This window comes from Spirillospora sp. NPDC052242 (assembly GCF_040679555.1).
Taxonomy (GTDB): domain Bacteria; phylum Actinomycetota; class Actinomycetes; order Streptosporangiales; family Streptosporangiaceae; genus Spirillospora.
Genome location: NZ_JBFAUZ010000034.1, coordinates 1 through 103,088 on the forward strand (window position 1 = coordinate 1; position 103,088 = coordinate 103,088).

Here is a 103,088-nt window from a genome sequence, read left to right on the forward strand (position 1 = left end):
AGCGCCCTACGCGCCCGAGCACTCCGCACCCTCACCGGCACCGGCACCATGGCCTCCATCTCCCTACCCCCCGACCACACCCAGCAGCTCCTCCCACCCCACACCACCATCGCCGCACACAACGGCCCCACCACCACCATCGTCGCCGGCCCCGCCGACGCAATTGAGCAATTGCTCGTCACCTGCCAAGACAACAACGTTCACGCCCGCCGCATCCGGGTCGACTATCCCTCCCACTCCCCTGCGGTCGAACCCCTCCACCAGCACCTCCTCACCGCACTCAAAGACATCACCCCCCAAGCCACCCACACACCGCTTTATTCCACCCTCACCACCGAACCGATCAACGGCGAAGACCTCACACCCGAATACTGGTACCAAAACCTCCGCCAACCCGTCCGCTTCCAAGAAACCATCAACCAACTCCACCACCACAAACACACCCACTACATCGAAATCAGCCCCCACCCCGTCCTCACCACCGCCATCCAGGAAACCACCGAAACCCACCCCCACAACCCACCCGCCACCACCATCGACACACTCCACCGAAACAACGGCGGAAACCACAAACTCACCACCTCCCTCGCACAACTCCACACCACATCGAACACACCCTGGAAAACACCACCCCCCAAACACCACACCACACTCCCCACCTACCCATTCCAACGACAGCGCTACTGGACGACGACTCGCTCCGGAAAAGGCGATGTCAGGGCGGCCGGGCTGGTCACGAACTCCCATCCGCTGCTCGGCGCCGCGGTCGATCTCGCCGCCGGCCCGGGAGCGGTGTTCACCGGACGGCTCTCGCTGGAGACGCACCCCTGGCTGGCCGACCACGCCGTCACCGGGACCGTCCTGTTCCCCGGAACCGGTCTCGTCGACCTCGCCCTGCACGCCGGTCTCCAGGCCGGCGCGAACCGACTCGACGAGCTCGCGCTGGAGGCGCCGCTGCTCGTCCCGGAAAAGGGCGGGGTGCACGTCCAGCTCACGGTGGGAGAGCCCGACGGGGAGGGGCGTCGTGCCCTGACCGTCCACTCCAGGCCCGAGGACGATCCCGACGGCGAATGGACCCGGCACGCCGAGGGGCGGCTGTCCGCGTCGTCCGGGGACGCACCGGCATGGCCCGGCGCCTGGCCGCCACCGGACGCCGTCGGCATCGACGTCGGCGAGCACTACGAGCGGCTGGCCGTCCAGGGGTACGACTACGGGCCCGTCTTCCAGGGGCTGCGGGCGGCGTGGCGGGTCGGCGCGGACGTCTACGCGGAGGTGGCGCTGCCCGAGGGGGCCGACGCAGCGGAGTTCGCCGTGCACCCCGCGCTTCTGGACGCCGCCTTGCACGCCGCGGGACCGGTGCTGGGCGTCGACGCGGACGGTGTCGGCGAGGGGATCCGGCTGCCGTTCACGTGGACCGGTGTCACCCTGCACGCGCCGGGTGCGTCCGTGCTGCGCGTCCGGGCCTCGCGCGCCGGGGAGGGGGCGATCTCCCTGGCGATCGCGGACCGGGCCGGAGCTCCGGTGGCCGTGGTGGAGTCACTGGTGACCCGTCCCGTCCATCCCGGGCGTCTGGCGGCCCTGCGCGGCGGAACCGACCGATCCCTGTTCCGGACGGAGTGGACGGTCCCGAGCCCCACGGCGGGCCCGCCGGCCGCAGCCGCGCGAACGGCCTGGATCGGCGATCCCGGCCTCGGCGTCGACGCCGCCGTCGACGTCCATCCGGATCTGAACGCGCTGGGCGAGGCCGTCACGGCCGGGTCGCCCATGCCCGATGCCGTCGTGGTCCCGGCCCTCGGCGGTCCGGCGGACGTCGTCGCCGAGGCGCACGCCGTCGCGCGCCGCGTCCTCGCGGTGCTGCGGAGCTGGTCGTCCGACGAGCGGTTCGCCGACGCCCGCCTCGTGGTCCTCACCCGCGGCGCGGTCGCGGACGAGGCCGAGGATCCGCGGGACCCGGCGGCCGCCACGGTGTGGGGCCTGGTGCGCTCCGCCCAGGCCGAGGAGCCGGGCCGGATCGTGCTGCTCGACGTCGACGAGATCTCGGCACCGGCGGTGGAGGCGGCGCTGGCGACCGGCGAACCGCAGCTCATGGTGCGCCGCGGCGAGATCCGCGTGCCCCGGCTCGCGGTCCCGTCCCCGGACGCGGGAACGCACGAGTCGCCCGTCGCCGGGGGCCGATTCGGCACCGGTACCGTCCTCGTCACCGGGGGCACCGGTGCCCTCGGCGGGTTGGTCGCCCGGCACCTCGTCACCGCGCACGGTGTTCGCCGCCTGCTGCTGACCAGCCGGTCGGGTCCCGACGCGCCCGGCGTCGCCGAGCTGGTCGACGAGCTGGCCGCGCTCGGCGCCGAGACCACCGTCGCCGCCGGTGACGCCGCCGACCGGGACGCGCTCGCCTCGCTGCTGGCGGACATTCCGGCGGAGCATCCGCTCACCGCCGTCGTGCACGCCGCGGGGGTCCTGGACGACGCCACCATCGGATCGCTGACGCCCGAACGGCTCGACGCCGTCCTCCGCCCCAAGGTCGACGCCGCGTGGAACCTCCACGAGCTCACCCGCGAGGCGGACCTGGCGGCCTTCGTGCTCTACTCCTCCGCCGCCGGGCGGCTCGGCACCCCGGGGCAGGGCGGCTACGCGGCGGCCAACACCTTCCTCGACGCGCTCGCCCTGCACCGGCACGCGCACGGGCTCCCCGCCACCTCGATCGCCTGGGGGCTGTGGGCCCGGACCGGGACGATGACCGGCCATCTCGGCGAGGACGATCTCGCCAGGGTGAACCGCGGCGGTCTCCTGCCGCTGAGCGACGAGCAGGGGCTGGCGCTGCTCGACGCCGCGCTCGCGGCCGGTGCGCCCGCGCCGACCGCCGCCAGGCTGGACGTTCCCGCCCTGCGCGCGCAGGCCGCCGCGGGACTGCTGCCCCCGGTGCTGCACGGGCTCGTCCGGACGCCCGCGCGGCGGCCCGCCGAGACGGGCGGGGCGCCGCTCGGCGAACGGCTCGCCGGGCTCACCGGCGAGGAACGGCACCGGCTGGTGCTCGACCTGGTGCGCGGCCAGGTGGCGACCGTGCTCGGGCATCGGGCGCCCGGGGCGGTCGACGCCGGCGCGGCCTTCAAGGAGCTCGGCTTCGACTCGCTCACCGCGGTCGAGCTCCGCAACCGGCTGCACGCCGCGACCGGACTGCGGCTGCCGGCGACGCTCGTCTTCGACCATCCGACGCCCACCGCCCTGGCGGCCCGCATCGAGGAGGCGGTCACCGCGGAGGCGGAACCCCCGGTGCTCGGCGAGCTCGAACGGCTGGAGTCCGCGCTCGGGAGCATCGGCGCCGACGAGGCCGAACGGCTCGGCGTCGCGGACCGGCTCCGGGCCCTGCTCGCCCACCTCGGCCGTCCCGCGGTGATCACGGCGAGCGAGGACGCCATCCGGACGGCGACCGCCGAGGAGATCTTCGAACTGATCGACCGCGACCTCGCCTGACATCGACCCCGTCCCGCTCAGCGAGTGCTGGAGGAGCACGCCGAATGGCGAACGAAGAGAAGCTTCTGGATTACCTGAAACGGGTGACCGCCGATCTGCGGGACACCCGGCGGCGCCTGGCGCGGACCGAGGCCGAACGCCGCGAACCCGTCGCGATCGTGGCGATGGGCTGCCGATACCCGGGCGGGGCCGACTCGCCGGAACGGCTCTGGGAGATCGTCGCCGAAGGCCGGGACGTCGTCGGGGATTTCCCGAAGGACCGGGGCTGGGACGTCGATGCCCTCTACGATCCCGATCCCGACAAGGCCGGAAAGTCCTACACCGCGCGGGGCTCCTTCCTGCACGACGCCCTGGACTTCGACGCCGCGTTCTTCGGCATGAGCCCCCGCGAGGCGATGGCCACCGATCCGCAGCAGCGGTTGCTGCTGGAGACCGCGTGGGAGGCCGTCGAGCGGGCGGGCATCGACGCCGCGAGCCTGCGCGGGAGCCGCACCGGTGTCTTCACCGGCGTCATGTACGGGGACTACGCGCTCCGGCTCGGGGAGGCGCCCGCCGGTTTCGAGGGCTTCCTCGGCAACGGCAGCGCGGGCAGCATCGCCTCCGGACGGGTCGCCTACACGCTCGGGCTGGAGGGGCCCGCCGTCACGATCGACACCGCCTGTTCCTCGTCCCTGGTCGCGCTGCACCTCGCCGTCCAGGCGCTCCGCAACGGCGAGTGCGACCTCGCCCTGGCCGGGGGCGTCACCGTCATGGCGACCCCCGCCCTGTTCACCGAGTTCAGCCGCCAGCGCGGGCTGTCCGCGGACGGCAGATGCAGGTCGTTCGCGGCGGCCGCCGACGGCACCGGTTTCGGGGAGGGCGCCGGCCTCGTGCTGGTCGAGCGGCTCTCCGACGCCCTGCGCAACGGGCACCCCGTCCTCGCCGTCATCAAGGGCTCAGCGATCAACCAGGACGGTGCCAGCAACGGGCTCACCGCCCCCAACGGACCCTCCCAGCAACGCGTCATCCACCAAGCCCTCGCCAACGCAGACCTGACACCGGCCGACATCGACGCCGTCGAAGCCCACGGCACCGGCACCACACTCGGCGACCCCATCGAAGCCCAAGCCCTCATCAACACCTACGGACAGAACCGCGACCGCCCCCTCTGGCTCGGCTCCATCAAGAGCAACATCGGCCACACCCAGGCAGCGGCCGGCATCGCGGGCGTCATCAAGACGGTCATGGCCCTCGAACACGGCCTGCTCCCCCGGACGCTGCACATCGACGAGCCCACCCCGCACGTCGACTGGGACGCAGGCGCCGTCTCCCTCCTCACCCGCCCCGCCCCCTGGACGCCCGACGGCCGCCCCCGACGCGCGGCCGTGTCCTCCTTCGGGATCAGCGGCACCAACGCCCACGCCGTCATCGAGGAGGCCCCGTCCGCGGAGGAGCGCGGCGGCGCGGCCACCGCCCCCGGCGGAACGGTGCCATGGGTGATCTCCGCGAGAACCCAGGAGGCTCTGCGCGGCCAGGCAGAGAAGCTGCGCGGCTTCCTCGAGACGACCCCGGACGCCCGGCCCGCCGATCTAGGCCGCTCGCTGGCCACGTCCCGCACCGCGTTCCCCCACCGCGCGGTGGTCGTGGGCACCGACCTCGACGACCTGCGCCGCGGGCTGGACGAACTCGTCCGCGGGGAGGCCGCGCCCACCCTGGTGCGGGACAAGGCGCGGAACGGACGCACGGCCTTCCTGTTCTCCGGCCAGGGCAGCCAGCGCCCCGGCATGGGCCGCGACCTGTACGGCGCCTTCCCCGAGTTCGCCGCGGCCCTCGACGACGTGGCCGCCCGCTTCGCCCCGTACCTGGAGCGACCGCTCGAGCACGTCATGTTCGACGACCCCGACCTGCTCGACCGGACCGACTACACCCAGGCGGCCCTGTTCGCGTTCGAGACCGCGCTGTACCGGCTCCTCGAAAGCTGGGGCGTGCGGGCCGACCTCGTCGTCGGCCATTCCATCGGCGAACTCGCCGCCGCCCACGTCGCGGGCGTGTTCTCCCTCGACGACGCCGCCAGGCTCGTCGCGGCCCGGGGCCGGCTCATGCGGGCCGCCCGCCCCGACGGCGCGATGTTCTCGATCCAGGCTCCGGCGGAGGAAGTGGCCGGGACGCTCGACGAGGCCAAAGTCGCGATCGCCGCCGTCAACGGGCCCGCCGCCACCGTGATCTCCGGGGACGCCGAGGCGGTGGCCGCCGTCGCGCTGGCCTGGAAGGCGCGCGGGCACCGGACGAAACGGCTGCGGGTCTCCCACGCGTTCCACTCCCCGCACATGGATCCCGTCCTCGACGAGTTCCGCGAGGTGGCGGCCGGGATCACCTACCGCCCGCCGGCGATCCCGGTGGTCTCCAACGTCACGGGACGCGTCGCCGAGCACGCGGACCTCTGTTCGGCCGACTACTGGACCCGGCACATCCGGGAGACCGTCCGCTTCCACGACGGCGTCCGGGCGCTGGCGGAGGAGGGCGTGACCGCGGCGATCGAACTGGGGCCGGAGGGGGTGCTCACCCCCCTGACCCAGCAGATCCTCGGTGCCGGCGCGGCGTGCGTCCCGGCCCTCCGCCGCGACCGGCCCGGCCCCCGCTCGCTGATCGGCGCGGTCGCCCACGCCTTCGCCTGCGGCGTCCGCGTGGACTGGGACGTCCTGTTCGGGGGCGACCGGAGGATCGACCTCCCGACCTACGCCTTCCAGCGCAGGCGGTACTGGCTCGACACGCCGGCGGCGACCTCCGTGACCGGGGCGCACGGCCGCTTCTGGGAAGCGGTCGAGAACGCCGATCTGGGCTGGCTGGTCGACGCCCTCGACGCCGGCTCGGAACGGAAGGAGGCGCTGGCCGAGCTGCTCCCGGCGCTGGCGGACTGGTGGCGGCGCCACCGGCCCGCGGCGCCCGCGGAGCCGTCCGCCCCGGAGGAACACGAGCCCGTGCCCGCGCCCGACGCGTCTGCGGACCTGCTCCGGAGGCTGGCCGCCGCGCCGGAGGAGGGCAGGGAGCGCATCCTGACCGAGCTGGTCCGCGCGCAGGCCGCGGCCGTACTCGGGCACGACGCGCCGGACGACATCGACGTCGACCAGGACTTCCTCGACAGCGGCTTCACCTCCCTCACGGCGCTCGACCTGCGCAACCGGCTCTGCGCGGCCACCGGCCTCGCGCTGCCGCCCGTCGCGGTCTTCGACCACCCCAATCCCACCGCCCTGGTCGGTTACCTCAAGGACGAGCTCGCCGCCGAAGCGGCGATTTAACGGCGCTTTAGCACGCCCCTGAAGCATGAGCCGCACAGGCTTCCAGTGCAGGAGGGGTCATGAGCGGCGCCGTAGTCATCGCAGGAGCGGGACCGACCGGGCTGATGCTCGCCTGCGAGCTGCGGCTCGCGGGGATCCCGGTGGTGGTCGCCGACCCGGTCACCGAGCGGCCGGAACGCTCCGGAGGGATGGCCGTCCACGGGCGGACCCTCGAGGTGTTCCGGCAGCGCGGCCTCGCCGACCGGATCGTCGAGGACGACATGTTCTTCTGGCCGCGCACCCCCTTCGCGTTCCTCTGGCTGGACCTGGAGACCGTCGACGAGCGCGACCACACCTTCGCGTATCCGCAGTGGCGCACCGAGCGCCTGCTGGAGCAGCGGGCGCTCGAACTCGGCGCCGACGTCCGGCGCGGCCGGAAGGTGGCCGGGTTCGAGCAGGACGCGGACGGGGTGCGGGTCGTCCTGAGCGGCCCCGGCGGGGAGGACCGGCTCGACGCCGCCTATCTCGTCGGCTGTGACGGTGCGGGCAGCACCGTGCGCGAACTCGCCGGCATCGCCTTCCCCGACGAGGGACCGACCCACTACGCGCTGCTGGGCGACGTCGCGTTGCCCGAGGGCGCCGAGCACGAGTTCGACCGGACGATCGGGCCGGAGGGGATCTACGGCGCCCTCCCCATCGCCCCCGGCGAGCTGCGGTTGATGACCATGGAGTTCGGGATCGATCCGCCGGGCGACGCCACGCCCGTCACGTCCGAGGAGCTGCTGGCCGCGGTCAAGCGGGTCACGGGACGCGAGGCGCCGGCGGGCGAAGCGCTGTGGCTGTCCCGCTTCGGGGGGACCACGCGGCTCGCCGAACGCTACCGCGACGGCCGGGTGTTCCTGGCCGGGGACGCGGCGCACGTGCTGTTCATCTCCGGGACGCAGGGGTTGAACACCGGCGTCCACGACGCGGTCAACCTCGGCTGGAAGCTCGCCGCGGACCTGAACGGCTGGGCGCCGCCCGGCCTGCTGGACACCTACCAGGACGAGCGCCGCCCGGTGGGCGTGCGGGTGCACGACCACGCACAGGCGGCGATGGCCCTGCTGACCCCGTTCGACAAGGTCGGGCCGCTGCGGTCGCTGTTCGGCGAGCTCCTGGAGTTCGCCGAGGTCAACCGTCACCTGCTGCGGATGACGACGGACGTCCGCTACCCGATGGGCGGCCCCGACGGCTCCGATCATCCCCTGCTGGGGCGTCCCCTCCCGGACGTGCCGCTGGCCACGGCGGACGGCGGCCCCCGCGGCACGGCCGCCGCGCTGCGGACCGGCCGGGGCGTCCTGTTCGACCTGTCCGGCGGGAGCGCCGACGTCTCGGCGGCGGCCCGCTGGTCCGACCGCGTGGATCTGGTCACCGCGTCCCCCTCCGGCGACCTCGGCGCCGCGGTCCTCCTGGCCCGTCCCGACGGCCACGTCGCCTACTGCGCTCCGGAAGGGGCCTCGACCGAGGGCCTGCGGGACGCGCTGGCCCGGTGGTTCGGGGCACCGGCGGCGCGCCCGACGGCTGAGGCGCTTTAGCCGCCGCAAAGGTCGCACTTAGTGCGTGCTCCGATGCTGGTGCCGGTCACCCGATCACCCACAGCGCGAGGAGCCGCCACGCGATGACCGACACCACCGCGACCGACACCACCGCGACCGACACCACCGCCGCCGCCACGCCCACCGAGATCGTCCAGCGCGTGCGGCGGTGCATGCTGGACATCGACATGGCCGGGTTCGGCGAGCTGTTCGCCGAAGACGGCGTTCTCGAGATGCCCTACGCCTCCGGCGGGCATCCCCATGTCCTCGAGGGCCGCGAGAACATCCGGGCCTACCTGATCGAAGGGCAGTCCAAGACCCCGCTGAAGCTCGAGGAGATCGACTCCGACGAGGTGTACCAGACCTCGGACCCCGAGGTCGTCGTCTGGGCCTTCGACGGGATCGGGTCGGTGTCCACCACCGGCAACACCTACCGGACCAAGTACATCGAGCTCGTCCGCATCCGGGACGGCCGCATCGTCCTCTTCCGCCACTACCACGAGCCGGTCGAATGGCTCGTCGACGTGTCCCGGTCCAAGTGACCACGGCACCGGCCTCCACGGGAAGGGAGCAGGACATGGTACAGGCCAGGACGCTTGCGGGACGCGTCGCGCTCGTCATCGGCGGCAGCCGGGGCATCGGCGCCGGCATCGCCGTCGCGCTCGCCGAGCACGGCGCGGACGTGGCCGTCAACTACCAGCGCAGCCCCGACGCGGCCAAGCAGGTCGTCGCCGCCGTCGAGGCGGCGGGCGCCAAGGGCGTCGCGCTGGGCGCGGACGCGTCGGTCGAGTCCGAGGTCGCCGCGCTCGTGGAGCGGGCGACCGAGGCGCTCGGGGACGTCGACATCCTGGTCTGCAACGCGGCCGGGCAGACCGACGGGGCCGTGGAGCGCTACCGGGCGGGACGCACCGACGCGGTGCAGAGCGCGGCGGAGGTCCTGGACCGGACCGGCACCCAGCTGGCGGCCTCGCTGCTCCCCGCCCGCGAGGTACTGCCCGGGATGCGGCGCAAGGGCGGCGGCAGCATCGTGTTCATCAGCGCCACCGCCTCGCGCGGCCGGCCGCTGCGCGGCACCGGCGAGATCACCGTGGCGAAGGCGGCACAGGACGCGCTGGCCCGCGTGCTGGCCGTCGAACTGGGCCCCGACGGCGTCCGGGTCAACACCGTGGCGCCGGGGATGGTGCCGACCGACGCCAACGCCGGCCCGCACCAGGAAGCGATGATCAAGGAGTTCGAGAAGACGACGCCGCTGGGACGCGTCGGCACCGTGGAGGACGTGGCCAACGTCGTGGTCCATCTGGCGTCCGACCTCAGCAGGCACGTCACGGGCGCCTACATCGGGGTCGACGGCGGCAACGTGATGCTCTGACCCCGCCGGAACGTCCGAGGGCGAGCGAAGAACACCCGGCGGGGCGGGATCCTTGCAAAGCGGAGAGAGTCTCCGTATTCTCTCGAACTGGAGGCGGCCTCCGTTTTGCGTCCGCCCCGCCGTCATCCCTTCATCCCGTTCGTACCGACTCCCGAGGAGACCCGCGCGTGACCACCACCCCCACGGTTCCGGTGTCGGTACTCGACACCTCCGCGATCTGGAAAGGCTCGACCGCGACCGAAGCGCTGCGCGACACGGTGGAACTCGCCGTCACCGTCGAGCAGCTCGGCTATACCCGCTACTGGGTCGCCGAACACCACAACACCGGCAACGTCGCCAGCTGCGCGCCGCCCGTCCTCATCGGCGGGATCGCCGCCGCCACGTCCGTCCTGCGGGTCGGATCGGGCGGCGTGATGCTGCCGAACCACGCCCCGCTCGTGGTGGCCGAGCAGTTCGGCACCCTCGAGGCCCTGTATCCCGGCCGGATCGACCTCGGACTCGGGCGGGCCCCCGGCACTGACCCGGGCACCGCCGCGGCGCTGCGCAGGGCCCAGTCGCCCACCGCGGACCTCTTCCCCCAGCAGGTCCGCGAGCTGCGCGCCTACTTCGACGTGCCGGTGACCGACGAGCCCGGCAGCAGGATCATCGCGGTGCCCGCGGTCGGCGCCCGCCCGGCCACGTGGGTCCTCGGTTCCAGCCCCTCCAGCGCGCGGCTCGCCGCCGAATGGGGCCTCCCCTACGCGTTCGCCAACCACTTCGGGCTCAGCGACCCGGTGGCGGCCATCGACATCTACCGGAACGGCTTCCGGCCCTCCGCCGAACTGGACCGGCCGTACGCGCTCGTCACCGCCGCCGTGATCGCCGCCGACTCGGAGGACCGGGCCGCCTGGCTGGCCCAGCCGCTGGGCATGATCGCCCTCAATCTGGCCAAGGGCGCCCGCGTGGGCCCCAACATGACGCCCCAGCAGATCGCCGACGCGCCCCTGTCGGCGCAGGAGCGCGCCTTCATGGAGCAGCAGCTGGCCCGCAGCGTCGTCGGCGGCCCCGACACGGTGCGCGCGCGGCTGACCGAGCTCGTCGCCGCCACCGGCGTCGACGAGCTCATGGTCATCACCCCGATCCACGACATGAAGGACCGCGCCAGGTCCCACGAGCTGACGGCCGCCGCCTTCGACCTCCCCCCGCGGGCGGGCGGCCCGCGGCCCGCGAGCGGGTCCGGTCATGCGTGACCCCGGCGCGGCGGACGCCGAATACCCCAAGCCCCGCTGCGCGGGCGTCCTGCCGGCACCGGAGTACGGCGCGCTGCGGGCTCGGGGGCCGGTCCGGGTCCGGCTCCCGGCGGGAAACCACTCCTGGCTGCTGACCAGGCACAAGGACGTCCGGGAGGGGCTGGCCGAGCCCCGCACGAGCGCGGACTCCAGCAATCCGGACCTGCCCCGCGTGGGCCCGCTGGCCGCCGGTCCCCCCACGATGTCCTTCCTGGAGATGGACGATCCCGAGCACGCGCGGCTCCGGCGGATGGTCACGCCGGAGTTCACCCACCGCAGGGTCCAGGGGATGCGACCCGCCGTGGAGAACGAGGTGAACGGGCTCCTCGACGCCCTCGGGACCCGGACCCCGCCCATCGACCTGGTCACCGAGTACGCGACGGCGGTCCCCTCGCGAGTGATCTCGGGGCTGTTCGGCATCCCGCCGGAGGAGCGGGAGTTCATCCGGGCGACGAGCGAGGTCCTCGACTCCTCGACCGCCGACCCCGACGAATCCGCCCGCGCGTTCCGCGAGCTGACCGACTACCTCGACCGGCTCGTCACGGACTACGAGAAGAACCCCGCGGACAACGTGCTGGGCCGGCTGGCCACCCGGTACGTGACCGCCGGGGAGCTCGGGCACGACGAGCTCGTGGCGATGGCGCGGCTCCTGGTGGTCGCGGGGCACGACACCACGGCCCAGATGATCGCGCTGTCCGTGCTCGTCCTGCTGCGCAACCCCGACCAGCTCGAGGCGCTGCACCGCGACCCGGGACTGGTCCGGCCTGCCGTCGACGAACTCCTCCGGTACCTCTCGATCACCCAGTTCGCCATGGTCCGCGCCGCCACCGCCGACCTGGAGATCGGCGGCGTGCCGATCGCCGCGGGAGAGGCACTGGAGTTCAGCATCCCGGCGGCCAACCACGACGACACCGTCTACGCCCGGCCGGACCGGCTCGACGTCACCCGGGACGCCCGCGGCCACCTCGCGTTCGGCCACGGCGTCCACCAGTGCCTCGGCAGGTCGCTGGCGAGCCTGGAACTGGAGGTGGCGCTGGCGGGCCTGTTGGGGCGGTTCCCCGGTCTGCGCCTGGCCGTGGACTTCTCCGGGCTGCGGTTCCGCGGCCCCGACAGTTTCGTCTTCGGCGTTCACGAACTCCCCGTCGCCTGGTGACGGCCCGAGCGGCCTCGCACGGCACGCGTACCGCAGCCGTACGGCACCCGTACGGCACCCGAACACGGTGATGGAAGGAAACGCATGTCCACCTCGTCGATATCGCCGCCCCGCGCGGGGGGCGGAAAGGCGCCCGCGCTCGGCCACCATCCCGGCCTCGCGCTGCTGATCGTCTCAACGGCCCAGCTCATGGTGGTCCTGGACGGGACGATCGTCGCCGTCGCGCTGCCGAGCATCCAGAGCGACCTGGGCTTCACCCCGTCCGGGGCGTCCTGGGTGTTCAACGCCTACCTGCTGGCCTTCGGCGGCCTCCTCATGCTCGGCGGACGCTCCGGAGACGTCTTCGGCCACCGGCGGGCCTTCATGACCGGTGTCGCGCTCTTCGCCCTGGCCTCCCTGCTCGGCGGCTTCTCCACCGAGGCGTGGCATCTGCTCCTGGCCCGGGTGGGGCAGGGGGTCGCCGCCGCGCTCGCCGCGCCCGCGGCGCTGGCGCTCGTCAACACCAGCTTCACCGACACCGAGGCGCGCAACCGGGCCCTCGGCGTGTTCGCCGGCGTCGCCGGATCCGGAATGGCGATCGGCCTGATCCTCGGCGGGCTCCTGACCGACGGGCTCTCCTGGCACTGGGTCCTGTGGGTCAACGTCCCGATCGCGGCGGTGCTGCTGGTCCTCTCACCGCTGTACCTGTCCGGCGCCCCGGGCGTCCCCAGCCGGTTCGACGTGCTGGGCTCGCTGACGTCGATCGCGGGGATGGTGGCCCTGGTCTACGGGTTCGTCCACGCGGGCGAGAAGGGATGGGGCGAGGCCGCCAGTATCGGCGCGCTCGCCGCGGGAGTGCTGCTGCTCGCCCTCTTCGTGTTCATCGAGACGAGGACCGCGCAGCCCATCCTGTCCCTGCGGCTCCTGGCCGACCGCGACCGGGCGGCGGGTTTCCTGAGCATGATGCTCCTGCCCGCGACGCTGTTCGCGATGTTCGTCTACCTCGTCTCCTTCCTGCAGAACGTCCTCGGCTTCAGCGCGATCAGGACGGGCCTGGCCTTCCTGGCGCTGGCGGCGGTGATGATGGTGGCCGCGTCCGTGGCCGCGCCCCTGATGGCCCGCTTCGGACCGAAGAAGGCCATCGTGGCCGCCTCCGTGGTGACCGTCGCGGGCATGGTGTGGCTGGCCCGGCTCTCCGTGGGCAGCGGCTACTTCCAGGACATCTTCGGCCCGATGGTGCTCTTCGGCGCCGGTGCCGGGATCGCGTTCGCCTGCCTCAACGTGGTGGTGATGTCCACGGTCCAGGGCGCGGAGGCCGGCGCGGCGTCGGGGCTGCTCAACACCGTGCAGCAGGTCGGGGCGGCCCTCGGCCTGGCCGTCCTCACCACGGTGTACACCGGCGCGCTGCGGGACGGCGCCGAGAGCCCGCCGGCCGGCGTCGCGCCCGCGGAAGCGCAGACCCACATCCTCACCGACGCCACCTCCAGCGTGTTCACCGCGGCGATCGCCTTTCCCGCGTGCCTGCTGGTGGCGGCGCTGCTCCTGCGCCGCCCGTCCGCGGCCTCCCCGGCTCCCGCCGAGAAGGCCCCCGCGCTCTAGCGGGACGACGTCGAAGGGGTGGTCTCCACGAGACCACCCCTTCTGGCTTCCCACCGGCGGCGCCGGGCCTCACTCCTGCAGATGCAGCGTCCCCGAGGGGCACAGGGACACCGCCTCACGGACCGTCTCGGCCTCGGCGGCGTCCGGACTCCGGAGCAGCACGACCAGCCCCTCGGCGTCGTCCTGGTCGAACAGGTCGGGCGCGGCGAGCACGCACTGCCCGGCTCCGCTGCACGCGTTCCGGTCCGCGACGACCCGCATCGGCGCCCCCTCCCGGCTCACCACTCGACCGGCAGGGACCGCAGCCCGTACACGTGGCTGTCCTTCTTGAAGGAGAGCTCGGACGCCGGGACGGCGAGCCGCAACCCGGGGAAGCGGCCGAACAGCTCCGCGAAGACGATCTCGAGCTCCGCGCGGGCGAGATGCTGGCCGATGCACTGGTGCATCCCGTGGCCGAAGGCGATGTGCCGGTGGCGCGGGCGCCGCACGTCGAACTCGTCCGGGTCCGGGAACGCGTCGGCGTCCCGGTTGGCCGCCCCCACCAGGAGGAACATCCCCTCTCCCGCGTGGACGGTGCGGCCGCCGATCTCCATGGTGTCGAGCGCGGCGCGCGCCACCGACAGGTCCCCGATGCTGAGGTATCTGAGCAGTTCGTCGACCGCGCCCGGCCACAGGCCCGGATCGGCGCGCAGTTCGGCCAGCACCCCGGGACGTTCCAGGAGCACCGCGGTGCCGAGCGAGATCATGTTGACCGTGGTCTCGTGGCCGCCGTTCAGCACGGCGATCGCGGAGGCCACGGCATCCCGCTCCTCGGCCTGCGATGCGGCCAGCTTGCTGAGGATGTCGTCGCCCGGGTCCGCCCGCTTGACGGCCAGGAGCCGGGCCAGGTAGTCCCACAGGTCGGTCATCGCGGCCTTGACCTCGACCGGCGTGCTGGAGCGGTTCAGCGGCACCGCGGTCCGTTCCTGGAAGAACTCGTGGTCCGCGTAGGGGACGCCCAGCAGCTCGCAGATCACGAGGCTCGGCACCGGCACGGCCACCGCCGCGTTCAGGTCGACGGGCCCGCCGGCCCCGGCCATGTCGTCCAGGACGCCGCGGACGATCTCCCGGATCCGCGGCTTCATGCCGTTGACCTTGCGGACCGTGAAGTCCGGCAGCAGCAGCTTCTTGTAGATCGTGTGCTCGGGCGGGTCCGTCCGGAAGCACGGATGCGGCGCGCCTTCCGGCAGCGGCGGTCCGCCGCCGGGCACCGGGCATCCCGGCTTGCGCAGGTCGCTGGAGACCCGGGGGTCCCGCAGCGTCGACTTCACGTCGTCGTACCGGCTGATCAGCAGCACCTTCCGCCCGTCGGCGAGCGTGGCGTCGGCGACGGGCTCCTCGGCCCGCAACCGGGCGTACTCGGGCGGCGGGTCGAATGGGGCGTCCGGGCGTTCCATGGGGAAGCGCAGGTTCCCGGCCCGGTCGCCCCCGCTCTTCGGCACGGTCGGTTCGTCTGGTTCCGGCATCTGAATCCTTTGCTCGATGCGTCCAACGGCCACCGCACGGTGGCGAGGACCATCGCCGCGGTCGACCGCACGGCCAGCTTGGGCAACGCGCTTAAAGCGTCCCTAAAGCTCACGGGGGGCCGCGCGGCCGCCGGGACGCGCGCGCGGATTAAGGTCGCCTTTAGGGGGCGCTCCCACCATCCGGACATGAACCGGAAGCACGCCTTGCTCGCCGCCGCCCTCTCGGCCAGTCTCACCGCGTCGGCGTGCTCCGGCGCCGCACCGTCGCGTCCGGGCGGGGAAGGGCTCGTCTTCGCCACCGACAGCGAGCCGGACTGCCTCGACCCCCAGGTCAGCGCGCTGGACATCACCGCCACCGTGGACCGGCCGATCTTCGACTCGCTGGTGAGCATGACACCGGACGGCGAGTTCCACCCCTGGCTCGCCGAGCGCTGGACGGTCTCGCGCGACAGGCGCACGTACACGTTCCATCTCAGGCCGGGCGTCCGGTTCCATGACGGGACGCCGCTCGACGCGGCCGCCGTGAAGGCCACCCTGGACCACGCCGTCGACCCGAAGACCGAGTCGCGCTACGCGGCCAGCCTCCTCCGCGGCTACACCGGGGCGGAGGTCATCGACGCCGACACCGTGACGGTGCGCCTCTCCGAGCCGAGCGCGTCGTTCCTGCAGGCCCTGAGCACGGCCTACCTGGGGATCCAGTCGCCGAAGGCGGTGCGCGCCGACGCCGCGGGCCGCTGCGGCGAGCCCGTCGGCTCGGGCCCCTTCCGCTTCTCCGGCTGGACCCGGAACAAGAGCATCGTGCTGACCAGGAACCCGTCCTACGCGTGGGGTCCGGAATCCGCGGGGCACGCCGGACCCGCGCGCGTCCCCAAGCTCACGTTCGTGGTGGCGCCGGAGAACAGCGTCCGGCTCGGCATGCTGACCAGCGGCCAGGCCGACGTCATCGACAACGTCCCGCCCTCCAACGTCGGGTCGCTGGAGTCGTCCGGCAGGCTCGAGCTGCTCCGGGCCAAGGCGCCGGGCGTCGTCTTCGTGCTGTTCCTCAACGGGACCAAGGGCGTGCTGGCCGACGAACGCGTCCGCGTCGCCCTGCAGCGGTCGCTGAACCTCGACCAGCTCGTCGAATCCGTCTACTTCGGGGAGCAGACCCGTGCCTGGAGCACGCTGAGCCCCTCGACCATCGGGTACGAGCCGGCGACCGTCGGCTCGTGGCCCTTCGACCCGGCGCTGAGCGACCGGCTGCTCGACGAGGCGGGATGGACGGGCCGCGACGCCGAGGGATTCCGGACGAAGAACGGCGAACGGCTGACCCTGCGCTGGCCCTACCAGGCCGCGCTGCTGCGCGACCGGCGCGACGTGCTCGCGCAGGGCGTCCAGGGCCAGGCCAAGCGGGTCGGCATCCATGTCGACCTGCGCAGCGTCGACGCGGGGACCCTGACCCAGGACGTCCTGGGCGCGCGGGAGCGCATGGACATCATGGGCGCCAGTTTCGTCCGCCCCGAGCCCGACATCCTGCGCTACTTCTTCTCCTCGGACCGGCCCCCCGCCAAGGGCGGCGGCAACTTCTTCCAGCGCACCGATTCCCGGCTGGACCGGTGGCTGCGGGAGGCCGCCACCACGAGCGACGCCGAGGAGCGGAACCGGATCTACCGCGAGGTCCAGCGCTACCTCAACGAGCACGCGCTCGCCATCCCGACCTACGTCCCGGAACGGATGATCGGCACCACCAAGGAGGTCGAGGGGCTCGGCTTCGACGCCAGCGCCTACCCGCTCTTCCACGCGGTCTCCCTGGACGGGTGAGCCCGCCGTCCGGCATCGCCGGTCGCGACGTCCGCGGCGGCACCGGCCCGCTGCCGTAGAATGCGGAGGCGTCCCCCGGTACACGCTCGCGTGCGCGGCGGGACGCCCGTCCGGCACGGCGAGGAAGGAACGGATGGACGCCAAGCAAGCGGCCCGCACCTCCGCGCAGTCCGGGCGGAAGGACGCCCGGCGCAACCACGCCCGCCTGCTCGCCACGGCCAGGGAGCTGTTCTTGGAGCAGGGGGCCGACGCCTCGCTGGACGCCCTCGCCCGGCGCGCCGGCGTCGGCATCGGCACCCTCTACCGCCACTTCCCCACCCGGCAGAACCTCCTGGAAGCGCTGCTGACGGAGAGCTACGACAACCTCAGCTCCCGCGCGCGCGAGCTGACCGGGTCGGCGTCGCCGGAGGTCGCGCTCACCACCTGGCTGCAGGCGTTCATCACCGAGGTCACCGAGGTCCGCGGCATGGCGGCCTCGGTGATGGCCACCCTGCGGGACGAGCGCTCGGAGGTGTTCACCTCCTGCACCTCCATGCGCGCGGCGGGAGAGGTCCTGTTCCGGGAGGCGCAGCGCGCCGGCCTCATCCCGCCCGAGGTCGAGTTCCTGGACGTCCTCAGGCTCGTCGGGGCCATCGCCATGGCCGCCGAGCAGGAACCGGACGTCGCCGACCGGCTGCTCGCCCTGGCTCTGCGCGGGCTGATGCCGGGCGCCGAGACGCCCGTCCCGGCCGCCGGGGCCGAGGCCCGCGGGCCGGGGGCAGGTTAAGTCCGCCTTTAGATCACTCGCGGAGAGTACGGCCCAGATCATCGTTCACCGGTGAACTCTCCGGAGGAGATCGAGGATGGGCCTTGGCCGACCACTGCCGTCCCTGGCGTTGCCGGCGGCTTCACTGATCGCGGCGGCCGCGACGGCGTGCGCCCCGGGCGGGGCCGCCGCCGGCACGGCGGACGGACACCTCGTCTACGCCACCGGGCTGGAACCCGACTGCCTCGACCCCCAGGTGAGCGGGCTGGAGGTCACGGCGCTGATCGACCGTTCGATCTTCGACTCGCTGGTCGGCATGACGCCGGACGGCCGGTTCCACCCCTGGCTCGCCGAGCGCTGGACGGTGTCGGAGGACGGGAGGACCTACACCTTCCACCTGCGATCCGGCGTGCGCTTCCATGACGGGACACCGCTCGACGCCGCCGCGGTCAAGGCCACCCTGGACCACGCGGTCGACCCGGAGACCAAGTCCCGCTACGCGGCCAGCCTGGTCCGCTCCTACGCCTCCGCCGAGGTCGTCGCACCGCGCGTCGTGAAGGTGCGGCTGAGGGAACCGGACGCCTCGTTCCTCCAGGCGTTGAGCACCGCGCACCTCGGGATCCAGCCGACCGCGCGGCTGCGGGGGAACGCCGAGGCCCTCTGCGGCACGCCCGTCGGGTCCGGCCCGTTCCGGTTCGCCGGCTGGACGCGCGGCAAGCAGGTCGTGCTGACCAGGAATCCGGGCTACTCGTGGGGTCCCGGATACGCGGGCCATCGCGGGCCCGCCCACCTCGAACGGCTCAGCATCGGCTTCGTGCCGGAGGGTTCGGTCCGGCTCGGAGCGCTCACCGCGGGGCAGGCCGACATGGTCGACGGCGTTCCCACGACGAACGCCGCATCCGTCCGCTCGTCCGGGCGCACCCGGCTGCTCCGCGCCGACATGCCGGGCGCCGTCTTCGGGATCTTCCTCAACGGCACCCGCGGCGTCCTGGCCGACGAGCGGGTCCGCACCGCGCTGATGCGGGCCGTCGACATCGACCGGCTCGTCGAGTCGGTCTACTCCGGCGAGTATTCGCGGGCCTGGAGCCCGCTCAGTCCGGCCACGACCGGGTACTCTCGCGCGACCGAGGGGTCGTGGCCGTACGACCCCGCGTTGAGCGACCGGCTGCTGGACCAGGCGGGATGGACGGGCCGGGACTCCGCGGGGTACCGGACGAAGAACGGCGAACGCCTCGCCCTGCGCTGGCCGTACATGTCCAAACTCATGCAGGACCGCCGCCACGTCCTCGCCCAGGGCGTCCAGGCGCACGCCAAGCGGGTCGGCATCGCCGTCGACCTCGTCAACGAGGACGGCGGCGCGATGGCCAGGGACGTGCTCCAGGGCACGATGGACCTGTACAGCACCAGCCTCGCCCGCGCCGAGCCGGACATCCTGCGCTACTACTTCGCCCGGGACCGCACTCCCCCGAAGGGCGGCGGGAACTTCTTCCGGCTGTCGGACTCCCGGCTGGACCGCCTGCTCCGCGACGCGGCCGCCACGACGGACCCCGCCGTCCGCGCCCGGCACTACGCCGAGGTCCAGGATCGGCTGCTGCGCAAGGCACTGGTCGTCCCGCTCTACGTTCCGGTCCGCCTGGTCGGCGCGTCGACCGAGGTCCGGGGCGTCCGCTTCGACTCCCACGCCTACCCGCTCTTCTACGAGGCCCGGAAGGGGGGAGGGAAGTGAACGCGACCGTCCGGTGGCTCGTCCGCCGCCTCCTGCTGACGGTGCTGGTCACCGCGGGCGCCGCCACGGTGGCCTTCGCGGGCATGCGGCTGACTCCCGGCGACCCGGTGCGCACCCTGCTGGGGTCGCCGCCGACCCCGGAACTGCTCCGGCAGGTCCGTCACGAACTCGGCTACGACCGTCCGCTCCTCGAGCAGTACGGGCTCTTCATGGGACGGCTGCTGCGCGGCGACCTCGGCCATTCCTACCAGCTGCAGCAGCCGGTCGCGCGGGTGATCGGGGACCAGCTGTGGGCCACGCTCGAGCTGGCGGCGGCCGGCTTCCTGCTCGCGGTGACGGTGGCGACCGTCCTGGCCGTCGCCACCGCCGGACGGCGCCCCGCGCTGCGGCGGCTCGCGGTCGCCCTCGAACTGCTGGCCATCTCCACCCCCAGCTTCTGGACCGGGGTGCTGCTGCTCACCTTCTTCGCCTTCCGCTGGCAGGTGTTCCCCGTGATCAGCGGCAGCGGACCGCAGGGGCTGGTCCTGCCGGCGGTCGCGCTCGCGCTGAGCCTGGTCGGGGTGTTCGCCCAGGTGCTCCGTGAAGGGCTGGAGCGCGCCCTGGAGGAACCCTTCGCGCTGACGTCGCGGGCGCGGGGCAGCGGCGAGACCGCGGTCCGGATCCGGCACGCGCTGCGGCACGCCCTGATCCCCATGATCACCCTTTCCGGGTGGTGCGTGGGCGCCCTCCTCAGCGGCGCCGTCGTCATCGAGACGATCTTCAGCCGGCAGGGGCTGGGCCGGGTGATGGCCACGGCCATCGCGGGCCGCGACCTTCCGGTCGTCACCGGGGTGGTCGTCGTGTCGGCGCTGGCGTTCTCCGTGATCAACCTGGCCGTGGACGGGCTCTACCGGGTCGTGGACCCCCGGCTGCGGGGGGCGGCGCTGTGACCGGCCGGCGGTCCCTCGGCGTGGCGGCGGCCGCGGCGATGCTGGCGCTGCTCGCGATCGCCGTCGTCTGGCCCGCGCTCCTCGCGCCGCACGCTCCGGACGCCGTCGACCCCGCCGCGGCGCTCGCCGCGCCGACCTCGGACCACTACTTCGGCACCGACGAGCTGGGCCGCGACGTCTTCAGCCGGGTGGTGCACGGCGCCCGCCCGTCGGTGGCCATCGGGCTGGGCGCCACCGCCATCGCCGTCGTCCTCGGGTCGCTGCTCGGTGTTCTCGCGGCGGTCGGCGGGCGGGTCGTCGACGAGGCCGTCATGCGCGTCGCCGACGTCTTCCTCGCCTTCCCCGGGCTCCTGCTCGCCCTGCTGGTCGTCGCGATCCTCGGCCCCGGCACCGGCAACGCCATGCTGGCGATCGGCTGCTCGCTGACGCCCGGCTTCGTGCGGCTGGCCCGCGGCCAGGCCCTGGTCGTCCGCGACTCGGACTACGTGCGCGCCGCGATCACCCTGGGCGCGCCGCGACCGGTCATCTACCTGCGGCACGTGCTCCCCAACGCCCTGCCCCCGCTGCTGGTCCTGGCGATGGTCAACGTCGGCACGGCCATCATCGCCGGGTCGTCGCTGAGCTTCCTCGGGCTGGGACCGAAACCGCCCACGCCCGAATGGGGCGCGATGCTCTCCGAGGGACGCGACTTCCTGGAGATCGCGTGGGCCATGGCCGTCTTCCCGGGACTGGCGCTGACCGTCGCGGTGGTGTCGGTCAACGTCGTCGGGAGGACGCTGCAACGTCGCTTCGAAGGGAGGCTCCCGCATGTCGGCCGATGAGGACGCCGGGACCGCGCGCGCCCTGCTCACCGTCGAGGCGCTCGACGTCTCGTTCGCCACCGGGCGCGAGAGGGTGCACGCGGTCCGCGGCGTGGGCTTCGAGATCCGGCCCGGGGAGTGCCTGGCCATCGTCGGCGAGTCGGGATCCGGCAAGAGCGTGACCGCGCGCGCCCTCATGGGACTCGCCGGCCAGGGCTCGTCGGTCACCGCGAAGCGGCTGGAACTGGACGGCGAGGACCTGACGCGGATCGGCGACCGCCGGTGGCGGGAACTCCGCGGCGGCAAGGTCGGCATGGTGCTCCAGGACGCCCTCTCGTCGCTCGACCCCCTGCGCACCGTCGGCGCGGAGGTCGCCGAGACGCTCCGCAACCACCGGACCGTCCCGCGGGACGAGCGCCGCGAACGGGCGGTCGCCCTGCTGGAGCAGGTCCGCGTGCCCGACCCCCGGCTGCGCGCGCGCCAGTATCCGCATCAGCTCTCGGGCGGGCAGCGCCAGCGCGCCCTGATCGCCTCCGCCATGGCCGCCGATCCCCCGCTGCTCATCGCCGACGAGCCCACCACCGCCCTGGACGTCACCGTCCAGGCCCGGATCCTCGACCTGCTGTCCACGATGAAGGACGCCGGGACCGCGGTGCTGCTGATCAGCCACGACCTCTCCGTGGTGGCGCGGCTGGCGGACCGGATCGCGGTGATGCACGAGGGCGTCTTCGTCGAGCAGGGCACCGCCGAACAGGTGCTGAGGTCGCCGTCCGCCCCGTACACCCGGCGCCTGCTGGCGGCCGTCCCCTCCGGACGCGCCCGCCCGGCCGGCGGCGCGGCGTCCCGGGACGGCGGGAACGCCCCGGCCTCCGGGAACGGTTCGCCGCCGGAGGAGATCCTCGCGGTCGACGGAGTCTCCAAGATCTACCCCCGGCCGGACGGAACGCGGCGCCCCGCCGTGGACGGCGTCTCCCTCACCCTGGGCAGGGGCGAGATCCTCGGCGTGGTCGGCGAGTCCGGCTCCGGCAAGAGCACGCTCGCCGGTCTGGTGCTCGGCCTTCAGGACCCCGACGCCGGCACGGTGAGCTTCCTCGGCACGCCGTGGTCGCACGTGCCCGAGCCGCGGCGCCGTCCGCTGCGCGGGCGCATCCAGTTCGTCCACCAGGACCCCCTCGCCTCCTTCGATCCGCGCTACACGGTCGAACGGGTCGTCACCGAGGCCCTCGGCTCCCCGGGCAGGCGCGCCGTGCGGCGGCGGCGGGACGAGATCGCCGAACTGCTCCACCGGGTCGGGCTCGACGCGAGCCTGCTCGGCCGCCACCCCCGCCGGCTGTCCGGCGGCCAGCGCCAGCGGGTCGCCATCGCCCGCGCGCTCGCGCCCCGGCCCGAGGTCATCGTCTGCGACGAACCGGTGTCGGCCCTGGACGTGTCGGTGCAGGCGCAGGTGCTCGACCTGTTCGCCGATCTGCGGGCGTCCCTCGGCGTGTCCCTGTTGTTCATCTCGCACGACCTCGGCGTGATCCACCACCTCAGCGACCGCGTGATCGTGATGCGGGAGGGACGGATCGTGGAGAGCGGCCCGGTGGACGAGGTCTTCCACCGGCCCGCCCACCCCTACACGCAGGACCTCCTGGCGGCCCTGCCGCAGCCCACCACCACGAGCGACGCCGCGCCCGCCTGACCCCGGCCGGCGCCCGGCGGGATCCTGAGCGCGCGCCGCCGGGGCCGGACCGGATGGCCGGAGACGACCACCGTCGCCGCGGAGCCGCCGACGATCCGAGCGAGCCCTCCGTCGCCGTCGGCCACCCGGAAGTCCCAGGGCACGAGGGAGGGCGCCAGCAGCTCGGCCACCCGGCCGAACATCCACAGCTCCCGGTCGTCCCGCACCGAACCGTCCGAGAGGACCCCGCCCGAGTTCAGCAGCGCGAACGAGGCCAGGGCCGGCAGGGGGCGCCTGAGCATGACGACGGTCAGCGGAGACCCGCGGTGCGGGACGAGCCTGATCGCGTGCCGCACCGCGGCCAGACCGCACAGGCGATGGTCGACGAGCGCGACGATCTCGTCCGCACGGTTCGCGAACGCGTCATGGGCACCGGTGGATCGAGTCACCCGCCCAAGGTCGCCCGTCCCGCTTAGGCGTCCCTAAAGCACGCCCTGCTCGATCACCCGGGCGATCTCCTCGCGGTGGTCGTCGAGGAAGAAGTGCCCGCCCGGGAAGACCCGCACCTGCGCGCCGCCGGGCGTGTGCGCGTCCCACGCCCGCGCCTCCTCGACCGTGGTGAGGGGGTCGGCGTCGCCCACGAGCACCGTGAGCGGGCAGGTCGGGTCGGGACCGGGCGGACGCCGGTACGTCTCGATCGCGGCGTAGTCGGCGCGGACCACGGGCAGGAACAGCTCCCGCAGCTCCGGGTCCGCCAGCAGCCGCGCATCGGTGCCGCTCAGCCTCATCAGTTCGGCCGCGACCTGCTCGTCGTCCCCGAGCCGCACCCGTTCCGTACGGGTCCGGGACGGGGCCCGGCGGCCGGACACGAACAGCCTGCGCAGCCGGATCCCCGCCTTGTGCTCCAGCAGGCGGGCGACCTCGTAGGCCACCGTCGCGCCCATGCTGTGGCCGAAGAGGGCCAGGGCCGTCCCGTCCGGCGTCTCCAGTCCCAGGAGTTCTTCGTAGACGTGTCCCGCCAGCACCAGGACGTCCTCGATCGGGGGCTCGTGCCTTCGGTCCTGCCGTCCCGGATACTGCACCGCGAGGACGTCGACGGCGGGGGCGAGCCGCCCCGCCGTCCAGTGGTAGTAGCTCGCGGAACTCCCCGCGTGCGGAAAGCAGACCAGCCGGACCGGGGCTTCCGGGGCGGGACTGTAGCGACGCAGCCAGAGGTCGTTCATACCGCCGCCATCGTGTCGAACGCGTCCGCCGAGACCAGAATGGAGTGCTGCATCTCGCGGAGTTGCCTTCCGGGTTCCAATCCCAGTTCGCGATTCAGCGTCGCCCTGGCGTTCTGATAGACGACCAGGGCGTCCGCCCGCCGTTCCGCGCGGCACAGCGCGGTCATGAGCTGCCGGTAGAAAGCCTCGTGCAGCGGATGGTCGGCGATCATCCGGCGCAGCACACTGATCATTTCGCGATGGCGGCCGAGCGCCAGATTCGCCTCCACCAGCAACTCGTTGCATTCGAGGCGCATCTCTTCCAGCCAGATCGCGAATCCATTGATGATCGGCCCCTCGCGGAGCTCGCTCAACGCCGGCCCGCGCCACAGCCCCAGCGCCGTTTCGAGCGCCCGCCCGGCCCGCGGGTGATCGCCCGAACGCAGCGCGGCCCGTCCTTCGCCCATCAACCGCTGGAACACGTGCAGGTCGAGTTCGTCCGCACCGGTGCGCAGCATGTAGCCCGGGGCCCTCGTCGAGATGGGGCCGGTCCGGCCCGTCGAGCCGGTCAGCAGCTTGCGCAGCTGCGACACGTACACGTAGAGGGCCGCGGTCGCGCGCCGCGGCGGGCTGCCGCCCCACAGCTCGGTGACCAGCTGCTCGATCGACACCACCTGCTCCGCACGGGTGAGGAGCGTGGCGAGCACGATCTCCATCTTCCGCGCGGACACCGTCAAACTCTCGTCGTCCTTGATCACACGGAGTGATCCCAGAACCTCGTATCTCACGATGCCTCCGTAGTGGGAGCAGGGCACCCGGCATGGCCGGCATGGCCGGAACGGAGACTCCAGATTCGCAGACGGTCCAGCACGAAACGTCAGAGAAATTACCTATTTCGCCACAGATCACCTACTTAGCGGTGACATCCCTCACAATATTAGACCGGCTTTAGCCGCGGCGTCGACGATGGGCCCCCGTCGGTGAAAGGGAAGGGCATGCCTGTGCATACTGTCGGAACGCAGGGCGGGCGCACCGACCCGGACGAATTCCGGGACGTGCTCGGCCGCTTCGCGACCGGGGTGACCGCGGTCACCGGGATCACCGACGGAACGCCGGCCGGCCTGGCGGTGAACTCGTTCGCGTCGGTGTCGCTCGACCCGCCCCTGGTCCTGTTCTGCGTCGCGCACACCAGCCTCACCTGGCCGCGCCTCCGCCACGCCGGAAGGCTCTGCGTCAACGTCCTGGCCGAGCGGCAGGTCGACCTCTCCCGGCGGCTGGCCAAGAGCGGCCCGGAGAAGTTCCGCGGGCTCGACTGGACGGCGTCGCCGTCCGGAGCGCCGATCCTCGACGGAGCGATCGCCTGGGTGGAGTGCGCCGTCACGTCCCGGCATCCCGCGGGAGACCACGACATCATCGTGGCGGAGGTCCACCACATGGGCGCCACGGACACCGATCCGCTGGTCTTCTACCGAGGCCGATACGGCGGCTTCACCGCCCTCCACAACACAGAAGCCCCCCACTGACCCGTCACCCCACCCCGAGCACCCCCGCACGGTGGCGCGGCCAGCAGAAGGGGACCTGCGCGTCGTCCAGTGCTCCGGCCGGTGTCAGGGGGTGGTGTACGCGAGGGCGTCGGTCCCCTCGCCGACGAGCCACATCGTGTTCGTCCCGGGGACTGCGGTGATGGCGTTGAGAAAGGTCCCGTAGGAGCCGAAGTTCACCGCCGTCCACTCCCCGTCCTTGTACCGGTGGAGGGTCTCGCCGCCGTCCGTCGCCCAGACCGTGCCGGACGCGTCGACGGCGAGGTCCTCGAGGAAGCCGTGGGGGTACTCGTCGGGGAAGGGGGCGGCGGTCCAGTCGGTGCCGTCCCAGTGGACGGCGACCCATGCGGTCGTGGCCCAGACCTCGTCCTCCGTCACCGGGACGACCCTCCCGAAACTGCCGAGACCCGGGGGCGTCGGGAGGCTCTTCCAGGACGTCCCGTCGAAGCGGGCCACGGCCAAGGGAGCGGAGGACCCGCCGCCGACCGCCCACATGCCGCTTCCGTCCGGCGCCGCCGCCAAGTCCCGGATGCCGGTCATCCCGTCGGGGAGATCGACGGGAGTCCATGTGCCGCCGGTGCGCCGGAACAGGCCGCGGGTCTCGTCCGGTCCGGAGTAGCCGGCGATCCAGGTTCCCGCCGTCCCCGTGCCGACCGCTTCGAGTTGGAGACCGGACGGCAGGTCGACCTTCTGGAAGGCGGTCCCGTCGAACCGCGCCAGGAAGTCGGCCTCCGACGCGAGTCCGATCGCGGCGATCCACCCCTCGCCCGCCGCCGAGGCGATCCGGTCGATCGGCCCTTCGATCGTCCAGCCGTTGATCGGGTATTCGGTGCCGATGTCGCCGGTGAACAGCGGGCCGCGGGTTCCTTCTCCGGTTCGTCCGGAATGCCCTCCGTCGCGAGGGCTCCGCACCGGCCGGTCGTCGGGGTGCGTCGTGCTCGCGCCGTGCGCCACCAAAGTGGGTCGCGGCGCATACTTCGGTCGCCGCGCCCTAGACGGATGGCAGACGATGCGCCGGGCCGCCGGAGCCGAGACTGTCGCTCATGGGCAACGAACACGCAGGCAGGAGGCGGTTCCTGGCGGGCGCGGGCGCGCTCGGGGCCGCGGCGGTGACGGGACGGGCGGGGGTCGCGCTCGCGGGTAACGGGGAGGCGCCGTCCGGCGGACGGCGCGGGCTGCGGCATCGCGGGGTGTGCTACGCCGTCGAGGACGGCGGAACGCCGGAGACGGGGTGGGACGCCGCGCGGATGCGCGCGGACCTGCGCGCCATCGCCGGGGAACTGCACGCGAGCACGGTGGCGGTGTTCGGCGACGGCGTCCGGCGGCTCACGGCCACCGCCGAGGAGGCCGCCGACCGGGGGCTGCACGTCTGGCTCCAGCCCCGCCTGGCGGACCGGCCGCACGGGGAGATCCTCGACCACCTCGCGGAGACCGGACGGGCGGCCGAGCGGATGCGGAGCCAGGGAGCGCGCGTCCATCTCAGCGTGGGCTGCGAGTTCATCCTGTTCGTGCCGGGGATCGTGCCGGGCGCCGACGTCCTGGAGCGCATCGAGAACATCTCCAAGGGCCACTACGATCCGCGGGAGGCCGCCCGGCGGCTGCGGGAGTTCATCGCGCGCGCCGCGGCCACCGGCAGGTCGGTGTTCGGCGGCGCGCTCACCTACGGGGCCGCGAGCGACGAGGCGGACGCGGACGTCGACTGGGGCCTGTTCGACATCGTCTCCGTCAACTACTACGGCTACCGCCCGGGACGCGCCGGTCACGTGCGCGACCTGCGCAAGTACCGGCGGTTCGGCAAGCCGGTCGCGATCTCCGAGTGCGGCACCTGCACCTTCGAGGGCGCTCCCGAGCACGGCGGGATGGGCTGGGACATCGTCGACTACGAGAAGCCGCGGCCGGAGATCACCGCCGACGTGCGGCGCAGCGAGCGGGCGCAGGCCGCCTACCTGGGGGACGTGTTCGACGCCTTCGAGTCGATGGGCCTGTACTCGGCGACGATCTACAACTTCGTGGCCCCGGACTCGCCCCACTGGCCGCAGCGCCGCTACGACATCGACCTCGCCAGTTACTCCCTCGTGAAGCCGATCTGGGAGTCGCCGGAGCGGCCCGGGAACTGGCACTGGGAGCCGAAGGCGGCGTTCCACGCGATGGCGCGGCGCTTCGCGCGCGCGGGCGGGCGTCAGTCGCCGCGCGCGGGCGGTGCGGGCGGTACGCCGTAGACCGTCAGCCAGATGGTGCGGGCGAGCGTGCGGGCGATCCGCTCGTCGCCCGCGCCCTCGTCGTGGTGGCAGTGCGCCGAGATCGTCCGCTCCACCGTCCAGATCAGCACCCGCGCCGTGGTGGGGGCGTCCAGCTCCGGGTCGACGGTCCCGGCGCGCAGTTCGGCGTCGAGGCGCGCCTGGACGACCTCGGTGAAGCGGCCCATCCGGTCGCGCCAGAAGTCGGCGACGTCGGGGTCGTAGCCGGCTACCTCGGCCAGGGCGCGCAGGACGCGGCGGTGCTCGCGGTACGCGGCGATCATCTGCCGCATGGCGTGGGCGACGCCGTCGACGCCGTCGGCGTGGTCCGCCCGCCACCAGGTGACGGCCTCGCCGAACAGCGCCTCGACCGCCTCCTCGGCGAGCGCGATCAGCAGCCGGCTCTTGTCCGGGAAGTGCAGGTAGAAGGTGGACCGCGCGACCCGCGCGCGCTCGGCGATGCGCTGCACCGGCAGCTCGGTGTAGGGCGTGCCGTCGGCCATCATCTCCGCGGTCGTCCGCAGCACCCGGCGCCGGACGTCCTCGCGCCGCTCCCGGACCTTCCTGCGCGGCTGGGTGGTGGAGGCCATGACGGCAGGGTACCGGCGGCGGCCGCCCCCGGCCGAGGCCACGGTCGGACAGTGTGTCGACACACTGGTTGACAGCGACCCGGCACCGAATCACACTCGGTCCACGGCTCGCCGCAGGGGGCCGGACGTCACGGGGGGCTCAGCCGAGGAGGCTCAACGTGGTACGTCGCTCCACCGCCCGCCGCGCCGCCGCGGCGATCGCGCTCGCCGCCGCCGCGCTCGTCCCGTTCACCGCCGGCCCGGCCGCCGCCCGGTCCGCGCCGGCGCCGGCGGAGGCCGGATCCTGGATCCCGCGCACCGACATCGCGCGCTCCGACCTCACGCAGGTGCCCGGCAAGCTCGCCGAGCCGTCCGACGACGGCCCGCACCCCGGCTCCACCACCGAGTGGTGGTACGTCCACGTGATCGACCCCGCGACGCACCGCACGTTCATCGCGATGCTGTTCACCGAGCCCGTCCCGGCCGCGCTGATCTTCTGGTACCCAGAGGAGGGACCGAAGACGGTCCTGCCGGATCCGGTCGCGAAGGTGACCGCGACGGACGGGCCCGTCGTCGAGAGCAGCGCGGGAAGCCTGCGGTGGGACGCCCGCCGCGGCGCCTACCACCTGCGGTGGCACGGCCTGTTCGCCGAGGCGGATATCTGGTTCGACGACGCGCTGCCGGGCGTGACGGGCGGGCCGATCCGCTACGACGGCCAGACGATGTACTGGACGTCGCCCGTCGCGACGAGCCGGGTGCGCGGCTGGCTCCGGCCGCCCGAGACGTCGTCCCGCATCGACGTGACCGGATGGCGCGGCTACCACGACCACAACTGGGGCCGGTTCAACGTCCTCGACCAGCGCTACTCGGGGTGGGAGTGGGGCGTCTCCCACGAACCGGACGGCTCGGCGACGCTGCTCGGCGGCGTGGTGAAGGGCGACGGGACCTGGCAGGGCGTGGTGGGACGGGTCACGGCCCGCGAGACCTACGGCTGCATGGCGACGATCAAGCTGTCGGACTGGCGGACGTCCGGGCTGTTCAGCTACCCGGACACGACCACGCTGTCGTGCCCGTCCTCGCTGCTCGCGACGCCGGAGGGGCTGCGGGGCGCGCGGCCGGGCATCCGCACGAGCTTCCACGTGGTGGACCCGTTCATCCTCGAGTTCGGGCTGCTCGCGCTGCCCGAGTCGCTCGGCCGCACCGTCCCCGGCTCGCTCGGCCTGATCGAGCACATCCGCACCCTGAAGGCCCGGCTGCCGCAGTCCTGACCGTGTCCCCGACCGGACGTGCCCGCCCCCCCGAACCCCGAGGAGAGATCGCCATGAGCAGGCCGCACGGGCGTCCCGCCGGAACCGTTCCCCCACCGTCCGCCGCCGCCGTCTCGCGGCGCCGGGTCCTCGCCGGCTCGGCCGCCGCCGGCGCGGGCGTCCTGCTGCCCGGGACGGCCGCCCGCGCGGCGGCCGGGCGGGGCGGCCGGACGGTCGCCGTGCTCGGCGGCGGCATGGCCGGGCTGGCCGCCGCCCACGAGCTCGCCGAACGCGGCTTCGCCGTCACCGTCTTCGAGCGCAAGGCCCTCGGCGGCAAGTCGCGGAGCATCCCCGTCCGGGGGACCGGCGCGGACGGCCGCCGCGACCTGCCGGGCGAGCACGGGTTCCGGTTCTTCCCCGGCTTCTACCGGAACGTGCCGGACACGATGCGGCGCATCCCGTTCCCCGGCAACGCGAACGGCGTCCACGACAACCTGCTGCCGCTCACCTCGGCGCGGATCGCCCGCAACGGCGGCCGGTCCGACATCACGGTGCCCGAACCGGCCGCGCCCGGCGGCCTCGACCCGGAGGTGCTGCGGGAGACCGTCACCGGCCTCGTCGAGCAGGCCGCCGCCGTCCCCCCGTCCGAGCTGGCCCTGTTCGTCAACCGCTTCATCGTCTACCTGACCAGCAGCGACGAGCGGCGGTTCGGCGAGTGGGAGCACGTCCCGTGGTGGGAGTACGTGCGCGCGGAGGGCGCGTCCGCGGACTACCGCACGATCGTGGCGCGGTTCCTGACGCGCGGGCTGGTGGCCGTCAAGGAGCGGATCGCCAGCACCCGGACGGTCGGCGCCATGGGCGAGGCGTTCCTGCTGTCGGGCCTCGGCCTCGGCGCGGACGGCGGCCTGGCCCGCATGCTGAACGCGCCGACCAACGAGGCGTGGATCGACCCGTGGGTGCGGTACCTGCGCGGACGCGGCGTGCGTTTCGCGGTCGGGCAGTCCGTCGAGGCGCTGGAGACCGGCGGCGGCCGGATCCGGTCGGTGCGGCTGGTGGACGCGGCGGGCCGCCGCCGGAGCGCGGCGGCGGACTGGTTCGTCTGCGCGGTGCCGGTCGAGCGGGCCCGCGCGCTGCTCTCCCCCGCCGTCCTCGCCCTCGCCCCGGGGCTGGCGTCGCTGCGCGAACTGCGCACCGAATGGATGAACGGGCTGCAGTTCTTCCTGCGGAGCACCCCCGAAGGCATCGGCCAGGAGATCAACTTCATGGATTCGCCCTGGCAGATCACCGCCGTCCTGCAGAGCCGGATCTGGGATCGCGACTTCGCCCGCGACTACGGCGACGGCGAGGTCGCCGACTGCCTCTCCCTGGACATATCCGACTGGGACACGCCGGGAATGCTGTACGGGAAACCCGCCAAGAAATGCACGCGGGCGCAGATCGCCGAGGAGTGCTGGGCGCAGATGAAGGACCATCTGGAGGACACCGGCCGGTCCGTCCTGCCCGACGGCATGCTGCACTCCTGGGTCCTCGACCCGGCGATCGCCTGGCACCCGCCGGCGGGCGGCAACGTCAACGACGAGCCGCTGATGGTGAACACCGTGGGCAGCTGGGAGCACCGGCCGGAGGCCCGGACCGCGATCCCGAACCTGTTCATGGCCGGCGACTACGTCCGCACGAACATCGACCTGGCGACGATGGAGGGCGCGAACGAGTCCGGGCGCGCCGCCGTCAACGCCCTGCTGGACGCGGCGGGCTCCCCCTCCGGGCGCGTCCCGACGTGGCGGCTCTACCGGCCGCCCGAACTGGACGGCCTGAAGGAGATCGACGCCCGGCGGTTCCGCGCCGGACGGCCCAACCTCTTCGACACCGGGTGAACCGGCCGTCCGCGTTCACGGCCCCGGAACCCCGGTGAGCGGGGTCCCGGGGCCGTGTCACCGGTGCGCGGTCAGCACTTGTCCAGCAGGCCGGCGAGGGCGTTGCGCTCCGCCGAGTCGACGGTGAGGCCGTACCGCCACTTCACGTCGATCCACGACCGGGCGTACATGCAGTGGAAGGCCGCGCGGGGCGGCGTCCACTCGGCCGGGTCCTGGTCGCCCTTGGACTGGTTGACGTTGTCGGTGACCGCCCACAGCTGCGAGCTGCCCAGGTCGTTGGCGAACGCCTGGCGGCGGGACGTCGTCCAGCTCGACGCCCCGGAACGCCACGCCTCGGCGAGCGCCACCATGTGGTCGATGTCGATGTCGGACGGCTGCCGCCACGTGGCGCCGTCGTAGGGGCTGTACCAGGAGCCGCTCGTCGGGTAGCAGTCCGAGCCGACCGTGACGTTCTGCCCGTCCCGCTCGAGGACGGTCTCGCGGGTGTTGCAGCCGCCGCCCTGGTCGATCCAGTGCGGGAACTTCTCGCGGTCGTAGCCGCTCATCGAGCCTTCGGCACGGACGGTGAGGGACGCGAGGTGGCTGCGGGCGGTGGCCTCGCCCGGGGGCGGCGGCGGGGCCGCCGAGGCGGACGGTCCGGCGGCGACGAGGACGGCTGCGGCGGCGGCCGACGCTGCGGCCACGGCGGGGAGTCTTTTCACGGGAGACCTCTCGACGGGGGGATTCAGCCGCAGCGTCTCCTAAGTCCGTTATGGACAAACATCGATGCGCAAAACGGGAAATGTCTGACCATTAACGAGGCGTGGGGGTCTCGCGCGATGGAGCGAAGGTGAAATTCCGGCCTCTAGGGCGGGGATGATTCGGCCTGGCCGATATCCGGTCGGCGGGTCAGGCGGAAGGGAACGGGCGCGGACGCGCGGCCCGAACGGGCACTCGCGCGGGCGGGACGCCCGCAGGTGTCGGCGCGATCACGGAGGGTAGGGGCTACGAGCCCAGCGCATCCGGAGAACGGGAGTCCGCATGTCCAAGCCGCCGCTGCCGCGGGAGGCCGGCGCACTGCTCGCCAGGCCCAACCCGTGCGTCATCACGACCCTGCGCTCGGACGGCGCGCCGGTGTCCGCGCCGACCTGGTACCTGTGGGAGGACGACCGGGCGCTCGTCAACATGGACGAGGGCAGGGTGCGTCTCGGGCACATCCGGCGCGACCCGCGGGTCTCCCTCACCGTCCTGGACGGCGAGGACTGGTACACCCACGTCACGCTCATCGGTCACGTCACCGAGGTCCACGAGGATGTGGACCTGCGGGACATCGACCGCCTCTCCCGGCACTACACCGGGGACCCCTACCCCGACCGGACGCGCGCGCGGTTCAACGCGTGGATCCGGGTGGACCGCTGGCACGGCTGGGGCAGGCTGAAGGACAGCGACCAGGCGTCGTCCTGATCGCCGTCCGTTCCGGCGCCCGTCAGGCGGGCAGCAGCGCGGGCGCGAGGCGGCGCCACTCGTCGCGCGGGAAGGCGCTCTGGTCGGCGGTGAGGACCTGCACGCAGACGTGGTCGGCGCCGGCGGCCCGGTGCTCGTCCACCCGGCGCCCGATCGCCTCCTCGTCGCCCCACGCGATCAGGGCGTCGAACAGGCGGTCGCTCACCGACTCCACGTCCTCGGTCGTGAACCCGGAGCGCAGCAGGTTGTTGGCATAGTTCGGCAGCGCCAGGTAGGCGCGCAGCCAGTCGGTCCCGATCGCCCGCGCCTCGTCGCGCGTCCCGCACAGGATCGCGGTCTGCTCCGGGAGGACGAGCGGGCCGTCGCCGAGCGCCTCGCGGGTCCGGCGGGTGTGCTCCGGCGGGACGAGGTACGGGTGCACCCCGCGGCTCCGCTCCTTCGCCGTCTCCTGCATCTTGGGGCCGAGCGCGGCGAGCACCCGGCTCGCGGCGGGCACCGGCGGCTCCGCCCGGTCGAGCCCGTCGAGGAAGGACGCCATCGCGGCGAGCGGCCTGCGGTACCGGCCGGCCTCGTTCGCGTCCACCAGCGGGGCGTGGCTCACCCCGATGCCCATCAGGAAGCGGTCGCCGTGCGCGGCGGTCAGCGACGCGTGCGCGGCGGCGGCGTCCGCCGGCTCGTGCATCCACAGGTTCAGGATGCCGGTCGCGACGACCGTCCGGGAGGTCGCCGCGAGGAGCTCGCCGACCGCGTCGAAGAGCGGCCCGCCGATGTCCGGGATCCACAGCGCGGCGTACCCGAGCTCCTCGAGTTCCGCCGCGGCCTCCGCCGCCTCGCCGCGGTCGCCGTACCGCAACTGCTGGCTCCACACACCGACGCCGGAGATCTCCACAGCACCCATCCTTCGACCGTGAACCGTGAAGATCACGTTACCCGGGACGGCGGATCACGCGAGCCAGCGGCCGTCGCGCATCAGCTCGCGGTCGCGCAGCTCGTTCTCCTCGCGCCAGGCCTGGACGCGCCGCGGGGTGACGCGGAACCAGCGGTACGGCGCGGACTGCGCGCGCGGGTCGAACCCGGTGGTCTCGGCGAACCGGTCGGCCCGCTCCTTCGGCAGGGCGTCGATCTCGAGGACCTCGACCTCGCCGTCGATCACGGTCACGTCGCGGGTGGGCCCGAGGCCCAGCCGGACGGTGCGCGACGCGGCCAGGTTCCGGCCCGTCCGGCTGTCCCGCGGGGTGGCGAGCGTGAGCCGCTCCCCGTCCCAGTCGAACGACAGCGGCACCAGGTACGGCAGGCCGTCCGCCGACGCGCTGGCCACCCACACGTCGACGTCGTGGGCCAGGCGGTGCTCGGTGTCGCGGCGGCGCTCGGCGCGGGAGCGGAACGGGACGCTGGACGGACTGGTCATGGTCACTCCTGGAGTCGGGGGCCGGCGGGGCCGGTCGTTCGGCGTGGCCACAGCATCTCCCGGCGGGCGTGCGGGACGCCTCCGTGCCGGCCACGGAAAGCACCACGGACGGCGGGACGGTGGCGGGTCCGTGTCCGGTCAGCCCTCGACGCCCGTGTCGCCGTGGGACGCCCCGACGGGTTTGGACTCGGGCGACCCGCGCTGCCGCAGGAAGATCGCCAGCACCGCCATCGATCCGACGGCGAGGAACTCCGACTGCCAGTTCTGCAGCGTCCGGGACCAGAAGTCGGCGCCCGTCACGTACTCGGTCCACGAGACCGTGTCCTCGTACGAGCCCAGCTGGTCGGAGTTGTAGGCGGCTCGCCCGGTGATCGACTGCACCAGCCACGACAGCAGGAAGATCGTGCCCATCACCAGGCCCAGCGAGCGGGAGAAGAGGACGCCGCGGACGCCGCGCGCCGCCGCCCAGCGCGGCGAGTCGGCGCGGGCGTGCTCCCCGATGTGCTGCTCCTCCTCCGACTCGGTGCCGGCCTTCCCCGGCTCCTTCGACTCCGGCGAGCCGCGTTGCAGCAGCCACACCGTGACGAAGATGTAGAGGAAGAACTGCAGGTACTCGGACTGCCAGTTCTCCGCGACGTCCACCGCGAACGACGATCCGGTCACGTAGTCCAGGAGCGACACCGGCTCGCCGCCCTCGGCGACGCGCTGCTCGTTGTAGAGCGCCGCCCCGGCGAAGATCTGGCCGAGGAGCGCCAGCGCCAGCGCCAGGAAGAAGAACAGCGACAGGCCGTTGTCGTAGACGAACCCGGCGAACCGGCCGTGCCGGTGCCCGGCCTCGCCCCGCTCCGACGCCGGGGCGCTCATCGGTGCAGCAGCCCGATCACGGCCAGGTAGGCGAGCCCGCCCCCGATCACCAGCAGCGTCACCGCGAACATCGTCCGCACGGCCCGCCTCCCCTCACGCCTCGAACTCGCAGTCGAACGGGCGTCCCGAACGCGGCTCGCACCCGGCGGCCGTCACCTTCCAGCCGGATCCCCACCGGGTGAGGAACACCCAGCCGGACCCGACGCGCGCCCGCGCCCGGTCGCCCCAGACCTCGACCGCGCCGGCCTCGTTCCCCGACAGGCCCAGCCGCACGATCTGCCGGTCGCACCGGGCGCCGGCCGTCTCCAGGCCGTCGACCGCCCGCGGGACGAGCGCGGCGCACGCCGCCCGGCCGTCGCCGGTCTGCGCGGCCCGCACCATGCCGACGGCGGTACGCGCGACGTCGTCCTCCTCGTCTGCCGCCGCGCAGCCGGCCGCCGGCAGGACGATCGCCAGGAGCGCGGCGGCGCTCCGGATCGTCCGTGCGGTCATGCCCCGGGGCTACCCTGCGGAGCGGATCATGAACATCGGGGCGGCCGCGCGCTCGCCGGTGCAGTGGTACGCGGGCGGTCGCGGACGAGTTTCGTCCGAACAGGTCCAAAGGGCCGGTTCGCCGCTACGCTGCAAGTAAATGATCACACCGGCTCCCCGCTAGGAAGCGACCTCCATGACCGAGAACCCCCCGGCGGACCTGCGCACCGACGAGCCGCACCCGGCCCGGGTCTACGACTTCTACCTCGGCGGCAAAGACCACTTCGCGGCCGACCGCGCGTTCGGCGGGCAGGTGCTGAAGATCTGCCCGCAGCTGCGGCCGCTGGCGCTCGCCAACCGCAGGTTCCTGGCCCGCTCCGTCGCCGTGCTCGCGGGCGAGCACGGCGTCCGCCAGTTCCTCGACCTCGGCACCGGACTGCCGACCTCGCCCAACCTGCACGAGGTCGCGCAGGGCGTGGCCCCCGAGTCCCGCGTGGTGTACGTCGACAACGACCCGATCGTGCTCGCCCACGCCCGCGCGCTGCTGACCAGCCGTCCCGAGGGCGCGACCGCCTACATCGACTCCGACGTCGTCGACATCGACCGCATCCTGCAGGAGGCGGCCCGGACGCTCGACTTCGGCGAGCCGGTCGCGGTGAGCGCGCTGGCCCTGTTCCACTTCCTGCCCGACCCCAAGCCCGCCGAGCTGCTGGCCCGCCTCCGCGACCGGCTCGTCCCGGGCAGCTTCCTCACGATCAGCCACGTGCTCCCGGCTCTCCAGGACGTCGCGGCCGCGTACCAGGGCACGATGGGCCTGGGGACGCTGCGGGACCGGGACGAGATCACCGCGCTGTTCGCCGATTTCGAGCTGCTGGAGCCCGGCCTGGTCGACCCGTTCCGCTGGCGCCCCGAACTGGACCCGGCCGAGAAGGAGCCCGGCGACGAGATCGAGAACCTGGGAGCCTGCGGGGTCGCCCGCAAGCCCGAGAGGTGACCCGACCGTAGCGGGGCCCGGGCCTCACCGTTCCCGCGGGCGGGCGTTCCCGTCCTCCGCTCCGGTGTCCGCCGGTGTGATCGCGCGGAGGCAGAACGCCGTGACGCGCTCCACGTCGCCGTCCGTGGGCTCGGTGCCGCCCCACACGTAGTCCGCCAGCAGGCCGAAGGTCGCGTGCGCGGCGAGCGAGGCGTCCAGGAGGGGGTCGACGCTGCCCAGTTCGCGGAACGGCCCGGGCAGCAGTTCGGCGAGGCGGCCGCTGGCGACGGGCGGCTTGGACCCGGCCAGTTCGCTGAGCGCCCCGGCGTTCCACAGGACCGCGCGGGTCGTGGCGGCGATCTCCTCCCGGGCCTGGGTGAACACCCCGCCGACCCAGGCGCGCACCTGCCCCTGCGGGGTCGGCTCCTTGGCCATCTGGTGCGCGACGTAGCCGTGCAGGCGTTCGGTCCCGTCCTCGAGCAGCGCGGCGACCAGCGCGTCCTTCGAGCGGAAGTGCCGGTAGAACGCCTCGTTGGACAGTCCCGCGGCGCCCACGATGTCGGCGACGCGCGGGCGCGACGCGGTGCCGCGCTCCCGCATCACCTCGAGCGCGGCGTCGAGGAGGCGGCGCACCTCCCCGGCGTAGACCTCGCCCCGCTTGGCCAGGGTGCGCCGGGCGATGCGGCTCGCGACGTCGTCCGACCGGCCGGAAACTTGATTCTCGCTCACACGAATCGGATTCTTGCACCGGTCGGGGCGGGGCGCAACGCCGACCGCGACGCCGACCCGTGGCGCCCGGGGACGAGCGGAGGGGCCGCCCGCCCCCGGACGTTCGGAGCCCGCCGGGGCGCCGGGGGGACGTCAGTCGTCCTGGCCGACGTCGAACTCCCAGTGCCAGGGCTCGTACGGGTTGCTGTAGGCCCAGTCCGGGTGGATCCAGCCGTAGTCCTCGGCGTTGTCCTCCAGCCACTCGAACTGCGGCGTGCCCTCTTCCTCGACGCCGCCGCACAGGTCGGCGGCGATGCCGAGGCCGTGCTTGCTGTTGCCGGGGGCCGCCGCCATGCCCGCGGGCATGCTCTCGTACAGCTCTTCCTGCCGCTCGTAGCTCCGGTAGGAGCTGCGGACGCACATCTCCTCGCCGAACCGCTCGTGGTAGGCGGCGTTCAGCTTGTAGAACGCCGCGGCCGCGTCGGCCCGGAGCGACTCGTCCTCCTGCGGAAGCGGGCACAGCTCCTCGTCCGGGATGCGGCCGTTGTCGTACTCGAGCTCGGCGGCCTCCTCCGGCTTGCAGTCGGCCGGGAGCTTCGGGGGTCCGCTCTCGCGCTCCTTGGGAGCCGCCGACGGCGCGGCGTGGTTCGCCGAGAGCGCCGCGGCTCGCGGTCCGCCGCCGGGGTCCTCGCCGCCGCCCGCGGACGCCAGCCCGAGGGATCCGGCGAAGATGCCCGCGAGGGCCATCCCGGCCAGCGGGGCGGAGAATTTGGTCTTGATGACGTGCCGACCTGTCACGACTGCTCCTTCCATGCCGCCTACCGGGTTAGCTGACGGATTCGGGCATGGAAGACGCCCTACGACGCCTCGTGGCGAGGCGTCGATTCACCCCTGCGAAGCGACGCGGACCGGCCGGTCCGGGCGTCGATCGCGCTGGTTCCCCGGCTCCGCGCGGACGCGGACTCGGCGTCGCCGCCGCCACCCGCACGCACGCGTGCCGGGTGACGCGGACACTGATCGATGATCCGGGCGCCCCTCCGGGCGCCAATGTGGGCATGACGGTACCAAAGCCCCAAAAGACCGCAAAGGGGAGGCCAAGTCCGCCCCGGCCGCGGTCAGCCCCGCAGGTAGCCGATGACCAGGTCGGCGAGCTCGTCCACCATGCGCTCGTGCGGGACGGCCGGACGGTCGAGCACGTACCGCACCGAGACCGAGCCGACGATCTCGGTCAGCATCCACAGCGTCGTGTCGACGTCCAGGTCCTCGCGGAAGTCGGCCCGGTTCAGCAGCAGCTGGACGCGGACCAGGTCGGTCAGCCGCCGCTGCAGCCCCGCGAGCTTGTCGAACGGGCCGAGCCGCGGGATCTGCTCGACGATGATGCGCAGCAGGTCGGCGTGCTCCTCGAAGAGCCGGATCTGGACGTCCAGGAGGGCGCGGCCGGCGACCGGCCACGGCTCGGTCATCGTGGCGTCGATCTGGGCGCCGAGCCGCTCGGTGAGGTGGTCGGCGAACCGGTCGACCACCGCGACCATGATGGCGTCCTTGTTCGGGAAGTACTGGTAGAGCGATCCGTTGCTGATCCCCGCGGCCGCGGCGATGCGGTTGGTGGACGCGCCGTCGTACCCGCGCTCGGCGAGAACGCGAGTGGCGGCGTCCAGGATCGCCTCGACCGTGCGGCGCGAGCGGTCCTGCCGGGGGATTCTGCGGGGCGTCAGTCCAGGTGGGCGGCTCATGCGGCACCTCACAGCGAACGCGACTTGTAAGCGACTGCTTATTCGCGTTCAACTTATCCCGTAGCCCCCTGTGCGCGGAAGGAATGACGAGGAGATGACGACCGAGGAGATGACGACCGGGCAGACGGCGACCGGGCAGACGGCGACCGGGCAGATCGTCCCGGCCCGGGAGAACGTCCGGGAACCGGTCCCCTTCGGGCCGGGCTCGATCCTGTGGGACACGATGGGCCTGTACAGCTCGGCGGTGGCCGGCAACAGCGTCTTCATCCTGCAGTCCATGCATCCGGCGATCGGCACCGTGGTGGACCGCCTGTCGAGCTTCCGCACCGACCCGGTCGGACGCGCCATGCGCAGCTTCGCGTCGGTGCAGACCTGGGTCTACGGCGGGCAGGAGGCCATCGACGAGGGCCGCCGCCTCCGGGAGATGCACAAGCCGCTCAGCGCGGTCGACGAGGACGGGAACCGGCACCACGCGCTGTCCGCGGAGCCGTGGGCGTGGGTGCACCTGACCGGCTTCTACGCCGCGGTCACCGCGTCCCGCTACTTCGCGCCGGAGCCGATGAGCGACGAGGAGCAGAAGCAGGTCTACGAGGAGTTCCTCGACCTCGGCCGCATCCTGCGGGTGCCCGAGCGGATGTTCCCGGCGACGATCGCCGACTACTGGGACTACTTCGACGACATGGTCGAGAACACGCTCGTCCCGCACCGGGTCGCGCTCGAAGTCCTGGACAGCATGGACAAGGTCCCCCCGAACGTCCCGGCGCGGCTGCGGCCGGTGGTGGCGCCGCTGAGCCTCGTCGGGGGCAGGCTCGGCCGGCTCGTCACGGTCGGCACGCTGCCGCCCGCCGCCCGCGCCAAGCTCGGCCTCTCCTGGACGGCCGCGGACGAGCGCCGCCTGCGCGCCGTCGGGGCGGTCATCGGCCGCGGCACGCCGCTGCTGCCCGAACGGCTCCGGTACATGCCGATCGCCTACCGGGCGCGGGAGGCGGCGCGGGCGCAGGAGAAGCTGCGCAAGGTCCTCGCCGAACGCCCCCTCTGACCCGCCGACCACCGCGCACGACCACCGTGTCGGCGACGGGCGTGGCGTCCGGCCAGGCGGGCGCGCTCAGCCCGGCGTCCGGCGGCGCCCGTACTCGCGGGCGAGCAGGTCGGACGGCATCGCGGGCCACCGGCTCAGCGCGCCCGTGTCACGGTCCACGATCAGCACGGGGCTGAGGTCGTCGGCCGCGATCTCGGCGGGCCGCACGATGAAGCCGTCCCGGAACTCCTCGACCGACACCGGGACCGGGCGCCCGCCCAGGCAGGCGTCCGCCCGCCGCCACGCCTCCGCCCGGTCGACGGGCGCCGGACGGACGGCGTAGGCGGCCAGGACGTCGGCCACCCCGTGCAGCGTCCGGCACTCGGCCGTCCCGCACCCCCGGCAGATCGGCGCGCCGCTCGGGTCGCTCCCGGGCCGGTGCGCCGACAGGACGCAGGTCAGCGCGGCCGTGCAGGCCAGCGCGAGCCGCCGCGCCTCCCGGACGAACTCCCGGGTGTGCGGGTCGAGGCGCGCCTCGCCCAGCTCGGCGACGAACCCGTCGATCGCCCGGTCGTCCGCGCGCATCGCCGCCGACATCGCGGAGCGGACCCGCTGATGGACCTGGTCGTGGGTCCAGGCCGCCGGACGCCTCACGCCGACCACTCCCCCGCGAACAGCGCCGACACCGTGCGGCCCCGGTCGTCGCCGTGCCAGCCCCAGCTCGCGGCGAGGAGGGCGATGGTGTGCAGGCCGCGCCCGGACTCGTCCAGGTCCCCGGCCTTCCGGCATACCGGCTCGCCCGGCCCGCCCTGATCGGTGACCGCCACGCGGACACCGTCCCGCGCGTGCACCAGCTCGACGGCGAACCGGCCGCCGCACTCCCCGGACCGGGTGTGCCGGAGCGCGTTGACGACGAGTTCGTCGGCGGCGAGCAGGACGTCGTCCAGGTAAGGGCAGCCGGCCAGCAGGCAGCCGACGAACCGCCGGACCGCGCGGGCCTGTTCGGGACCGCCGGGGAACGAGCGCCGCCAGCGCAGCGGCGCGGGCTCGGCTTCCAGAGACGGCGACGAAGACATGATCGATCACCTCGGTTCACGGGTGGAGACGATGTTGCGGATCTGTCGGGTCACCCCGGCTTCCACGACCCCATCGTCACAGCAGGTCACCATCCGAGCACGAGAAACCGCCTGAAAGGCGTCCCCGGAGAGCCGATCGGGGCGATCAGATTTCGGGCGACCAGGTTCTCGCCGCGTCAAATCTTGAATGTGCAGAACTTGCTCGCCCGGATGTTCGAACCCGACAACCCTCTGACCTGGACTTTTTCGAAGACGGTCACCTCGTCGTGACCAATCCGGTTGCGAGGCTTGACCAGATGCACAAAGTTATTGATCTGTACGCAGCGTGATGATCGCAGGTCGTCACGGCCCGACATCCGTTCAAGGGGGAGCGGGAATGCCGAGTGCCTACCTCCGTCGCCGACGGCTCGCCGTCGAGATGCGCAAGCTGCGCGAAGAGCGCGGCGTGACCGTCGAGGAAGTCGCGGGGCGCATCTACCTGTCCAAGTCCAAGATCACCCGGCTGGAGAACGCCCAACTCCGGCCGGAACTCGCCGACATCATGACCATGCTCGACATCTACGAGGCCACACCTCAGCAGCAGGAGAGGCTCCTGCGCCTCGCCCGCGAGGCGGCACAGCGGGGCTGGTGGGACGGCTACGGCATGTCCATGGGCCCTCGTCAGAAGATCGCCGCCGACTTCGAGAGCAGCGCCCAGACCATCCGCAGCTACGACCAGACCGCGATGCCGGGAGTCCTACAGACTCGCGAGTTTCTGGCTGCACTGATCGAACTCGATCAACTCCAGGGGACACCGGACTACGTGCCGGAACGGCTGGCCGAGGCACGCGAACACCGGCAGCAGGAGCTACTGCGGCCCGACGGCCCCACCTACGAGACCATCCTCGATGAGTGCGTCATCCACCGACTGGCCGTGCCGCCGGACGTGAAGGCGGCGCAAATACGGCACCTGACCACAGTGGTAAAGAACGAAGAGCGAATCACCGTCCGAGTCCTTCCGCACGATGCCCCACTTCCGGGCGGCACGCTGCCGCAGTGCTCGTTCTACCTCTACACGTTCGCGGACGCCGGCGACCCCCCGGCAGCGGTAGTCGATACCGTCACCACCGATCTCGTCCTCACACAACGCAAAGAGCTCACGAGATACACCAAGATGTACGACCGCCTCCGAAATGCCTCGCTGTCTCCCGGGGAAAGCGTCGCCTTCCTCAACCGGGTAGCCGACCGGCTCGCCGACCAGGCAGGATCGTGAGCATGACCAAGCACTACAACGGCTGGCGCAAATCACGGCACAGCAATCCGGACGGCCACTGCGTCGAAGTCGCCCAGGCGGCCGACGGGACGGTCGGCGTCCGGGACTCCAAGGCGGCTCCCGCCTCGCCGATCCTCGAACTGACCCGCGCGGAGTGGAGGGCCTTCCTCTCCCGGATCCGCTGAGCACGGAACGGGCCGTCCCTCTGCACAAGGAGGTCGGCCCGTTCCGTTCGGCGCGGACGTCGCGCTACTCGTCGGCGTAGGGCTTGAAGAGCACGTCGCGGTCCATCCACGACTCGTTGAGCAGCTCGCCGGGCACCTCACCTTGGACAATGCCCAGGAGAAGGTCTGTGGTGAGCAGGTCGTACCGCTCCCACACTTCGCCGTTGCGGTCCGAGGCCCGGATCGGGTACGGATCGGCCGCCGCCTCGGGTGAGACCTGCCAGTAGAGCGTGCCCCCCGTGCCGGTCGAGGCCCAGGGCAGCAGCCTGGAAGCAGGGGCGAGGTCGTCGGGTGGTCTCACGACCTCGTCCTCGAACAGCTCTTGGAGCTGTTCGAACTCCAACCCAGATTCCTCGAGATCGACGTGCTTGAAGCCGGGGCCGGGCGCCGGGACGTGGAGCCTCAAGTAGTCGAGCCAGAGTCCGCCGCCGCCTGCGTCGAGAAGCTCGCGATAGTCCTGCGGGACGGGCGCCCCGAGCCGGTGCTCGACCCGTTCCCAGTCGAACGGAGTGGCGGGCCTCGCGAGGCGGGCCGCTTCGATGAGCTGCCGGGCACTGGTCGTCATGCGGGTCCACGATTCCACGCGCCACGGGAGTTCGTCAGCCCGGCTCCGATGCGCCCGGAGCCGGGCCCTCACCGTGCCCGCTCGCCGGTCACTCCGCCGTGATCGCGCGTTCCGGGCAGTTGCGGACGGCCGCGTGCACCCGCTCCTCGTGTTCGGCGGGGATCTCCGGCACGCGCACCACGGCGTAGCCGTCGTCGTTGAGGTCGAAGACCTCCGGGCACGTGGAGCAGCAGACGCCGTGCCCCGCGCAGCGGTCCTCGTCGATCGTGACCTTCATCGGGTCTCGCCCTCCTTCGGCGTGAACTCCAGGTACAGGCTGGTGATCCCGCGGAGGATGTAGGTCGGGACGTACTTGTACCTGCGGTCGTCCGCGGGGCCGTGCTTCTTCTCGGAGACGCGGATGTCGGACGTGCGGTCCAGGATGCGCTCGATGGCGGCGCGCGCCTCGGCGCGGGCGAGCGGCGCGCCGGGGCAGGTGTGGATGCCGCGCCCGAACGCCACGTGGTGGCGGGCGTTGGCGCGGGCCGGGTCGAACTTCTCCGGGTCCTCGAACTTGCGGGGGTCGCGGTTCACTCCCCCGTTCACCACCATGACGGTCGTCCCGGCCGGGATGTCGACGCCGCCGACCGTGGTGGGGACGCGCGACAGCCGGAAGTCGCCCTTGATGGGGCTCTCGTGGCGCAGCGTCTCCTCGACGAAGTTCTGGATGCGCGAGCGGTCCTCGCGCAGCCACGCCTGGACGTCGGGGCGTTCGGCGATCACCTTGAGCGCGGAGCCCAGGAGGCGGACGGTCGTCTCCTGACCGGCCGCGAACAGGTTCGCGGCGACCCGCGCCGACTCGATGGGCGTGGGCGTCGAACCGTCCGGGAACGTCGCGGCGGCGATGCCGGAGAGCACGTCGCCGCGCGGCTCCCGGCGGCGGTCCTCGATGTAGGCGGCGAAGCGCTCGTAGAGGAAGCCGAGCGGCGTGTGCGCGAGGCTCGTGTCGTCGGTGCTGCCGATGGTGCCGGTGTTGTCCTGCAGGTTGAACTGCTCCCGGAACTCCGGCAGGTCCTCCTCGGGGACGCCGAGGAGGTCGGCGATGACGAGGAGGGTGAAGGGCCCGGCGAACCCGCGGATGAACTCGCCCTCCGTCCCGTCGAGCCACGTGTCGAGGAGTTCGTCGGCCAGCCGCCCCATCTGCTCCTCGTTCTCCTTGAGGCGCTTCGGGGTGATCAGCTTCATCAGCAGGCTGCGGTGCGCGGTGTGGACGGGCGGGTCCAGCGTGGGGAGCTGGTCGCTCATCGGGAGCTTGTCCCGGTGCTCCTCGATCAGCGCGGTGACGTCGTCGCCCTCCAGCGGGACGGGGAAGCCCGGGAACGGGCCGGTCACCGAGAGGCACGAGGAGAACGTCGCGGAGTCGTGCAGCACCTCGACGGCCTCGTCGTACCCGGTCACCATCATCACGCCGTGGTTGGGCTCGCGGTGCACCGGGCACTTGCCGCGCAGGGCGTCGAAGTAGGGGTAGGGGTCGACGTTGAGTTCGTCTCCCCGGAAGAAGTCGACATCGGCGAGGTCGTCCGCCATCGGATCCGCTCCTGTTCGCGAAGGGCGAAGGCCCGGTCACGGCCTTCGCAGGTGGGAAGGGGTGGCCCGCGCCGTGCCGCGCGGGCCGGTTTCACGCGGGCGGCCGCGCGGGCCTGACCTGGGGGCGGCTGCGCGGGAGGCCGAGGTGGCGCTCGGCGATGATGTCGCGCAGCACCTCGCTGGCCCCGCCGTAGATGGTGGTGACCGTGGCGGCCCGGAACGCGTGCTCGAACGCCCCGCCGGCGGGGGCGTCCGGCGCGCCCGGCGCCAGGAGTCCCTCGGCGCCGAGGATGTCCAGGGCGTCGGCGAGGTGGCGCTGGCCGGACTCGCTCCAGAAGAGCTTCCGCATGGACCCCTCGGGCCCCGGGACGCCTTCCTTCGCGGCCTTCCACTCCGTCCACACGCCCAGGAGCCGGGAGACCTCCTCCTCGACGGCGATCCGCCCGATCCGCTCGGCGACCAGCGGATCGTCCAGGACGGGCGTCCCGTCCGGGCGGTGCGTACCGGCCGCCCACCCGGCGAGGTCCGGGGCGACCGAGGAGCCGCCGGTGGCGGGCGAGCCGACGCCCCGCTCGTAGATCAGCGCCACCCGCATGACGTTCCAGCCCTGGTCGACCTCGCCGATCAGGGCGGTCCCGGGGACGCGCACGCCGGTGTAGAAGGTCGCGTTGGTGACCTGGCCGCCGAGCGTGTGGATCGGCCGGCACTCGAACCCTGGGTCGTCCGTCGGCACCAGCAGCAGCGACAGCCCGGCGTGCTTGGGCGCGTCCGGGTTCGTGCGGGCCAGGACGAACACGTGGCTGCAGACCTGCGCGGTGCTGGTGAACATCTTCTGCCCGTCGACGACCCACGCGTCGCCGTCGCGGACGGCCGTCGTCTTCGCGGCGGCCACGTCCGAGCCGGAGTCGGGCTCGCTGTAGCCGAGCGCGATCAGGATCTCGCCGCGCAGCGCGCCCGGCACGTACCGGCGCTTCTGCTCCTCGGTCCCGACGTGCAGGATCGTGTGCAGCACCATCGACGTCGTCGCCCACCCGTCGAAGTGCAGGCCCGCGCGGGCGCACTCGTCGAAGACGGCGCGCGCGTAGTCCGGGTCGACGTCTCCGCCGCCGTACTCGGCGGGCCATCCGGCGGCGAGGATGCCGTCGCGGGCGAATCGCTCGTGCAGCTCCGGCGTCTGGTGGCAGCCGCTGCGGCGCTGCTCCTCGGCCCATTCGGGGCGCACGTTCGCCTCGACCCAGGCGCGGGCGGCCGCGCGGTGCTCGGCCAGTTCGTCCGATTCGCGGAAGTCCATCGTCACACCCCTGCCGTGGTGGGGGACGCCGCGCCGAAGAGGCGGCGCGGCAGGCTCGCGTAGGCCGCGCGGCGGTCGCCCGCCACGAGCGGCCACGCCTTGGCGCGCCGGAAGTACAGCTGCACGTCGTACTCCAGGGTGTAGCCGTAGCCGCCGTGCATGTGCAGGCTGTCGGCCGCGGTGGTGTACGCGGTCTCGGCCGCGAACAGCAGCGCCATCGTCGCCAGCGCGTCCGCGTCCGGCGTCCCGGCGTCGCGCGCCCAGGCGGCCTTGTAGGCGAGCAGCCGCGCGCCCTCCAGCGCCGTGGCGTCGTCGGCCAGGCGGTGCTGGACCGTCTGGAAGCCGCCGATGAGGACGCCGAAGGCCCGGCGTTCCAGCACGTAGCCGAGGCCGAGTTCGAGCGCGCGGGCGGCGAGGCCGGTCAGGGCGGCGCCGGTCAGCGCCTCCCAGCGGCGGACGGCGCCGGCGTGCGCGGCGACGGCGGCCGGGCCCTCCGCGAGGACGATCGTCTCGCCCTCGTCCAGCGGGCGGTCGGCGACCGGCATGGCGCCGAGGTTCGGGACGGCCCGGTCCCGTGCCGGCGCCGCGCCGTCCGGGGCGGGCGTCCGGGTCGCGACCAGCTTCCCGTCGCGCAGCGCGACGACCACGTCGGCCACCGCGCCGGCCGGGACGAGCCGGGCGACGCCGCCGCTTACCGGCCGCAGCGCGAGGGTCGGCAGCAGGTCGCCCGCGACGGCGCGCGCCGTCCACGGGTGGTCCGGCGCCGCCTCGGTCAGCAGGAGGGTCGCGGCGGCGGCCTCGATCAGCGGGACCGGCGCCAGCGTCCGGCCCAGGCACTCGGCCGCGACGGCGAGCTCGAGCAGCCCGGCCCCGCCCCCGCCCTGCTCGGCGGGCACGGGGATCGCGGGCAGGCCCATCTCGACGACCTTGCGCCACAGGTCGGCGTCGAACCCGAGCGGTTCGGCGGCGCGCACCACGGCCGGGGGCGACTCGCTCTCGAAGAAGTCGCGGAGGCTCGCGCGCAGGACCTCCTGGTCATCGGTGAAGGCCAGGTCCACCAGGCGCCACCCCCACGTCGGGCCGGAGGAGCACACTCCGACATTGATGTTCTCGATAGCGAGATTAGTGTTCTCACAATGCCAGAGCAACCCTCCGTGAGGGTCGGCCGGTGCCGCCCTACGCGGAGATCTCGTCGACCAGCCCCCACGCCAGGGCGGTGCGCGCGTCGAGCGCCTCCCCCGTGAGCGCCAGGTAGAGGGTGCGGTGCCGGCCGATCCGGCGCGGCACGCTCACCGTCCCGCCCGCGCCCGGGATCAGCCCCATCGCGATCTCCGGCAGGCGGAAGACGGCGTCCGGACGGGCGACGACGCGGCCCGCGAACGCGGGCAGCTCGACGCCCGCGCCCACGCAGGCGCCGTGCACGCGGACCTCGGCCCGGGCCGCGAGCCGGTGCAGCGGGCGTCCCGCGCCCGCGCGGGTCCGGACGTGGTGGGCGGTCGCGAGATCGGGCGCGGTGCCGAACTCGTCGAGGTCCCCGCCGGAGCAGAACGCGGGCCCCGCACCGTCGAGGACGACCCGCGCGATCCCGTCGTCGAAGAGCGCCACCCGCAGGGCGTCCACGAGCGCGTCGCGCACCTGCCGCCCGTAGGCGTTGCGGCGCTCCGGCCGGTTCAGCGTGACGTGCAGGACGTCGCCCGCGCGGTCGACGAGGACGGGCTCGGCCGCCTCCGGCGGGAGCGGGCGCGGCCCGCGGGCCGCGAGCCACCGCGCGAACTCCGTCCCGCCGAGCAGGGTGGAGTAGGCGTACGACTCGACGTCCAGGGCGGCGGGCACGGGCAGGTGCTCGGTCGCCCGCAGCACCTCGCGCAGCACCAGCGCGGCGCGCGGGTTCGCCGCGACGGCCCGGCCGATCGCCGCGAGCCCTTCCTCCGGGTCGGCGGCGGTCACGCTCTCCGGCCCACCGCCGGTGGTGGTGAGGGTGAGGTCGAGCGCCCGGACGAGCGCGAGATCGGCGTCGCCCAGCCCGACGAGGACGCGGTCGCAGTCGAGCGTCGCGCGCACCGCCCGTCCGAGCAGCGCGGGCGAGCCGCCGCCCGACAGGTCGACGGCGACGAGGGGGTCGCACGGGGCGCCGTCCGGACCGAGCGGCGGGGCGTCCGCCGCGCCGTCGGCGAGGTCCTCGATCGAGACGATCACCGGGCTCCCTCCGGTCGAGATCGGCGCCGGGGCGCAGAGTGTATCGTCGGCCCATGTCCGTGCAGGCCGAGTGGGCGGCGAGCGGCGTGGTCGCGCTGACCGGACGTCCGGACGGCCCGCCCCTGGTGCCGCCGGGACGCGGCGCCGCGCGGGCCCGGGAACTCGCGGAGACGCTGCCGGTGCCGGTGGACGGCCCGCGGCTGCTGGCCGAGCGCGCCGCCTTCACCGGGCACCGGCGCGGCGGGACGGTCTCGGCGGGCGGTTCCTGCCGCCTGCTGCCGACCGCCGACGGCTGGGCGGCCGTGTCCTGCGCCCGCCCGGACGACCCCGCGCTGCTCGGCGCGATGATCGGTGCGGAGACCGGGCCGGACCCGTGGCCCGCCGTGGCCGCGTGGCTGCGCGCGCACACCGGCGCCGAGCTGGCGGAACGCGCCGAACTGCTCGGCGTCGCGGCCGGGCCCGTCGCGGCGGCGCGCCGCCCCCCGCGTGTTCCGGCGCCCGCGGCGCCGCGTTCCGTCGAGGGCCTGCTCGTCGTCGACTTCAGCGCGCTGTGGGCGGGGCCGCTGTGCGCGCACCTGCTCGGCCTCGCGGGCGCCCGCGTCGTGAAGGTGGAGACCCCGTCGCGCCCGGACGGCGCCCGCCGGGGCGATCCGGAGTTCTACCGGCTGCTGCACGCGGGCCACCGCTCGGTCGTCCTCGATCCCGGCACGGCACCGGGACGGGACGCCATGGCGGCGCTGGTGGACGCGGCCGACATCGTAATCGAGGCGTCCCGGCCGCGCGCGCTCGCCCGCTTCGGCCTGGACGCGGCCGCCGCCGTCGCCGCCGGGACGACCTGGGTGTCGATCACCGCGTACGGGCGGGACGCCGACCGCGTGGGCTTCGGCGACGACGTGGCCGCCGCGTCCGGGCTGGTCCGCCGCGAGCCGGACGGGACGCCGCTGTTCTGCGGCGACGCGATCGCCGACCCGCTCACCGGCCTCACCGCCGCCGCCCTCGCCGCCTCGGCGCCGCCGGGCGGCGGGGGCGTGCTGTGGGACGTCGCCATGTCCGACGTCGTGGCCGCGACGCTCGACGCGGACGAGCCGGATCCGGGCGCGGTCGCCGTCCGGCACGGCGACGGCTGGGCCATCGACACCGGCACGGGCGAACTCGTGCCCGTCGCCGAGCCGGTCCGCCGCCGCGTCGACGGCACCGCGCCCGAATCGGGACAGGACACCGCGCAGGTCCTACGCGAACTAGGAATCCCGACCCCGTGATCCGGCCGACCTCACGGAACACCGGAACCCGCGACACCACGCCTCGCGACCCGGGACACCGGTTCGCCGATTCGACCGCCGCCGGGGCGCCCGTGCCGGCCACCGCCGCCCCGGCAATGGGCGGAACGCCGCCATCACGCCTCGCTACCCCGGGAGGCCGGTCTCGTGACCGAGCCGACCTCGCCGGCACCGCTGTCCGCGCTGCGCCCGCGCGGCGGCGGGTGGGTGTTGTCGCTGTCGCGTTCCAGGTTCGGGGGCTTGCGGCGTGAGCGAGGCGGTGCTGCTGCGGGACGCGGAGGTCGACGGGCGCGTGCGCGCGGACGTCCGGGTCGCGGACGGCCGGATCGCCGAGGTCGGCGCCGGGCTGGCGCGGCGGGCCGGAGAGCGGACGGTCGAGTGCGACGGCGGGGCGCTGCTGCCGGGGCTGTGCGACCACCACCTGCACCTGCACGCCATGGCCGCCGCGGAACGGTCGGTGCCCTGCGGGCCGCCGCACGTCACGACGCCGGACGGGCTCGCCGCGGCGCTGCGCGGCGCGGTGCCCGACGCGCACGGCTGGATCCGCGGGACCGGCTACGCCGAGGGCGTCGCCGGGCACCTCGACGCCGCGGGCCTCGACGCGTTCCGCGCCGACCGTCCCGTCCGGATGCAGCACCGCGGCGGCGCGCTGTGGACGCTGAACTCCGCCGCCGTGCGCGCGGCGGACCTCGCGGCGGGCGACCATCCGGGCATCGAGCGCGGCGCGGACGGCGCGCCGACCGGACGGCTGTGGCGGGCGGACGCCTGGCTCCGCGACCGGCTGCCCCCCGCACCGCCCGCCGACCTCGCGGGGGTCGGCGCGCGGCTGCTGCGCCTGGGCGTCACCGCCGTCACCGACGCGACCCCCGACCTGGACGGGACCGCGCTCGCCGCGATCGGGGCCGCCGTCCGCGACGGCGCGCTCCCCCAGCGCGTCCACCTCCTGGGCGTCCCGCCGGAGGGCCCGGCCGAGCCGCTCCACCCGCGCGTCACCACCGGGCCGTACAAGATCGTCCTCGCGGACTCGGGGCTGCCGTCGCTGGACGACCTCGTGGCGCGGATCGGGCGCGCGCACGCGGCGGGGCGCGCGGTCGCCGTCCACTGCGTCACCCGCGAGGCCCTGTTCCTGCTGCTCGCCGCATTCGACGAGGCGGGGACGCGGCCGGGCGACCGGATCGAGCACGCCGCGCTCGTCCCGGCCGAAACGGCGGACGACCTGGCCGCGCGGGGGCTGCGCGTGGTGACCCAGCCCGGGTTCATCGCCGATCGCGGCGACGACTACCTCCGCGACGTCCCCGCCGCCGACCGTCCGGACCTGTACCGGTGCGCGGGCCTCCTCGCGGTGGGCGTCCCGGTCGGGCTGTCGAGCGACGCCCCGTACGGGCCCGCCGACCCGTGGGCCGTCATGGACGCGGCCGTCCGGCGCCGCACCCGGTCCGGCGCCGTCCTCGGGGCGGGCGAGGCGATCGGCCCGGCGGCCGCGCTGCGCGCCTACCTCGCGCCGCCCGACGACCCGGGCGGGGCGCCGCGCCGCGTCCGCGCGGGCGCGCCCGCCGACCTGGTCCTGCTGCACACGCCGCTCCGGGAGGCCCTCGCGGGGCTCGCGTCCGGCAACGTGCGCGAGGTCTGGGCGGGCTGACGCTCTCCTCGTGGCACCCCTGATCTCCACCCTTCCCTCTGTTGCTAGTTATGCTCTAACTTGGCAAGAACGGCATTCTTCATAACGAGAATGCGACTACGCGGCCGGCGGAGGGAACGAGGATGGGCTTCGCGGACGAACTGTTCGACCTGACCGGAAGGGTCGTCCTGGTCACCGGCGGCAGCCGGGGCCTGGGCCGGGAGACGGCGTTCGGCGCGGCCCGCTGCGGCGCCGACGTCGTCATCGCCAGCCGCGACCTGGACGCCTGCACGGCGGTCGCCGCGGAGATCGAGCGGGAGACCGGGCGCTCGGCGCTGCCCTACGGCGTCCACATCGGGCGCTGGGACCGGCTGCCCGGACTGGTCGACGCCGTCTACGACCGGTTCGGCCGGCTCGACGCGCTGGTGAACAACGCGGGCATGTCACCGGTCTACGACTCGCTCGCCGACGTCACCGAGAAGATGTTCGACTCGGTGCTGAACCTCAACCTCAAGGGGCCGTTCCGGCTGTCCGTGCTCGCCGGGGAGCGGATGGCCGACGCCGGCGGGGGCTCGATCGTCAACGTCAGCTCCACGGGGTCGGTCCGCCCGCGCCCGGCGATCGTCCCGTACGCGGCGGCCAAGGCGGGCCTCAACGTCCTCACCGAGGGCCTGGCCAAGGCGCTCGGCCCGCGGGTCCGCGTGAACACCCTGATGGCCGGGCCCTTCGCCACCTGGGCGACGCGCGGCTGGGACGAGGCGGAGCTCGCCGAGGGCGTGCGGCCCCACGCGCTCCAGCGCATCGGCCGTCCCCGCGAGGTCGTCGGCGCCGCGCTCTACCTGATCTCCGACGCCTCCAGCTACACGACCGCCGCGACGCTGCGGGTCGACGGCGGCATCCCGTGACGGCCGCGCCCCGCCCGAGGCCGGGGCCGGACCCGGCACACCCGACGAAAGGAACGAACGGCATGTGGGATTTCAGCACCGATCCCGAGTTCCAGGAGAAGCTCGACTGGGCGGACCGGTTCGTCCGGGACGAGATCGAGCCGATCGACGTGCTCTTCCCGGGCAACGACGAGCCCTACGACCGTGACAGCGAGGTCTTCCGCGAGGTCGTCCGGCCGCTGCAGGCGCAGGTGAAGGAACGAGGGCTGTGGGCGGCGCACCTGTCGCCAGAGCTGGGCGGCATGGGGATGGGACAGGTCAGGCTCGCGCTGCTCAACGAGATCCTCGGCCGGTCGCAGTGGGCGCCGATGGTGTTCGGCACGCAGGCGCCCGACTCGGGCAACGCCGAGATCCTCGCCCACTACGGGAACGAGGAGCAGCGCCGGCAGTTCCTCGAACCGCTCCTGGACGGCCGCATCGTGTCGACGTACGCGATGACGGAACCGACGGGCGGCGCCGACCCGGGGTCGTTCACCTGCCGGGCCGTCCGCGACGGGGACGAGTGGGTGATCGACGGCGAGAAGTGGTTCGCCTCGAACTACCCGTACGCCGCGTTCGTCATCGCGATGGTCGTCACCGACCCGGACGTCCCCGTGCACCGGGGGTCGTCGATGCTGCTCGTCCCGCGCGGCACGCCCGGGATGGAGATGGTCCGCCGGACCGGCCTCGGCGGCGAGCCCCTCGGCGAGGGCGCCCACGGCTACCTGCGGTTCACCGGCTGCCGGGTGCCGCGCGAGAACCTGCTCGGCGAGCCGGGCACCGGGTTCGCGATCGCGCAGAAGCGGCTCGGCGGCGGGCGCCTGCACCACGCGATGCGCTCGGTCGGGCAGTGCCGGCGCGCGCTGGAGATGATGATCGAGCGGATCGCGAGCCGCGAGACGCGCGGCGGGCCGCTGTCGCGGCAGCAGGCCGTCCGGCAGACGCTCGCCGACACGTGGATCCGGCTCGAGCAGTTCCGCCTCCAGGTGCTGCACGCGGCGTGGCAGGTGGACAAGGCCGATGCGAGCGGCGACCCGGCCGACGCGCGGGCCGCGCGGCTGCACATCTCCGCGGTCAAGGCCGCGACGCCCGGCACGCTCGTCGACGTCCTCTACCGGGCCATGCACCTGCACGGGGCGCTCGGCGTGTCCAACGAGCTGCCGCTGGCGAAGATGTGGCAGGCCGGGCCGGTGCTGGGCGTCGCGGACGGCCCCACCGAGGCGCACAAGGACGTCGTCGCCCGTCTCCTGCTCCAGGACGCCGAGCCCGCGGACGACCGGCTGTTCGGCTCCGCGCACCTGCCCGCACGCATCGAGGCCGCGCGCAAGAAGTTCGCCGGCCGCCTGACCGACACGGGAGCCGCCCGATGACCGAGTCGCCGACCTCCGCCGAACCCGTCGTCGATCTGGAGCGGCTCAACGCGTGGCCCGGCCTCGCGGACGTGCCGGGAGACGGCCCCGTCGAGTCGCTGGAGCCGCTCAAGGGCGGCGCGCAGAACCTGCTGTTCACGATGCGCCGGGCGGACGGCACCGAGCTGGTGCTGCGCAGGCCCGGACGGCACGCGGGCGCGGAGGCCGCGAAGCCGTTCGCCCGCGAGAGCCGCGTGCTGACCGCGCTGGCGGGCACGCCCGTCCCGCACCCGCGGCTGCACGCGAGCACCCTGGACGCCGAAGTGATCGGCGCGCCGTTCTCCGTCCTGGAGAAGATCGACGGGTTCATGCCGCGCGGCGAGCTGCCCGGCGCCTACGGCACCGACGCCGGATGGCGCCGGAAGCTGGCGTTCGAGCTCGTCGGCGGCGCCGCGACCCTCGCCGCGGTGGACCCCAACGCGATCGGCCTCGGCGACCTCAGCAGGACCGACGGGTGGCTGGAGAAGCAGGTCTCCCGCTACCTGAAGATGCTGCACGGCTACCGCGCCACGGACGGCTACGCCGAGCACGAGTCGCCGCTCGTCGACGTCGTCGCGACATGGCTGGACGACAACCGGCCGGGCACCTGGACGCGCGGCATCGTGCACGGCGACCTGCAGTTCGCCAACGTGATGTTCCGGCACGGCGCCCCCGAGCTCGCCGCGATCGTCGACTGGGAGATGGCGGCCGTCGGCGACCCCGTCCTCGACCTGGCGTGGATCCTCACCGCCTGGCACGAGGACGGCGACCCACCGGGCGGCGAGCCGCAGCTGCGGCCGTGGGACGGGATGCCGCGGCGGGCCGAGCTCGTCGACCACTGGGCGGCGCTCACCGGCCGGGACGTGTCCGGTTTCCGCTGGTTCCAGGTGCTCGCGTACTTCCGGCTGGCGGCGCTGCTCGAGGGCTCGTTCGCCCGGGCGCTCGACGGGCGGATGAACCGCGCGATGGGCGAGGGCCTGCACGCCTACGCGGGGCGGCTGTGGGCGAAGGCCGAACGGGAGATGGCCCGCGACTGACGGCCGGTCCCGGGGCGCGCGCGTCCGCGCCCCGGGACCGCACCGGCTCACGCGACGGTGAAGGTCTCCCGGACGAACGTCAGGAACTCCTCGGCGCCGATGCCCTCAGGCTCGTCGCTGATCATCGGGTCCATGAGCGTGAAGCTGTCGATGAGCGCGCTGCACATCCGGGCGAGGGCGTGCGGGTCGCCGGGGCGGATCGTCCCGTCGGCCTGCCCGTCGGCGACGACGCCCGCCAGGATCCGCACCGTCTCGCGGTGGAAGTCCTTGTAGTCCGGCGGGACGTCGGCGACGTCCCGGCCCCCGACCTTGGTCATCTGGGCGTGCAGCTGCGCCCACGCCGGATACTTGCGGCGGTGCTCCAGCTCCGCCGTGACCAGCGCGACGAAGCGCTCCGCGGCGGTCGATCCGGCGGCCGCGGCGAGCCGCTTCATCTCGTCCAGCCGTCCCGGCCCCCGCCGCATCAGGACCGCCAGGTACAGCGCCTCCTTGCTGTCGAAGAAGGAGTAGATCGAACCGACCGAGAACTCGCAGCGCTGCGCGACGTCCTTCAGGTTGGTCGCGTAGTAGCCGCGCTCGGCGAACAGCTCCTCGGCCGTCTCCAGCATCTGCTCCCGGCTCAGCTCGATCCGCTGCCGGCGGCGCACCTCGCGCGGGCTGAGCCGCTCCGGGGCGGCCGTCCCGTCCTCCGTGACGCCGGCCGCTTCCCTCTTCGTCACCGCACCCTCCTCGCCGCATCGCGCACCCCGAACCGGCCGTCAGCCGATTGAACCGTCGCTCAGTCTACGCCAGCCGCGTTCCGGCCCCGACGCGACGGGCACCGGGACCGGAACGAACGAAGACGCGCGAGGACCAGAGAAGACGAGCGAGCGGCGCCGGAGGACGTGCGAGGGCCGTGCGGGAACGTGCGGGCGGGGCCGGTCAGGCGATCGGGGCCCCGGACGCGCGGAGGCTCTCGGCGGACCAGAAGACCTCCGTCGGACGGGTCGCCGGGTCGGCCGACGCGGAGCCGGTGGGGCCGGCCGGGGCGCAGTCGCCGGTGATGCAGTCCGGGGAGACGCACTGCGGGCGGGCTCCCGCGGACGCCGCCGCGGCCGCGAGGGCGTGCGCCTTGAACGCGCGGGCGGCGCCGCTCAGCCGGTGCTGCACGCATCCGGGGACCTCGTCGGCGTACGCGGCCCGGCTGCCGCCCCACAGGCGGATCTCCATGCCGCTGTCGAGCACGCCGATCAGCCTGCGCCGGATCCGCTCGTCGGACTCGTAGAGCGCGGCGTCCACCGCGAGGGCCCGGGGCCGGGGGCCGCGCACCTGGGAGTTGAGGGCCATCTCCAGGTCGAGGCCCCGCGCGCCGAGGATGCGCAGCGCCCGGGAGCCGGCGCCGTCCGCGGTGAGGACGGTGACGTCCCATCCGGCCGCGACACGGTCGAACACCCAGCCGCCCGCGAAGCGCACGCCGCCGAGCATGCTCGGGGCGATCACGACGAGGTGGTGCCTCAGGGTGTATCGGCGGCGGGTGCGAGTTGCCGGGCGAGCGACCCGGTGTACTCCTTGAAGACCTCGGTCAGCGGAATCGAAGGGTCCAGCAGCCATGATGTCTCTATCCCGTTGAGGAAGGCGACGATCTCCACGGCCTTCACGTCCGCGTCCACGTCGGCGCGGTACCGGCCGGCGCGCTGGCCGCGCCGGATGCCTTCGGCGATGGTGCGCACGGAGGCCCGGTAGCGGCCGAACATGCGGTCGTGCAGCGGATCGTCGGGGTCAAGGTTCTCCATCAGGAGGACGGCGAACATGCCGATCAGGTCGGGCGCCCGGTGGAACCGCTCGGCGACTCCCTCGAGCTGCTCGATGATGTCGGCGTCCATGTCGGCGTGCGCCTCGTCGTAGGCGTCGCGCGCGTCGACGGCGGCGTGGAGCAGGGCTTCCTTGGACTCGAAGTGGTGCAGCAGGCCGGCCGGGCTCACCCCGGCCTCCCGGGCGATCCGCCCGAGCGTGATACCGCGCCATCCGTGCCGCTTCAGCAGGCGCTGCGCGGCGGTCAGGATCCGCTGTCGGCGGTCCTCTCCCTTCGCGAGGAGGGCGGCGTACGGCCGTTGTTCGGTCAACCGGAGGACTCCTTCCAGAAACCTACTGAACACACATTAGGTCGGTTGGCGACGCTGTGACAAGGGTCACGCGACCGTAATCCGGGAGGCGTACGCCGGAAACGCGGAAGGCCCCCGGACGGTCGCCGTCCGGGGGCCTCGCGCGCGCCGCGCGAGGTCGTCACCAGCCCAGGCGTCCCCCACCGGACACGAGGGCCTTCGCGATGACCAGGCGCTGGACGTCGTTCGTCCCCTCGCCGATCGCCATGAGGGGCGCGTCGCGGTACAGCCGCTCGACGACGAACTCCGCCGAGTAGCCGTAGCCGCCGTGGATGCGCATCGACTCCAGCGCGCACCGGATGGCGACCTCGGAGGCGTACATCTTCGCCATGCCCGCCTCCATGTCGACCCGGCCGCCGGTCGTCTCGGCCCGGTCGGCGGCCCAGTAGGTCAGCAGCCGCGCGGCCTGGATCTCGGTGGCCATGTCGGCGAGCTTCAGCTGGATGGCCTGGAAGTTCGAGATCGGCCGCCCGAACGCCTCCCGCTCCCGGGAGTAGCCGAGCGCCGCCTCGTAGGCGGCCTGCGCGACGCCGACGGCCCGCGCGGCGATGTTGATCCGGCCGATCTCGAGCCCGCCGAGGACCTGCTGCAGGCCGCGTCCCTCCTCCCCGCCGAGCAGGTCCGCGACCGGCACCCGCACCTCGTCGAGGACGAGCTCGCAGGTCTCGGGCCCCTTGTAGCCGAGCTTGGGCAGGTCGCGGGTGATCTTGAAGCCGGGCGAGGACGTGTCGACGAGCAGCACCGACATCCCCTCGTGGGCGCGCTCGGCCCGTCCCGTCTTGACCAGGACGGGCAGGACGCCCGCGACGCGCGCGTTGGTGATCCACGTCTTCGCGCCGGTCACCACGTAGTGGTCGCCGTCCCGCACGGCCGTGGTCGCGATGCCCTGCAGGTCGGTGCCGGCGCCGGGCTCGGTCAGGCAGATCCCCGACCGCAGCTCGCCGGTCGCCATCCGGGGCAGGTACCGCTCCTTCTGCTCGGCGGTGCCGTGCCGGGCGATCAGGACGCAGGCGACCGAGTGCGGGCCGAACAGCCCGGCGGCGCCGAGCCAGGCGCGGGCGATCTCCTCGAACGCGAGCGCGTAGGAGACGCGGTCGGCGCCGAGGCCGCCGTACTCCTCGGGCACGTTGAGGCCGAACAGCCCGAGTTGGCGGAGCCGCTCCACGATCTCCGTGGGGTACCGGCCGGTCCGCTCCCAGTCGGGGGCGACCGGCGCGATCTCCTTGTCGGCGAAGTCGCGGAGCGTCTCCCGGAACAGCTTCTGCTCGTCGTTCAGCTCGAAGTCCACCGCGTGGTCACCTTCCCGTCCATTGCGGCGCGCGGCCCTCGGCGAAGGCGCGGGCCCCCTCCTTGGCGTCCGCGCTGCCGAACACCTCGTTCACCTCGTCCGGCGTGCACCAGCGGCGCTGCCGCATGAGCTTCTTGGTCATCGCGACGCCGAGCGGGCCGTTCTCGGCGATCCGGCCGGCCAGCGCGAGCGCCTCGGCGCGGACGCGCTCGGCGGGGACGACGCGGTTCACCAGCCCGTACTCGCGGGCCGTGTCCGCGGTGACGGGGTCGCCGGTGAGGCCCATCTCCAGGGCGAGCGCCATCGGGATCCGCTGGGAGAGCGTCGTGCCGCCGCCGCCCGCGAACAGCCCCCGCGTGACCTCGGTCATCCCGAGCCGGGCGTCCTCGGCCGCGACGACCAGGTCGCACGCCAGCACCAGTTCGAAGCCGCCGCCGAGCGCGGGGCCGTTCAGCGCCGCGACGACCGGCGTGGGGACGCTGCGGTGGTAGAACCACACGAGTCCCTTGATGTCGCCGCCGCGGGCGAACGCCTTCATGTCGAGCCCGGCGCAGAACACCGTCCCCGCGCCCGTCAGGACGATCGCGCGCGTGGCGGGATCGTCGTCGGCGGCGCGCAGCGCGGCCGACAGCTCCTCCATCGCGGCCGGGTCGAGGGCGTTGCGCGCCTCGGGGCGGTTCAGCGTCAGCACCCGCACGTGGCCGCGCTGCTCGATCAGGACGAGGTCGCTCACCGGGCCTCCACGGCCCGCGGGCGCCCGTGCGGCGATGACGATCGTGGCGCTGACGTCCGTTGCGGCGGCGTGTACGGCGCACGCGTCTGTGGCGATGGCAAGGGCGGTCCTTCAGTCGGAGGCGGGCAGCGGCTTGGCCGCCTTGATGGTCATGGGCGCGCCGTCACAGGTCAGCTCGCCCGCGCCCGAGGACACGCACAGCAGTTCGACGGTCCCGGCGTCGTCCACGTAGCGCTTGCCGACGAGCGTGGCGTTCGCGGCGTCGCCGGACGGCGCCGCCGGCTTCGCGGGCCCGCCGGACGCGGCGGCCATCGGGCTGCCGCCGCAGGCGATCACCGGGGCGCCCTGCGCGGGAGCCCGGACGACCACCACCTTCGTCGCGCACACGGTGCTGGCGAGCTGCGTCCCGGGGCGCAGCGCCGGTTCTGGTGACGTCATGACGGTGCTTCCTTCCTCTCGCTGCGGAAACTATCTTCTCATTTTACGAGAATCAACCGTTCAGCGGAGGAGCCGGGGGCGGGCGGCGCCCGACTTCGGCGAGCGCCGGCATCGACGGATTGACGTTCGCGGCCTCTCATGAGAACCTACGATCCACAAATGAGAATGTCATTCTCGTCAGCGAGAAGGAACGCCACGAGAGGTCGGACCCTTGCCTCACTTCCCGAAACCCGCCGCGGGCAGCTGGACGGAGCACTATTCCGAGCTGGGCACGGCACCCGTCGACTACAACGACTCCATCGACCCCGCGCACTACGAAGCAGAGCGTGAGGCGATCTTCAAGCGGACGTGGCTGAACGTCGGCCGGGTGGAGTCGGTGCCCAAGGTCGGGAGCTACTTCACCAAGGAGCTCGCCGTCGCGGACACCTCCCTGATCATCGTCCGCGGCAAGGACAAGCAGATCCGCGCGTTCCACAACGTGTGCCGGCACCGCGGCAACAAGCTCGTCTGGAACGACTACCCCGGCGAGGAGGTCAAGGGCACCTGCCGCCAGTTCACCTGCAAGTACCACGCCTGGCGCTACGACCTCGCCGGAGAGCTCACCTTCATCCAGCAGGAGGAGGAGTTCTTCGACGTCGACAAGGCCGACTACGGGCTCAAGTCCGTGCGCTGCGAGATCTGGGAGGGGTTCATCTTCGTCAACCTCGACCCGGACGCCGCGCCGCTCGCCGAGTACCTCGGCGAGATGGCCAAGGGCCTGGAGGGCTACCCCTTCCACGAGATGACCGAGGTGTACAGCTACCGGGCCGAGGTCGGCAGCAACTGGAAGCTGTTCATCGACGCGTTCGCCGAGTTCTACCACGCGCCCGTCCTGCACCAGAAGCAGGCCGTCAAGGACGAGGCCGACAAGCTGCTCGGCTACGGCTACGAGGCGCTGCACTACAAGCTCGACGGGCCGCACTCGATGATCTCGTCCTGGGGCGGCATGTCCCCGCCCAAGGACCCGAAGATGGTCAAGCCGATCGAGCGGGTGCTGCGCAGCGGGCTGTTCGGCCCGTGGGACCGGCCCGACATCGACGGCCTCGACGACCTCCCGCCCAGCCTCAACCCGGCCCGCCACAAGGCGTGGGGAAGCGACTCCTTCGTCTTCTTCCCGAACTTCATGCTGCTGATCTGGGCGCCGGGCTGGTACCTGACGTACCACTACTGGCCGACGGCCGTCGACCGGCACATCTTCGAGGCGAGCCTCTACTTCGTCCCGCCGAAGAACGCCCGGGAGCGACTCGGCCACGAGCTCGCCGGCGTCACGTTCAAGGAGTACGCGCTCCAGGACGCCAACACCCTCGAGGCCACGCAGACCATGCTCAAGGGCCGCGCCGTCACCGAGTTCCCCCTCAACGACCAGGAGATCCTCCTGCGTCACCTGCACAAGATCGCCCGCGACCACGTCAAGGAGAACAGCGATGCCGCTGCCCGCTGAATTCGCCGACCTCGAGCCGTACGCGGGCTGGGCCCTGGCGACCGAACCCGAGCGGTACGCCAAGCGCCTCGAGAGCTCGATGGAGGAGATGCAGGCGTTCTACGACGCCGCGTTCCCCCGCCTCGAGGACGCCATCGCCTACATCGACCGGCACCCGTGGGACGACCTGCCCGAGGACGCCCGCACGCTGATGCACCTCATGCAGGGGCTGATCATGGTGTCGTTCCCCGTCGAGGTGTGGAAGCAGCCCCGCGTCCCCGACAGCGGCGCGGCGTACCTGGACCTCATCGTGGAGCCCGTGGTCTGACATGCTCACGCTGAGAGCGGGCGGGCTCCTCGACGTCGACGCGGGCGAGATCGTCCGGCCGGGGATCCTGCGGATCGACGGCGACCGCATCGCCGGGGTCGGGGGCCCGCCCGAGGGCGAGGTCGTCGACCTCGGCGACGCGATCCTGCTGCCCGGCCTGATGGACATGGAGGTCAACCTCCTGATGGGCGGGCGCGGCGAGACGCTGGAGTACTCGCCCGTCCAGGACGATCCGCCGCTGCGGATGCTGCGCGCCGTCGGCAACGCCCGCCGCACCCTGCGGGCCGGCTTCACGACCGTCCGCAACCTGGGGCTCTTCGTGAAGACGGGCGGCTACCTGCTGGACGTCGCGCTCGGCAAGGCGATCGACGCGGGCTGGATCGACGGGCCCCGGATCGTCCCGGCCGGGCACGCCATCACCCCGACCGGCGGGCACCTGGACCCGACGATGTTCGCGGCGTTCGCGCCCGGCGTCCTGCAGCTGTCGGTCGAGGAGGGCATCGCCAACGGCGTCGACGAGGTCCGCCGGGCCGTCCGGTACCAGATCAAGCACGGCGCGAAGCTGATCAAGGTGTGCGTGTCCGGCGGCGTCATGTCGCACACCGGCACGCCGGGCGCGCAGCACTACTCCGACGAGGAGCTGCGCGCGATCGTCGACGAGGCGCACCGGCGCGGCCTGCGGGTCGCGGCGCACACGCACGGCGCGGACGCGGTGCGCAACGCCGTCGAGGCGGGCATCGACTGCATCGAGCACGGGTTCCTCATCGACGACGAGACGATCGCGCTGATGGTCGAGCGCGGCACCTGGCTCGTCCCGACCACGGCCCTGGCCGACGGCATGGACGTCTCGAAGGCGGCGCCCGAGCTGCAGGCGAAGGCCGCGGAGATGTTCCCGAAGGCGCGGCAGTCGGTGCTGGCGGCCTACAAGGCCGGGGTGAAGATCGCGGTCGGCACCGACGCCCCCGCCATCCCGCACGGCCGCAACGCCTTCGAGCTGACCGCGCTGGTCGAGCGCGGCCTGGCCCCGGCGGACGTGCTGCGCGCGGCGACCGTCCGGGCCGCCGAGCTGATCGACGTCACCGACCGGGGGCGGCTCGCCGAGGGGCTCCTCGCCGACGTCATCGCCGTGCCCGGCGATCCCCTGCAGGACATCGCCGTCACCAAGGACGTGCGGTTCGTGATGAAGGGCGGAAAGGTCTTTGTCAACAAATAGCGTCGAGGACCACGTCGCGATCCAGCAGCTCCTCGCCCGGTACGCGGTGACCATCACCAAGGGCGACATCGACGGGCTGCTGAAGGTGTTCACCCCGGACGGCACCTACAGCGCGTTCGGCGACACCTACCGGCTCGACGAGTTCCCCGAGCTGGTCGAGGCGGCGCCCAAGGGCCTGTTCCTCACCGGCACGGCGGCGGTCGACATCGACGGCGACACCGCGACCGGCACGCAGCCGCTCTGCTTCGTGGACCACGCCACCCACGAGATGCGGATCGGCTACTACAGCGACACCTACGCGCGGACCGGCGACGGCTGGCGGCTGCGGACGCGGGCGATGACGTTCATCCGGCGCAGCGGCGCGCACGACTCCGGACGTTCGCACGCGCACCGGCGCGCCGGAGCGTGAGCATGGACGTCGCGGAGTTCCGGGCCGGGGTGCGGGCGTGGCTGGACGCGAACGACCTGTCCCCCGCGCCCGGCCTGGACTTCGACGGGCAGGTCGCGCACCTCGGCCGCGTCCGGCGCGCGCTCTACGACGCGGGTTGGATGCGGTACGGCTGGCCCGCCGAGGTCGGCGGGCTCGGCGGGCCGGCCGTGCTGCGCGCGGTGCTCGGCGAGGAGGTCGCGACCCGCGGCCTCGCCGAGCCGGGGATCTACTCGATGATCGAGGTGCTCGCCCCGACGATGATCTCCTACGCGCCGCCCGCGCTGGCGGCCGAGATGGTGCCGCGGCTGCTGAACGGCGACGAGCAGTGGTGCCAGGGGTTCTCCGAGCCCGGGTCCGGCAGCGACCTCGCGTCGCTGTCGACCCGGGCGGAGCCCCGCGGCGGCGACTGGGTGATCAACGGGCAGAAGGTGTGGACGAGCCTCGCCCAGTTCGCGGCGCGGTGCGTGCTGCTCACCCGCACCGCGCCCGGCCACGCCGGGATCACGGCGTTCTTCCTCGACATGGACTCCCCCGGCATCACCGTCCGGCCGCTGCGCACGATGCACGGCGTCGACGAGTTCGCCGAGGTGTTCTTCGACGACGTCGTCGTCCCCGGCGACCGCATGCTGGGCCGTCCGGGCGACGGGTGGCGGCTGGCGATGGACCTGCTGCCCCACGAGCGCTCGACCTGCTTCTGGCACCGCGTCGCGCACCTGTACTCGCGGCTGGACCGGCTCGTGGACGAGAGCGCCGAGGCCGGTGAGGGCGACGACGCCGCGCTCGGCGCCGCGTACCTCGCGCTGCACACCGTCCGCTGCCGGTCGCACGCCACGCAGCGGCGGCTCGCCGGCGGGGCGCGGCTCGGCCCGGAGACCTCGGTCGACAAGGTGCTGCTGGCCACCGCCGAGCAGCGGCTGTTCGACACCGCCCGGGACCTGCTGCCGGGGGTGCTCGAGCTGGACGGGACGCCGTGGCGCTCGGAGTACCTGTACTCGCGGGCCGCCACCATCTACGGCGGGACCGCCGAGATCCAGCGCAACATCATCGCCCGCCGTCTCCTCGACCTGGGGAAGGAATGACCATGGAGCCCCCTGCGCCGGAGTCCCCCGCGATGGACGCGGCCGAGCGGGAGATGCTCGCCGACGCGCTGCGCAAGACGATGGCGGCGGCGTCGGGTCCCGGCCTCGACACGGCCCTCGCCGAGCTCGGCTGGCCCGACCTGCTCGCCGCGGTGCCGGACGTCGCCGTCCCGCTCGTCTTCGGGCTGCTCGGCGAGACCGGGGCCCACGCGGCGGTGCTGAACGACGTGGTGCTGAACGACGGGGTGCTGCACGCGGCGGGGCGTCCCGCCGGGGACGCGCCGCCGCCGCTGCCGTACGCGGGCGGCCGGTGGGTCGTCTGGGAGCGCGGGACCGCGGAGCGGGACGCGGACGTGCTCGACGGCGACCTGCCGTTGCGTTCCGTCCCGGCCGGCGCTCCGGTCCCGCTCGCCGCGGGCCGGCGGGCGCTCGGCTGGTGGCTGGTCGGGACCGGACGGGCGATGCTGCGCCTCGCGCGCGAGCACGCGCTCGACCGCGCGCAGTTCGGCCGTCCGATCGCCGCGTTCCAGGCCGTCCGGCACCGGCTCGCCGAGACGCTGGTCGAGCTGGAGGGCGCGGAGGCGGCGCTGGCCGCCCCGCACGACCCGGCGGACGCGGACCTGGCGGCGCTGCTCGGCAAGGCCGCGGCCGGACGGGCGGCGCTGACGGCGGCCCGGCACTGCCAGCAGGTGCTCGGCGGGATCGGGTTCACCGCGGAGCACGAACTGCACCGGCACGTGCGGCGCGCGCTCGTCCTGGACGGCCTGCTCGGCGGCTCCCGGGAGCTGACCCGGGAGGCGGGGCGGATCCTGCGCGCGGAGGGGACGGCGCGGCGGCTCGTGGAACTGTGACCCGTGGAACCGTGAGCGGTAACGCGGCGCGGAGCGTGCGCCTATGACACTCTTGAGTTAGGGAAGTCATAGTCTCGTTGCCGTGCGCGCCGTAGGGCGGTGCCGGTACCGGTGACTGCCGATACTGTGCAGTAAGGTTCTACACATGGTGCAGAAGACGGATTCGACGGCGGACACCCCGAGCCACCGGCCGGCCTGGAAGGACCGCGCGGTCGAGCGGTCGACCAAGGCGGCGCGGCTGCGCGCAGAGCAGCGGGTGGAGCGCTTCCTCGACGCGGCGCAGGCGATCATCGCGGAGAAGGGCAGCACCGACTTCACCGTGCAGGAGGTGGTGGACCGCTCCCGCCAGTCGCTGCGCAGCTTCTACCAGCACTTCGACGGCAAGCACGAGCTGCTCCTCGCCCTGTTCGAGGACGCCCTGCGCCGGTCGACCGACCAGATCCGCGCCGCCGCCGGCGGCCGGACCGACCCGATGGACCGCCTCAAGGTGGCCGTGGAGCTGCTGTACGAGCTGTCCCGGCCCGACCCGGCGGCGCAGCGTCCGCTGTTCACCGACTTCGCCCCGCAGCTGCTGGTGTCCCACCCGGCCGAGGTGAAGTCGGCGCACGCGCCGCTGCTCGCGCTGTTCACCGAGCTGCTGGAGCAGGTGGAGGCGGCGGGCGCGCTGCGGCCGGGCGTCAAGCCGCGGCGCGCGGCGGCGCTGGTGATGCAGACGGTCATGTTCATCGCGCACGGGGCTCCGGTCGACGAGGACGCCCACCCGATCACGGCCGAGGAGCTGTGGGAGTTCTGCTCCACGGGGTTCGCCGCCGCCGCGTGAGACGCAGATGAGAATAGCATTCTCATAGATCGGTCACGTGATTTACACTAGTGGCATGCCCACTTCCGTGACCGATCCGTGGAGCGACCTCCTCGCCTGCCTGGAACTGGAGGGCTCCGGCCCCGTTCCGGAAGGCGACTCCGGCGCCGCGGGCGCGCGCTCCGCCACCGCACAGCTGACCGGACGCAACCAGCGGCTGACCTACCACCGGCTGTTCGGCGGCCAGCTCCTCGCCCAGTTCGTCCGGGCGGCCACCGCCGTCTGCCCGGACAAGGCCGTCAAGTCCCTGCACGCGCTGTTCCCCCGCGCGGGCCGCTCGGACGAACCCGTCCGGTACGAGGTCGAGCGGCACCACGAGGGCGGGACGTTCGCCACCGTGACGGTCACGGCGCGGCAGGAACCCGGCGTGATCGCCACCGCGTCGGTGTCGCTGCACGCCGGGGAGGACGGCGCCGACCACCAGTCCGTCCCCGGGGTCCCGCCCGTCCCCGGCGCCGAGCACGGGGTGAAGCTCGACCTGCTGCCGTGGGACACCCGCTCGACCGCGGAGCTGGACGCCGCGGCCGCCGGGCCGCCCGAGTACGAACTGTGGATGCGCACGCCGGCCGTCGGCGCGGAGCTGGCGCCGGCGCTGGCCGCCTACGCCACCGACCTCACGCTCATCGGCACGGCGCTGCGCCCGCTCGACGGCGTCTCCCAGAACGACGCGGGGACGGCGTTCACGTCGGCCGTCACCTCGCACAGCGTGTGGTTCCACCGCCCGTTCCGCACCGACGACTGGCTGCTGCTGCGCCAGCACAGCCCGATCCTGGCGCACGGCCGCTGCTTCGGCCGCGGCGACCTCCTCACCGCGGACGGCTCCCTCGTCGCCTCCTACGCGCAGGAGGCCCTCCTGCGCTTGAAGGAGCGCGCCTGAGGGAGCCCGCCCATGGGCGCGGCCGAGGAGCCGCGCCCGTCGGCTACCCGAACTCCTGCTCCTCCGCCGGCCCGCCGGGCTCGCGGGACCGGCGGAGGAGCAGGTCCGCCGCCGTGTAGGCGTCGTGGCGGCCGTCGGCGACGGCGGCGGCGAGCCGGGCGAGCTCGGGATGGGCGCGCAGGCGCGTGTGGGCCAGCGAGAGGATCTGCGCGTGCGCGCGGGACGTCCGCCGCTCCGCGGTGTCGGCGCGGTGATGGGCGTCGATCGCCTCGACCAGCTCGGGCAGGCCCGTCCCCTCGGTCGCCACGAGGGTGAGCACCGGGGCGCCCGTCTCGATCCGCAGATCGCGGACGGTGCGCGCGGCGCCGTCCCGGTCGGCCTTGTTGACGACCAGCAGGTCGGCGACCTCCAGGAGTCCCGCCTTCGCCGCCTGGACGGCGTCGCCCGCCCCGGGCGTCAGGACGACGACGGTGGGGTCGGCGACGGCGGCGACCTCGATCTCGGACTGCCCGACGCCGACCGTCTCCACCAGGACCAGGTCGAACGCCAGCGCGCCCAGCAGCCGGACGGCGGCGGGCACCGCGGCGGCCAGGCCGCCGAGGTGGCCGCGCGTCGCCAGCGAGCGGATGAGCACGCCGGGGTCGGTGGTGTGCGCGGCCATCCGGATCCGGTCGCCGAGCAGCGCGCCGCCGCTGTACGGGGACGACGGGTCGACCGCGAGCACCGCGACCCGCAGCCCGCGCTCCCGGTAGGCCCCGACGAGCGCGGCGACGGTCGTCGACTTGCCCGCGCCGGGCGGCCCGGTCAGGCCGACGACCCGGGCGGCCCCCGCCCCGGAGGCGGGAGCGGGGGCCGAGTCGGAGGCCGCGCCGGGCGGCGCGCCGGGCGGGCCGTCGAGGGCGGCGAGGACCTCGTCGCGGCGCTCCCCCTCGACGAGGCTCAGCAGCCGGCCCGCCGCGCGGGGCGACCCGCGGCGGGCCGCGGCGAGCAGCCCGGGGACGTCCGTCACGGGCGCGCCCGTCACCGGGGCGTCCGTCACGGGGCGGGGACCTCGATCACGGTGGCCGAGCCCATGCCGCCGCCCGCGCACATCGCGGCGACGCCGACGCCGCCGCCCCGGCGGCGCAGCTCGTGCACCAGCGTGACCAGCATCCGGGCACCGGTCGCGGCGACCGGGTGGCCGAGCGAGCAGCCGCTGCCGTTGACGTTGACCCGGTCCGGGTCGAGCCCGAGCCGGCCGACGGTCGCGACGCACATCGCCGCGAACGCCTCGTTGATCTCGAACACGTCGACGTCCGCGGGCTTCATCCCGGCGCGGGCCAGCGCCTTCGGGATCGCCTTCACCGGCGCGAGCCCGGTGACGCGGGGGTCGACGCCGACGGACGCCCACGACCGGACGGTCGCCAGCGCGGGCAGCCCGTGCTGGCGGGCGAACCGGCCGCCCGCGACGACGAGCGCCGCGGCGCCGTCGTTGGCGCCGCAGGCGTTGCCCGCGGTGATGCTGAATCCCTCGATCTCGGGGTGCAGCGGCTTCAGCGCGGCGAGCTTCTCGAGCGTGGTGTCGCGGCGCGGGTGCTCGTCGACGGCGAACGTCCCGTGCGGCGTGTCGATCGGGACGATCTCCGCGTCGAACCGTCCCTCGTCGATGGCGCGGACGGCGTTGCGGTGCGAGCGCAGCGCCCAGGCGTCCATCTCCTCCCGGGACACGCCCGCCTCGACGGCCGCGTTCCAGCCGACGGTGATCGACATGTCGCGGTTGGGGGCGTCCGGACGGTCGGGGTGGGTGGGCGGGAACCAGTCGGTCCACTCGCCGTCCACCCGGAAGGACGACTTCGGCGCGGTCGACGCCGAGTTCACGCCGCCCGCGATGATCAGGTCGTCCATCCCGGCGCGGACGCTCGCGGCGGCGCTCTGCACGGCGGCCTGCCCGGCGGCGCAGTGCCGGTTCTGGGCGAGGCCGGGGACGTCGGTGAGCCCGGCGGTCAGCGCGGCGTGCCGGGCCACGACGCCGCCGCCGTAGAGGCCCTCGGCGAGGATCACGTCGTCGATGACCTCGGGGTCCAGGCCGGACGCCGCGTGCGAGACGACGTGGTGGGCCAGGTCGAAGGCGGTGGTGTCGCGCAGGGTCCCCTTGAACGCGGTGCCGATGGGCGTGCGCAGCGCGGACACGATGACGGCTTCGGGGGCGGTCTCAGGCATGTGCGGACTCCAGGTCGGCCAGCAGGGTGCGGCGGAGGATCTTTCCGGTGTCGGTCTTCGGCAGTTCCGCGCGGAAGACGATCGCGTCGGGCGTCTTGGACGAGCGCAGCCGCTCCCTCGCCCACCGCCGGATCTCCTCGGGGTCGCCCTCGCCGACGACGACCGCGACGATCCGCTGCCCCCACTCGGGGTCGGGCGGGCCGATGACGGCGACCTCGGTGATCCCCGGGTGGCCGAGCAGGACGTCCTCGATCTCGGCGGGGGCGATGTTCTCGCCGCCTCGGATGATGGTGTCGTCGGCGCGGCCCTCGATGAACAGGTAGCCGCCGTCGTCGAGCCGGCCCCGGTCGCGGGTGGCGAACCAGCCGCCGGCGTCGAGCACCGTGCCGCCGCCGTACTCGCCGGAGATCTGGTCGCCGCGGACGAACACCAGCCCGGTCTCGCCGGGCGCCGCGGGCTCGCCGTCGTCGCGGCGGATCTGGAACTCCACGCCCGGCACGGCCCGGCCGACCGACTCCAGCCGCGCCCGCACCGCGGGGTCGTCCGAGGCGAGCGCCTTGCGGTGGTCGTTCGGCCCGAGGACCGCGACCGAGGACGCCGTCTCCGTCAGCCCGTAGGCGTTGACGAACCCGGTGCCGGAGAAGACCCGCAGGGCCCGTTCGAGGACGGGCCGCGGCGTCCGCGCGCCCCCGTAGGCGAGGGTGCGCAGCGTCGGCGTCCCCGCGTCGTCGCCGTCCACCTCGGCGACGATCCGGGCGAGCATCGTCGGGACGACGAGGGCGTGCGTCACGCCCTCGCGCCGGACGGTCGCGAGCCACTCGGCCGCGTCGAACCGCGCCATGTAGACGACGCGGCGGCCGGTGTAGATGTTCGTGAGCAGGTTGGCCAGCCCCGCGATGTGGTACGGCGGGACGGCGACGAGCGCCGCGTCCTCCTCCCCGGCGGACGCGAACTCGAGGGTGTTCATCACGTAGGCCAGCAGGTGCCGGTGCCGCAGAATCGCCGACTTCGGCGCCGAGGTCGTCCCGCTGGTGTAGAGGAGCACGGCGACCTCGTCGCCGTCCGGCATCTCCCCGAGTTCCGCGCCGGCGGGCGGGTCCGCGGCGTCGAGGAGGCCGTCGAGGTCGTCGGGGCCCAGCACGAGGGCGCCGGGGTGCCGGTCGCGCAGCCCCTGGAGCTGCTCCTCGCCGAGCCGGTAGTTGAGGGGGACGAACGGGACGCCCGCCAGCGCCGCGCCGAACAGCGCGACGGGGTAGGCGAGGTGGTTGGTGCCGAGGTAGAGGACCGCGGGGTACTCGCGGAACCGATGCGCCGCGGAATGGGCGAGGCTCAGGAGCTCGGAGGCGGTGCAGGAGCGGCCGCCCGCCGCCCCGTCGCCCGCCGACACGGCCACCCGATCACCCGCCGAGACCGCCATTTCGAGGATCATCGCAATGTTCATGAGAATGCTATTCTCGCTCAGGTAGATCCGTATTAGCAAGAGAGGGGACACCGATGCAGATCAGCGGGAGCTCCGCGGTCGTGGTCGGCGGCGCGGGCGGCCTCGGCGAGGCCACCGTGCGCCGCCTGCACGCGGCCGGCGCGAAGGTCGTCGTCGCCGACCTCGCCGACGAGAAGGGCAAGGCCCTCGAGGCCGAACTGGGCGTCCGGTACGTGCGGACCGACGCCACCGAGGAGGCCGACGTCGAGGCCGCGATCGCCGCCGCCGCGGACGCGGCCCCGCTGCGCGTCTCCGTCGACTGCCACGGCGGCCCGGCGACCGGCGGGCGGCTCGTCGGCCGGGACGGCTCCCCCCTCGACCTCGCGGGCTTCCGCAAGACCGTCGACGTGTACCTGACCGGCGTGTTCAACGTGATGCGGCTCGCCGCCGCCGCGATGGGCCGCCAGGAGGCCGTGGACGGCTCGCGCGGCGTCATCGTCAACACCGCGTCGATCGCCGCGTACGAGGGGCAGATCGGGCAGCTCCCGTACGCGGCCGCCAAGGGCGGGGTGGTCGGCATGACGCTCGTCGCCGCCCGCGACCTGTCCCCGCTCGGGATCCGCGTGGTCACCATCGCGCCCGGCACCTTCAACACCCCCGCGTACGGCAAGGCCGGCGACAAGCTCGAGGCGTACTGGGGTCCGCAGGTGCCGCACCCGCGCCGCATGGGGCAGAGCCCGGAGTACGCGGCGCTCGTCGAGCACATCTGCGAGAACGACTACCTCAACGGCGAGGTCATCCGGCTCGACGGCGCTCTGCGGTTCCCCCCGAAGTGAGCCCGTCGTGAGGCCCCGGGAGCCGCGGCTCCCGGGGCCTCGTCATTTCACGTCATGCACGTCATTTCGCGTTCTTGGCGAGCCGCGCCATGCTCGCCGCGAAGTCGTCCGTCTGGAAGGACTGGTCCTCGGCGTTCAGCGCGAAGTCGAGGGTCGCGAGCACGGTCCGCTCGAGCTGGATGTTCAGGATGCGCTTGGTGCTCTCCACCGCCAACTGCGGCAGGCCGGCGATCCGCTTCGCGCACGCCAGCGCCTCGGTGAGCGGATCCTCGACGACGTGGTTCGCGAGCCCCATCTCCAGAGCGCGCCGCGCGGGGATGCGCGCGCCGGTGATCGCGTACTCCTTGGCGAACAGCAGGCTGGTGTGCAGCGGCCACGTCAGCGGGCCGCCGTCCGCCGCGACCAGCCCGACCTGCACGTGCGGGTCGGCGAGGTGCGCCTTCTCCGCGAAGTAGACGACGTCGCTGAGCGCGACCAGGCTGCATCCGAGGCCCACGGCCGGGCCGTTGACCGCCGCGACGACCGGCACCCGGCAGCGCGCCATGCCGAGGACGATGTCGCGGCCGTCCGCGAGCGACTTGGCGCGCAGCTCGGGGTCGCCGCGCAGCTCCTCCAGGTAGGCGAAGTCGCCGCCCGCCGAGAACGCCTTGCCGCGCCCGGTCAGGACGGCCGCGCGGGCGCCGCGGTCCGCGGCGAGCCGCGGCCACAGCCGCGCCAGCCCCGCGTGCAGCGGGTCGTTGACGGCGTTGAGCGCGTCCGGGCGGTTCAGCGTGATGATCCGCACCGGGCCGTCGGCGGTGACCTCGATCTCGTCCGGCATGTCGTACATGGGGCCTCCTCGGCTTCAGACGGGCGGGTCAGACGGGCAGGCGCAGGATGCGCTGGGCGATGATGTTCTTCTGGATCTGCGAGGTGCCGCCCATGACGCTCTGGGCTCGGCTGTACAGGTAGGCGTGCAGCATCTCGGCGTCGCGGGTGCCGGCGACGGCCAGCGCCGCGTGCCCGGCCGACTGCTCGACCCACGTCATGAGCAGCTTGTCGAGGGACCCCTCGGGGCCGTGCGAGACGCCGTCGAGCCGTTCCGACAGCCGCCGCCGGACGTGCAGCCGCAGCATCTCCGTCTGGACGGCGGCCCACGCGAGCTCGTCCCGCGCCGTGCGGTCGAGCCCCGCGCCGTCCGGCGCCGTGCCGTCCGGCGCGTCGCCGTCCACGCGGGACGCCAGTTCGCGGACGAGCTTGCCGTACCGGGCCGAGAAGCCGAGCTCGGCGGGCTCGCGCTCGTGCCCGACGATCGTCATCGCCAGCGCCCAGCCCTCGCCGGGCGCCCCCACCATGCGGTCCGCGGGCACCCGCGCCCCGTCGAAGACGACCTGGCCGAACTCGGTGCTGACGCCGCTCATCATCGTCAGCGGCCGCTGCTCGATGCCGGGCTGCTTCATCGACACGATGAACCCCGACAGCCCCTTGTGGCGCGGGACGTCCGGGTCCGTGCGGGCCAGCAGCAGGCACCAGTCGGCGACGTCGGAGTAGCTCGTCCAGATCTTGTGCCCGTGGATGACGAACTCGTCGCCGTCCCGGGTCGCGGTGGTGGTGAGGGACGCGAGGTCCGACCCGGCGCCGGGCTCGCTGAAGCCCTGGCACCAGCGCTCGGTCCCGTCGATCATCCCGGGCAGGAACGAGCGCCGCAGCTCCTCGCTCCCGTGCCGGCCGAGACCCTGCACGAGGTAGCCGAGGCTCGGCCGGGGCGGGGCCCCCGCGCGGGCGAGCTCCTCGTCCAGGATCACGTCGTAGACGGACGGCAGCTCGTGGCCGCCGTACTCCTTCGGCCACGACAGGCCGAAGAACCCGGCCGCGTACAGCGTCCGGTGCCATTCGCCCGCCCGCCGCCAGTACTCGTCCCCCGACGTCGGGAACGTCCCGGCGCGTTCGGCTAGCCAGTCGCGCAGGCGGGCGCGGAACGCCGCCTCCTCCGGCGAGTCACGAAAGTCCAAGGTCGATCTCCTCCAGTCGCGCGGGGAACAGCTCGGTGGACGTCAGCGCCCGCCGCAGGTACACGTGCGCGAGGCACTCCCAGGTGTTGCCGATGCCGCCGTGCACCTGCACCGCCGTCTCGCAGACCGTCCGCGCGGCCCGCGCGCAGTAGACCTTCGCGATCCGGGCGGCCCGCAGCGCCTCGTCCGCGGTCAGCTCGTCGACGGCCCAGGCCGCGTGCCGCAGGACGCTCACCGAGCCCTCGATCAGCGCGAGCCCCTCGGCGAGCGGGTGCGCGACGGCCTGGTAGGACCCGATCGCCTTCCCGTACTGCTCGCGGACCCCGGCGTACTCGACCGCGAGCGCCAGCGCGCCGCGGGCCGCGCCGACGAGGTCGGCGGACGTGACGGCGAGCGCCAGCGCGAGCCGCCGCCCGGCGGCGTCCGGGTCCAGCTCGCCCGCGGGTTCGAGCGCGCCGACCTCCGCGGCGCGCCGGGTCAGGTCGGTCTGCGGGAGCGCCGCGCCGACGGGACCGGCGAGGATCCGGCCGTCCCGGACGGCGAGGGCCCGTTCGGCGCCCGCCGCGTCCACGGCCTCGACCGTCCCGGCGGCGCTCCCGGCCGCGACGTCCACGGCGATCGTGCAGGCGTCCCCGGCGTCGGCGTGCGGCCGCAGGTCGTCGGCCAGGACGGGCCCGGCGAACGGGACGTCGACCAGCCCGCGGGCGAACTCCTCGGCGACGATCGCGACCTCCACGCCCGACGCGCCGTCGGAGCGCAGGGTCCGCCAGCCGGTCGCGGCGACCGCCTTCTCCAGCCGGGCGGCGCGGTCGGCGTCGGCGAGGTCCTGGACGGACCCGGGGCCGAGGTCGGCGGCGAGCCGCGCGGCCGCGTCCCGCAGCTCGCGCTGTTCAGTGGTCAGTCGCGCGTCCATGACGCTCCTTGAGTACTCGGCGCAGCACCTTGCCGGAGGGCAGGCGGGGGATCTCGGGCACGACCACGACGCGGCGCGGGCGCTTGTAGCCGGCGAGCCGCTCGCCGACGTACGCGATCAGGTCCGCGTGGTCGAGCGGCGGGCCCTGTGGCGTGACGGCCGCGACGATCGCCTCGCCGTCGGCCTCGTCGGGCACGCCGAAGACGGCGCAGTCCGCGACGCCGGGGTGGCCGTGCAGGACGCCCTCGATCTCGGCGGGCGCGACCTGGAACCCCCGCACCTTGATCATTTCCTTGGACCGGTCGGTGAGCGTCAGCCAGCCGTCCGCGTCGATGCGCCCGACGTCGCCGGTGCGGTACCAGCCGTCGGCGAAGCCCTCGGCCGTCGCCTCGTCCGGCAGGTAGCCCGCCATCAGCGACTCGGCGCGCGCCTGGATCTCGCCGACCTCGCCGGGGCCGAGGGGCTCGCCGGTCTCCAGCGACACCGTCCGCAGCGTCACGCCGGGCACGGCGCGGCCCGCGCTGTCCAGCCGCGCGCCGTCGAGCGGGTTGCAGGTGATGACGGGCAGCTCGCTGGCCCCGTAGGCGGGCACCCAGCCGACGCCCGTCCGCCGGGTGACGGTCTCGGCGACGCTCGGCGTGACCGGCGTCGCGCCCCACATGATGAACCGCAGCGACGACAGGTCGTAGGACTCGAGGTCGGGATGGTTCGCGAGCGCCAGCGCGATGGGCGCGACGGCCATCTCGACGGTGATGCGGTCCGCCTGGATGTGGTGGAGCATCCGGTCGAGGTCGAACCGGCGGTGCAGCCGCAGCCACGCGCCCGCGTCCAGGGCGGTGACGATGTTGAGCAGGCCGAGGATGTGCGAGGGCGGCGTCGTGATCTGGATGCGGTCGCGGGCGGTCAGCGCGAGGGCGTCCCGCCAGTGCCGGACGGCCGCGGCGAACGAGCCGTGCGTGTGCCGGACGGCCTTCGGCATGCCGGTGGTGCCGGAGCTGAACACGAGGACGGCGTCCGCGTCCGGGTCGGGGTCCTTGTAGGCGGCCGCGGCGGGTTCGACGGGCTCGTCGAGGTGCAGCATCGGCATCAGCCCGGCGAGCACCGGGTGGTCGCCGACCGCGTGCGCGGGCTCGGTGATCTCCAGGGCGTGCGCGACCTCGGTGCGCTTCCACGCCGGGCTGAGCAGGACGACCGCCGCGCCGAGCTTCCACACGGCGCGGACCGCGACGACGAACTCGGGGCGGTTGGACGACATCAGCGCCACCCGCTGCCCGGCCCGCACGCCACGCTCCGCGAGGGCGGCGGCGAGGCCGTTCGCCAGCGCGTCCAGCCGTTCCACGCTGTACTCGCGGTCGCCCTCGCCGGACTCGGGGTCGGCGAAGACGAGCGCGATCCGCTCTCCGGCGTCCGGAGAGCGCGGGTCAGGGGACGACATTGAGAGTCTCCCGTCCAACTGAAGAGAATTGCATTCTCATAATGTTAGAGCGTCCCGCCGTGCTCGCCCAGCCGGGGCGGCGGCCGGTGCTCCGGTTCGTGGCCCGCGACGCGGACCGGGCAGCGGACGAGCCGGAAGCCGCCCGCCGTCACGATCGCCTCGGGGGTCGCGGCGAGCGCCTCCGGGAGCGTCCGCACCGCCGCCGCCGGGACGCCCAGCGGGCGCAGCCGCGCCTCCCACCCGGCGGCCGTGTCGGCCGCCAGCGCCTCGGTGACCGCCTTCAGGACCTCCTCGCGCCGCACCGCCCGCTCCCCCATCGTCGCGAAGCCCGCGATCCCGGCCTCCGCCGAGAACGACCGCCAGAACGCGTCGTGGGTGATGAACAGCGCCAGGTGGCCCTCCGCCGTCGGGAAGAGCTGCGCCGGGACGTAGTAGGAGTGCGCGCCGTTGGCCAGCCGCCGCGGCTCGACGCCCTCGTTGAGGTACGCCGAGGCCCGGTAGTTGAGCTGCGACAGCATCACGTCGCGCAGCGACACCTCCACCTGCCCGCCGCGCCCCGAGACGATCTGGGCGAGCAGGCCGAGCGCCGCCGTCAGCCCCGCCGAGTTGTCGGCCGAGGAGTACCCTGGCAGCGTCGGCGGCCCGTCCGGATCGCCGGTCAGCGCCGCGATGCCGGTGGCCGCCTGGATCACGTAGTCGAACGCGGGGTCGTCCCCGGCGTCCAGGCCGAACCCGGTGACCGCGACGCAGACGATCCGCTCGTTCCACCGCCGCAGCGCCTCGTACGTCAGCCCGTACTTGCGGATCGCCGACGGCTTCAGGTTGACCAGCAGCGCGTGCGCGTCCGCGGCGAGTTCGCCCAGCCGCGCCTGCCCCGCCTCGGTGCCGAGGTCGAGCCGGACGCTGCGCTTGCCCCGGTTGAGGCTCGCGAAGTAGGCGTCGCTCACCTGCCGGGAGATGTCGCCGCCCGGCGGCTCCAGCTTGACGACGTCGGCGCCGAGGTCGGCGAGCATCATCGTCGCGTACGGGCCGGCCAGCATGTGGCCGACCTCCAGGACGCGGATCCCCGCCAGCGGCCCCGCCCCCGGAGCGGTGGTCATCGCAGGTCCGCCGCGATCCCGGCGAGCACCTCGCGGGTCCGGCGCTTGGACGCCACCAGCTGCTCGCGCCCCTCGCCGATCGGCAGCAGCCGCACCGACAGGTCGGTGACGCCCGCGTCGCGGAACCGCCGGAACCGCGCCGCGATGGCCTCCTCGTCGCCCGCCGCGCACAGGTCCCCGACGTCCTTCGCGTCGCCGTAGTCCAGGAGCCGCTGGTAGTTCGGGGAGATCTCCGCCTCCCCGAGGATGCGGTTGGCGCGCTCGCGGGCCGCGTCGACCTCGGACGGCGCGCACAGGCACACCGGGACGCCCGCGACGATCCGCGGCGCGGGCCGTCCCGCCTCCTCGGCCGCCTTGGTGATGCGGGGCGCGACGTGCTCGGCGACCGCGCGCTCGTCCGCCATCCACAGCACGGTCCCGTCGGCGCGCTCGCCCGCGATGCGCAGCATGACCGGGCCGAGCGCCGCGAGCATGACCGGCATCCGCGCGACGGGCCCGATGCCGAGCGGGTTGTGCACGGTGAACGTGTCGTTCTCGACGTCGACGTCGCCGGGGCCGCGTAGGGCGGCGTCCAGGACGTCCAGGTAGTCGCGGGTGTACGCGGCGGGCTTCTCGTACGGCAGCCCGAGCATGTCGCTGATGATCCAGTGGTGCGACGGGCCGACGCCGAGCGTGAGCCGCCCGCCCGCGGCGGCCTGCGCCGACAGCGCCTGCCGGGCCAGCGCGATCGGGTGCTGCGCCTGGAGCGGGACGACCGCGGTCCCGAGCTCGATCCGCCGGGTGCGCGCGCCCATCAGGGACGCGGCGACCAGGGCGTCGAAGTCCGTCGGGACCTGCGGGATCCAGGCGGTGTCCAGCCCGGCCTCCTCGGCCCACAGGACGTCGTCGATCATCCGCCCGACCTTCTTGGCCGAGTCGCCCCGCTCCGGCCCGATCATCACGCCGACCCGCACAATGCCTCCTACGTCTGTGAAATCTGCTCGTTCGGCCGAGGTCGGCCCCGGCCGGTCAGGCCGGCGTCGCGGTGAGCGCGCGGACCTGCGCGACGATCGCGTCGAGGGCGGTGCCGGTCGGGAAGACGGCGGCCGCGCCCGCGTCGGTCAGCTTCGGGACGTCGGCCGCCGGGATCGTCCCGCCGACGATGACGGCGATGTCGCCCGCGTCGGCCTCCCGCAGGGCCGCGACGGTGCGGCCGGTCAGCGCGACGTGCGCCCCGGACAGGATGCTCAGCCCGACGACGGCGACGTCCTCCTGCACGGCGATCGCGACGATGTCCTCGACGCGCTGCCGGATGCCGGTGAAGACGACCTCGAAGCCGGCGTCGCGCAGCGCCCGCGCGACGATCTTGGCGCCCCGGTCGTGGCCGTCCAGGCCGGGCTTGGCCACCAGTACTCTCGCGGGCATCAGAACACCACCGGTTGCCGGAACTCGCCCCACACCGCCTTGAGCGCGGCGACCATCTCGCCGACCGTGCAGTACGCGGCGGCGCAGTCGATCAGGGGATGCATGAGGTTGGCGTCGCCCTCCGCCGCGCGGGACAGGTCGGCGAGCCGGGCGCGGACGGCCGCGTCGTCGCGGTCGGCCTTGACCTTCGCGAGCCGTTCGAGCTGCCGCTCGCGGCCCTCCCGGTCCAGTTCGTAGGTCGCGAGCTCGGGCGGCGGCTCGTCGGAGACGAACCGGTTCACCCCGACGACCGGCTTCGTGCCCGCCTCGATCTCCTGGTGCAGCGCGTACGCCTCGTCGGCGATGAGCCCCTGCAGGTAGCCGTCCTCGATGGCGCGGACCATGCCGCCGTGCCGCTCGAGGTCGTCCATGATCTCGACGATCCGCGCCTCGGTCTCGTCGGTGAGCGCCTCGACGAAGTAGGAGCCGCCGAGCGGGTCGGCGACGCGGGTGACGCCGGTCTCGTGCGCGAGGATCTGCTGGGTGCGCAGCGCGAGCGTCGCCGACTCCTCGCTGGGCAGCGCGAACGGCTCGTCCCAGGCGGCGGTGAACATCGACTGGACGCCGCCGAGCACCGAGGCCATCGCCTCGTAGGCGACCCGGACGACGTTGTTGCGGGCCTGCGGCGCGTACAGCGACGCGCCGCCCGCGACGCAGCCGAAGCGGAACATCGACGCCTTGTCGGTCGTCGCGCCGTACCGCTCCCGGACGATCGTCGCCCAGCGCCGCCGTCCCGCCCGGTACTTGGCGATCTCCTCGAAGAAGTCGCCGTGCGTGTAGAAGAAGAACGAGATCTGCGGGGCGAACTTCTCGATCGACATCCGGCCGCGTTCCAGCACGGTGTCGCAGTAGGTGACCCCGTCGGCGAGCGTGAACGCCATCTCCTGGACGGCGTTCGCGCCGGCGTCGCGGAAGTGCGCGCCCGCCACCGAGATCGCGTTGAACTTCGGCACCTCGGCCGCGCAGAACTCGATGGTGTCGGCGATCAGCCGCAGCGACGGCTCGGGCGGCCAGATCCACGTGCCGCGGGACGCGTACTCCTTGAGGATGTCGTTCTGGATCGTCCCGGTGAGCTTCTCCCGGGGCACGCCCTTGCGCTCGGCGGCGGCCACGTAGAAGGCCAGCAGGATCGCGGCGGTCCCGTTGATGGTGAAGCTGGTGCTGATCTTGTCGAGCGGGATGCCGTCGAACAGGATCTCGGCGTCGGCCAGCGTGTCGACGGCGACGCCGACCCGCCCGACCTCCTCGCTCACCTCGGGGTCGTCGGAGTCGTGACCGCACTGCGTCGGCAGGTCCAGCGCCACCGACAGGCCGGTGCCGCCCTGGTCCAGCAGGTACCGGTAGCGGCGGTTGGACTCCTCCGCCGTCCCGAAGCCCGAGTACTGCCGGAACGTCCACAGCCGCCCGCGGTACCCGGACGGGTAGTTGCCGCGCGTGAAGGGGAACTCCCCCGGCGCCGGCGGATCGGCGCCCCGGTCCGCCGGTCCGTAGACCGGGCGGAGCGGGATGCCGGACGAGGTCTGCACGATGTCGTTCATCGACGGATACGTTACTTCCAGAAAATGAGAATGCCAATACCGCTAGCGAGAATCCGATGGTCGGGCGCGGATCGCGTGCTCGACGAGCCGGACGAGGACGTCCCGCGCCGCCGCGCGGCCCCGCACGTCGCACTCGACGACCGGCACGTCCGGATCGACGTCCAGCGCCTCCCGCAGCTCCGCCTCGGGATGGCGGTCGGCGCCGTCGAACAGGTTCGCGACCACCACGAACGGGATCTCGCGCTGCTCGAAGAAGTCGATCGAGGAGAAGCTGCTCTCCAGCCGCCGGGTGTCGACCAGCACGACCGCCCCCACCGCGCCGTAGGCGATCTGGTCCCACATGAACCAGAAGCGCTCCTGCCCGGGCGTGCCGAACAGGTACAGCCGCACGCCGCCGGAGAGGGTGATGCGGCCGAAGTCCATCGCGACGGTGGTGGTGGTCTTGCCCTCCACGCCGCGCAGGTCGTCCACGCCGGTGGAGGCGTCGGTGAGCGTCTCCTCGGTGCGCAGCGGGCGCACCTCGCTGACCGCCCCGACGAGCGTGGTCTTGCCGACCCCGAACCCGCCCGCCACCAGGATCTTCAGCGTGTGCAGCGGGACGTCGTCCGGTTCGCCGGGCGGGGCGGGCGGCGGGGACTCGAAGGTGGGAGAGGTCATCGGGCCCGGCTCACGCCCGCCCGCCGGGACCGGCCGGACCCGCGGCGCCGCGCGGCGCGGCGGCGAGCTGCCGCCGCAACCGCTTGATCAGCATGGCGGTCTCGTAGGCGACCAGCCCGGCGTTGCCGCCGGCGTCGCTCAGCACCGCCAGGCAGCTGCCCTCGGCCGCCGGGATGACGAAGAACAGCCGGCCGTCCAGCTCCACGAGCGTCTGCCGCACCTCGGCGGCGCGGAAGTGGTCGCGGGCGCCGGCCGCCAGGCTGTTGAAGCCCGACGACAGCGCGGCCAGGAACTCGGCGTCGGCACGGCTGAGGCCGCCGGACGCGCCCATCACCAGGCCGTCGCGGGACAGCAGCACCGCCTGGTGCACCTCCCCGACGCGCTTCACGAGGTCGTCCAGCAGCCAGTCCAGCTCGCCGGACGCCCGGGTCGCGGCATTCATGATCGTCTCCATCCGTCGCGCGGGTCGTCGTCGGCCGGATCGCCGGGGCCGCCCGGTTCGTCCTCTTCGCGGCCGCGCGTCCAGCCGGACTGCAGCGCCGCCATCAGCGCGCGGCTGGACTCGGGGTCCGGCTCGTCGGCCTGCTCCCCCGGCGCGCCGGGCGCCGCCGCGCCCGCCGCGTGCCGTCCCTGCGGCCGTCCGCGCAGCTGCGGCGCCAGGTTCCGCTGCCGGACCCGTTTCGGCAGCCGCCCGGTCCGCTCGCTCGGCTCCGGCTCGCCCGGGTCCGCGGACGGGACGGCGCCCTCGGGCCGTTCGTGCACGGGCGCCCCCGTCGGCACGGGCTGCGGCGCCGCCTCCGGCCGGGACGGCGGCTCGAACACCGTCGGCGGCTCGTGCGTGGGCGGCGGCGCCTCATCGGCGGGCCGCCGCGGGGCCGGGGCGGACGGGCCGACGTCCGGCGGGGCCGTGACCGCGGGACGGCGCGGGCGGTCCAGCCGCCGCCCGAACCGGTGCGGCGCCTCCACGGGCGGCGGGCCCACCGCCGCCGGGACGTGCTCCGTCGCCGCCTCGGCCGCGGCTAGCAGCTCGTTCGGCAGCAGCACGACCGCCGTCGTGCCCCCGTACGGGGACGGCTGCAGCACGACTTTGACGCCGTGCCGCGCGGCCAGCCGGGACACCACGAACAGGCCGAGCCGGTCGGTGTCGTCGGCCAGGTCGAACTCGACCGCGTCGGCCAGCCGCCGGTTCAGCTCCGCCAGCTCGTCGGGGTGCAGGCCGACGCCGCGGTCGATCACCTCGACCGCCAGCCCGTTCGCCACCCGCTCGATCTTCACGGTCACCTCGGTGGTCGGCGGCGAGTACGCGGTGGCGTTCTCGATCAGCTCGGCCAGCAGGTGGATGACGTCGGCGACGACGGCGCCGTGCACCGCGCCCGACGACACGGCAGCCACCTCGACCCGCGTGTAGTCCTCCACCTCCGCGACGGCGGCGCGGGCCACGTCCTCGGCGTCGACCGGCTGGTCCCAGGCCCGCACCGTCGGCGAACCGGACAGGATCACCAGGCCCTCCGCGTGCCGCCGCATGCGGGTGGTGAGGTGGTCGAGCCGGAACAGGTTCTCGAGCTCCTCCGGGCTCGACGCGCCGCGCTCCATCTCGTCGAGCAGCCGCAGCTGGCGCTGCAGCAGCGACTGGCTCCGCCACGACAGGCTGACGAAGACGCGGTTGATGTTCCGGCGCAGCTCCGCCTCCCCGACCGCGGTACCGATCGCGGTGCGCTGCACGGCGTCGAACGCCTCGCCGACCAGCACGATCTCGGTGGTCCGCGCGGCGGCCGTCCGGGACGTCTCGGCCTCGACGTCGACCCGGTCGCCCCGGCGCAGCCGCGCGACGACGCTCGGCAGCCGCTCGTGCGCGAGCTGCTGCGCCGTCCGCTGCAGGTTCCGCAGCTCGTCGGCGATCCGGCGCGCGAACAGCAGGGACAGCGCCACCGACACGGCCACGGCGAGCAGCCCGAGCCCGCCGGCCAGGTAGAAGCGCAGCATGATCCGCTGCCCGGCGGGATCGACCTCCTCGGTCTGCAGCGCCAGGCCCGCCTCCTCGGCCGCCTTGTGCCAGCCGGGCAGCGCCCCGTCGACGGCGGCGCGCCACTCGGCGGCGGACGGCACCGCGCCCGACCGGACGACGCCGTCCTCCAGCTCCCGGTAGCCCGTGTAGGCGGTGGAGTCGGCGAACTCCTGGACGAGCCGGGCGGGCTCGCCGTCGACGCCCGTGCGGGCGTTCTCGAAGAGCAGCCGCCCCTCGGCCGCCCAGCCCGCGAACGCCGTGCGCTCGGCCCCGCCCATCCGGCCGCCGGCGTGGACGGCCCGCAGGAGCGCGTCCTCGCGCAGCATGAAGTCCAGCGCCCAGTACGACTGCAGCAGCGCGTGGCTGTGCTGGTAGATCGACACCTCGCCGATGCTCGCGAGCGCCGCCACCAGCCGCATGGCGTCGTCCACGACGGCGCTGTACCCGTCGATCACCTCCAGCGGGGCGATCGAGCGGGCCTCGATCCGGTCGCGCAGCGCCCGCAGGCCGTCGAACGACTCACTGATCGTCCGCAGCCGCCGGGGCAGCATCCCCTCGGACTCCCGGAGGTCGGGCGAGCGCGCCATCCGCTGGAAGGCGGCCACCGCCGCGTCGGTGGCCGCCACCCGGTCGCGGAACTCGTTCGCGCCCGCCTCGCCGCCCGCGAGCAGCCCGACCGCGGCCGACCGCTCGCCCTGCAGCGCCTGGGTGAGCAGGCCGGCGGGCTCGCCCGCCTTGTCGCGCACCGTCGCGAAGGTGAGCCGCTGCCGCGCGTCCGACAGCGTCGTCGTCGCGGCGAACGCCCACAGCACCAGGAGCGACGCCAGGGGGACCGCGAGCAGCAGCGCGATGCGCCGCCGGATCGGCCGTGCGCGGGGCCTCGCCCGGGAACCGTGGGGCGCTGTCATTCGAGCCGGTCCTTCATGACCTTCCCCGTGGCGTTGAGCGGCAGCTCGTCCCGGAACACCACGTGCTTCGGCACCTTGTAGCCGGCCATCCGCTCGCGGCTCCACACGATCAGCTCGTCCGCGGTGAGGTCCCCGCGCCGGACGACGAACGCCTTGCCGACCTGCCCCAGCCGCGCGTCGGGGACCCCGATCACGGCGGCCTGCGCGACCGCCGGATGCTCCAGCAGGAACCCCTCGATCTCGGCCGGGTAGGCGTTGAAGCCGCCGACGATGAACATGTCCTTCTTGCGGCCGACGATCCGCACGTACCCCCGGTCGTCGACCGTGCCGAGGTCGCCGGTGTGCAGCCAGCCGTCGGCGTCGATCGCCGCCGCGGTCGCCTCCGGGTCGTCGAGGTAGCCGCGCATGACGCTGTAGCCGCGGACGAGCACCTCGCCGTCGTCGGCGATGCGCACCTCGACGCCGTCGCAGGGGGTGCCGACGGTCGTCGCGATGTCCTCGAACGAGTCGCCGGGCCTGGAGGCGGTCGCCGTCCCGGCCTCGGTGAGCCCGTATCCCGTCATGATCGACTTGAAGGGCAGCTCGCTGCGGACCCGGCGGATCAGCTCGACCGGGATGTCGGCGGCGCCCGTCACGGCGGCGCGCAGGGACGACAGGTCGCGGTCGCCCTTCGCCTCCAGCAGCGAGTGGTAGAGCGTGGGCGGGCCGGGCAGCATCGTCACCCGCTCGCGCTCGACCAGCTCGAGGACCCGGTCCACGTCGAAGACCGGGACGGGCAGGATCGTCGCGCCGCGGATCATCGACGCGATGCAGCCCGCCTTGTACCCGAACGTGTGGAAGAACGGGTTGACGATGAGGTACCGGTCGCCCTCCCGCAGGTCGGCGAGATCGCACCACTCGGCGTACAGCCGGAGCGTCTGCCCGTGGTCCATCATGACGCCCTTGGGCCGGCCCGTCGTGCCCGAGGTGTAGATGATGTCGGCGATGTCGTCGCGGCGGACGTCCGCCTCGAACGGCGACCCGCTCGCCAGGAAGCCCGACTTGAGGTCGATCACCGGGACGCCGTCCGGTGCCGCGTACTCCTGGCCGAGGAAGCCCTGCTGGACGAGGACGGCCTTCGCGCCGCTCCGCCGGATGATGTCGGCGGCCTCCTCGGCCTTGAAGCGGGTGTTGACCGGGACCAGCACTCCGCCCGCGGTCACCAGGCCGAACGCCGCGATGATCCACTCGGCGGAGTTCGGCGCCCAGACCGCGACCCGGTCGCCCTTGCCGACGCCCTGCGCGCGGAACGCGCCCGCGGCCGTCCGGACGCGCTCGGCCAGCTCGGCGAACGTGAGCCGCAGCGGCCCGTCGACGACCGCCTCGGCGTCACCGAAGCGGTCGCCTGCGCTCTGCACGAGCCGCGGGATGGTCTCCCACGTCATGGTCAGACCGACAGCAGCCGGGCGAGGTTGCCGCCCATGATCTTGGCCTGGTCTGCCTCCGACAGCCGGTCCTTGTCGAGCGCGTCGACGTAGGAGACCGGGTCGGCCAGGCCCTCGGGGTGGGGGTAGTCCGAGCCGAACAGCACCTTCTCGACGCCGATCAGGTCGGCGAGCTCGGCCATGTCCTCCTCCCAGAAGGGGCTGACGTGGACGTTGCGCTTGACGGCCTCGACCGGGTCCTCGGTGAACGCCTCCGGGGCCTTCTTGTAGACGTCGGCCAGGTTGTTCAGCAGCGGCTCCACCCAGGACGAGCCGTTCTCGATGACGGCGATCTTCAGCTCGGGGAACCGGGACAGCAGCCCGTGGCAGGCCATCGAGCCGACCGCGTCGGTGACCGGACGCCACTCGTTGAGCATCCGGAACGCGTTCGTCTTGAAGGGCAGCATCTCCGCGCCGTGGCCCTCCCAGTCGTTGGCGTACCGGCTGTAGCCGCTGTCGGACGAGTGCATGCCGATGAGCACGCCCTCCTCCTGCACCCGCTTCCAGAACGGGTCGAACTCCGGCAGCGCGAACGAGCGCAGGCCCCGGAAGCCGGGCACCGGCGCGGGCCGGATCAGGACGGTCTTCGCGCCGCGCTCCAGGCACCAGTCCAGCTCCTCGATCGCCTTCTCGACGATCGGCAGGCTGATGACGGGCGTGGTGAAGATGCGGTCCTTGTAGTTGAACGACCAGGTCTCGTGCAGCCACTGGTTCAGCGAGTGGACGACGACGTGGATGAGCTCCGGGTCGTCGCGCATGCGCTCCTCGATGAGGCTGGCGAGCGTCGGGAACATCAGCGTGCGCTGGATGCCCAGCTCGTCCATGAGCTCCAGGCGCGGCGCCGGCTCGCGGAAGGCGGGGATGGAGCGCATCGGCTCCCCGAAGATCTCGCGCTTGCTCTTGCCATCGGGGTTGCCGTTGCGGAAGTAGTCCTCCATCGCCCCGGGGCGCGCGACCACGTCGAACGTGGGGTTCGGGATGTAGTCGCTGATCTGGCCTCGTACGGCGATCTTGGTGCGGCCGCGCACGTCCACGTACTCGATGACGCCCTTGTAGGGCTCGGGGAGGAACTTGGTCAGCGCCTCCTTGGTCTCGTACAGGTGGTTGTCCGCGTCGAAGAGGGGATAGGGCAGCTCGCGAGACGGCATGAGAGATCCTCCTTTGCGATTGATGAGAATAGTATTCTCACTACTCATGGGCCGCAATGTCTCTGCGGAGAACGAACTTCTGGATCTTGCCGCTGGCGGTCCGCGGGAAGTCGGCGACCTCGCGCACCTCCTCCGGCCACTTCTGCCTGGCCAGCCCGGCCTTCTCCAGGTGCGCCCGGATCTCCTCCAGGGTGGGCGCACGCTCCCCCGGCCGCGGCCGGACGACCGCCGCGGCGTGCTCGCCGAGCCGCGCGTCGGGCGCGGAGACGACGGCGACCTCGGCGACGCCCGGCATGCCGAGCAGCAGGTCCTCGATCTCGGGCGCGCTGATGTTCTCGCCGCCGCGGATGATGACGTCCGCCTTGCGGTCGGTGATCGTGAGGTAGCCGTCGGCGTCGAGCTCGCCGACGTCGCCCGTCCGGTACCAGCCGTCGTCGTCGAAAACCGCCGCGGTGAGCTCCGAGTCGGTGTAGCCGACGCACAGGTCGGGCCCGCGGCTGAGGATCTCGCCGTCGTCGTCCAGCCGGATCTCCACGCCGGGCAGGGCGTCGCCGTCGGTGAACAGCCGCTTGGCCTCCGGCGCGGTGTGCCGGGACCCGGTGATCGACGGGTGCTCGGTGCTGCCGTAGGAGCGGAACACCGTGATGCCGAGGTCCGCGAGCCGGGTGGTGACCGCCGCCGGGACCGACGAGCCGCCGAGCCCCGCGTACTTCATGTGCGCAAGGTGCCCCGGCGTGAAGTCCGGGTGGTCGAGGAGGCTCGTCACGAAGTACGTCGCGCCGCCCCCGACGGTCAGCCCGTCCTCCTTCATCAGCCGCAGCGCCTCGCCGGGGTCCCACACGTCGGCGAGGTTGACCGGCGTGCCGTCCAGCACGGGGATCAGGACGGCGTTCACCATCCCGATGAAGTGGCCGACGGGCGCCGCGGTGAGCTGCCGCCCGCGGTCGGGCGGGTAGAGGTCGCCGGCGAGCTGGCGGGCCTCGCAGCCGAGCGTCCGATGGCTGTGCACGACGCCCTTCGGGTCGCGCGTGGTGCCGGACGTGAACGCGATCAGCGCGGGCGCGTCCGGGTCGGTGGCGGCGGTCCCCGGCAGCGGGTCCGGCAGCGGGTCGGCGGCGAGCAGGTCGTCGAAGTCGCGGCCGACGACCCCGACGACCGGGACGTCCGCGCACAGGTCGTCCCGGAACTCCAGGCGCCCGAACCGCTCGGCCCCGACGAACACGCGCGGCCGGACGGAGTCGAGGATGTAGCCGACCTCCTTGCGGCCGTAGAAGTGCACGATCGGCACCACGGCGGCGCCGAGGAACGCCGACGCCCAGAAGACCGCGGCGGCCTCCATCCAGTTCGGCAGCTGGAAGGCGACCACGTCGCCCGGGCCGACGCCGCGCGCGCGGAGCCCGCCGGCCAGCCGGCGGGCGACCAGCTCGACGTCGCGGAAGGTGCCCGACCAGGGCCGGACGGACGAGTGGATGCGGAACTCGGTGTCCGGTGCGGCCCGCAGGCCGCGCACCAGGAGGTCGCCGATCGTGTCGCGGGTCCACCAGCCCGCGGCCTCGTAGTGCTCGACGAGCTCCACGGGGATCGCGCGGGTTCGCAGAGGGCGGGTCTGGAGGGGGCGGGGCGGGTTCTCAGGCATGGCATCAGCTCCGGAATCTCGAACCGAGAATTGCACTCTCCCAGATTGAGAAGATAGATTCCATACATGGCACGAGACCATGGCTTCCATCCGGTCCGGATCACGCGGGTCGTCGACGAGACGGCCGACGCTCGCACCTTCGTGCTCGACGCGCCGTGGCCGTACCGCGCGGGGCAGTTCGTCACGTTCCGGGCGTGCGGCGTGCTCCGCAGCTACTCGATGTCCAGCTCCCCCGACACCGACGGGGAGCTGATGACGACGGTGAAGCGGGTACCGGGCGGGCTGGTGTCCAACTGGATGCTCGACAACCTGGCGGCGGGCGACGTCGTCGAGGTGACGCGCCCCGCCGGGGTCTTCTGCCTGCGGGAGACGTCCGCGCCGCTGGTGGCGTTCTGCGGCGGCAGCGGCGTCACGCCGATCCTGTCCCTGGTCAAGAGCGCGCTGGCGACGACGCGGCGCCGGGTCCGGGTGCTGCTCGCCAACCGGGACGCCGACGTGATCATCTTCCGGTCCGTGCTCGCCGACCTGGCCGAGCGGCACCCGGACCGGCTCGAGGTCCACCACCACCTGGACGTCCTGAACGGCTTCGTCACCGAGACGCAGATCCGCAACTTCGTGAACGCCGACACGCACGCCGACTTCTACGTGTGCGGGCCCGCGCCGTTCATGGACCTCGCGGAACGCGCGCTCCGCGCCCACGGCGCGGGCGCCGACCAGATCTTCGTCGAGCGCTTCGGCTCGGCGGACGCGTCCCCGGCCGAGCAGGAGGCCGCGGCGGAGACCGCGGCCGAGTCCGCGCGCGAGGAGCCCGCCGCGACCGCCGACGGGACCGGCGAGGACGAGCCGCGCGAGGACGGAACGGTCACGATCGTCCTCAACGGCAAGAAGCACACGGTCCCGCAGCACCCGGGCGAGACGCTGCTGCAGAGCGCGCGGCGGGCCGGGCTCGCCCCGCCGTTCTCCTGCGAGGCCGGGAACTGCGCCACCTGCATCGCCCAGATCACCGCGGGCGAGGCGAAGATGCGGGTCAACAACGCCCTGGACGACGACGAGGTGGCCGAGGGCCTGATCCTCACCTGCCAGGGCGAGCCCGTGTCCGCCGACATCACCGTCGTCTACGAGGACTGAGCCCGGACCCGGGCGGTTGGAGCACCCTGAATGGTCGATCTCGAACTGGACGAGGGGCTGGCGGTCATCACCATCGACCGCCCGGAGGCCCGCAACGCCATCGCCCCCGCCACCATGGACGAACTCGACAAGGCCATCGACGCGGCCGCGGGCGCGAACGCCCTCGTCGTCCGTGGCGCCGGCGACCGGGTGTTCGTCTCGGGCGGCGACCTGAAACAGCTCGCCGCGATCCGCACCGAGGCGGACGCGACGGCGATGGCGCTGCGGATGCGCGGCGTCTGCGACCGGCTCGCCGCGTTCCCCGCCCCCGTGATCGCCGCGCTGAACGGCCACGCGCTGGGCGGCGGCGCCGAGGTCGCGGTGGCCGCCGACATCCGGATCGCCGCCGACGACATCAAGATCGGTTTCACCCAGTCCACGCTGGCGATCATGCCTGCCTGGGGCGGCGCCGAACGGCTCGCCGCCCTGGTCGGCCCCGGCCGGGCCCTGCTGCTCGCCGGAGCCGGGGAGACGCTCGGCGCGGCCGAGGCGGAACGCGTCGGCCTCGTGGACCGGGTCGTCCCGCGCGCGACGTTCGACCGGGACTGGCGCGCGCTGGCCCGGTCGCTCGCGCACGCCCCGGCCCGCGAGATCAAGCGGGTCTCCGCGGGCGTGGGCGCGGACGAGGCGGCGCGCGCGTTCGCGCGGCTGTGGGTGGCCGACGAACACTGGCAGGCGGTGGAGAGGGTGACGCGACGTGGCAGGTGACCGGCTGATCAACGACCGCGCGGCGGACGAGCGCGCGGCCGACGACGGTGTGCTCGACGACGACGCGGCGGGCGTCCTGCGGATCGAGGAGAGCCCCGCGGGGCCCGTCCTGCGTCCCCCGGGCCGCGCCGACAAGGTCGTCCTCTACCTGCGCGGGGACCGGCCGAACCCGGCGGCGCCGGCGTCGGCGCTGGAGCCGTACGGACGCCTCGCGCTGCGGGCGAACGCCGTGGTGGTGTTCCCCCGCCACCGCGCCGAGTTCCCCGCCGCGCTCGACGACGTCCAGCACGCGTACGAGCGGGCGCGGGAGTCGGGTCCGGTGATGCTGGCCGGCGACCGGCTCGGCGGCGGGCTCGCGGCGGCGCTGCTGGTGCGGCTGCGCGACTCGGGTGCCGCGCAGCCCGCCTGCGCGGTGCTGGTCTCGGCGCTGCTCGACCTCACGCTGGAGGCGCCGAGCCTGCTCCTCAACGCCGCCGCCGACCCCACGTTCGACCTGGACGTCCTGCGGGAGCGGGTGGCGCGGCACGCCGGGGACACGCCCCGCACCGACCCGCTGCTCAGCCCGCTGCACGCCAACCTGCACGGCTTCCCGCCGCTGCGCCTGCTCACCGCCGGGACCGACCCCCTGCTGGACGACTCGCTGTCGTTCGCCGCCCGCGCCGCCCGGTCCGGCGTCACGGTGGACCTGCGGGTGCTCCAGGACGCCGCGGACCTGCGGACCGCGTTCGTCCCGGCCGTGGCCGACTTCATGGACGTGTGGAGCCCGCGGACGGATCCGGCGGATCGGTCAGAAGGTGCGCGGGAGCGTGGTTGGCCCACCCGGAACCGGGCCAGTTGAACCAGCCCGCCGACGCGGACGTCCCGCCGTCGGGGTGCAGGGTGGCCCCGGTGACGTAGGCCGACAGGCCCGACGCCAGGAACACCACGCACCCCGACACGTCCGTGACCCGGCCCGCCCGCCCCATCGGGATGGCGACGCGCAGGCCGGCCTCGGTCGACAGCGCCCCGTCGCCGTGGGTGAAGCGGGCCATGTTCGGCGTCGGCGTGAAGTCGGGGGCGACGTTGTTGACGCGGATGCCGTCGGGCGCGAGTTCGACGGCGAGCGTCCGCGCGAACTGCTCGACGGCCGCCTTGGCCGCCGCGTAGACGGCGAAGCCGGGCGCCGCCCGGTGCGCCTCGATCGTCGTCATGTTCACGATGCTGCCGCCGCGCCCGCCCGCCCGCATCCGCGGGATCGCGAGCGAGCAGGCGTCCAGCACGTGCAGCAGGTTCGCGCGCAGCAGCGCGTTCCAGCCCTTCTCGTTCGTGTCGGTGAACGGGGCGCGGAACGTCCCGCCGGCGACGTTGACGAGGGTGTCGAGCCGCCCCCAGCGCTCGTCGGCGGCGGCGAACAGCGCCTCCAGCGCCGCGTGGTCGCGGGCGTCGCCGTGGTGCACGATCGCGTCGCGGCCCTGCTCCGCGAGCGCGCCGCGCAGCCGGTCCGCCGCCTCCGCGTCGCTGTCGAGCACGGCCGGGCGGACGCCGTTGGCCGCGAGGTCGGCGACGATCGCCTCGCCGAGCCCGCCCGCCCCGCCGGTGACCACGGCGACGGTGCCGTCCAGTCCCGCGCGGTCCTCGAACCAGCCCACGGCCGTCACCGTCCCGCCGGCAGGTACGCGGCGCCGAACGCTTCGATCCAGTCGAGCGTGGCCCGTGCGGAGGACGTCCGGCTCGACACCAGCAGCCAGGTGACGCCCGCCTTCTCGATCTCGGCGAACGCCTCCCGGTGCCGGTCCGCGTCGGCGTCCGGGGTCGCGATGCCCGCGCCCTGGTAGGAGTGCAGGACGTCGACGGGCTCGTCGCGTCCGGCCTCGGCGGCGGCCGCGCGCAGCCCGGCGACGGCGTCGGCCAGCTCGGCCAGCGTGCCCAGCGCGGGGGTGCGGGCGGTGGCGCTGAGCCGCGCGCCGCCCGACATCGGCATCCACCCCTGGGCGCGCTCGGCGACGCGGCGGCGGCTCAGCTTGGAGTTGCCGCCGATCCAGATGGGGATCGGGTCCTGGACGGGACGCGGGCGCGCGACCACGTCGCGGGCGCTGAAGTGCCGGCCCTCGTAGGAGAACGGCTCGCCGCTCCAGTGCATCGGGAGCACGTCGAGGGCCTCGTCGAACAGGGCGTTGCGCTCGTCCATGTCGACGCCGAGCGCGTGGAACTCGCTCTTCTGGTAGCCGGTGCCGAGCCCCAGGATCAGCCGTCCGTCCGACAGCTTGTCGAGCGTCGCGGCCGCCTTGGCGAGCAGGAACGGGTTGCGGTAGGGCGCGACCGCCAGGTGGGTGAGCAGCCGCAGCCGGACGGTCGCCGCGGCGACGTGCCCGAGCGCGACGAACGGGTCGAGGGTCTGGTGCCCGCCCGCGTGCAGCCAGCGGGCGCCCGGCACCGGATGCTCACTGAGCGAGAACCCGTCGAACCCGGCCTTCTCCGCCGCCGCCGCCACCTTGTGGAGCGGCCCGGCGTCCAGGACGTCGCCGTCGGGCCCGTTCGCCTCCGGGTAGTGAAAGACGAAGCGCATTCTGTGTCTCCTCACGCGGCCGCCGGCGCGGTCCCGCGTGTCCCGTCTCCGCGGAGAACGGTGCGCGCGACCGGCCGGCGGTCCCTGTCGTGCGGTCGTCGGATGGGCGGTCAGGACTTGGCGGCGGCGGCCACGGCTGCGCGGGCCCGGCTGCGGTAGCCCTCCAGCTTCTCGGACGGGTCGATGACCCGCTTGCTGCGCGACTGGATCGACACGTCGTGGTCGGCGGCCGCGGCACGCAGCGCGCCCACCGTGGCCTGCTCCTTCGGGACGTGCGCGAACGGGTCGAACGAGTACCAGCGCATGGCGTTCTCGTGCGTCATCTTGTTGATGTCGTCGTCGGGCACCTCGCAGTCCACCAGAACCTTGTGGAGCTCCTCCGGCGCGTCCGGCCACATCGAGTCGCTGTGGGGGTAGTCGGCCTCCCAGCAGATGTTGTCGATGCCGATGTCGTGCCGCAGCCGCACGCCGAGCGGGTCGCTGATGAAGCAGGTCAGGAAGTGCTCGCGGAAGACCTCGCTGGGGAGCTTGCCGCCGAAGTCCTGCAGCGTCCACGTCGCGTGCATCTCGAACGTCCGGTCGACCCGCTCCATGAAGTACGGGATCCAGCCGGTGCCGCCCTCCGACAGCGCGATGCGGATGCCGGGGAACTCCTTGATCACGCGCGACCAGAGCAGGTCGGCCGCGGCCTGCACGATGTTCATCGGCTGCAGCGTGATCATCACGTCCGGCGGCGAGTCCACCGCCGGGATCGACAGCCGCCCGGACGAGCCGATGTGCACGTTCAGCACCGTGCCGGTGTCGACCAGCGCGCGCCACAGCGGATCCCAGTGGTCGCTGTGGAAGCTCGGGTACCCCATCGCCGCCGGGTTCTCGCTGAACGTCAGCGAGCGGCAGCCCTTCTCGGCGACCCGCCGCACCTCCGCCGCGCACGCCTCCGGGTCCCAGATGACCGGCAGCGCCATCGGGATGAACCGGCCCGGGTGGGCGGCGCACCACTCGTCGATGTGCCAGTCGTTGTACGCGCGCACCAGCGACAGCGAGAAGTCGGTGTCCTCGGTGGCGAACAGGCGCGCCGCGAACCCCGGGAACGACGGGAAGTTCATCGACGCCAGGATGCCGCCCGCGTTCATGTCCTTGACGCGCTCGTCCACGTCGTAGCAGCCGGGCCGGATCTCGTCGAGCCCCTGCGGCTCCAGCCCGTACTCCTCCTTGGGACGGCCCGCCACCGCGTTCAGCGCCGCGTTCGGGATCACCGTGTCGCGGAACTTCCACACGTCCGTGCCGTCCTCCCGGTGGACGAGCTGCGGCGCGTCCTTCTTGTACTTCTCCGGAAGGTGGTTCACGAACATGTCGGGCGGTTCGATGATGTGGTCGTCCACGCTGATCAGGATCAGATCGTCCTTATTCACGGGGAGCCCTCCGTTCAGTCGTTGTCTTCTCGGGTCTGTTCGACCGTCTCCGGCCCGCCCGGCCGCGCCTCGGCCGGTCCCGCCTCGACCGACAGGGTGAGGCGGGCGAACCAGAAGCGGAGGACGTTGGCGAGCGTGTACCGCAGGTAGAGGGCGCTGCCGACGATGCAGCCGCAGACGCCCGCGATCCCCACGGCCTGCGCGTCCCGCTGGGCGAGCGCGTCGGTGGTGCCCCGGGACAGGAAGAAGGACGCGACGCCCGCCGCCAGGCCCGCCGCCATGAGGACGACGCCGACCTGCAGCCAGAGCCGGGCCCGTCCCGCCGACGGGTCGGGGATCCTCATCTCGGCGAGCTGGCGGACGAACCGGTCCGCGCGGGTCTCCCCCGCCGTCGCCGGATCGGCCGGTCCGGTCGCCTGCGCCGCGGGGGCCGCGGCCGTCGTGGATGTCTCGGTCATGTCGCACTTCCCAGATAGAGGGCCGAGAGGTCGGCCAGAAGGTCGTCGCCGGGGGCGTCCACGCGCTCGATGCGGCCGTTCACCATCACCGCGGCCAGGTCGCAGATCCGCATCACGGTGCTGGCGAACTGCTCGACGACCAGGACGGCGACGCCGGTCCGCGCGATCTCGACGACCAGTTCGTACAGTTCGGCGACCACCAGCGGCGCGAGGCCCATGGACAGCTCGTCGATCAGCAGGACGGCCGGGTCGGTGGCCAGCCCGCGCGCCAGCGCGAGCATCTGCTGCTCGCCGCCGGACATCGTCCCCGCGGTCTGCCGCCGCCGCTCGGCCAGCTTCGGGAACCGGGCGTAGGCGATCTCCTCCACCGCGGCGCGGTCGGCGCCGGTGAAGGTCATCATCCGCAGGTTCTCCCGGACGGTGAGGTTCGGGAAGATCCCCCGCCCCTCGGGGATCAGGCACACCCCGCGCCGCGCCAGTTCCACCGGGTCGGCGCCCGCGACGACCCGGCCGCCGACGCGGACGTCGCCGCGGTCGGCCGGGTGGAGGCCCGCCGCGACGTTCAGGGTGGTGGTCTTGCCGGCGCCGTTCGGGCCGAGCAGCGCCACGATCCGCCCCGCGCCCACGGCCAGGTCCACGCCGTGCAGCACCGAGATGCGGCCGTAGGACGCGTGGACGCCCGACAGTTCGAGCAGGTTCGCGTGCGGTGCGGTCATGACGGGGCCCCCAGGTACGCGTCGAGCACGGCCGCGTCGGCGCGGATCCGGTCGGGCGGGCCGCTGGCGATGAGCCTGCCGAGGTCGAGGACGTGGACGACGTCGCACGCCTCCATCACCAGCCGCATGTCGTGCTCGACGAGGACGACCGCGAGGCCGTCGGCGGCGAGTTCGCGCAGCAGCTCGCCGAACCGCTCGGTCTCGTGCTCGTCCTGCCCGGAGGCGGGCTCGTCGAGCAGCAGGGCCTTGGGCCGGACGGCGAGCGCCCGGCCCAGCTCGACGAGGCGGGCCCGGCCGGTCGGGACGGAGTCGGCGCGGACGTCCGCGATGTCCGCCAGGCCGAGCCGGTCGAGGATCGGGTCGGCGGGCAGGCCGTCGCGGTGGAACTCGGCGGCGACCCGCAGGTTGTCCCGCACGGTCAGGTGGCCGAAGATCTCCAGCCGCTGGAAGGTGCGGCCGAGGCCGCGGCGGGCCCGCGCCGCCGGGCCGAGCCGCGTGACGTTCCGACCGTCCAGCAGGACCCGTCCCGTCCGCGGCCTGACCAGCCCGGACACCACGTTGAACAGCGTGGTCTTCCCGGCGCCGTTGGGCCCGATCAGGCCGGTGACCTGGCCGGCCTCCGCGGTGAGGTCGACCTCCGCCAGGGCGACGTTGCCGCCGAACCGGACGGTCACCGCGCTAGCTTCGAGCAAGGCCATCGAGCACCTCCTCCCGGTCCGCGGGCAGCCAGGGCCGCCGCACGCCGCGCCATTCCAGCGGGACGTCCGCAACGCTCTTCGGCGCCCGCGGCCGGGCCAGTTCGCGCAGCGCGACCGCCGCGGCGACCGCCCCGAACGCGAGCACCCAGCCGTTGACGACGTCCAGCAGGCGCAGCCCCCACAGCGCGCCGACGATCCCGGCGAGCGGGATCCAGAACCGGCGTACCGGGTCCCACGACTCCCGGAAGTGGGGGACGACGCCCTCGGGGTGGCGGCCCATGCCGATGCCCGCGAGCCCGACCAGCAGCGATGACGCGTGGTGCGCGCCGGGCCACAGCGCGGTGATCGCGTGCATGATCCCGGCGAGGTTCACGCCGGTGAAGAACCCGGACCCGACCGCCGCCATCCCGCCGATGATCACCAGCAGGAAGATCGGCAGGCCGGAGACGAGGGTGAAGTGGTCCGGGGTGATGGACCGCGCCTGCATGCCGAACAGCGCGCCGCCGAGCCCGGCGATCCCCGCCGACAGCGCGAACACCGCGACCTTGGTGACCAGCAGCCGTCCGCCCAGGGTGGCGCAGGCGGCCTCGCTGTCGCGCATCGCGATGAGCCGCCGTCCGAAGAAGCCGCGGCGCAGCGCCACGACCAGCAGGCACAGCGCCGCGAGCACGGCCGCCGCGAACATCATCTGGACGCGCTGCCCGGCGAAGATCGGCGTCACCTCGGCGCTGCCGCCGCTGAACAGCCAGTCCACCGGCATCGTGAAGATCCAGCCGTCGAGGATCAGCGCGAACGCGGCGGTCGCCAGCGCCAGGTAGATGCCCGACAGCCGCAGCGCGGGGATCGCGATCACCGCGCCGACGACCGCCGAGACCGCCACCACGGCGAGCAGCGCGAGGGGGTTGCCGCTCGCGCCGGCGCCCGCCCAGACGACCGCGCCGATCCCGGCCAGGCTGAGCTGGGCGAGCGAGATCTGCCCGGAGAAGCCGGTCAGCACGACGATGGACAGGCCGATGATCGACATCGGGAAGATCTGCCCGTAGGTGATGACGTCGGGGTCGCTGAGCGTCGTGGCGAGGATCGCCGCGAACACCAGCAGGCACGCGCCGAACACCAGCGTTCCCCGGATCGTCGGGGTGGGCAGCGACCGGGTGATCCGGACGCTCCCCCGCACCCGCGGGTTCGGGAACAGCAGGAGCACGACGAACAGCAGCAGCGCGGGCGCCGCGATCCGCAGCCCCGGAAGGTACTCGTTCTGCGGGAGGTATCCGGTGAGGTAGCTCTCGGTGCAGCCGACCACCAGGGCGCCGGCGAACGCCATCGGCAGGCTGCGCAGCCGACCGAAGATCGCCGCGGCGTACGCGCTGACGATGAGCAGGGACAGGTTGGCGGCGTCGAGGGGGATGCTGGGCGCGATGAGGATGCCGCCGAGCGCGGCGAGCATCGTGCCGAGCACCCACGCCGCCTTCGCGGCGACGACGGGGTCGCCGCCGTTGAGCCGGGCGAGCGACGGGTCGTCGACCGTCGCGCGCATCCCGACGCCGAGGCGCGAGCCGTACAGGAAGGCGTACAGCCCGAGCGCCACGGCGGCGGCGACCAGCAGCGTGACGAGCTGGTGCCACGTCATCGTCGCCGGTCCGATCCGGATCGCCTCCCGGTCCGCGAAGAACGGGGAGAGCGGACGGGCGACGTTCGGGTCCCAGATCCACTGCGCCATCGCGATCAGCCCGGTGAGCAGGGCGATCGTCACGACCAGCCGCTCGACCTCGCCCACGCCCTGGACCGGGCGCATGATCAGCCGCTCGATGAGCAGGCCGAACAGCGGGGCGAGGACGAGCAGCACCAGGGCGAGCGCGATCGGGACCGGCAGGCCCCACCCCCCGGTCAGCTGCCAGTAGGCGAACGCCGCCATCATCCCTGCCGCGCCGTGGGCGAAGTTGAAGATGCCGGTGGTCGTGTAGGTCAGGACCAGCCCGCTGCTGATGACGGCGTAGATGCCGCCGGTGCTGAGACCGACGATCCCGAAGGTGAGGAACTTGTCCATGATCGCTACCGGCCCCTACTGCAGATCCGCCATGCTCTTGCCGACGTCCTCGAGCTTCAGCGGAGCGGGGTAGTCGCCCGTGTACCGGTGCTCGACCTCCTCGCACCGGTAGGCGCCGTCATCGGCGCCGAAGTCGGCGGGCTTCCAGCCGTCGGGCGTCGCCTGGACGGCGTTCCAGCAGCGGGGCGGCGAGGCGGGGTCGGACAGGTCCAGCGGGGCCCGCAGGCCGCCCGCCGTCCACTCGGTCTCCTTCTGGGCGTTCTCCAGGACGCACTTGCGGGTCAGTTCGTCGCACGCGCCGGCCGACTTGGCGAACAGCAGCCAGGCGGAGAAGGCGCGCAGGACCGGCAGGTTGACCTCCGCGTCCGGCGCGTACCGCTCGAACATGTCGAGGACCTGCTGCGTCGCCGGGTTGTCGGCCGCCTTCTCGAGCGGGTGCATGCCGCTGAGGTCGGCGTAGGAGGGCTGGCTCTCCAGGGCCGCGCCGGCCAGCTTCACGAACTGCGGGCCGTAGGCGTTGTTGGTGGTGTCGATCCAGTCGAGCTTGTGGCCGATGTTGGTGAGCGACTGGAGCAGCTTGGCGAGCTGGTTCCAGTCCCCGAGGAACATCAGGGCCTTGACGTTCTTGTCCTTCATGGCCTGGGCGTACGGCGTCCAGTCGGACACCCCGCGCGCCGGGTACAGCCCGGTGTAGGCGACCTTCCCGCCGAGTCCCCCGATCGTCTCGGTGTGCTGGGCGACCATGATCTTGGTGACCGGCGAGTCCCCGGCGATGACGCCCACGGCGTCCTTCGACGACGGGTACTTCTCCTTGAGCAGCCAGCTGTAGAAACCGGCGTAGTCGTTGTAGCCGAGCGAGGCCCCGTTCGGCATCACCTGGAGGTCGGCGCCGCGCGCCTGCACCTGGCTCGACTGGGCGGGGAACTCGGGCAGCATGCACTTCAGGCGGGTCTCGACGCCTTGGCCGTCCAGCGCCGCGGAGCCGCCGACGACCGCGAAGTCGTCCGCGCACGCCTCGGTCATCCGCTGCCGGACCTCCATCAGCTTGGCGTCGTGGGTGACGGGGACGAGCTTGCGCCCGTTGACGCCGCCGGCCGCGTTGCACCACTCGGTGAACACCTTGGCGGCGTCCACCATGTCGGGCTTCTTGGTGAAGCCGACGTCGGTGAAGACGCCGACCTTGATCTCGGTGTCGGTGACGCCCTGGGCGTCGGACGGCTTCGCCTCACCGGGCCCGCACACGTTCTTGAGCGTGCCGAAGTCCGTCTTCGGGACGGCGGCGGACGTGCCGCCGCCGCCCCGGGTCCCGCCCTCGTCGTCCGCCGCGGTGGTGCCGCCTCTTGCGGCGCACCCCGTCAACGCGACGAGCAGCAGGCCAATGATCAAGGGTCTCAACGTTCCTCCTCGGAGCCGAACCCCCGAATGATGGTCAGGTGACCGCGCCCGCCGCCTTCAGGGCGAGGATGCGGTCCCAGTCGAGACCGAGTTCCATGAGGATCTCCTCGGTCTGCGCGGCGAATTCGGGAGCGGGGCCGAGCCGCGGAGCGGTGACGTCGAACTGCACCGGGTTGGCGACCAGTTCGAGCTCACCGGCCCGCACGAGGTACTCGTTGTCGCGGATCTGCGCGTCGTCGCCCACCTGCAGGGAGTCCTGCACGGGGGCCCAGGGCCCCGCGAGGGTGGCGAAACGCTCGGTCCATTCGCCCAGCGTGCGGGTGGCCAGAACCTCCCGCAGCGTCTCGACGGCCGCCGAGGTGTTCTCGGCGATCAGCTCCGCGGTGGCGAAGCGGGGATCGTCGGCCAGGTCGGGACGGTCGATGTGCCGGCACACGTCGGCCCAGAAGCGGGCCGGCTGCAGCATGACGAAGGCCAGGTAACGGCCGTCGGCGGTGCGGTACAGGCCGGAGAGCGGGTTCGTGGGCGAGCCGTGGGCGCCGGTCGGCGGCGCCTCCAGCGGCTTGCCGAGGTGCTGGGACAGCGCGACGCCGTGGCCCATGGCCCACAGCCCACTGCCCAGCAGGGAGACGTCCACGACGGGCGCCTCCCCCGTGCGCTCCCGGCGGAACAGCGCCGCGGCGATGCCGCCGGCGAGGTTCGTGCCGGAGATGGTGTCCCCGTAGGCGGGTCCGGGCGGGGGGATCATGCCCTCCACGCCGGGCGGGGTGAGGCTGGCGGCGGTGGCGGCCCGCGCCCAGAAGGCGGTCATGTCGTAACCGCCCTTCTCGGCCTCCCGGCCGCGCGGCCCGAGGGCGCTGCCCCGGGCGTAGACGACGCGCGGGTTGACCGCGCGGACGTCGTCCACGTCGATGCCGAGCTTGCGGCGCGCCGCGGGCAGGAAACTGGTCAGGAAGACGTCCGCGCGGCGGATCAGCTCGTGCAGGACCTCCCTGCCCTCGGGGTTGGCCATGTCGAGGCCGAGGCTGCGCTTGCCGCGGTTGGCGTGCTCGATGTTGGGGTTGGGGTCGCCCTCGACCTTCATCGTGCCGGTCTGCCGGAGCCCCCGCTGCGGGTCGCCGTTGACGGCGTGCTCGATCTTGACGACCTCCGCGCCCCAGTCGGCGAGCACCGCGCCCGCCGACGGAACGAACCCGTACATCGCGACCTCGACGACGCGGACGCCCTCCAGCGGCGCGCTCACGGCGCCACCACGGCGAACGTCTTGCGCTCCATGAACTCCTCGAGCCCCGCGACGCCCATCTCCCGGCCGATCCCGGACTGCTTGTAGCCGCCGAACGGCGCGTCGGGCGCGAAGTAGTTGCCGCCGTTGATGCTGAACGTCCCGCTGCGGACGCGGCGCGCGATCGCGATCGCGCGGTCCTGGTCGGCGCTCTGCACGCCGCCGGACAGCCCGTAGATGGAGTCGTTGGCGATGCGGACGGCGTCGTCATCGTCGTCGTAGGGGATCACGACGAGGACGGGCCCGAAGATCTCCTCCTGCGCGATCTCGCTGGCCGGGTCGACGCCGGCGAGCAGCGTCGGCGTGTAGAAGAAGCCGGGGTCGACCCGTTCGCCGCCGGTGACGAGCTTCGCACCGGCCTCGACGGCGCGCTTGACCATGCCGTCGACCTTGTCGCGCTGGGCCTCGCTGATGAGCGGGCCCATGTAGGTCTTGGGGTCGCCGGGGTCGCCGTAGGTGACCCGGGCGAGGTTGGCCGCGACCTTCTCGACGATCTCGTCGTGCCGGTCGCGCGGCACCAGGAGGCGGCTGGTGAGCGCGCAGCCCTGCCCGGCGTGCGAGCAGATCATGAAGGCCGAGAACATGGCCGCGGTGTCGAAGTCGGCGTCGTCGAGCAGGATCATCGCGGACTTGCCGCCGAGTTCGAGGAAGACGCGCTTCACGGTGCGGCTCGCGGCCTCCATGACCCGGCGGCCGGTGGCGGTCGAGCCGGTGAAGGTGACGACGTCCACGTCCGGGCTGGTGGTGAGCACCTCGCCGACCGCGGCGTCGGACGAGCTGAGGACGTTGACGACGCCGGGCGGGATGTCGGTGTGCTCGGCGATCAGCTCGCCGAGCGCCAGCGTGACGAGCGGCGTGTCCGGTGCGGCCTTGAGCACCACCGTGCAGCCGGCGGCGAGGGACGGCGCCAGCTTCGCGAACCCGATCTGGTTCGGGTAGTTGTACGGGATGATCGCGGCGACGACGCCCGCGGCCTCCTTCTCCACCCAGCGCCGGTGCCGCTGCCCGCGGGACTCGAGGTCGGGGAGCTCCTCGGTCAGCGGGTACTCGCGCAGCAGGTCGGCGTAGTAGCGGAACATCTCGATCGGCACGTCGAGCTGGTTGGCGTGGGTGAGCATGCGCGGCGCGCCGACCTCGGTGATCGTCAGTTCCCGCAGCTCCTCCCGGTGCTCGAGCAGCGCCGTGTGGAGCTGGTCGAGGCACCGGATGCGCAACTCCCGGTCGGTCGCCCAGTCCGTGGTGTCGAACGCGCGCCGCGCGGCCGCGACGGCCCGCTCGGCGTCGGCGGTCGTGGCGTCCGGGGCCCGGTCGAACTCCTCGCCGGTCGCGGGATTGACCGAGGGGTAGGTCCGTTCGGTCTCGACGAGCCTTCCGTCGATGAGCAGGTTCTTCACCCTCGTCCCGCCTCCTGAAGTCGCATCCTGCCTCCTTGATGGCTGGAAACTACATTCTCGCCGCACGCAAATCAACCATCCGGTTCCGAGAATGAAGTGCCAGGACAGACTTCCCCCGGCGCTCCCGACACGGCGGCCCCACGGCCCGCCGCCGGGACCCCGACCAGGGGGCTTTTCCGGTCTCCCCATTGGAGAGTACTGTTCTCGTATTCGGAAGGGAGATTTTCATGACCGAGACCAGGGCGCTCAGCCCGCACCTCGGCGTGCAGGTCACGGGCGTCGGCGACCTGCTCGACGACGCGCTGATCGGCCGTTGCGACGAGGCGCTCAAGTGGCGCGGCGTGCTGCTCATCCGCGGCCTGCACCTGGACGACGAGGCCCAGCTGGCGTTCTGCCGCAGGCTGGGGCGGGTCGTGTCGCTGCGCGGCCGGGAGATCTTCACGGTGTCGCTCGACCCGTCCAAGAACCCCACCGCCGAGTACCTCAAGGGCACCTTCCACTGGCACCTGGACGGGACGACCGACCCGACGCCGGTCAGGGCGACGACGCTGACCGCCCGGCACGTGGCCATGGTGGGCGGCGGCACGGAGTTCGCCAGCACCTACGCCGCCTACGAGAACCTCCCCGAGAAGCAGCGCGAGCGCTACGACGGCCTGCGGGTGGTGCACAGCTTCGAGGCGGCGCAGCGGCGGGCGAACCCCGAGCCCACCGAGAAGGAGCTGGCGTCCTGGCGCACCGTCCCCACGCAGGAGACGCCGCTGGTCTGGAAGCGGCGGGACGGCCGCCGCTCGCTCGTGATCGGCGCGACGGCCGACCACATCGTCGGCATGGACCCGGACGAGAGCACCGAGCTCCTGGAGGAGCTGCTCGACTGGTCCACCCAGGAACGGTTCCGTTACACGCACGAATGGGAGGTCGGCGACTTCGTCATGTGGGACAACACCGGCATGCTGCACCGCGCCCTGCCTTACGACCCGTCCTCGGAGCGGACGCTGCACCGCACCACGATCGTCGGCGACGAGGCGTTCGCGTGAGCGCCCCGGGGAAGGACGCGGGCCGGGGCGCCGGGCGGACCGCCGTGGTCACCGGCGGCGGGTCCGGCATCGGCAAGGCCGTCTGCGAACGGCTGGCCGCCGACGGCTACAACGTCGCCGCGCTGGACCTGAACCCGGCCACCGCCGCCTTCGGGCAGGCCGCCGACGTGACCGACCGGGCGCAGGTCGACAAGGCGCTCGCCGCCGTCCGGGAGCACTTCGGCCCGGTGACCGTGCTCGTCAACGCCGCCGGGCTGGACGGCTTCAAGCGGTTCGCCGACCTGTCGTTCGAGTCCTGGCAGCGGGTCATCGACGTGAACCTCAACGGCGTCTTCCACTGCGTGCAGGCCGTCCTGCCCGACATGACGGAGGCCGGCTGGGGGCGGATCGTCAACATCTCCTCGTCCAGCGCCCACTCCGGCCAGCAGTACATGGCGCACTACGTGTCGGCGAAGTCGGCCGTCAACGGCCTCACCAAGGCGCTCGCGCTGGAGCTGGGACCGGCCGGGATCACCGTCAACGCGGTGCCGCCCGGGTTCATCGACACCCCGATGCTGCGCAAGGCCGAGGGCCGCGGCCTGCTCGGCGGGACGGTCGAGGACCACATCGCGCGCACGCCCGTCCGCCGCGTCGGGCGTCCGGAGGACATCGCCGCGACCTGCGCGTTCCTCGTCTCCGAGGAGGCCGGTTACATCACCGGGCAGATCGTGGGCGTGAACGGGGGGCGGAACACGTGACGCGCCTGCCGCCGCTCCCCCGCGACGAATGGGACGCCGAGACCGTCGCGGCGTTCTCGCCGCGCGAGGGCCGGTTCCCGCCGCCCAACAACGCGCTCGACCTGCTGGCCCGGCATCCCCCGCTCGCGAAGGCGTTCATGCGGTACAACGCGTACACGCTGAACCGCTCGTCGCTGCCGGTCGCCACGCGCGAGCTGGCCGTCCTGCGGGTCGCGTGGCGGCGGCGCTGCCGTTACGAGTGGGCGCAGCACGTGGTGATGGCCCGGGAGGCCGGCGTCACCGAGGCGGAGATCGAGCAGGTGCGCACCGGGGCGCCCACCCTCATGAACCGGGTCGTGGACGAGCTGATCGACCGGTCCGACCTCACCGACGAGACCTACCGGAAGATCGCCGCCGAGCTGGGCGACGACCGGCGGCTGATGGACCTGGTCTTCACGGTCGGCACCTACGCGCTCCTCGCCATGGCCTTCAACACCTTCCGGCGCGGACCCGGTCCATCGGGTCGAGCCGCCGCGTCATCCCGATCTTCACCATCCGCTCGCCGAACGCGCCGATGTTGGAGATGACGTACACGTAC

General features: G+C 73.4%; 99 protein-coding genes, 1 pseudogene and 1 riboswitch. Of the genes and pseudogenes, 43 read left to right on the top strand and 57 right to left on the bottom strand.

What is annotated here, in order from left to right; all coding sequences use genetic code 11:
* Positions 1 to 48: 48 nt before the first annotated feature.
* From AB0L25_RS26005 to AB0L25_RS26040, 8 genes are all read left to right on the top strand, one after another.
* Positions 49 to 3,471: a type I polyketide synthase gene (locus tag AB0L25_RS26005; RefSeq protein WP_500175390.1), complete on the top strand. Its 3,423-nt coding sequence runs from the start codon at positions 49 to 51 to the stop codon at positions 3,469 to 3,471.
* Positions 3,472 to 3,515: 44 nt separating this feature from the next.
* Entirely contained in the window at positions 3,516 to 6,746 is a 3,231-nt protein-coding gene (locus tag AB0L25_RS26010) for a type I polyketide synthase (protein ID WP_500175292.1), read from the top strand.
* A gap of 59 nt (positions 6,747 to 6,805) precedes the next feature.
* Positions 6,806 to 8,299: an FAD-dependent monooxygenase gene (locus tag AB0L25_RS26015; protein ID WP_500175293.1), complete on the top strand. Its 1,494-nt coding sequence runs from the start codon at positions 6,806 to 6,808 to the stop codon at positions 8,297 to 8,299.
* A gap of 83 nt (positions 8,300 to 8,382) precedes the next feature.
* Positions 8,383 to 8,841: a nuclear transport factor 2 family protein gene (locus AB0L25_RS26020; protein WP_500175294.1), complete on the top strand. Its 459-nt coding sequence runs from the start codon at positions 8,383 to 8,385 to the stop codon at positions 8,839 to 8,841.
* Between the two features lie 35 nt (positions 8,842 to 8,876).
* Positions 8,877 to 9,668, top strand: coding sequence for an SDR family NAD(P)-dependent oxidoreductase (locus AB0L25_RS26025; protein WP_500175295.1), 792 nt, complete (start codon positions 8,877 to 8,879; stop codon positions 9,666 to 9,668).
* Between the two features lie 167 nt (positions 9,669 to 9,835).
* Complete coding sequence (locus tag AB0L25_RS26030) at positions 9,836 to 10,897, top strand: LLM class flavin-dependent oxidoreductase (RefSeq protein ID WP_500175296.1); 1,062 nt, start codon at positions 9,836 to 9,838, stop codon at positions 10,895 to 10,897.
* Positions 10,890 to 12,089: a cytochrome P450 gene (locus tag AB0L25_RS26035; RefSeq protein ID WP_500175297.1), complete on the top strand. Its 1,200-nt coding sequence runs from the start codon at positions 10,890 to 10,892 to the stop codon at positions 12,087 to 12,089. Before AB0L25_RS26030 ends, AB0L25_RS26035 begins: the two co-directional genes overlap by 8 nt.
* 84 nt (positions 12,090 to 12,173) lie before the next feature.
* Positions 12,174 to 13,667, top strand: a complete 1,494-nt coding sequence (locus AB0L25_RS26040; RefSeq protein ID WP_500175298.1) for an MFS transporter — start codon at positions 12,174 to 12,176, stop codon at positions 13,665 to 13,667.
* Between the two features lie 69 nt (positions 13,668 to 13,736).
* On the opposite strand, the gene AB0L25_RS26045 is transcribed toward AB0L25_RS26040, so the two are convergent.
* On the bottom strand, positions 13,737 to 13,928 hold the full coding sequence (locus AB0L25_RS26045) for a ferredoxin (protein WP_500175299.1): 192 nt from the start codon (positions 13,926 to 13,928) through the stop codon (positions 13,737 to 13,739).
* Positions 13,929 to 13,945: 17 nt separating this feature from the next.
* Entirely contained in the window at positions 13,946 to 15,172 is a 1,227-nt protein-coding gene (locus tag AB0L25_RS26050; RefSeq protein ID WP_500175300.1) for a cytochrome P450, read from the bottom strand.
* A gap of 186 nt (positions 15,173 to 15,358) precedes the next feature.
* On the opposite strand from AB0L25_RS26050, the gene AB0L25_RS26055 reads away from it, so the two are divergent.
* The 6 genes from AB0L25_RS26055 to AB0L25_RS26080 all read left to right on the top strand — a co-directional run bounded on the left by AB0L25_RS26055 (position 15,359) and on the right by AB0L25_RS26080 (position 22,853).
* Complete coding sequence (locus AB0L25_RS26055; protein WP_500175301.1) at positions 15,359 to 16,972, top strand: ABC transporter substrate-binding protein; 1,614 nt, start codon at positions 15,359 to 15,361, stop codon at positions 16,970 to 16,972.
* Positions 16,973 to 17,105: 133 nt separating this feature from the next.
* Positions 17,106 to 17,738: a TetR/AcrR family transcriptional regulator gene (locus tag AB0L25_RS26060; protein ID WP_500175302.1), complete on the top strand. Its 633-nt coding sequence runs from the start codon at positions 17,106 to 17,108 to the stop codon at positions 17,736 to 17,738.
* 76 nt (positions 17,739 to 17,814) lie between these two features.
* Positions 17,815 to 19,443 carry an ABC transporter substrate-binding protein gene (locus tag AB0L25_RS26065; RefSeq protein ID WP_500175303.1) on the top strand — a complete coding sequence of 543 codons (1,629 nt, stop codon included), beginning with the start codon at positions 17,815 to 17,817 and terminating at the stop codon, positions 19,441 to 19,443.
* Entirely contained in the window at positions 19,440 to 20,372 is a 933-nt protein-coding gene (locus AB0L25_RS26070; RefSeq protein WP_500175304.1) for an ABC transporter permease, read from the top strand. The genes AB0L25_RS26065 and AB0L25_RS26070 overlap by 4 nt, the downstream gene beginning before the upstream one ends.
* The gene (locus AB0L25_RS26075) at positions 20,369 to 21,193 is read left to right on the top strand and encodes an ABC transporter permease (protein WP_500175305.1); all 825 of its coding nucleotides are present in this window, start codon (positions 20,369 to 20,371) and stop codon (positions 21,191 to 21,193) included. The genes AB0L25_RS26070 and AB0L25_RS26075 overlap by 4 nt, the downstream gene beginning before the upstream one ends.
* Positions 21,180 to 22,853 carry a dipeptide ABC transporter ATP-binding protein gene (locus tag AB0L25_RS26080; RefSeq protein ID WP_500175306.1) on the top strand — a complete coding sequence of 558 codons (1,674 nt, stop codon included), beginning with the start codon at positions 21,180 to 21,182 and terminating at the stop codon, positions 22,851 to 22,853. Before AB0L25_RS26075 ends, AB0L25_RS26080 begins: the two co-directional genes overlap by 14 nt.
* Here the strand turns inward: AB0L25_RS26080 and AB0L25_RS26085 are convergent.
* Genes AB0L25_RS26085 through AB0L25_RS26095 form a run of 3 tightly spaced genes read right to left on the bottom strand, consistent with a single transcriptional unit; the run spans position 22,787 to position 24,792 of the window.
* Entirely contained in the window at positions 22,787 to 23,281 is a 495-nt protein-coding gene (locus AB0L25_RS26085; RefSeq protein ID WP_500175308.1) for a hypothetical protein, read from the bottom strand. The two genes, AB0L25_RS26080 and AB0L25_RS26085, sit on opposite strands and share 67 nt — an antisense overlap.
* A gap of 33 nt (positions 23,282 to 23,314) precedes the next feature.
* On the bottom strand, positions 23,315 to 24,055 hold the full coding sequence (locus AB0L25_RS26090) for a thioesterase II family protein (RefSeq protein ID WP_500175309.1): 741 nt from the start codon (positions 24,053 to 24,055) through the stop codon (positions 23,315 to 23,317).
* Positions 24,052 to 24,792, bottom strand: a complete 741-nt coding sequence (locus AB0L25_RS26095) for an AfsR/SARP family transcriptional regulator (RefSeq protein WP_500175310.1) — start codon at positions 24,790 to 24,792, stop codon at positions 24,052 to 24,054. The genes AB0L25_RS26090 and AB0L25_RS26095 overlap by 4 nt, the downstream gene beginning before the upstream one ends.
* A 237-nt stretch (positions 24,793 to 25,029) precedes the next feature.
* Between AB0L25_RS26095 and AB0L25_RS26100 the strand changes: the two genes are divergently transcribed.
* A complete protein-coding gene (locus AB0L25_RS26100; RefSeq protein ID WP_500175311.1) occupies positions 25,030 to 25,557 on the top strand; it encodes a flavin reductase family protein in 528 nt (175 codons plus the stop codon).
* Positions 25,558 to 25,641: 84 nt separating this feature from the next.
* Here the strand turns inward: AB0L25_RS26100 and AB0L25_RS26105 are convergent, their stop codons facing one another.
* On the bottom strand, positions 25,642 to 26,487 hold the full coding sequence (locus AB0L25_RS26105; protein ID WP_500175312.1) for a WD40/YVTN/BNR-like repeat-containing protein: 846 nt from the start codon (positions 26,485 to 26,487) through the stop codon (positions 25,642 to 25,644).
* Positions 26,488 to 26,618: 131 nt separating this feature from the next.
* Here AB0L25_RS26105 and AB0L25_RS26110 point away from each other — a divergent pair, with 131 nt between their 5' ends.
* Positions 26,619 to 27,794 carry a glycoside hydrolase family 113 protein gene (locus AB0L25_RS26110; RefSeq protein ID WP_500175313.1) on the top strand — a complete coding sequence of 392 codons (1,176 nt, stop codon included), beginning with the start codon at positions 26,619 to 26,621 and terminating at the stop codon, positions 27,792 to 27,794.
* Here AB0L25_RS26110 and AB0L25_RS26115 read toward each other — a convergent pair.
* Complete coding sequence (locus tag AB0L25_RS26115; RefSeq protein WP_500175314.1) at positions 27,755 to 28,402, bottom strand: TetR/AcrR family transcriptional regulator; 648 nt, start codon at positions 28,400 to 28,402, stop codon at positions 27,755 to 27,757. The genes AB0L25_RS26110 and AB0L25_RS26115 overlap by 40 nt on opposite strands.
* Before the next feature lie 158 nt (positions 28,403 to 28,560).
* Here AB0L25_RS26115 and AB0L25_RS26120 point away from each other — a divergent pair, with 158 nt between their 5' ends.
* Positions 28,561 to 29,649, top strand: a complete 1,089-nt coding sequence (locus AB0L25_RS26120; protein ID WP_500175315.1) for a hypothetical protein — start codon at positions 28,561 to 28,563, stop codon at positions 29,647 to 29,649.
* 53 nt (positions 29,650 to 29,702) lie between these two features.
* A complete protein-coding gene (locus tag AB0L25_RS26125; protein ID WP_500175316.1) occupies positions 29,703 to 31,502 on the top strand; it encodes a hydroxysqualene dehydroxylase in 1,800 nt (599 codons plus the stop codon).
* A gap of 71 nt (positions 31,503 to 31,573) precedes the next feature.
* Here AB0L25_RS26125 and AB0L25_RS26130 read toward each other — a convergent pair whose 3' ends face one another.
* Positions 31,574 to 32,185: an HNH endonuclease family protein gene (locus AB0L25_RS26130; RefSeq protein ID WP_500175317.1), complete on the bottom strand. Its 612-nt coding sequence runs from the start codon at positions 32,183 to 32,185 to the stop codon at positions 31,574 to 31,576.
* A 337-nt stretch (positions 32,186 to 32,522) separates the two neighbouring features.
* On the opposite strand from AB0L25_RS26130, the gene AB0L25_RS26135 reads away from it, so the two are divergent.
* The gene (locus tag AB0L25_RS26135; RefSeq protein ID WP_500175318.1) at positions 32,523 to 32,945 is read left to right on the top strand and encodes a PPOX class F420-dependent oxidoreductase; all 423 of its coding nucleotides are present in this window, start codon (positions 32,523 to 32,525) and stop codon (positions 32,943 to 32,945) included.
* Positions 32,946 to 32,967: 22 nt separating this feature from the next.
* Here the strand turns inward: AB0L25_RS26135 and AB0L25_RS26140 are convergent, their stop codons facing one another.
* The 4 genes from AB0L25_RS26140 to AB0L25_RS26155 all read right to left on the bottom strand — a co-directional run bounded on the left by AB0L25_RS26140 (position 32,968) and on the right by AB0L25_RS26155 (position 35,709).
* Positions 32,968 to 33,843, bottom strand: coding sequence for an LLM class F420-dependent oxidoreductase (locus tag AB0L25_RS26140; protein WP_500175319.1), 876 nt, complete (start codon positions 33,841 to 33,843; stop codon positions 32,968 to 32,970).
* 45 nt (positions 33,844 to 33,888) lie between these two features.
* On the bottom strand, positions 33,889 to 34,353 hold the full coding sequence (locus AB0L25_RS26145) for a pyridoxamine 5'-phosphate oxidase family protein (protein ID WP_500175320.1): 465 nt from the start codon (positions 34,351 to 34,353) through the stop codon (positions 33,889 to 33,891).
* 138 nt (positions 34,354 to 34,491) lie between these two features.
* On the bottom strand, positions 34,492 to 35,217 hold the full coding sequence (locus tag AB0L25_RS26150) for a DUF6766 family protein (RefSeq protein ID WP_500175321.1): 726 nt from the start codon (positions 35,215 to 35,217) through the stop codon (positions 34,492 to 34,494).
* A gap of 93 nt (positions 35,218 to 35,310) precedes the next feature.
* Entirely contained in the window at positions 35,311 to 35,709 is a 399-nt protein-coding gene (locus AB0L25_RS26155) for a hypothetical protein (protein WP_500175322.1), read from the bottom strand.
* 175 nt (positions 35,710 to 35,884) lie between these two features.
* Here AB0L25_RS26155 and AB0L25_RS26160 point away from each other — a divergent pair, with 175 nt between their 5' ends.
* On the top strand, positions 35,885 to 36,682 hold the full coding sequence (locus AB0L25_RS26160; protein WP_500175323.1) for an SAM-dependent methyltransferase: 798 nt from the start codon (positions 35,885 to 35,887) through the stop codon (positions 36,680 to 36,682).
* A 24-nt stretch (positions 36,683 to 36,706) separates the two neighbouring features.
* On the opposite strand, the gene AB0L25_RS26165 is transcribed toward AB0L25_RS26160, so the two are convergent.
* The 3 genes from AB0L25_RS26165 to AB0L25_RS26175 all read right to left on the bottom strand — a co-directional run bounded on the left by AB0L25_RS26165 (position 36,707) and on the right by AB0L25_RS26175 (position 39,102).
* Positions 36,707 to 37,390 carry a TetR/AcrR family transcriptional regulator gene (locus AB0L25_RS26165; RefSeq protein ID WP_500175324.1) on the bottom strand — a complete coding sequence of 228 codons (684 nt, stop codon included), beginning with the start codon at positions 37,388 to 37,390 and terminating at the stop codon, positions 36,707 to 36,709.
* A gap of 132 nt (positions 37,391 to 37,522) precedes the next feature.
* The gene (locus AB0L25_RS26170) at positions 37,523 to 38,167 is read right to left on the bottom strand and encodes a M15 family metallopeptidase (RefSeq protein WP_500175325.1); all 645 of its coding nucleotides are present in this window, start codon (positions 38,165 to 38,167) and stop codon (positions 37,523 to 37,525) included.
* Positions 38,168 to 38,170: 3 nt separating this feature from the next.
* A riboswitch (cyclic di-AMP (ydaO/yuaA leader) is annotated at positions 38,171 to 38,348 on the bottom strand.
* 136 nt (positions 38,349 to 38,484) lie between these two features.
* The gene (locus tag AB0L25_RS26175) at positions 38,485 to 39,102 is read right to left on the bottom strand and encodes a TetR/AcrR family transcriptional regulator (RefSeq protein ID WP_500175326.1); all 618 of its coding nucleotides are present in this window, start codon (positions 39,100 to 39,102) and stop codon (positions 38,485 to 38,487) included.
* Between the two features lie 94 nt (positions 39,103 to 39,196).
* Between AB0L25_RS26175 and AB0L25_RS26180 the strand changes: the two genes are divergently transcribed.
* Positions 39,197 to 40,141 (top strand): oxygenase MpaB family protein, encoded by a 945-nt coding sequence (locus AB0L25_RS26180; protein WP_500175327.1) that lies wholly within the window; start codon positions 39,197 to 39,199, stop codon positions 40,139 to 40,141.
* Between the two features lie 66 nt (positions 40,142 to 40,207).
* Here the strand turns inward: AB0L25_RS26180 and AB0L25_RS26185 are convergent, their stop codons facing one another.
* On the bottom strand, positions 40,208 to 40,774 hold the full coding sequence (locus AB0L25_RS26185) for an SUKH-4 family immunity protein (RefSeq protein ID WP_500175328.1): 567 nt from the start codon (positions 40,772 to 40,774) through the stop codon (positions 40,208 to 40,210).
* Complete coding sequence (locus tag AB0L25_RS26190) at positions 40,771 to 41,196, bottom strand: ATP-binding protein (protein WP_500175329.1); 426 nt, start codon at positions 41,194 to 41,196, stop codon at positions 40,771 to 40,773. The genes AB0L25_RS26185 and AB0L25_RS26190 overlap by 4 nt, the downstream gene beginning before the upstream one ends.
* A 376-nt stretch (positions 41,197 to 41,572) precedes the next feature.
* On the opposite strand from AB0L25_RS26190, the gene AB0L25_RS26195 reads away from it, so the two are divergent.
* Both AB0L25_RS26195 and AB0L25_RS26200 read left to right on the top strand, forming a co-directional pair.
* Positions 41,573 to 42,448 (top strand): helix-turn-helix domain-containing protein, encoded by an 876-nt coding sequence (locus tag AB0L25_RS26195; protein ID WP_500175330.1) that lies wholly within the window; start codon positions 41,573 to 41,575, stop codon positions 42,446 to 42,448.
* A gap of 2 nt (positions 42,449 to 42,450) precedes the next feature.
* Positions 42,451 to 42,633 carry a DUF397 domain-containing protein gene (locus AB0L25_RS26200; protein ID WP_500175331.1) on the top strand — a complete coding sequence of 61 codons (183 nt, stop codon included), beginning with the start codon at positions 42,451 to 42,453 and terminating at the stop codon, positions 42,631 to 42,633.
* A 64-nt stretch (positions 42,634 to 42,697) separates the two neighbouring features.
* Here the strand turns inward: AB0L25_RS26200 and AB0L25_RS26205 are convergent, their stop codons facing one another.
* The 6 genes from AB0L25_RS26205 to AB0L25_RS26230 form a co-directional block, all read right to left on the bottom strand.
* Complete coding sequence (locus AB0L25_RS26205) at positions 42,698 to 43,237, bottom strand: SMI1/KNR4 family protein (RefSeq protein ID WP_500175332.1); 540 nt, start codon at positions 43,235 to 43,237, stop codon at positions 42,698 to 42,700.
* 88 nt (positions 43,238 to 43,325) lie between these two features.
* Positions 43,326 to 43,514, bottom strand: coding sequence for a ferredoxin (locus tag AB0L25_RS26210; RefSeq protein ID WP_500175333.1), 189 nt, complete (start codon positions 43,512 to 43,514; stop codon positions 43,326 to 43,328).
* The gene (locus AB0L25_RS26215) at positions 43,511 to 44,803 is read right to left on the bottom strand and encodes a cytochrome P450 (protein ID WP_500175334.1); all 1,293 of its coding nucleotides are present in this window, start codon (positions 44,801 to 44,803) and stop codon (positions 43,511 to 43,513) included. The genes AB0L25_RS26210 and AB0L25_RS26215 overlap by 4 nt, the downstream gene beginning before the upstream one ends.
* Positions 44,804 to 44,894: 91 nt before the next feature.
* Positions 44,895 to 46,094 (bottom strand): acyl-CoA dehydrogenase family protein, encoded by a 1,200-nt coding sequence (locus tag AB0L25_RS26220; protein ID WP_500175335.1) that lies wholly within the window; start codon positions 46,092 to 46,094, stop codon positions 44,895 to 44,897.
* 2 nt (positions 46,095 to 46,096) lie between these two features.
* Positions 46,097 to 47,152 (bottom strand): acyl-CoA dehydrogenase family protein, encoded by a 1,056-nt coding sequence (locus AB0L25_RS26225; RefSeq protein ID WP_500175336.1) that lies wholly within the window; start codon positions 47,150 to 47,152, stop codon positions 46,097 to 46,099.
* Positions 47,153 to 47,270: 118 nt separating this feature from the next.
* A complete protein-coding gene (locus tag AB0L25_RS26230; protein WP_500175337.1) occupies positions 47,271 to 48,290 on the bottom strand; it encodes an enoyl-CoA hydratase/isomerase family protein in 1,020 nt (339 codons plus the stop codon).
* Positions 48,291 to 48,343: 53 nt separating this feature from the next.
* Between AB0L25_RS26230 and AB0L25_RS26235 the strand changes: the two genes are divergently transcribed.
* The 5 genes from AB0L25_RS26235 to AB0L25_RS26255 all read left to right on the top strand — a co-directional run bounded on the left by AB0L25_RS26235 (position 48,344) and on the right by AB0L25_RS26255 (position 54,533).
* A complete protein-coding gene (locus AB0L25_RS26235) occupies positions 48,344 to 49,549 on the top strand; it encodes a CoA transferase (RefSeq protein ID WP_500175338.1) in 1,206 nt (401 codons plus the stop codon).
* Between the two features lie 265 nt (positions 49,550 to 49,814).
* Positions 49,815 to 51,206, top strand: a complete 1,392-nt coding sequence (locus AB0L25_RS26240) for an amidohydrolase family protein (protein WP_500175339.1) — start codon at positions 49,815 to 49,817, stop codon at positions 51,204 to 51,206.
* A gap of 122 nt (positions 51,207 to 51,328) precedes the next feature.
* The gene (locus AB0L25_RS26245) at positions 51,329 to 52,090 is read left to right on the top strand and encodes an SDR family NAD(P)-dependent oxidoreductase (RefSeq protein ID WP_500175340.1); all 762 of its coding nucleotides are present in this window, start codon (positions 51,329 to 51,331) and stop codon (positions 52,088 to 52,090) included.
* A 62-nt stretch (positions 52,091 to 52,152) separates the two neighbouring features.
* Positions 52,153 to 53,478 (top strand): acyl-CoA dehydrogenase family protein, encoded by a 1,326-nt coding sequence (locus AB0L25_RS26250; protein ID WP_500175341.1) that lies wholly within the window; start codon positions 52,153 to 52,155, stop codon positions 53,476 to 53,478.
* Positions 53,475 to 54,533, top strand: coding sequence for a phosphotransferase family protein (locus AB0L25_RS26255; RefSeq protein WP_500175342.1), 1,059 nt, complete (start codon positions 53,475 to 53,477; stop codon positions 54,531 to 54,533). Before AB0L25_RS26250 ends, AB0L25_RS26255 begins: the two co-directional genes overlap by 4 nt.
* Before the next feature lie 47 nt (positions 54,534 to 54,580).
* Here AB0L25_RS26255 and AB0L25_RS26260 read toward each other — a convergent pair whose 3' ends face one another.
* The 6 genes from AB0L25_RS26260 to AB0L25_RS26285 form a co-directional block, all read right to left on the bottom strand.
* A complete protein-coding gene (locus AB0L25_RS26260) occupies positions 54,581 to 55,252 on the bottom strand; it encodes a TetR/AcrR family transcriptional regulator (RefSeq protein WP_500175343.1) in 672 nt (223 codons plus the stop codon).
* A 202-nt stretch (positions 55,253 to 55,454) separates the two neighbouring features.
* Positions 55,455 to 56,012, bottom strand: a complete 558-nt coding sequence (locus tag AB0L25_RS26265; protein ID WP_500175344.1) for a hypothetical protein — start codon at positions 56,010 to 56,012, stop codon at positions 55,455 to 55,457.
* A 14-nt stretch (positions 56,013 to 56,026) separates the two neighbouring features.
* Entirely contained in the window at positions 56,027 to 56,635 is a 609-nt protein-coding gene (locus tag AB0L25_RS26270) for a TetR/AcrR family transcriptional regulator (RefSeq protein ID WP_500175345.1), read from the bottom strand.
* 160 nt (positions 56,636 to 56,795) lie between these two features.
* Positions 56,796 to 57,962, bottom strand: a complete 1,167-nt coding sequence (locus tag AB0L25_RS26275) for an acyl-CoA dehydrogenase family protein (protein ID WP_500175346.1) — start codon at positions 57,960 to 57,962, stop codon at positions 56,796 to 56,798.
* Between the two features lie 7 nt (positions 57,963 to 57,969).
* Entirely contained in the window at positions 57,970 to 58,695 is a 726-nt protein-coding gene (locus AB0L25_RS26280) for an enoyl-CoA hydratase-related protein (protein WP_500175347.1), read from the bottom strand.
* Between the two features lie 111 nt (positions 58,696 to 58,806).
* On the bottom strand, positions 58,807 to 59,133 hold the full coding sequence (locus AB0L25_RS26285) for a hypothetical protein (protein WP_500175348.1): 327 nt from the start codon (positions 59,131 to 59,133) through the stop codon (positions 58,807 to 58,809).
* 211 nt (positions 59,134 to 59,344) lie between these two features.
* Between AB0L25_RS26285 and AB0L25_RS26290 the strand changes: the two genes are divergently transcribed.
* The 8 genes from AB0L25_RS26290 to AB0L25_RS26325 all read left to right on the top strand — a co-directional run bounded on the left by AB0L25_RS26290 (position 59,345) and on the right by AB0L25_RS26325 (position 66,229).
* Entirely contained in the window at positions 59,345 to 60,613 is a 1,269-nt protein-coding gene (locus AB0L25_RS26290) for an aromatic ring-hydroxylating oxygenase subunit alpha (protein WP_500175349.1), read from the top strand.
* Positions 60,597 to 60,920 carry a hypothetical protein gene (locus AB0L25_RS26295; protein ID WP_500175350.1) on the top strand — a complete coding sequence of 108 codons (324 nt, stop codon included), beginning with the start codon at positions 60,597 to 60,599 and terminating at the stop codon, positions 60,918 to 60,920. Before AB0L25_RS26290 ends, AB0L25_RS26295 begins: the two co-directional genes overlap by 17 nt.
* Before the next feature lies 1 nt (position 60,921).
* Positions 60,922 to 62,133, top strand: a complete 1,212-nt coding sequence (locus AB0L25_RS26300; RefSeq protein ID WP_500175351.1) for a metal-dependent hydrolase family protein — start codon at positions 60,922 to 60,924, stop codon at positions 62,131 to 62,133.
* The gene (locus tag AB0L25_RS26305) at positions 62,120 to 62,542 is read left to right on the top strand and encodes a nuclear transport factor 2 family protein (protein WP_500175352.1); all 423 of its coding nucleotides are present in this window, start codon (positions 62,120 to 62,122) and stop codon (positions 62,540 to 62,542) included. The genes AB0L25_RS26300 and AB0L25_RS26305 overlap by 14 nt, the downstream gene beginning before the upstream one ends.
* A 2-nt stretch (positions 62,543 to 62,544) precedes the next feature.
* Positions 62,545 to 63,642: an acyl-CoA dehydrogenase family protein gene (locus AB0L25_RS26310; RefSeq protein ID WP_500175353.1), complete on the top strand. Its 1,098-nt coding sequence runs from the start codon at positions 62,545 to 62,547 to the stop codon at positions 63,640 to 63,642.
* A 2-nt stretch (positions 63,643 to 63,644) separates the two neighbouring features.
* Positions 63,645 to 64,493 carry an acyl-CoA dehydrogenase family protein gene (locus AB0L25_RS26315; RefSeq protein WP_500175354.1) on the top strand — a complete coding sequence of 283 codons (849 nt, stop codon included), beginning with the start codon at positions 63,645 to 63,647 and terminating at the stop codon, positions 64,491 to 64,493.
* Between the two features lie 145 nt (positions 64,494 to 64,638).
* Positions 64,639 to 65,313 (top strand): TetR/AcrR family transcriptional regulator, encoded by a 675-nt coding sequence (locus tag AB0L25_RS26320; RefSeq protein WP_500175355.1) that lies wholly within the window; start codon positions 64,639 to 64,641, stop codon positions 65,311 to 65,313.
* A 55-nt stretch (positions 65,314 to 65,368) separates the two neighbouring features.
* Positions 65,369 to 66,229 carry an acyl-CoA thioesterase gene (locus AB0L25_RS26325; RefSeq protein ID WP_500175356.1) on the top strand — a complete coding sequence of 287 codons (861 nt, stop codon included), beginning with the start codon at positions 65,369 to 65,371 and terminating at the stop codon, positions 66,227 to 66,229.
* A 43-nt stretch (positions 66,230 to 66,272) separates the two neighbouring features.
* Here the strand turns inward: AB0L25_RS26325 and meaB are convergent, their stop codons facing one another.
* Genes meaB through AB0L25_RS26340 form a run of 3 tightly spaced genes read right to left on the bottom strand, consistent with a single transcriptional unit; the run spans position 66,273 to position 69,869 of the window.
* A complete protein-coding gene (gene meaB / locus AB0L25_RS26330) occupies positions 66,273 to 67,268 on the bottom strand; it encodes a methylmalonyl Co-A mutase-associated GTPase MeaB (protein WP_500175357.1) in 996 nt (331 codons plus the stop codon).
* Positions 67,265 to 68,428, bottom strand: a complete 1,164-nt coding sequence (locus AB0L25_RS26335; protein WP_500175358.1) for a thiolase family protein — start codon at positions 68,426 to 68,428, stop codon at positions 67,265 to 67,267. The genes meaB and AB0L25_RS26335 overlap by 4 nt, the downstream gene beginning before the upstream one ends.
* Complete coding sequence (locus AB0L25_RS26340; RefSeq protein WP_500175359.1) at positions 68,421 to 69,869, bottom strand: class I adenylate-forming enzyme family protein; 1,449 nt, start codon at positions 69,867 to 69,869, stop codon at positions 68,421 to 68,423. Before AB0L25_RS26340 ends, AB0L25_RS26335 begins: the two co-directional genes overlap by 8 nt.
* Positions 69,870 to 69,922: 53 nt before the next feature.
* On the opposite strand from AB0L25_RS26340, the gene AB0L25_RS26345 reads away from it, so the two are divergent.
* Entirely contained in the window at positions 69,923 to 70,684 is a 762-nt protein-coding gene (locus AB0L25_RS26345; RefSeq protein ID WP_500175360.1) for an SDR family NAD(P)-dependent oxidoreductase, read from the top strand.
* A gap of 61 nt (positions 70,685 to 70,745) precedes the next feature.
* Here the strand turns inward: AB0L25_RS26345 and AB0L25_RS26350 are convergent, their stop codons facing one another.
* Genes AB0L25_RS26350 through AB0L25_RS26415 form a run of 14 tightly spaced genes read right to left on the bottom strand, consistent with a single transcriptional unit; the run spans position 70,746 to position 86,921 of the window.
* Positions 70,746 to 71,513 carry an enoyl-CoA hydratase/isomerase family protein gene (locus AB0L25_RS26350; RefSeq protein ID WP_500175361.1) on the bottom strand — a complete coding sequence of 256 codons (768 nt, stop codon included), beginning with the start codon at positions 71,511 to 71,513 and terminating at the stop codon, positions 70,746 to 70,748.
* Between the two features lie 28 nt (positions 71,514 to 71,541).
* A complete protein-coding gene (locus AB0L25_RS26355) occupies positions 71,542 to 72,675 on the bottom strand; it encodes an acyl-CoA dehydrogenase family protein (protein WP_500175362.1) in 1,134 nt (377 codons plus the stop codon).
* Positions 72,662 to 73,588: an acyl-CoA dehydrogenase family protein gene (locus AB0L25_RS26360; RefSeq protein WP_500175363.1), complete on the bottom strand. Its 927-nt coding sequence runs from the start codon at positions 73,586 to 73,588 to the stop codon at positions 72,662 to 72,664. The genes AB0L25_RS26355 and AB0L25_RS26360 overlap by 14 nt, the downstream gene beginning before the upstream one ends.
* Complete coding sequence (locus AB0L25_RS26365) at positions 73,566 to 75,023, bottom strand: class I adenylate-forming enzyme family protein (RefSeq protein ID WP_500175364.1); 1,458 nt, start codon at positions 75,021 to 75,023, stop codon at positions 73,566 to 73,568. The genes AB0L25_RS26360 and AB0L25_RS26365 overlap by 23 nt, the downstream gene beginning before the upstream one ends.
* A gap of 44 nt (positions 75,024 to 75,067) precedes the next feature.
* Positions 75,068 to 76,123: a CaiB/BaiF CoA transferase family protein gene (locus tag AB0L25_RS26370; protein ID WP_500175365.1), complete on the bottom strand. Its 1,056-nt coding sequence runs from the start codon at positions 76,121 to 76,123 to the stop codon at positions 75,068 to 75,070.
* Positions 76,120 to 77,076 carry an LLM class F420-dependent oxidoreductase gene (locus AB0L25_RS26375; RefSeq protein WP_500175366.1) on the bottom strand — a complete coding sequence of 319 codons (957 nt, stop codon included), beginning with the start codon at positions 77,074 to 77,076 and terminating at the stop codon, positions 76,120 to 76,122. Before AB0L25_RS26375 ends, AB0L25_RS26370 begins: the two co-directional genes overlap by 4 nt.
* Positions 77,077 to 77,131: 55 nt before the next feature.
* Positions 77,132 to 77,527, bottom strand: coding sequence for a cobalamin B12-binding domain-containing protein (locus tag AB0L25_RS26380; RefSeq protein WP_500175367.1), 396 nt, complete (start codon positions 77,525 to 77,527; stop codon positions 77,132 to 77,134).
* Positions 77,527 to 79,104, bottom strand: a complete 1,578-nt coding sequence (locus AB0L25_RS26385) for a methylmalonyl-CoA mutase family protein (RefSeq protein WP_500175368.1) — start codon at positions 79,102 to 79,104, stop codon at positions 77,527 to 77,529. The genes AB0L25_RS26380 and AB0L25_RS26385 overlap by 1 nt, the downstream gene beginning before the upstream one ends.
* Before the next feature lie 42 nt (positions 79,105 to 79,146).
* Positions 79,147 to 79,761, bottom strand: a complete 615-nt coding sequence (locus tag AB0L25_RS26390) for a GTP-binding protein (RefSeq protein ID WP_500175369.1) — start codon at positions 79,759 to 79,761, stop codon at positions 79,147 to 79,149.
* Between the two features lie 10 nt (positions 79,762 to 79,771).
* Complete coding sequence (locus AB0L25_RS26395; RefSeq protein ID WP_500175370.1) at positions 79,772 to 80,203, bottom strand: roadblock/LC7 domain-containing protein; 432 nt, start codon at positions 80,201 to 80,203, stop codon at positions 79,772 to 79,774.
* Positions 80,200 to 82,674 (bottom strand): sensor histidine kinase, encoded by a 2,475-nt coding sequence (locus tag AB0L25_RS26400; protein WP_500175371.1) that lies wholly within the window; start codon positions 82,672 to 82,674, stop codon positions 80,200 to 80,202. The genes AB0L25_RS26395 and AB0L25_RS26400 overlap by 4 nt, the downstream gene beginning before the upstream one ends.
* Positions 82,671 to 84,098, bottom strand: a complete 1,428-nt coding sequence (locus tag AB0L25_RS26405) for a FadD3 family acyl-CoA ligase (RefSeq protein WP_500175372.1) — start codon at positions 84,096 to 84,098, stop codon at positions 82,671 to 82,673. The genes AB0L25_RS26400 and AB0L25_RS26405 overlap by 4 nt, the downstream gene beginning before the upstream one ends.
* 2 nt (positions 84,099 to 84,100) lie before the next feature.
* Positions 84,101 to 85,285, bottom strand: a complete 1,185-nt coding sequence (locus AB0L25_RS26410; protein WP_500175373.1) for an amidohydrolase family protein — start codon at positions 85,283 to 85,285, stop codon at positions 84,101 to 84,103.
* Positions 85,286 to 85,325: 40 nt separating this feature from the next.
* Entirely contained in the window at positions 85,326 to 86,921 is a 1,596-nt protein-coding gene (locus AB0L25_RS26415; protein ID WP_500175374.1) for an AMP-binding protein, read from the bottom strand.
* 66 nt (positions 86,922 to 86,987) lie between these two features.
* On the opposite strand from AB0L25_RS26415, the gene AB0L25_RS26420 reads away from it, so the two are divergent.
* From AB0L25_RS26420 to AB0L25_RS26430, 3 genes are read left to right on the top strand one after another with little or no spacing between them, the layout of a single operon-like run.
* Positions 86,988 to 88,049, top strand: a complete 1,062-nt coding sequence (locus AB0L25_RS26420; RefSeq protein WP_500175375.1) for a 2Fe-2S iron-sulfur cluster-binding protein — start codon at positions 86,988 to 86,990, stop codon at positions 88,047 to 88,049.
* A gap of 30 nt (positions 88,050 to 88,079) precedes the next feature.
* Positions 88,080 to 88,796: an enoyl-CoA hydratase/isomerase family protein gene (locus AB0L25_RS26425; protein WP_500175376.1), complete on the top strand. Its 717-nt coding sequence runs from the start codon at positions 88,080 to 88,082 to the stop codon at positions 88,794 to 88,796.
* Positions 88,786 to 89,634 (top strand): alpha/beta hydrolase fold domain-containing protein, encoded by an 849-nt coding sequence (locus AB0L25_RS26430; RefSeq protein WP_500175377.1) that lies wholly within the window; start codon positions 88,786 to 88,788, stop codon positions 89,632 to 89,634. The genes AB0L25_RS26425 and AB0L25_RS26430 overlap by 11 nt, the downstream gene beginning before the upstream one ends.
* Here the strand turns inward: AB0L25_RS26430 and AB0L25_RS26435 are convergent.
* The 10 genes from AB0L25_RS26435 to AB0L25_RS26480 form a co-directional block, all read right to left on the bottom strand.
* The gene (locus tag AB0L25_RS26435) at positions 89,543 to 90,424 is read right to left on the bottom strand and encodes an SDR family NAD(P)-dependent oxidoreductase (RefSeq protein WP_500175378.1); all 882 of its coding nucleotides are present in this window, start codon (positions 90,422 to 90,424) and stop codon (positions 89,543 to 89,545) included. The genes AB0L25_RS26430 and AB0L25_RS26435 overlap by 92 nt on opposite strands.
* A 5-nt stretch (positions 90,425 to 90,429) precedes the next feature.
* Complete coding sequence (locus AB0L25_RS26440) at positions 90,430 to 91,341, bottom strand: LLM class F420-dependent oxidoreductase (RefSeq protein ID WP_500175379.1); 912 nt, start codon at positions 91,339 to 91,341, stop codon at positions 90,430 to 90,432.
* A gap of 110 nt (positions 91,342 to 91,451) precedes the next feature.
* Positions 91,452 to 92,753 (bottom strand): amidohydrolase family protein, encoded by a 1,302-nt coding sequence (locus AB0L25_RS26445; RefSeq protein ID WP_500175380.1) that lies wholly within the window; start codon positions 92,751 to 92,753, stop codon positions 91,452 to 91,454.
* A gap of 14 nt (positions 92,754 to 92,767) precedes the next feature.
* The gene (locus AB0L25_RS26450; protein ID WP_500175381.1) at positions 92,768 to 93,211 is read right to left on the bottom strand and encodes a hypothetical protein; all 444 of its coding nucleotides are present in this window, start codon (positions 93,209 to 93,211) and stop codon (positions 92,768 to 92,770) included.
* Entirely contained in the window at positions 93,208 to 93,927 is a 720-nt protein-coding gene (locus AB0L25_RS26455; RefSeq protein ID WP_500175382.1) for an ABC transporter ATP-binding protein, read from the bottom strand. Before AB0L25_RS26455 ends, AB0L25_RS26450 begins: the two co-directional genes overlap by 4 nt.
* Entirely contained in the window at positions 93,924 to 94,625 is a 702-nt protein-coding gene (locus AB0L25_RS26460) for an ABC transporter ATP-binding protein (RefSeq protein ID WP_500175383.1), read from the bottom strand. Before AB0L25_RS26460 ends, AB0L25_RS26455 begins: the two co-directional genes overlap by 4 nt.
* Entirely contained in the window at positions 94,606 to 96,669 is a 2,064-nt protein-coding gene (locus AB0L25_RS26465; RefSeq protein ID WP_500175384.1) for an ABC transporter permease subunit, read from the bottom strand. Before AB0L25_RS26465 ends, AB0L25_RS26460 begins: the two co-directional genes overlap by 20 nt.
* Before the next feature lie 15 nt (positions 96,670 to 96,684).
* On the bottom strand, positions 96,685 to 98,064 hold the full coding sequence (locus AB0L25_RS26470; protein WP_500175385.1) for an ABC transporter substrate-binding protein: 1,380 nt from the start codon (positions 98,062 to 98,064) through the stop codon (positions 96,685 to 96,687).
* Positions 98,065 to 98,098: 34 nt separating this feature from the next.
* On the bottom strand, positions 98,099 to 99,307 hold the full coding sequence (locus tag AB0L25_RS26475; RefSeq protein ID WP_500175386.1) for a CaiB/BaiF CoA transferase family protein: 1,209 nt from the start codon (positions 99,305 to 99,307) through the stop codon (positions 98,099 to 98,101).
* Positions 99,304 to 100,740, bottom strand: a complete 1,437-nt coding sequence (locus AB0L25_RS26480; RefSeq protein WP_500175387.1) for an aldehyde dehydrogenase family protein — start codon at positions 100,738 to 100,740, stop codon at positions 99,304 to 99,306. The genes AB0L25_RS26475 and AB0L25_RS26480 overlap by 4 nt, the downstream gene beginning before the upstream one ends.
* 227 nt (positions 100,741 to 100,967) lie before the next feature.
* Between AB0L25_RS26480 and AB0L25_RS26485 the strand changes: the two genes are divergently transcribed.
* The 3 genes and pseudogenes from AB0L25_RS26485 to AB0L25_RS26495 form a co-directional block, all read left to right on the top strand.
* Positions 100,968 to 101,774, top strand: a complete 807-nt coding sequence (locus AB0L25_RS26485; RefSeq protein WP_500175388.1) for a TauD/TfdA dioxygenase family protein — start codon at positions 100,968 to 100,970, stop codon at positions 101,772 to 101,774.
* Positions 101,771 to 102,511, top strand: a complete 741-nt coding sequence (locus tag AB0L25_RS26490) for an SDR family NAD(P)-dependent oxidoreductase (protein WP_500175389.1) — start codon at positions 101,771 to 101,773, stop codon at positions 102,509 to 102,511. The genes AB0L25_RS26485 and AB0L25_RS26490 overlap by 4 nt, the downstream gene beginning before the upstream one ends.
* Positions 102,508 to 102,807: pseudogene (locus AB0L25_RS26495) on the top strand (carboxymuconolactone decarboxylase family protein); the annotation flags it as partial. The gene AB0L25_RS26490 and the pseudogene AB0L25_RS26495, both read left to right, overlap by 4 nt.
* Before the next feature lie 172 nt (positions 102,808 to 102,979).
* Here the strand turns inward: AB0L25_RS26495 and AB0L25_RS26500 are convergent.
* Positions 102,980 to 103,084, bottom strand: coding sequence for a hypothetical protein (locus AB0L25_RS26500; RefSeq protein WP_500175391.1), 105 nt, complete (start codon positions 103,082 to 103,084; stop codon positions 102,980 to 102,982).
* Between the last annotated feature and the right edge of the window lie 4 nt (positions 103,085 to 103,088).

What these genes read in the sequence shown, in the direction of transcription:
- AB0L25_RS26215 (WP_500175334.1), bottom strand. Translation starts at nt 44,803, where the DNA reads ATGGCGGACGACCTCGCCGATGTCGACTTCTTCCGGGGAGACGAACTC.
- AB0L25_RS26405 (WP_500175372.1), bottom strand. Translation starts at nt 84,098, where the DNA reads ATGACGTGGGAGACCATCCCGCGGCTCGTGCAGAGCGCAGGCGACCGC.
- AB0L25_RS26115 (WP_500175314.1), bottom strand. Translation starts at nt 28,402, where the DNA reads ATGGCCTCCACCACCCAGCCGCGCAGGAAGGTCCGGGAGCGGCGCGAG.
- AB0L25_RS26400 (WP_500175371.1), bottom strand. Translation starts at nt 82,674, where the DNA reads ATGACAGCGCCCCACGGTTCCCGGGCGAGGCCCCGCGCACGGCCGATC.
- AB0L25_RS26090 (WP_500175309.1), bottom strand. Translation starts at nt 24,055, where the DNA reads ATGAACGACCTCTGGCTGCGTCGCTACAGTCCCGCCCCGGAAGCCCCG.
- AB0L25_RS26335 (WP_500175358.1), bottom strand. Translation starts at nt 68,428, where the DNA reads ATGCCTGAGACCGCCCCCGAAGCCGTCATCGTGTCCGCGCTGCGCACG.
- AB0L25_RS26340 (WP_500175359.1), bottom strand. Translation starts at nt 69,869, where the DNA reads ATGAACATTGCGATGATCCTCGAAATGGCGGTCTCGGCGGGTGATCGG.
- AB0L25_RS26460 (WP_500175383.1), bottom strand. Translation starts at nt 94,625, where the DNA reads ATGGCCTTGCTCGAAGCTAGCGCGGTGACCGTCCGGTTCGGCGGCAAC.
- AB0L25_RS26010 (WP_500175292.1), top strand. Translation starts at nt 3,516, where the DNA reads ATGGCGAACGAAGAGAAGCTTCTGGATTACCTGAAACGGGTGACCGCC.
- AB0L25_RS26100 (WP_500175311.1), top strand. Translation starts at nt 25,030, where the DNA reads ATGCCTGTGCATACTGTCGGAACGCAGGGCGGGCGCACCGACCCGGAC.
- AB0L25_RS26415 (WP_500175374.1), bottom strand. Translation starts at nt 86,921, where the DNA reads ATGCCTGAGAACCCGCCCCGCCCCCTCCAGACCCGCCCTCTGCGAACC.
- AB0L25_RS26195 (WP_500175330.1), top strand. Translation starts at nt 41,573, where the DNA reads ATGCCGAGTGCCTACCTCCGTCGCCGACGGCTCGCCGTCGAGATGCGC.
- AB0L25_RS26015 (WP_500175293.1), top strand. Translation starts at nt 6,806, where the DNA reads ATGAGCGGCGCCGTAGTCATCGCAGGAGCGGGACCGACCGGGCTGATG.
- AB0L25_RS26190 (WP_500175329.1), bottom strand. Translation starts at nt 41,196, where the DNA reads ATGTCTTCGTCGCCGTCTCTGGAAGCCGAGCCCGCGCCGCTGCGCTGG.
- AB0L25_RS26110 (WP_500175313.1), top strand. Translation starts at nt 26,619, where the DNA reads ATGGGCAACGAACACGCAGGCAGGAGGCGGTTCCTGGCGGGCGCGGGC.
- AB0L25_RS26320 (WP_500175355.1), top strand. Translation starts at nt 64,639, where the DNA reads ATGGTGCAGAAGACGGATTCGACGGCGGACACCCCGAGCCACCGGCCG.
- AB0L25_RS26370 (WP_500175365.1), bottom strand. Translation starts at nt 76,123, where the DNA reads ATGACCACCGCTCCGGGGGCGGGGCCGCTGGCGGGGATCCGCGTCCTG.
- AB0L25_RS26050 (WP_500175300.1), bottom strand. Translation starts at nt 15,172, where the DNA reads ATGCCGGAACCAGACGAACCGACCGTGCCGAAGAGCGGGGGCGACCGG.
- AB0L25_RS26465 (WP_500175384.1), bottom strand. Translation starts at nt 96,669, where the DNA reads ATGGACAAGTTCCTCACCTTCGGGATCGTCGGTCTCAGCACCGGCGGC.
- AB0L25_RS26310 (WP_500175353.1), top strand. Translation starts at nt 62,545, where the DNA reads ATGGACGTCGCGGAGTTCCGGGCCGGGGTGCGGGCGTGGCTGGACGCG.
- AB0L25_RS26205 (WP_500175332.1), bottom strand. Translation starts at nt 43,237, where the DNA reads ATGACGACCAGTGCCCGGCAGCTCATCGAAGCGGCCCGCCTCGCGAGG.
- AB0L25_RS26175 (WP_500175326.1), bottom strand. Translation starts at nt 39,102, where the DNA reads ATGAGCCGCCCACCTGGACTGACGCCCCGCAGAATCCCCCGGCAGGAC.
- AB0L25_RS26035 (WP_500175297.1), top strand. Translation starts at nt 10,890, where the DNA reads ATGCGTGACCCCGGCGCGGCGGACGCCGAATACCCCAAGCCCCGCTGC.
- AB0L25_RS26150 (WP_500175321.1), bottom strand. Translation starts at nt 35,217, where the DNA reads ATGAGCGCCCCGGCGTCGGAGCGGGGCGAGGCCGGGCACCGGCACGGC.
- AB0L25_RS26005 (WP_500175390.1), top strand. Translation starts at nt 49, where the DNA reads ATGGCCTCCATCTCCCTACCCCCCGACCACACCCAGCAGCTCCTCCCA.
- AB0L25_RS26065 (WP_500175303.1), top strand. Translation starts at nt 17,815, where the DNA reads ATGGGCCTTGGCCGACCACTGCCGTCCCTGGCGTTGCCGGCGGCTTCA.
- AB0L25_RS26360 (WP_500175363.1), bottom strand. Translation starts at nt 73,588, where the DNA reads ATGGACGCGCGACTGACCACTGAACAGCGCGAGCTGCGGGACGCGGCC.
- AB0L25_RS26245 (WP_500175340.1), top strand. Translation starts at nt 51,329, where the DNA reads ATGGGCTTCGCGGACGAACTGTTCGACCTGACCGGAAGGGTCGTCCTG.
- AB0L25_RS26395 (WP_500175370.1), bottom strand. Translation starts at nt 80,203, where the DNA reads ATGAATGCCGCGACCCGGGCGTCCGGCGAGCTGGACTGGCTGCTGGAC.
- AB0L25_RS26155 (WP_500175322.1), bottom strand. Translation starts at nt 35,709, where the DNA reads ATGACCGCACGGACGATCCGGAGCGCCGCCGCGCTCCTGGCGATCGTC.
- AB0L25_RS26145 (WP_500175320.1), bottom strand. Translation starts at nt 34,353, where the DNA reads ATGACCAGTCCGTCCAGCGTCCCGTTCCGCTCCCGCGCCGAGCGCCGC.
- AB0L25_RS26300 (WP_500175351.1), top strand. Translation starts at nt 60,922, where the DNA reads ATGCTCACGCTGAGAGCGGGCGGGCTCCTCGACGTCGACGCGGGCGAG.
- AB0L25_RS26025 (WP_500175295.1), top strand. Translation starts at nt 8,877, where the DNA reads ATGGTACAGGCCAGGACGCTTGCGGGACGCGTCGCGCTCGTCATCGGC.
- AB0L25_RS26385 (WP_500175368.1), bottom strand. Translation starts at nt 79,104, where the DNA reads ATGAACGACATCGTGCAGACCTCGTCCGGCATCCCGCTCCGCCCGGTC.
- AB0L25_RS26440 (WP_500175379.1), bottom strand. Translation starts at nt 91,341, where the DNA reads ATGCGCTTCGTCTTTCACTACCCGGAGGCGAACGGGCCCGACGGCGAC.
- AB0L25_RS26325 (WP_500175356.1), top strand. Translation starts at nt 65,369, where the DNA reads ATGCCCACTTCCGTGACCGATCCGTGGAGCGACCTCCTCGCCTGCCTG.
- AB0L25_RS26060 (WP_500175302.1), top strand. Translation starts at nt 17,106, where the DNA reads ATGGACGCCAAGCAAGCGGCCCGCACCTCCGCGCAGTCCGGGCGGAAG.
- AB0L25_RS26425 (WP_500175376.1), top strand. Translation starts at nt 88,080, where the DNA reads ATGGTCGATCTCGAACTGGACGAGGGGCTGGCGGTCATCACCATCGAC.
- AB0L25_RS26455 (WP_500175382.1), bottom strand. Translation starts at nt 93,927, where the DNA reads ATGACCGCACCGCACGCGAACCTGCTCGAACTGTCGGGCGTCCACGCG.
- AB0L25_RS26180 (WP_500175327.1), top strand. Translation starts at nt 39,197, where the DNA reads ATGACGACCGAGGAGATGACGACCGGGCAGACGGCGACCGGGCAGACG.
- AB0L25_RS26295 (WP_500175350.1), top strand. Translation starts at nt 60,597, where the DNA reads ATGCCGCTGCCCGCTGAATTCGCCGACCTCGAGCCGTACGCGGGCTGG.
- AB0L25_RS26410 (WP_500175373.1), bottom strand. Translation starts at nt 85,285, where the DNA reads ATGCCGTCTCGCGAGCTGCCCTATCCCCTCTTCGACGCGGACAACCAC.
- AB0L25_RS26485 (WP_500175388.1), top strand. Translation starts at nt 100,968, where the DNA reads ATGACCGAGACCAGGGCGCTCAGCCCGCACCTCGGCGTGCAGGTCACG.
- AB0L25_RS26045 (WP_500175299.1), bottom strand. Translation starts at nt 13,928, where the DNA reads ATGCGGGTCGTCGCGGACCGGAACGCGTGCAGCGGAGCCGGGCAGTGC.
- AB0L25_RS26345 (WP_500175360.1), top strand. Translation starts at nt 69,923, where the DNA reads ATGCAGATCAGCGGGAGCTCCGCGGTCGTGGTCGGCGGCGCGGGCGGC.
- AB0L25_RS26250 (WP_500175341.1), top strand. Translation starts at nt 52,153, where the DNA reads ATGTGGGATTTCAGCACCGATCCCGAGTTCCAGGAGAAGCTCGACTGG.
- AB0L25_RS26285 (WP_500175348.1), bottom strand. Translation starts at nt 59,133, where the DNA reads ATGACGTCACCAGAACCGGCGCTGCGCCCCGGGACGCAGCTCGCCAGC.
- AB0L25_RS26020 (WP_500175294.1), top strand. Translation starts at nt 8,383, where the DNA reads ATGACCGACACCACCGCGACCGACACCACCGCGACCGACACCACCGCC.
- AB0L25_RS26350 (WP_500175361.1), bottom strand. Translation starts at nt 71,513, where the DNA reads ATGTACGACATGCCGGACGAGATCGAGGTCACCGCCGACGGCCCGGTG.
- AB0L25_RS26450 (WP_500175381.1), bottom strand. Translation starts at nt 93,211, where the DNA reads ATGACCGAGACATCCACGACGGCCGCGGCCCCCGCGGCGCAGGCGACC.
- AB0L25_RS26380 (WP_500175367.1), bottom strand. Translation starts at nt 77,527, where the DNA reads ATGCCCGCGAGAGTACTGGTGGCCAAGCCCGGCCTGGACGGCCACGAC.
- AB0L25_RS26140 (WP_500175319.1), bottom strand. Translation starts at nt 33,843, where the DNA reads ATGGGTGCTGTGGAGATCTCCGGCGTCGGTGTGTGGAGCCAGCAGTTG.
- AB0L25_RS26135 (WP_500175318.1), top strand. Translation starts at nt 32,523, where the DNA reads ATGTCCAAGCCGCCGCTGCCGCGGGAGGCCGGCGCACTGCTCGCCAGG.
- AB0L25_RS26390 (WP_500175369.1), bottom strand. Translation starts at nt 79,761, where the DNA reads ATGACCTCTCCCACCTTCGAGTCCCCGCCGCCCGCCCCGCCCGGCGAA.
- AB0L25_RS26040 (WP_500175298.1), top strand. Translation starts at nt 12,174, where the DNA reads ATGTCCACCTCGTCGATATCGCCGCCCCGCGCGGGGGGCGGAAAGGCG.
- AB0L25_RS26315 (WP_500175354.1), top strand. Translation starts at nt 63,645, where the DNA reads ATGGAGCCCCCTGCGCCGGAGTCCCCCGCGATGGACGCGGCCGAGCGG.
- AB0L25_RS26255 (WP_500175342.1), top strand. Translation starts at nt 53,475, where the DNA reads ATGACCGAGTCGCCGACCTCCGCCGAACCCGTCGTCGATCTGGAGCGG.
- AB0L25_RS26160 (WP_500175323.1), top strand. Translation starts at nt 35,885, where the DNA reads ATGACCGAGAACCCCCCGGCGGACCTGCGCACCGACGAGCCGCACCCG.
- AB0L25_RS26125 (WP_500175316.1), top strand. Translation starts at nt 29,703, where the DNA reads ATGAGCAGGCCGCACGGGCGTCCCGCCGGAACCGTTCCCCCACCGTCC.
- AB0L25_RS26365 (WP_500175364.1), bottom strand. Translation starts at nt 75,023, where the DNA reads ATGTCGTCCCCTGACCCGCGCTCTCCGGACGCCGGAGAGCGGATCGCG.
- AB0L25_RS26210 (WP_500175333.1), bottom strand. Translation starts at nt 43,514, where the DNA reads ATGAAGGTCACGATCGACGAGGACCGCTGCGCGGGGCACGGCGTCTGC.
- AB0L25_RS26220 (WP_500175335.1), bottom strand. Translation starts at nt 46,094, where the DNA reads ATGGACTTCCGCGAATCGGACGAACTGGCCGAGCACCGCGCGGCCGCC.
- AB0L25_RS26420 (WP_500175375.1), top strand. Translation starts at nt 86,988, where the DNA reads ATGGCACGAGACCATGGCTTCCATCCGGTCCGGATCACGCGGGTCGTC.
- AB0L25_RS26055 (WP_500175301.1), top strand. Translation starts at nt 15,359, where the DNA reads ATGAACCGGAAGCACGCCTTGCTCGCCGCCGCCCTCTCGGCCAGTCTC.
- AB0L25_RS26200 (WP_500175331.1), top strand. Translation starts at nt 42,451, where the DNA reads ATGACCAAGCACTACAACGGCTGGCGCAAATCACGGCACAGCAATCCG.
- AB0L25_RS26235 (WP_500175338.1), top strand. Translation starts at nt 48,344, where the DNA reads ATGTCCGTGCAGGCCGAGTGGGCGGCGAGCGGCGTGGTCGCGCTGACC.
- AB0L25_RS26080 (WP_500175306.1), top strand. Translation starts at nt 21,180, where the DNA reads ATGTCGGCCGATGAGGACGCCGGGACCGCGCGCGCCCTGCTCACCGTC.